Annotated in this window: 107 protein-coding genes and 1 tRNA gene (1 of these 108 running past the window's edge); 56 read left to right on the top strand and 52 right to left on the bottom strand. The window is 68.3% G+C overall.

Annotation, left to right across the window (positions count from 1 at the left end):
* On the bottom strand, positions 1–2038 hold the 5' portion of the coding sequence (locus QNJ67_03415; GenBank protein MDJ0607998.1) for a pyridoxamine 5'-phosphate oxidase family protein. The gene continues 71 nt to the left of window position 1, outside the view; only the first 2038 of its 2109 coding nucleotides appear in the window; its start codon is at positions 2036–2038; its stop codon lies beyond the left edge, outside the window.
* A gap of 11 nt (positions 2039–2049) precedes the next feature.
* The gene (locus QNJ67_03410; GenBank protein MDJ0607997.1) at positions 2050–2460 is read right to left on the bottom strand and encodes a VOC family protein; all 411 of its coding nucleotides are present in this window, start codon (positions 2458–2460) and stop codon (positions 2050–2052) included.
* A 146-nt stretch (positions 2461–2606) separates the two neighbouring features.
* Here QNJ67_03410 and QNJ67_03405 point away from each other — a divergent pair, with 146 nt between their 5' ends.
* Both QNJ67_03405 and QNJ67_03400 read left to right on the top strand, forming a co-directional pair.
* Entirely contained in the window at positions 2607–3512 is a 906-nt protein-coding gene (locus tag QNJ67_03405; protein MDJ0607996.1) for a LysR family transcriptional regulator, read from the top strand.
* Between the two features lie 148 nt (positions 3513–3660).
* Positions 3661–4518 (top strand): hypothetical protein, encoded by an 858-nt coding sequence (locus QNJ67_03400; GenBank protein ID MDJ0607995.1) that lies wholly within the window; start codon positions 3661–3663, stop codon positions 4516–4518.
* Positions 4519–4574: 56 nt separating this feature from the next.
* On the opposite strand, the gene QNJ67_03395 is transcribed toward QNJ67_03400, so the two are convergent.
* A complete protein-coding gene (locus QNJ67_03395; protein MDJ0607994.1) occupies positions 4575–5249 on the bottom strand; it encodes an alternative oxidase in 675 nt (224 codons plus the stop codon).
* A 289-nt stretch (positions 5250–5538) separates the two neighbouring features.
* A complete protein-coding gene (locus tag QNJ67_03390) occupies positions 5539–6372 on the bottom strand; it encodes a class I SAM-dependent methyltransferase (GenBank protein ID MDJ0607993.1) in 834 nt (277 codons plus the stop codon).
* Here QNJ67_03390 and QNJ67_03385 point away from each other — a divergent pair.
* The 3 genes from QNJ67_03385 (at position 6371) to QNJ67_03375 (ending at position 8198) form a co-directional block, all read left to right on the top strand.
* On the top strand, positions 6371–6505 hold the full coding sequence (locus QNJ67_03385) for a hypothetical protein (protein ID MDJ0607992.1): 135 nt from the start codon (positions 6371–6373) through the stop codon (positions 6503–6505). The two genes, QNJ67_03390 and QNJ67_03385, sit on opposite strands and share 2 nt — an antisense overlap.
* An 86-nt stretch (positions 6506–6591) precedes the next feature.
* On the top strand, positions 6592–6786 hold the full coding sequence (locus QNJ67_03380) for a hypothetical protein (GenBank protein ID MDJ0607991.1): 195 nt from the start codon (positions 6592–6594) through the stop codon (positions 6784–6786).
* Positions 6783–8198 (top strand): amidase, encoded by a 1416-nt coding sequence (locus QNJ67_03375; protein MDJ0607990.1) that lies wholly within the window; start codon positions 6783–6785, stop codon positions 8196–8198. Before QNJ67_03380 ends, QNJ67_03375 begins: the two co-directional genes overlap by 4 nt.
* Before the next feature lie 36 nt (positions 8199–8234).
* Here the strand turns inward: QNJ67_03375 and QNJ67_03370 are convergent, their stop codons facing one another.
* From QNJ67_03370 to QNJ67_03350, 5 genes are all read right to left on the bottom strand, one after another.
* Complete coding sequence (locus QNJ67_03370; protein MDJ0607989.1) at positions 8235–9851, bottom strand: ABC transporter ATP-binding protein; 1617 nt, start codon at positions 9849–9851, stop codon at positions 8235–8237.
* Positions 9848–10675, bottom strand: a complete 828-nt coding sequence (locus tag QNJ67_03365; protein MDJ0607988.1) for an ABC transporter permease — start codon at positions 10673–10675, stop codon at positions 9848–9850. The genes QNJ67_03370 and QNJ67_03365 overlap by 4 nt, the downstream gene beginning before the upstream one ends.
* The gene (locus tag QNJ67_03360) at positions 10672–11658 is read right to left on the bottom strand and encodes an ABC transporter permease (protein MDJ0607987.1); all 987 of its coding nucleotides are present in this window, start codon (positions 11656–11658) and stop codon (positions 10672–10674) included. The genes QNJ67_03365 and QNJ67_03360 overlap by 4 nt, the downstream gene beginning before the upstream one ends.
* 95 nt (positions 11659–11753) lie before the next feature.
* Positions 11754–13349, bottom strand: a complete 1596-nt coding sequence (locus QNJ67_03355; protein MDJ0607986.1) for an ABC transporter substrate-binding protein — start codon at positions 13347–13349, stop codon at positions 11754–11756.
* 196 nt (positions 13350–13545) lie between these two features.
* Complete coding sequence (locus QNJ67_03350; GenBank protein ID MDJ0607985.1) at positions 13546–13848, bottom strand: hypothetical protein; 303 nt, start codon at positions 13846–13848, stop codon at positions 13546–13548.
* Between the two features lie 138 nt (positions 13849–13986).
* Here QNJ67_03350 and QNJ67_03345 point away from each other — a divergent pair, with 138 nt between their 5' ends.
* On the top strand, positions 13987–14676 hold the full coding sequence (locus QNJ67_03345; GenBank protein ID MDJ0607984.1) for a pentapeptide repeat-containing protein: 690 nt from the start codon (positions 13987–13989) through the stop codon (positions 14674–14676).
* Between the two features lie 77 nt (positions 14677–14753).
* Positions 14754–15497, top strand: a complete 744-nt coding sequence (locus tag QNJ67_03340) for a glycosyltransferase family A protein (GenBank protein ID MDJ0607983.1) — start codon at positions 14754–14756, stop codon at positions 15495–15497.
* A 199-nt stretch (positions 15498–15696) separates the two neighbouring features.
* On the opposite strand, the gene QNJ67_03335 is transcribed toward QNJ67_03340, so the two are convergent.
* From QNJ67_03335 to QNJ67_03320, 4 genes are all read right to left on the bottom strand, one after another.
* Positions 15697–17289 carry an MFS transporter gene (locus QNJ67_03335; GenBank protein ID MDJ0607982.1) on the bottom strand — a complete coding sequence of 531 codons (1593 nt, stop codon included), beginning with the start codon at positions 17287–17289 and terminating at the stop codon, positions 15697–15699.
* On the bottom strand, positions 17286–18131 hold the full coding sequence (locus tag QNJ67_03330) for an efflux RND transporter periplasmic adaptor subunit (protein MDJ0607981.1): 846 nt from the start codon (positions 18129–18131) through the stop codon (positions 17286–17288). The genes QNJ67_03335 and QNJ67_03330 overlap by 4 nt, the downstream gene beginning before the upstream one ends.
* Positions 18132–18135: 4 nt before the next feature.
* Positions 18136–20088, bottom strand: coding sequence for an amidohydrolase (locus QNJ67_03325; GenBank protein ID MDJ0607980.1), 1953 nt, complete (start codon positions 20086–20088; stop codon positions 18136–18138).
* A gap of 66 nt (positions 20089–20154) precedes the next feature.
* Positions 20155–20844: a hydrolase gene (locus QNJ67_03320; protein MDJ0607979.1), complete on the bottom strand. Its 690-nt coding sequence runs from the start codon at positions 20842–20844 to the stop codon at positions 20155–20157.
* A gap of 146 nt (positions 20845–20990) precedes the next feature.
* Between QNJ67_03320 and QNJ67_03315 the strand changes: the two genes are divergently transcribed.
* Positions 20991–21881, top strand: coding sequence for a helix-turn-helix transcriptional regulator (locus QNJ67_03315; GenBank protein ID MDJ0607978.1), 891 nt, complete (start codon positions 20991–20993; stop codon positions 21879–21881).
* A gap of 180 nt (positions 21882–22061) precedes the next feature.
* On the opposite strand, the gene nhaA is transcribed toward QNJ67_03315, so the two are convergent.
* Positions 22062–23276 carry a Na+/H+ antiporter NhaA gene (gene nhaA, locus QNJ67_03310; protein MDJ0607977.1) on the bottom strand — a complete coding sequence of 405 codons (1215 nt, stop codon included), beginning with the start codon at positions 23274–23276 and terminating at the stop codon, positions 22062–22064.
* Positions 23277–23780: 504 nt separating this feature from the next.
* On the opposite strand from nhaA, the gene QNJ67_03305 reads away from it, so the two are divergent.
* The 3 genes from QNJ67_03305 (at position 23781) to QNJ67_03295 (ending at position 25999) form a co-directional block, all read left to right on the top strand.
* Positions 23781–24746, top strand: coding sequence for a sodium-dependent bicarbonate transport family permease (locus tag QNJ67_03305; protein MDJ0607976.1), 966 nt, complete (start codon positions 23781–23783; stop codon positions 24744–24746).
* A gap of 10 nt (positions 24747–24756) precedes the next feature.
* Positions 24757–25068, top strand: a complete 312-nt coding sequence (locus QNJ67_03300; GenBank protein ID MDJ0607975.1) for a DUF190 domain-containing protein — start codon at positions 24757–24759, stop codon at positions 25066–25068.
* 136 nt (positions 25069–25204) lie between these two features.
* Complete coding sequence (locus tag QNJ67_03295; protein MDJ0607974.1) at positions 25205–25999, top strand: methyltransferase domain-containing protein; 795 nt, start codon at positions 25205–25207, stop codon at positions 25997–25999.
* A gap of 233 nt (positions 26000–26232) precedes the next feature.
* On the opposite strand, the gene QNJ67_03290 is transcribed toward QNJ67_03295, so the two are convergent.
* Genes QNJ67_03290 through QNJ67_03275 form a run of 4 tightly spaced genes read right to left on the bottom strand, consistent with a single transcriptional unit; the run spans position 26233 to position 31162 of the window.
* Entirely contained in the window at positions 26233–27429 is a 1197-nt protein-coding gene (locus QNJ67_03290; protein ID MDJ0607973.1) for a DegT/DnrJ/EryC1/StrS family aminotransferase, read from the bottom strand.
* Positions 27426–28415: an NAD-dependent epimerase/dehydratase family protein gene (locus QNJ67_03285; GenBank protein MDJ0607972.1), complete on the bottom strand. Its 990-nt coding sequence runs from the start codon at positions 28413–28415 to the stop codon at positions 27426–27428. Before QNJ67_03285 ends, QNJ67_03290 begins: the two co-directional genes overlap by 4 nt.
* A complete protein-coding gene (locus QNJ67_03280) occupies positions 28403–29917 on the bottom strand; it encodes a nucleotide sugar dehydrogenase (GenBank protein MDJ0607971.1) in 1515 nt (504 codons plus the stop codon). The genes QNJ67_03285 and QNJ67_03280 overlap by 13 nt, the downstream gene beginning before the upstream one ends.
* 12 nt (positions 29918–29929) lie before the next feature.
* A complete protein-coding gene (locus tag QNJ67_03275; GenBank protein MDJ0607970.1) occupies positions 29930–31162 on the bottom strand; it encodes a nucleotidyltransferase family protein in 1233 nt (410 codons plus the stop codon).
* Positions 31163–31607: 445 nt separating this feature from the next.
* Between QNJ67_03275 and QNJ67_03270 the strand changes: the two genes are divergently transcribed.
* The 17 genes from QNJ67_03270 to QNJ67_03190 all read left to right on the top strand — a co-directional run bounded on the left by QNJ67_03270 (position 31608) and on the right by QNJ67_03190 (position 49935).
* The gene (locus QNJ67_03270; GenBank protein ID MDJ0607969.1) at positions 31608–31997 is read left to right on the top strand and encodes a flagellar biosynthesis repressor FlbT; all 390 of its coding nucleotides are present in this window, start codon (positions 31608–31610) and stop codon (positions 31995–31997) included.
* The gene (flaF, locus tag QNJ67_03265; protein MDJ0607968.1) at positions 31987–32460 is read left to right on the top strand and encodes a flagellar biosynthesis regulator FlaF; all 474 of its coding nucleotides are present in this window, start codon (positions 31987–31989) and stop codon (positions 32458–32460) included. Before QNJ67_03270 ends, flaF begins: the two co-directional genes overlap by 11 nt.
* 19 nt (positions 32461–32479) lie before the next feature.
* Complete coding sequence (locus tag QNJ67_03260) at positions 32480–33643, top strand: hypothetical protein (protein ID MDJ0607967.1); 1164 nt, start codon at positions 32480–32482, stop codon at positions 33641–33643.
* Between the two features lie 194 nt (positions 33644–33837).
* Entirely contained in the window at positions 33838–35199 is a 1362-nt protein-coding gene (locus QNJ67_03255; protein MDJ0607966.1) for a flagellar hook-length control protein FliK, read from the top strand.
* 31 nt (positions 35200–35230) lie between these two features.
* Positions 35231–35899, top strand: coding sequence for a flagellar hook assembly protein FlgD (locus QNJ67_03250; protein ID MDJ0607965.1), 669 nt, complete (start codon positions 35231–35233; stop codon positions 35897–35899).
* A 97-nt stretch (positions 35900–35996) separates the two neighbouring features.
* Positions 35997–37259: a flagellar hook protein FlgE gene (gene flgE, locus QNJ67_03245; protein MDJ0607964.1), complete on the top strand. Its 1263-nt coding sequence runs from the start codon at positions 35997–35999 to the stop codon at positions 37257–37259.
* 195 nt (positions 37260–37454) lie between these two features.
* Entirely contained in the window at positions 37455–37784 is a 330-nt protein-coding gene (locus QNJ67_03240) for a DUF1153 domain-containing protein (protein MDJ0607963.1), read from the top strand.
* Positions 37785–38029: 245 nt separating this feature from the next.
* Positions 38030–39739: a flagellar basal-body MS-ring/collar protein FliF gene (fliF, locus tag QNJ67_03235; GenBank protein MDJ0607962.1), complete on the top strand. Its 1710-nt coding sequence runs from the start codon at positions 38030–38032 to the stop codon at positions 39737–39739.
* A gap of 10 nt (positions 39740–39749) precedes the next feature.
* A complete protein-coding gene (gene fliG, locus QNJ67_03230; protein ID MDJ0607961.1) occupies positions 39750–40766 on the top strand; it encodes a flagellar motor switch protein FliG in 1017 nt (338 codons plus the stop codon).
* Between the two features lie 19 nt (positions 40767–40785).
* Positions 40786–41565 (top strand): FliH/SctL family protein, encoded by a 780-nt coding sequence (locus QNJ67_03225; GenBank protein MDJ0607960.1) that lies wholly within the window; start codon positions 40786–40788, stop codon positions 41563–41565.
* Positions 41566–41594: 29 nt separating this feature from the next.
* The gene (gene fliN, locus QNJ67_03220) at positions 41595–41951 is read left to right on the top strand and encodes a flagellar motor switch protein FliN (GenBank protein MDJ0607959.1); all 357 of its coding nucleotides are present in this window, start codon (positions 41595–41597) and stop codon (positions 41949–41951) included.
* 43 nt (positions 41952–41994) lie between these two features.
* Positions 41995–42849 (top strand): MotA/TolQ/ExbB proton channel family protein, encoded by an 855-nt coding sequence (locus tag QNJ67_03215; protein ID MDJ0607958.1) that lies wholly within the window; start codon positions 41995–41997, stop codon positions 42847–42849.
* A 25-nt stretch (positions 42850–42874) separates the two neighbouring features.
* Complete coding sequence (locus QNJ67_03210; GenBank protein ID MDJ0607957.1) at positions 42875–44266, top strand: sigma-54 dependent transcriptional regulator; 1392 nt, start codon at positions 42875–42877, stop codon at positions 44264–44266.
* Between the two features lie 39 nt (positions 44267–44305).
* Complete coding sequence (gene flhA / locus QNJ67_03205; protein MDJ0607956.1) at positions 44306–46420, top strand: flagellar biosynthesis protein FlhA; 2115 nt, start codon at positions 44306–44308, stop codon at positions 46418–46420.
* A 10-nt stretch (positions 46421–46430) separates the two neighbouring features.
* Positions 46431–47417 carry an AAA family ATPase gene (locus QNJ67_03200; GenBank protein ID MDJ0607955.1) on the top strand — a complete coding sequence of 329 codons (987 nt, stop codon included), beginning with the start codon at positions 46431–46433 and terminating at the stop codon, positions 47415–47417.
* Positions 47414–48214, top strand: coding sequence for a MinD/ParA family protein (locus QNJ67_03195; GenBank protein MDJ0607954.1), 801 nt, complete (start codon positions 47414–47416; stop codon positions 48212–48214). Before QNJ67_03200 ends, QNJ67_03195 begins: the two co-directional genes overlap by 4 nt.
* Positions 48211–49935 (top strand): hypothetical protein, encoded by a 1725-nt coding sequence (locus QNJ67_03190; protein MDJ0607953.1) that lies wholly within the window; start codon positions 48211–48213, stop codon positions 49933–49935. Before QNJ67_03195 ends, QNJ67_03190 begins: the two co-directional genes overlap by 4 nt.
* A 140-nt stretch (positions 49936–50075) precedes the next feature.
* On the opposite strand, the gene QNJ67_03185 is transcribed toward QNJ67_03190, so the two are convergent.
* Positions 50076–50504: a flagellar FliJ family protein gene (locus tag QNJ67_03185; protein ID MDJ0607952.1), complete on the bottom strand. Its 429-nt coding sequence runs from the start codon at positions 50502–50504 to the stop codon at positions 50076–50078.
* Positions 50501–51886: a flagellar protein export ATPase FliI gene (fliI, locus tag QNJ67_03180; GenBank protein ID MDJ0607951.1), complete on the bottom strand. Its 1386-nt coding sequence runs from the start codon at positions 51884–51886 to the stop codon at positions 50501–50503. The genes QNJ67_03185 and fliI overlap by 4 nt, the downstream gene beginning before the upstream one ends.
* Before the next feature lie 190 nt (positions 51887–52076).
* On the opposite strand from fliI, the gene QNJ67_03175 reads away from it, so the two are divergent.
* Positions 52077–52799, top strand: coding sequence for a response regulator transcription factor (locus tag QNJ67_03175; protein MDJ0607950.1), 723 nt, complete (start codon positions 52077–52079; stop codon positions 52797–52799).
* A 132-nt stretch (positions 52800–52931) separates the two neighbouring features.
* Here QNJ67_03175 and QNJ67_03170 read toward each other — a convergent pair whose 3' ends face one another.
* The 5 genes from QNJ67_03170 to QNJ67_03150 are packed head-to-tail and all read right to left on the bottom strand — an operon-like array spanning position 52932 to position 58485.
* On the bottom strand, positions 52932–53777 hold the full coding sequence (locus QNJ67_03170; protein ID MDJ0607949.1) for a protein-glutamate O-methyltransferase: 846 nt from the start codon (positions 53775–53777) through the stop codon (positions 52932–52934).
* The gene (locus QNJ67_03165; GenBank protein MDJ0607948.1) at positions 53774–54868 is read right to left on the bottom strand and encodes a chemotaxis response regulator protein-glutamate methylesterase; all 1095 of its coding nucleotides are present in this window, start codon (positions 54866–54868) and stop codon (positions 53774–53776) included. Before QNJ67_03165 ends, QNJ67_03170 begins: the two co-directional genes overlap by 4 nt.
* 31 nt (positions 54869–54899) lie before the next feature.
* Entirely contained in the window at positions 54900–55265 is a 366-nt protein-coding gene (locus QNJ67_03160) for a response regulator (protein ID MDJ0607947.1), read from the bottom strand.
* 59 nt (positions 55266–55324) lie between these two features.
* Positions 55325–55813, bottom strand: coding sequence for a chemotaxis protein CheW (locus QNJ67_03155; protein ID MDJ0607946.1), 489 nt, complete (start codon positions 55811–55813; stop codon positions 55325–55327).
* The gene (locus QNJ67_03150) at positions 55810–58485 is read right to left on the bottom strand and encodes a chemotaxis protein CheW (protein ID MDJ0607945.1); all 2676 of its coding nucleotides are present in this window, start codon (positions 58483–58485) and stop codon (positions 55810–55812) included. The genes QNJ67_03155 and QNJ67_03150 overlap by 4 nt, the downstream gene beginning before the upstream one ends.
* Positions 58486–58877: 392 nt before the next feature.
* On the opposite strand from QNJ67_03150, the gene QNJ67_03145 reads away from it, so the two are divergent.
* On the top strand, positions 58878–60488 hold the full coding sequence (locus QNJ67_03145) for an iron ABC transporter permease (protein MDJ0607944.1): 1611 nt from the start codon (positions 58878–58880) through the stop codon (positions 60486–60488).
* On the opposite strand, the gene QNJ67_03140 is transcribed toward QNJ67_03145, so the two are convergent.
* Positions 60489–61136, bottom strand: coding sequence for a histidine phosphotransferase family protein (locus QNJ67_03140; protein ID MDJ0607943.1), 648 nt, complete (start codon positions 61134–61136; stop codon positions 60489–60491).
* Between the two features lie 134 nt (positions 61137–61270).
* Between QNJ67_03140 and QNJ67_03135 the strand changes: the two genes are divergently transcribed.
* The 3 genes from QNJ67_03135 (at position 61271) to QNJ67_03125 (ending at position 63766) form a co-directional block, all read left to right on the top strand.
* Entirely contained in the window at positions 61271–61423 is a 153-nt protein-coding gene (locus tag QNJ67_03135) for a DUF3553 domain-containing protein (protein MDJ0607942.1), read from the top strand.
* A 142-nt stretch (positions 61424–61565) separates the two neighbouring features.
* Complete coding sequence (locus QNJ67_03130; protein ID MDJ0607941.1) at positions 61566–62732, top strand: ankyrin repeat domain-containing protein; 1167 nt, start codon at positions 61566–61568, stop codon at positions 62730–62732.
* A gap of 26 nt (positions 62733–62758) precedes the next feature.
* Positions 62759–63766 carry a 2OG-Fe(II) oxygenase family protein gene (locus QNJ67_03125; GenBank protein MDJ0607940.1) on the top strand — a complete coding sequence of 336 codons (1008 nt, stop codon included), beginning with the start codon at positions 62759–62761 and terminating at the stop codon, positions 63764–63766.
* 33 nt (positions 63767–63799) lie between these two features.
* Here the strand turns inward: QNJ67_03125 and QNJ67_03120 are convergent, their stop codons facing one another.
* From QNJ67_03120 to QNJ67_03060, 13 genes are all read right to left on the bottom strand, one after another.
* A complete protein-coding gene (locus QNJ67_03120) occupies positions 63800–63928 on the bottom strand; it encodes a hypothetical protein (protein MDJ0607939.1) in 129 nt (42 codons plus the stop codon).
* Positions 63929–63990: 62 nt separating this feature from the next.
* The gene (locus QNJ67_03115) at positions 63991–65304 is read right to left on the bottom strand and encodes a c-type cytochrome (GenBank protein MDJ0607938.1); all 1314 of its coding nucleotides are present in this window, start codon (positions 65302–65304) and stop codon (positions 63991–63993) included.
* 37 nt (positions 65305–65341) lie between these two features.
* The gene (locus QNJ67_03110; GenBank protein MDJ0607937.1) at positions 65342–66487 is read right to left on the bottom strand and encodes a formate dehydrogenase subunit gamma; all 1146 of its coding nucleotides are present in this window, start codon (positions 66485–66487) and stop codon (positions 65342–65344) included.
* Positions 66488–66583: 96 nt separating this feature from the next.
* Positions 66584–66778: a hypothetical protein gene (locus tag QNJ67_03105; protein ID MDJ0607936.1), complete on the bottom strand. Its 195-nt coding sequence runs from the start codon at positions 66776–66778 to the stop codon at positions 66584–66586.
* A gap of 211 nt (positions 66779–66989) precedes the next feature.
* Entirely contained in the window at positions 66990–67586 is a 597-nt protein-coding gene (fdh3B, locus tag QNJ67_03100) for a formate dehydrogenase FDH3 subunit beta (protein MDJ0607935.1), read from the bottom strand.
* A 13-nt stretch (positions 67587–67599) separates the two neighbouring features.
* Entirely contained in the window at positions 67600–70473 is a 2874-nt protein-coding gene (locus QNJ67_03095; protein ID MDJ0607934.1) for a formate dehydrogenase subunit alpha, read from the bottom strand.
* A 57-nt stretch (positions 70474–70530) separates the two neighbouring features.
* Positions 70531–70734 (bottom strand): twin-arginine translocation signal domain-containing protein, encoded by a 204-nt coding sequence (locus QNJ67_03090; protein MDJ0607933.1) that lies wholly within the window; start codon positions 70732–70734, stop codon positions 70531–70533.
* Positions 70735–70826: 92 nt separating this feature from the next.
* Complete coding sequence (locus QNJ67_03085) at positions 70827–71402, bottom strand: molecular chaperone TorD family protein (GenBank protein ID MDJ0607932.1); 576 nt, start codon at positions 71400–71402, stop codon at positions 70827–70829.
* Positions 71403–71694: 292 nt separating this feature from the next.
* The gene (locus tag QNJ67_03080; GenBank protein ID MDJ0607931.1) at positions 71695–72345 is read right to left on the bottom strand and encodes a DUF3306 domain-containing protein; all 651 of its coding nucleotides are present in this window, start codon (positions 72343–72345) and stop codon (positions 71695–71697) included.
* Positions 72346–72351: 6 nt separating this feature from the next.
* Complete coding sequence (locus QNJ67_03075; GenBank protein ID MDJ0607930.1) at positions 72352–72900, bottom strand: DUF3305 domain-containing protein; 549 nt, start codon at positions 72898–72900, stop codon at positions 72352–72354.
* 89 nt (positions 72901–72989) lie between these two features.
* Positions 72990–73940 carry a sulfotransferase domain-containing protein gene (locus QNJ67_03070; protein MDJ0607929.1) on the bottom strand — a complete coding sequence of 317 codons (951 nt, stop codon included), beginning with the start codon at positions 73938–73940 and terminating at the stop codon, positions 72990–72992.
* A gap of 79 nt (positions 73941–74019) precedes the next feature.
* Complete coding sequence (locus QNJ67_03065) at positions 74020–74919, bottom strand: hypothetical protein (GenBank protein ID MDJ0607928.1); 900 nt, start codon at positions 74917–74919, stop codon at positions 74020–74022.
* Between the two features lie 121 nt (positions 74920–75040).
* Positions 75041–76180 carry an ELM1/GtrOC1 family putative glycosyltransferase gene (locus QNJ67_03060; protein MDJ0607927.1) on the bottom strand — a complete coding sequence of 380 codons (1140 nt, stop codon included), beginning with the start codon at positions 76178–76180 and terminating at the stop codon, positions 75041–75043.
* A 243-nt stretch (positions 76181–76423) separates the two neighbouring features.
* On the opposite strand from QNJ67_03060, the gene QNJ67_03055 reads away from it, so the two are divergent.
* A complete protein-coding gene (locus QNJ67_03055; GenBank protein MDJ0607926.1) occupies positions 76424–78142 on the top strand; it encodes an ATP-binding cassette domain-containing protein in 1719 nt (572 codons plus the stop codon).
* A 37-nt stretch (positions 78143–78179) separates the two neighbouring features.
* Here the strand turns inward: QNJ67_03055 and QNJ67_03050 are convergent, their stop codons facing one another.
* Positions 78180–79019, bottom strand: a complete 840-nt coding sequence (locus tag QNJ67_03050) for a phytanoyl-CoA dioxygenase family protein (protein ID MDJ0607925.1) — start codon at positions 79017–79019, stop codon at positions 78180–78182.
* A gap of 265 nt (positions 79020–79284) precedes the next feature.
* Here QNJ67_03050 and QNJ67_03045 point away from each other — a divergent pair, with 265 nt between their 5' ends.
* Positions 79285–80505, top strand: a complete 1221-nt coding sequence (locus QNJ67_03045) for a hypothetical protein (GenBank protein MDJ0607924.1) — start codon at positions 79285–79287, stop codon at positions 80503–80505.
* Here the strand turns inward: QNJ67_03045 and mobA are convergent.
* Entirely contained in the window at positions 80502–81140 is a 639-nt protein-coding gene (mobA, locus tag QNJ67_03040) for a molybdenum cofactor guanylyltransferase MobA (protein MDJ0607923.1), read from the bottom strand. The two genes, QNJ67_03045 and mobA, sit on opposite strands and share 4 nt — an antisense overlap.
* Entirely contained in the window at positions 81133–81999 is an 867-nt protein-coding gene (gene fdhD / locus QNJ67_03035) for a formate dehydrogenase accessory sulfurtransferase FdhD (protein ID MDJ0607922.1), read from the bottom strand. The genes mobA and fdhD overlap by 8 nt, the downstream gene beginning before the upstream one ends.
* 237 nt (positions 82000–82236) lie before the next feature.
* On the opposite strand from fdhD, the gene QNJ67_03030 reads away from it, so the two are divergent.
* The 4 genes from QNJ67_03030 to QNJ67_03015 are packed head-to-tail and all read left to right on the top strand — an operon-like array spanning position 82237 to position 86444.
* Positions 82237–82941 (top strand): ABC transporter permease, encoded by a 705-nt coding sequence (locus QNJ67_03030; GenBank protein ID MDJ0607921.1) that lies wholly within the window; start codon positions 82237–82239, stop codon positions 82939–82941.
* Between the two features lie 17 nt (positions 82942–82958).
* Positions 82959–83672 (top strand): ATP-binding cassette domain-containing protein, encoded by a 714-nt coding sequence (locus tag QNJ67_03025; protein MDJ0607920.1) that lies wholly within the window; start codon positions 82959–82961, stop codon positions 83670–83672.
* Positions 83666–84508, top strand: coding sequence for an extracellular solute-binding protein (locus QNJ67_03020; protein ID MDJ0607919.1), 843 nt, complete (start codon positions 83666–83668; stop codon positions 84506–84508). Before QNJ67_03025 ends, QNJ67_03020 begins: the two co-directional genes overlap by 7 nt.
* 43 nt (positions 84509–84551) lie before the next feature.
* Positions 84552–86444, top strand: a complete 1893-nt coding sequence (locus tag QNJ67_03015) for an ABC transporter substrate-binding protein (GenBank protein ID MDJ0607918.1) — start codon at positions 84552–84554, stop codon at positions 86442–86444.
* A gap of 48 nt (positions 86445–86492) precedes the next feature.
* Here the strand turns inward: QNJ67_03015 and QNJ67_03010 are convergent, their stop codons facing one another.
* The 3 genes from QNJ67_03010 to QNJ67_03000 form a co-directional block, all read right to left on the bottom strand.
* Positions 86493–87107, bottom strand: coding sequence for a putative 2OG-Fe(II) oxygenase (locus QNJ67_03010; GenBank protein MDJ0607917.1), 615 nt, complete (start codon positions 87105–87107; stop codon positions 86493–86495).
* A 305-nt stretch (positions 87108–87412) separates the two neighbouring features.
* Positions 87413–88021, bottom strand: coding sequence for a TIGR02466 family protein (locus QNJ67_03005; GenBank protein ID MDJ0607916.1), 609 nt, complete (start codon positions 88019–88021; stop codon positions 87413–87415).
* A gap of 103 nt (positions 88022–88124) precedes the next feature.
* Complete coding sequence (locus QNJ67_03000; protein MDJ0607915.1) at positions 88125–89015, bottom strand: helix-turn-helix transcriptional regulator; 891 nt, start codon at positions 89013–89015, stop codon at positions 88125–88127.
* Between the two features lie 250 nt (positions 89016–89265).
* On the opposite strand from QNJ67_03000, the gene QNJ67_02995 reads away from it, so the two are divergent.
* From QNJ67_02995 to napF, 3 genes are all read left to right on the top strand, one after another.
* Positions 89266–91353 (top strand): 4Fe-4S binding protein, encoded by a 2088-nt coding sequence (locus tag QNJ67_02995; GenBank protein ID MDJ0607914.1) that lies wholly within the window; start codon positions 89266–89268, stop codon positions 91351–91353.
* Between the two features lie 63 nt (positions 91354–91416).
* Complete coding sequence (locus tag QNJ67_02990) at positions 91417–92268, top strand: NlpC/P60 family protein (GenBank protein ID MDJ0607913.1); 852 nt, start codon at positions 91417–91419, stop codon at positions 92266–92268.
* A gap of 73 nt (positions 92269–92341) precedes the next feature.
* Positions 92342–92836 carry a ferredoxin-type protein NapF gene (gene napF, locus QNJ67_02985; protein MDJ0607912.1) on the top strand — a complete coding sequence of 165 codons (495 nt, stop codon included), beginning with the start codon at positions 92342–92344 and terminating at the stop codon, positions 92834–92836.
* Between the two features lie 6 nt (positions 92837–92842).
* Here napF and QNJ67_02980 read toward each other — a convergent pair whose 3' ends face one another.
* Positions 92843–93145, bottom strand: a complete 303-nt coding sequence (locus QNJ67_02980) for a hypothetical protein (GenBank protein ID MDJ0607911.1) — start codon at positions 93143–93145, stop codon at positions 92843–92845.
* Positions 93146–93341: 196 nt separating this feature from the next.
* On the opposite strand from QNJ67_02980, the gene moaA reads away from it, so the two are divergent.
* Positions 93342–94334 carry a GTP 3',8-cyclase MoaA gene (gene moaA, locus QNJ67_02975; protein MDJ0607910.1) on the top strand — a complete coding sequence of 331 codons (993 nt, stop codon included), beginning with the start codon at positions 93342–93344 and terminating at the stop codon, positions 94332–94334.
* Between the two features lie 173 nt (positions 94335–94507).
* Positions 94508–94942, top strand: coding sequence for a polymer-forming cytoskeletal protein (locus tag QNJ67_02970; protein ID MDJ0607909.1), 435 nt, complete (start codon positions 94508–94510; stop codon positions 94940–94942).
* A gap of 12 nt (positions 94943–94954) precedes the next feature.
* Here the strand turns inward: QNJ67_02970 and QNJ67_02965 are convergent, their stop codons facing one another.
* A complete protein-coding gene (locus QNJ67_02965) occupies positions 94955–95452 on the bottom strand; it encodes a molybdopterin-guanine dinucleotide biosynthesis protein A (GenBank protein MDJ0607908.1) in 498 nt (165 codons plus the stop codon).
* A 183-nt stretch (positions 95453–95635) separates the two neighbouring features.
* Here QNJ67_02965 and QNJ67_02960 point away from each other — a divergent pair, with 183 nt between their 5' ends.
* Positions 95636–96403, top strand: a complete 768-nt coding sequence (locus QNJ67_02960; protein ID MDJ0607907.1) for an NAD kinase — start codon at positions 95636–95638, stop codon at positions 96401–96403.
* A gap of 211 nt (positions 96404–96614) precedes the next feature.
* Here the strand turns inward: QNJ67_02960 and QNJ67_02955 are convergent, their stop codons facing one another.
* The gene (locus tag QNJ67_02955) at positions 96615–96845 is read right to left on the bottom strand and encodes a DUF1127 domain-containing protein (protein ID MDJ0607906.1); all 231 of its coding nucleotides are present in this window, start codon (positions 96843–96845) and stop codon (positions 96615–96617) included.
* A 214-nt stretch (positions 96846–97059) separates the two neighbouring features.
* Between QNJ67_02955 and QNJ67_02950 the strand changes: the two genes are divergently transcribed.
* The 4 genes from QNJ67_02950 to QNJ67_02935 all read left to right on the top strand — a co-directional run bounded on the left by QNJ67_02950 (position 97060) and on the right by QNJ67_02935 (position 101014).
* The gene (locus QNJ67_02950) at positions 97060–97965 is read left to right on the top strand and encodes a transcriptional regulator GcvA (protein ID MDJ0607905.1); all 906 of its coding nucleotides are present in this window, start codon (positions 97060–97062) and stop codon (positions 97963–97965) included.
* Between the two features lie 272 nt (positions 97966–98237).
* Positions 98238–99410, top strand: a complete 1173-nt coding sequence (argE, locus tag QNJ67_02945; GenBank protein MDJ0607904.1) for an acetylornithine deacetylase — start codon at positions 98238–98240, stop codon at positions 99408–99410.
* Positions 99407–100477 (top strand): AbrB family transcriptional regulator, encoded by a 1071-nt coding sequence (locus QNJ67_02940; GenBank protein MDJ0607903.1) that lies wholly within the window; start codon positions 99407–99409, stop codon positions 100475–100477. Before argE ends, QNJ67_02940 begins: the two co-directional genes overlap by 4 nt.
* 93 nt (positions 100478–100570) lie before the next feature.
* The gene (locus QNJ67_02935; protein ID MDJ0607902.1) at positions 100571–101014 is read left to right on the top strand and encodes a hypothetical protein; all 444 of its coding nucleotides are present in this window, start codon (positions 100571–100573) and stop codon (positions 101012–101014) included.
* Between the two features lie 147 nt (positions 101015–101161).
* On the opposite strand, the gene QNJ67_02930 is transcribed toward QNJ67_02935, so the two are convergent.
* On the bottom strand, positions 101162–101962 hold the full coding sequence (locus QNJ67_02930; protein ID MDJ0607901.1) for an SDR family oxidoreductase: 801 nt from the start codon (positions 101960–101962) through the stop codon (positions 101162–101164).
* A 195-nt stretch (positions 101963–102157) separates the two neighbouring features.
* Between QNJ67_02930 and QNJ67_02925 the strand changes: the two genes are divergently transcribed.
* Together QNJ67_02925 and QNJ67_02920 are read left to right on the top strand one after the other, a co-directional pair.
* Positions 102158–102712 carry a hypothetical protein gene (locus tag QNJ67_02925; GenBank protein MDJ0607900.1) on the top strand — a complete coding sequence of 185 codons (555 nt, stop codon included), beginning with the start codon at positions 102158–102160 and terminating at the stop codon, positions 102710–102712.
* A gap of 84 nt (positions 102713–102796) precedes the next feature.
* Positions 102797–102883: transfer RNA gene (locus QNJ67_02920), tRNA-Leu, on the top strand.
* A 45-nt stretch (positions 102884–102928) separates the two neighbouring features.
* Here the strand turns inward: QNJ67_02920 and QNJ67_02915 are convergent.
* Both QNJ67_02915 and QNJ67_02910 read right to left on the bottom strand, forming a co-directional pair.
* Positions 102929–103456 carry an N-acetyltransferase gene (locus tag QNJ67_02915; protein ID MDJ0607899.1) on the bottom strand — a complete coding sequence of 176 codons (528 nt, stop codon included), beginning with the start codon at positions 103454–103456 and terminating at the stop codon, positions 102929–102931.
* On the bottom strand, positions 103453–104307 hold the full coding sequence (locus QNJ67_02910) for an isocitrate lyase/phosphoenolpyruvate mutase family protein (GenBank protein MDJ0607898.1): 855 nt from the start codon (positions 104305–104307) through the stop codon (positions 103453–103455). Before QNJ67_02910 ends, QNJ67_02915 begins: the two co-directional genes overlap by 4 nt.
* A gap of 295 nt (positions 104308–104602) precedes the next feature.
* On the opposite strand from QNJ67_02910, the gene QNJ67_02905 reads away from it, so the two are divergent.
* The 5 genes from QNJ67_02905 to QNJ67_02885 all read left to right on the top strand — a co-directional run bounded on the left by QNJ67_02905 (position 104603) and on the right by QNJ67_02885 (position 111446).
* Positions 104603–106675 carry an ABC transporter substrate-binding protein gene (locus tag QNJ67_02905; protein MDJ0607897.1) on the top strand — a complete coding sequence of 691 codons (2073 nt, stop codon included), beginning with the start codon at positions 104603–104605 and terminating at the stop codon, positions 106673–106675.
* A 537-nt stretch (positions 106676–107212) separates the two neighbouring features.
* A complete protein-coding gene (locus tag QNJ67_02900; GenBank protein ID MDJ0607896.1) occupies positions 107213–108223 on the top strand; it encodes an ABC transporter permease in 1011 nt (336 codons plus the stop codon).
* Between the two features lie 3 nt (positions 108224–108226).
* On the top strand, positions 108227–109399 hold the full coding sequence (locus tag QNJ67_02895) for an ABC transporter permease (protein ID MDJ0607895.1): 1173 nt from the start codon (positions 108227–108229) through the stop codon (positions 109397–109399).
* Complete coding sequence (locus QNJ67_02890; GenBank protein MDJ0607894.1) at positions 109399–110424, top strand: ABC transporter ATP-binding protein; 1026 nt, start codon at positions 109399–109401, stop codon at positions 110422–110424. The genes QNJ67_02895 and QNJ67_02890 overlap by 1 nt, the downstream gene beginning before the upstream one ends.
* Positions 110421–111446 carry an ATP-binding cassette domain-containing protein gene (locus tag QNJ67_02885; protein ID MDJ0607893.1) on the top strand — a complete coding sequence of 342 codons (1026 nt, stop codon included), beginning with the start codon at positions 110421–110423 and terminating at the stop codon, positions 111444–111446. Before QNJ67_02890 ends, QNJ67_02885 begins: the two co-directional genes overlap by 4 nt.
* Positions 111447–111452: 6 nt before the next feature.
* Here the strand turns inward: QNJ67_02885 and QNJ67_02880 are convergent.
* Positions 111453–111965, bottom strand: a 513-nt coding sequence (locus tag QNJ67_02880; protein ID MDJ0607892.1) for a sulfatase, incomplete at its 5' end; no start/stop codon positions are given.

Below are 111965 nucleotides of genomic sequence, written 5' to 3'. Positions count from 1 at the left end.
AGCAGATCAGCACCTCGTCGTCGGCTCTCGGCCCGCTCGGTTCCTCGAGGTAGTCGACCGCGCCGCAGAGCATGCGGGTCGCGCAGGTGCCGCAGACTCCGCTCCGGCAGGAGAAGGCCGGTGCCAGCCCCGCCTGCTCGGCCAGTTCCAGCAGCGTTCCCTTTTCCGGCGACCATTCGGCCTCGGACTCGGACTCGGCGAAACGCACGGCCACGGGTCCGTCGACCGTCTTCCCCGTGGCCGGCGGCCGCGCCGGCTCGGGGTCGTGCTTCAAGACCGTGGCAGGGCCGAAGGACTCGTAGTGGATCCGCTCATCCCGAATCCCCAGGCCGACCAGGCCGTCGTAGAGCGCCTGCATGAAGGCCGCCGGGCCGCAGAGGTAGAAGTCGTAGTCGTCCAGCGGCAGCAGCGATTTCAGCAGGCCGACGTCGACCCGTCCCTCGCTGTCGTGGCTCTCGCCGAGGCGGTCGCCGGGGCCGGGGTCGCTGAAACGGATGTGGGTCGTGAGGAAATCGTTCTCCTCGGCGAGCATCCGAAGACGCGCGCCGAAAGCCAGGAGCCCGCCGTTCCGCGCGCCGTGTACGAAGTAGGTCGGGCGTCGGTTCCGGGTGCGCGCCGCCTCCTGCACGATCGATTCCACCATGGCCATCATCGGCGTTATCCCCACCCCGCCGGAAATCAGCACCACGGGGCGTTCGCTCGCTCGGTCCAGCACGAAGTGGCCGCGCGGCGCCATGGCTTCGAGACGGAAGCCGGTCTCGACCCGGTCGTGCAGAAACTGGGAGACCAGCGCGTCGCCCCCCTCGCGCTTCACCGAGAGGCGATAGGTCTCGCCGTCGGGCGCCTGGGACACGGTGTAGGTGCGCAGCGCGGGCGAGTCCGTGCCCGGAAGCTGGACGCGGATCGGCAGGTACTGGCCCGGCTCGTAGCCGGCCGGGGCCTTGCCGTCGGCCCGGCGCAGGGTGAAGGACTTGATCGCCTGGCTCTCCTGCCTGATGTCGACAACGTCATAGGCGAGGTACTGGTTGCGCTCCCGCTCGGCCGCGATGGCCTCGGCGGCCCGCGCCCAACTTCCCGTATGGGCCAGCATGGGCGAATAGCTGTCGAAGTCGAAGCGGAGCGGCAGGCCGCCCTCGACCCGGATCACGGTCTCGGCGCGGAAGCGGATCAGGCGCTCGGCGCCGGTGAAGGCCTTGACCTCGTCGCCTTCCCAGACGATCTCCGCCGAACCGCTCATGGTGACGTAGTCGCCGGTCTCGAAATCGAGGAAAAGGAAGCCGGCCTTCGGGTTGAGCAGGATGTTGCCGACCGTGTTGAAATGGTTGTTGCCCGAGAAATCGGGAAACTCGAAGCCGCGGTCGTCCTCGATGCGCACGAAGCCCGGCTTGCCGCCGCGGTGCGAGACATCGGCCCCCTGGGTCGGCGTGTCAGGGTCTTCCGCGTAAGCCGTGGCGATGAACAGCGTATCGGCCGCTTCGATCAGGGCGCGGGTGCGCTCGTCGAAGCGGTCCGACCGAACGGGAGGCGGTGGCGCCGCGCCGCTCGCGCGATCTGGCCGCATCGAGACCGCGCGGGTCTGGATGTACTGCGGGCAGTTCCCGAAGGCCTGACCGACGGCGATCTCGAAGCCCTCCGGCCCGACCGAGGCGATCTTGCCGGTGATCCGGTTCCTGCGCCGCGTCTCGAGCTGGATGCCGAGAACTCCGACGTCGGCGCCGGGCTGCAGCGTCTCCTGCAGCGGATCGCCGGACAGGGGCGCCGCGGCAACGGCCAGGGTCCGCGCGTCGGGCGTCGAGACGAAGCCCGGCCCGCCGGCGACCAGCGAGGCCCAGGGCCTGCCCTGGCGGTCGACCGTGCCGAGCATTAGGAAGGGCAGCTCGCCATAGAAGTCGCGGTGCTGGTCGGGCATGTGGTCGCGCACCACGCGCCGGGCGAAGTCCTCGATCTTGTCACGGACTCCGAGCCGTTCCTGGACCTGCCGCTCTCCGGGGTGGAAGGGGGATGCTCCGTCGCTCGCCATGACGCTCTCCAGTTCCAAGTCATCCCGCCTCAGCCGGCGGGGGCGATGAACTCCATGCGGATGCCGCCGGGGATCGTGCACATCATGTGGCGGGTCGCCCCACCGCCCAGGGACTCCGGCGCGAACTCGACGGTGACGTCCGCGGTATCCGCCAGCTTTCCGTGCAGCGCGTCGAGCGCGCCGCCGTCCCCGACTTTTAGGGCGAAATGGTGCAGACCGATCACGTTCTTGCGGTCAAAGGGCACCGCCGTCTGCGGATTCTCCGCCTGCCACAGGGTGACCATCGTCGTGCCGTCGGTCAGAAAGACAGCGGGGTAATCCGCGACTTCGCCGACCTGGGAGAACCCGAGGGTCTCGATGAAGAACCCGCGGGTCGCAGGCAGATCGGGCACGGTGAGGCCGATGTGGTGGGCGCCTCGGGTAAGGGGTTCGCTCGACATAACTCAGCTCCTCTCCGGTTCTGCGCGGCCGGCGTGCGGGCCGCCGCGGCGGTTCGTTCGCGTTACGAGAAGAGACATGGCCCTTTCCACAAAGAATAGGAATAGGCATAGTTGGCAATTAATTATTCCAATTTGGGCAATAATCCATGGACCGGTTTCAGACCATGGCCGCCTTCGTCGCGGTCGCGGAAGAGAACGGCTTCGCGCCGGCGGCGCGCCGGCTCGGCATGTCCGCTCCTTCGGTCACCCGCGCGGTGTCGGCGCTCGAGGCGCGGCTCGGCGCGCGCCTGCTGTTCCGAACCACGCGCACGGTCGGACTGACCGAGGCGGGTCGGCGCTACCTCGCGGACTGCCGGCGAATCCTGGCCGAGGTCGCGGACGCGGACCGCCAGGCCGCCGGGATCCACGACGCGCCCAGCGGCCGCGTCACGGTGACCGCCTCCCTTCTGTTCGGCCGCGACATTCTGATGCCCATCCTGCTCGACCTCCTCGACCGCCATCCGGCGCTCTCGATCACCACGCTCTACCTGGACCGGGTCGTCCACCTGATGAACGAGGGCGTCGACGTGGCGATCAGGATCGCGGAACTCCCCGACTCCGGGCTCTCGGCGGTCCGCGTCGGCCAAGTGCGCCCGGTGCTCTGCGCGTCGCCGGCCTATCTGGCGGCGCGGGGAAGGCCCGAGGCACCGGAGGATCTCGGCGATCACGAGACGATCGATTTCATGCATCTCGCGACGGGCGGCGGCTGGAGCTTCCAGCAGGAGGGCCAGGGCCGGGCGGTGCGCACCGGGTCGCGCCTCCTGGTGAACTCGGCCGACGCGGCCATCCTCGCCGCCGAGGCGGGGCGCGGCATCACGCGGGTCCTGTCCTACATGATCGCCGATCAGCGCGCGCGCGGCACGCTGAAGACCCTGCTCGACGCCTACGCTCCGGCGCCGCTGCCAATTCACGTCGTGCACAAGGAGGCGGGCCAGACCTCGGCACGCGTCCGGGCCGTGGTCGACCACCTGGTCGAGCACCTGCGGAGCGCCGAGGTTCAGGCGCGCCTTTAAGCCTCGCAGCCGATCGAGAGTCGGGCACCGGGGCAAGATTCATCTAGGTGGGACGAACGGACTGGCGTTACTCTTCTAGCAGCGCCAACAGCAGGACTGGCCGAACCCGGTGTCTTGAACCACCGCCGCTTGAAAGGACGGCAAGGCCATGATCAATCCTGTGATGCTATCGTCGGACGCGCTCGGTGACGTGCTGCGCGACACCTACCTGCAGTATTTCAGGGACCAGAAGCCGGAGTATGCCGCCATCCTGGGCGGCGCAGCGCACCTCGTGCTGGAACGGATCGGCAATAGCGACGCGCTCTACCACAACGTCGAGCACACCATGATGGTCACGCTGGTCGGGCAGGACATTCTGCGCGGACACCTGCTGGTCACCCGCGTCACGCCGGAAGACTGGCTGCACTTCACCTTCGCGACGCTCGCCCACGACATCGGCTATGTCCGCGGGGTGTGCCGCGAGGATCGGGACGACAGCCTCGTAATCGACGAAAACGGCGGCCGGGTGACTCCGCCGCGCGGCGCCTCCGACGCCTTCCTGGGCCCCTATCACATCGAGCGGGGCAAGATCTACATGCGCGAACGACTCGGCCCCTCACCGTTCCTCGACGCGGAACGGATCGCCCGCGCCATCGAGTTGACCCGCTTCCCGATCCCCGACGACGAAGACCACCAGGAGACCGATACCGAGGCCGGTCTGGTGAGGGCGGCCGACCTGATCGGCCAGCTGGCCGACCCCTTCTATCACCGCAAGAACAATGCCCTGTTCCACGAGTTCGCCGAAATCGGCGTCAACGACGCGCTCGGGTACGAGACGCCGAGCGATCTGGCCGACGCCTATCCCGAGTTCTTTTGGAACAAGGTCGAGCCCTACATCCAGACCGCGCTGCACCTCCTGAACCTGACCACCGAGGGCAAGCAGTGGATCGCCCACCTCTACAGCAACGTCTTCCAGGTCGAGCATCGCACCCGCAAGATCGGGCCCTTCAACGGCCATAACGCTTGAAGCAGCGCGGCGTCGCCGGGCCGCTCGGATCGACCCGGCGAACGCGCCCTAACCTGTTAAGCGGCCGCCTTGTCGCGGCCGGCCTCGATCGGCACCACCTCGGCGCCGCCGCGCCCCGCCAGCGTGTCGGCGAAGCCGTGGTTGGCGTCGCGGTGCCCGGCCTCGTCTGCCCGCACTGCGATGACCACGTCGCGCAGCCTGGCGTCGCGCGCCAGCCCCCAATAGTCGATCGCGATCTGCGGCGCCGCGACGTTCTCGTGGCGGCCGGCGTCGATCTCCTCGAGGTACTGGGTGTAGCTGATCACGGCCTCCTCCTCGAAGTAACCGACGATGCGGTGCGCGGTCTTCGGCGAGAAGAGGTAGAGGAAGAAGTAGAGATTGTAGAACACCGCCTGGGTCAGCATGACCAGGACGCGCTCGAAGAGGCTCGGCTTGGCGATCTCGACGAAGGTCATGAGGTGCATGCGCTCGTTCTCGGCCTCGTCCAGCAGGGTGCGGATCCAGCCCCGGTCCTCGCGGATGTGCCTGAGGCAGCTCAGGTGCTGGAGCAGTCCGCCGACCATGCCGGGAACCGCCGCGACCGTCTCCAGGACGACGGCCCGGTGGCCATAGCGCTTGGCGAAGAAGAGATCGGCGAAGAAGCGGAGCAGCTTGACGAAACCGTAGGCGATGCGGTCGCTCGCCGAGCGGGGCCTGTAGTGGCTGTTGAGGTCCTTCGCGCTGGAGTCCATGGGCCGACTTTCCTTTCGGTCCGGTTGCGATTACAGACGCGAAGAAACCCTGCCGGTCGGCGCTTCTTGATCGGCGCCGATCCCGTTTTAGCTCATATAATCATTGGCTTGCAGGCTTTCCAGAGCCTTGCGGCAGGTTCGGAACCGGCGCTAGAGCGGATCATGTTTAGATGGAACCACTTCGTGGTTGCTAACTAAACATGTGAATCCGCTCTACGACATAGGTTTAGAGCAGATTCACCGGGTTTGATGGATCGCCTCCGGCGATTCAGTCAAACCCGGATCTGCTCTAGCCGGTTTTCCGCGCGATCATCTCGACCGGCGTGATGCGGCCGGCCGTTATGTTCTCGACCATGTTGCGGATCTTGACCGGCGCGCTCTCGCCCATGACCAGATGGAGGCCGAGCGGCGGCGGTCCGCCGGCGGCCTCGGTCTTCTTTCTCAAGGTGGCGAAGAAGTCGAGCGCGAAGCCGCGGCGCTCCCGTTCCGCGACGATGGCGAAGCCGGCCCCGGCCAGGGCCTGCCGGTAGGTCTCGGGACCGGCCAGGGCGCTGGTCTCCGGCGTCGCGGCCCAGGGCACGGGGTAGCTGAGCGGCTCGTCACTCGTGGCCATGACGTCGTAGACGCCGAACAGCCCGCCCGGCCGGGTGACCCGCGCGACCTCGGCGAAGAGCGCCTCCTTGTCGGCGATGTTCATGCCGACATGCAGCATGTAGGCCGCGTCGAAAGCCGCGTCCTCGAAGCCCGTCGTCAGCGCGCTGCCCTGGTGCAGCGCGACCCGCTCGTCGAGGCCGACCCAGCCGGTCAGGACCCGACCGGTCTCGACGAAGGCCGCCGTCAGGTCGATCCCGGTCACCCGCGCCCCCCAGCGCTGGGCGGTGTAGCGCGCCGGACCGCCGAGGCCCGACCCCACGTCGAGCACGTGATCTTCCGCGCTCAGGCCGAGCTGGCCGAGGAAGTCCTCGGAAGCCTGGCGCCCGCCGATATGGAACTCGTCGACCGGCGCGAGATCCTCGATGGTCGCCGCTTTCGGCGCTTTGCCGCTGCGCTCCAGACCCTCGCGGATCGCCGCGACCAGGCCTTCGGCCTCGTAGTGCGCGGCGACAATCGCTTCCTTCGCCATGACCGCTCTCCCCTTCGAACGGCACATTCTAGAGCGGATCTACCTCCCCGTCCGCGCCGAATTCACCGTCGAGCACGAGCTGGGCAACGGGGAAGAGGAGATCGAGTTCCAGGTCAAGTGGTCGAACGGCTAAGCGCGACGGCGGCGACCGGCTTTCCGCTTCCGCGTTCCTCCGCTACGGCTTAGGCTCGAAGTCCAGGAATCGGGCAGGAGTTGGCCATGAGCGCCAAGGACTGGGAAGAGCTACTCGCGGCCCAGAGCGTGTCGCGCAAGAAGATCGCCGACGCCAAGCGGGCCGCGCGACGAATGACGGAAGCGCTCGAGGGCGTTGACTTCAGCCCGGAAGATCCGCTCGCTCCGGAGGAGTTCCCTCTGATCCTCACGTCTCGCCTGCGGGAGCAGAAGACGCCGTGACCCTCGGCCTGACGATCGAGGAACAGGCGGCGGGCCTGCGGGCCGGCGCCCTGACCGCGTCGGACCTGACGGCAAGGACGATCGAGGGGCTGGAAGGCCTAGGCCGGCGGCTGAACGCCCTGGCGCGCACCGAACCGGACCACGCTCTGGCGGCCGCCGCCCGGCGGGAAACAGGAGGAGGCGCGGCAAGCCCTCCCCTGTCCGGCATCCCACTGGCCCACAAGGATCTCTACCTTCGCGAGGGGTGGACTATCGAAGCGGGCTCCCGTCTTCTCGAGGGCGTGCGGGCGCGGGACACCGCCCAGGTCTGCCGGCGGCTCGACCAGGCCGGCGCGATCGATTGCGGCCGGCTGAACACGGTCGAGTTCGGCCTCGGCACCACTGGGCACAACGAGATCACGGGCCATGTCCGCAATCCCTGGAACCCCGATTACGTCACCGGCGGCTCCTCCAGCGGCTCGGCCGCCTCGGTCGCCGCCGGCCTGCTGCCCGCGGCCCTGGGCTCGGACACCGGCGGCTCGGTGCGTCTGCCGGCCGCCGCCTGCGGGCTGGTCGGTCTCAAGCCCACTTCCGGCCTGCTCGGCCGCTCCGGCGTGATCCCGCTGTCCCACAGCCTCGATACCGTTGGGCCCTTGACCCGGACCGTGCGCGACTGCGCGATCGTGCTTCAGGCCATCGCCGGCCACGACCCCCAAGATCCGGCCTCCGCCAGGGTCGAGATCCCGGACTACCTCCTGGAGATCGAGGAAGGAATCGAGGGCCTGCGCCTCGGCGTTCCGGAAAACTACTTCCTCCGCCCGATCGACCGGGACGTCGCCGCGACTTTCGAAGTCGCGCGAAAGGCTTTGTCGGTGCTGGGCGCCCGCGAAAAAGGCGTGACCGTAGCGGAGGTCGCGCGCGCCAACCGCGTCGCAACGACCGTCATCGCCGTCGAGGGCGCGGCCGTGCACGGCGGCTGGCTGAAGGACCGGGCACAGGACTACGGGCCGCAAACCCTGGGCCGCTTGATGGCCGGTCTCTTCATCCCGGCCGAGGCCTATCTGCGCGCCCTGGAGTTTCGCCGCCGTTTCGCGCGCCAAACCCTGGAAGGCGTCTTCCGCGAGGTCGATCTCATTCTGACGCCGATGTGGCCGTACCGGCTGCCGACCATCGCGGAGTCGGACCTGAGCGGCAATCCGGGCTTCTCGGATTTCGTGATCGCCTCGGGCCATTGCTCTCGGCCGGTCAACCTGCTCGGCTTTCCCGCCATCACGCTGCCGGCCGGTTCCTGTTCCAACGGCCTTCCCATCGGCATCCAGCTGATCGGGCGTCCCTTCGAGGAAGCGCTGCTTCTGCGCGCCGCCCGGACCCTCGAGCGAGAGCTGCGCTTCTGGGACCGGAAACCGCCTGTCTCGGTCTGGAACGAGGGCTGACAACGCATTTTTACCCTCTCCCCTAGAAGAGTACTGTCAGTGCCGCCAGGCTTTGCCGGGCACCGAGTCGAGCAGCGCCCTGGTGTAGTCGTGCTGGGGATTGGCGAAGATCTCGGCGGTGGTGCCCCGTTCCACCAGTTCGCCGCTGCGCATGACCACGATTTGCTCGCAGACGTGGGCCGCGACGCGCAGGTCATGGGTGATGAAGAGCATGGAGAGCGACAGCTCCCGACGCAGCTCGTCGAGCAGGTCGAGCACCTGCTTCTGCACCGAGACGTCGAGCGCCGAGACCGGCTCGTCGGCGATGATCAGCCGGGGCCGGATGGCGAGCGCCCGGGCGATGCCGATGCGCTGGCGCTGGCCGCCGGAGAACTCATGGGGATAGCGGTCGGCGGCCGCAGGCTCCAGGCCGACCCGGCGCAGAAGCTCGCGGGCGTCTTCCCACGCCTTCTCTTTCGGCGTGCCCTGGATCGTCGGACCCAGGGCAATGATATCGCCCACTTTGTGGCGCGGGTTGAGCGAGGCGAAGGGGTCCTGGAAGACCATCTGCACGACCTTGCGGTATGGCCGCAAAGCCGTGCGGGAAAGGCGCGCGATATTGGCCCCGTTGAGCAGGATCTCGCCGCTCTCCGGCGTCTCCAGGCCGATGATGCAGCGCGCCAGGGTAGACTTGCCGGAGCCGGACTCGCCCACAACCGCTAGGGACGCGCCACTCTCCACCTCCAGGCTGACGTCGGCCACAGCGCGCACCGTCCGCCCGCGCTGACCGAAGAGCCCAGTGCGGCCCCCATAGGTCTTTTCCAAGTTGCGCACGACGAGGACAGGTTTGTCCTCTTCCTCGACACCGTCCTGGTCGCGCGGGACCAGGCTCGGCACCGCGGCAATCAAGGCCTTGGTGTAGTCGGCCTGGGGGTGGCTCAGGACCTGTTCCGCCGTCCCCTCCTCGACCAGCTTGCCGTGGCGCATGACGGCAACCCGGTCGGCGATCTCGGCGACCACGCCGAAGTCGTGGGTGATGAAGAGGATCGAGGTGCCGTGCTCGCGCTGCAGGCGCTTCATCAAGGAAAGGATCTGCGCCTGGGTGGTGACGTCGAGCGCCGTGGTCGGCTCGTCGGCGATGATGAGTGCGGGTTCGAGAGCCAAGGCCATGGCGATCATGACCCGCTGGCGCTGGCCGCCGGAAAGCTCGTGGGGATAGCTGTTGAGGAGCCGCGCCGGTTCGGGCAGGCGAACGTCATCGAACAGCGCGATCACCCGTTCGCGGCGCTCGGCGGGCTTGAGCTCCGTGTGCACCTCGAAGATCTCGTCGATCTGCCGGCCGACCTGCATCAGCGGATTGAGCGCGGTCATTGGCTCCTGGAAGATCATGGAGATGCGGCCGCCGCGCAGGTCGCGCATCTCCTCGTCGCCGAGATCGAGCAGATTGCGGTTTTCGAAGATGATCTTCCCGCCGGTCACACGGACGTGGGGCTCGGGCAGGAGGCGCAGGATCGCCTTGGACATGACCGACTTGCCCGAGCCGGACTCGCCGACGACGCAGAGGATCTCGTTCGGCCGGATCTGGAGCGAGACCTGCTCGACTGCGTGGGGCCGGTCGGACCAGCTCGGCAGCGCGACCGTGAGGTCGTCGATCGAGATGACGGAGCCGGTCATAGGTCGCGCAGCCTCGGGTTCAGGGCGTCGTTGAGGCCCTCTCCCACCAGGTTGATGCAGAGCACCGTGATCAGGATCGCCACGCCGGGAATGGTCACCAGCCACCAGGCGTCGCGCAGGAAGGAGCGTCCGGCCCCGACCATGAAGCCCCAGCTCATCAGATTGGGCGCGCCGAGGCCGAGGAAGGCGAGCGCGGACTCGGTGAGGATCGCGGTCGCGACCAGCAGCGAGCCGGTCACGATCAGCGGCGAGAGCGTGTTGGGAATGACCTGCTTGAAGAGGATGCCGCTATCGTTCTGGCCGGCGACCACGGCGGCCTGCACGAACTCGCGCGACTTCACGGAGAGCACCTCGCCGCGCACGACGCGGGCGATCGGCGGCCAGGACACCACGGCGATGGCGATGATCAGGCTGGCTGCCGAAGGGGTCAGGATGGCGACCAGCACAATGGCGAAGATGAAGGAAGGAATGGTCTGGAAGAACTCGGTCATGCGCATCAGGCCGTCGTCGACCAGCTTGCCGTAGTAGCCGGCCAGCGCGCCGACCAGGGCGCCGACGACGACCGCGCTCAAGGTCGCGATGATGGCGATCAGGAGCGAGGTGCGCGAGCCGTGGACCAGGCCGGCCAGCATGGAACGGCCCAGGGAGTCGGTACCGAAAAGGTATTCGCCGAAGGGCGGCAGGAAAGGCTGACCGACGATGGAGAAAGGATCTTCCGGCGAGATCAGCGGCGCCAGGATGGCGATCAGGGTGACGAAACCGAGCCAGATCAGGCCGAGCAGGACCCGCGGGTTGGTCAGGAAGCGCTGCCAGAAGGTCTTCATGACTCGATCCGGATCCGCGGGTCGAGGAAGACGTAGATGATGTCGACCACGAGATTGACGAAGACCACAAGGCAGGCCGAGAGGAAGAAGATCCCGAGCAGCAGGTTGTAGTCGCGCGAGAAGAGGGCGTCGAAGGCGAGCTGGCCCAGTCCCGGCCAGGCGAAAACGCTCTCGACCACGACCGAGCCGCCGAGCAGGCCGCCCGTCTGGACGCCGGCGACGGTGACGACCGGCAGCAGGGCATTGCGCAGCACGTGACGAAAGGTGATCTGCCGCTCGGTCAGGCCCTTGGCCCGGGCCGTCGTGACATAGTCCAGGCCGCGCTGCTCGAGCATGGTCGCGCGCATCAAGCGGGCATAGAGCGCGAGATAGAAGAGCGAAAGGGTGATCGAGGGCAGCACGAGATGGTGGGCGATATCGACCACCCGGTCCCAACCCTCGTAGAACTGGACCACGTCCTCCATGCCCGAGGTGGGGAACCAGTCGAGCCAGATCGAGAACACCAGGATCAGCATCAGACCGACCCAGAAGAGCGGCGTCGCATAGGCGATGATGGCCGCGACGGAAATGACGTGGTCGCGCCAGGTGCGCACCCAGAGCGCCGCGAAGAGTCCGGCCAGCACGCCGAACCCCAGAGACATGAAGAGCGTCGCGCCCATGAGGATCAGAGTCGGCCAGAGCCGCTCCAGCAGCAGGTCGGTGACGTCCATGCCGTGGCGGAAGGAAAAGCCCAGGTCGAAGACCGCGACGCTCTTGATGTAGAGCCAGAGCTGCACCAGCAGCGGCTGGTCGAGGCCGAAGCGCTTGCGCAGCTCGGCGATGTATTCCTCGGAGGCGCCGCCGGACTCCCCGGCCAGCACGGTCGCCAGGTCGCCCGGCGCGAGCTGCAGCATCAGGAAACAGAGGATCACCACCCCGATGATGACCGGGACGGCCTGAAAGATGCGCCTGGCGATGTACCGGAGAAGCCTGCTGCCTTGCATGGTCCGCCGCGGCTTAGGAGGAACGGGAGGCGAAAGGCATTGGCGGCGGCCCGCTGAAGGCCGCCGCCAAGCGCTTCATTCGCCTAGCCTTCTTCTTATTCGGTGTGAACCCGGTCGAAGTTCGAGTAGACCCCGAGCGGGCTGACGATGACGTCCTTGAACTTATTGTTGATCACCGTCGGGAAGTTCATCTCGTGGGTCCAGACGATCGGCTGCTCTTCGGCAACAATCTTCAGCGCCTCGGCGTAGAACCCGCTGCGCTTCTTGGGATCGGCCTCGACCGTCGCCTTGGCCAGGAGGTCGTCGACCCTGGGGTCCGACCAGCCGGAGCCGTTGGAGAAGACCCGGCCCTTGACGATCGCTTCGGAGACCACCGCGCGGTGCACGCCGACCACCGGATCCGACAGGTTGTAGAGGTAGTTGCCCGTCGTATCGAAGTCGTTGTCGGTGTAGGTCCGCTTGAGCCAGCGGGCGACGTCCTCCTGCCGGATCGTCACCTTGATGCCGATCTTGCCGAGCGCCTGGGCGATGTACTCGCCGAGGCGGGTCCACTCCTGGCCATAGGGCAGGCTGTCGTGCATCAGCTCGAAGCGGAAGCCGTCGGCGCCCTTCTTGTAGCCGGCCTCGTCGAGGATCTTGTTGGCGATCTCGACGCCGTTCTCGACCTGGTAGGTCTTGACGTCGCTGGTGTAGAGCCCGCCGGGCTCGAAGTTGGAGCTCATCGGGCCGGTCGCGGGCTTGCCGTAGCCGAACCAGATGTTGTCGATCAGAAACTGCCGGTCGATGGCATAGGCGATGGCCCGCCGCACGTTGGCGTCGTTGAGCGGCGCGCGACGGGTGTTGAGCAGGATCTCCGCCACCGGCGAGATCATCTCGTGGCCCTTGGTCGTAACCATCAGATCCGCGTTTGCCGCCAGCTTCTTGGCGTCGTTGAAGGGCACCGCGCCCATGGCCGCGAAGTGGGCCTCGCCCTTCTCGAGGGCGGCGGTCCGGGTCGAGGCGTCCGGGATGAAGCGGGCGACGATCCGGTCCAGATAGGGCTGGCCTTCCTTCCAGTAGTTCTCGTTCTTGTCGAGACGGATCAAGGTGCCCTTGCGCCACTCGACGAACTTGAAGGGGCCAGAGCCGATCGGCTTGTTGGCGTTCGGGTGGGCCCTGAGGTCGCCCGTGCCGTAGATGTGCTTCGGCAGGATCGGCGTCTCATAGCTGGAAAAGGCCATGATCATGTAGGGCGCCGGCTTCTCGAGCTTAAGCACGACCGTATGGTCGTCCGGCGTCTCGATCGCGGTGACCGACTTGAAGGTGTTGGGGCCGCGCGGGTGGGTCACCTTGGCGGCGTCCTCGATCGAGAACCTCACGTCCTCGGCGGTCAGCGGCTTGCCGTCATGGAACACCACGCCCTGCCTGAGCTTGAAGGTCAGGGTCAGGCCGTCGTCGGACAGGGTCCAGGACTCGGCCAAGCCGGGCTGCGGCTGCAGGTCGAGGTCGTACTCCAGCAGGCCGTCGAAGACCTTGGAGGTCACCATGCCGATCGGGCCCGAAGTCGAAAGATAAGAGGCCAGACTCGGCGGTTCCGGCTGCACCAGCATCACCATGGTGCCGCCGCCCTTGGCGCCGGCCGGCTGGGCCAAGGCCAGGCCGATCACGGCCACGAGGCCAAATAGGAATCCGGTCAGTTTCGGTCGTTTCACAGTTGTTACTCCCTGTTCTCAGGTTCTTGCCTCCACCGGCCGCGCACCGGGCGGCGGGGCAGCGTTTCTCCCGCGGCGAACCCTTTTTCTGAATGTTGGAATCGAGCCTAGCTCCAGTTCCGGCGGCTGGCAATTGGATAGCGGCGGCCTCCCGCCGTCTTCCAGGCTCTGGGCGCGAGCCGGGCAAGAAAGAAGTTCAGGCGGCGGTCAGGAACAGCATCCAGAAGACCGTGCCGACCCGCGCAAGTTCGGCCCGGTGGCGCGCGCCGGCATAGCGGTCGGCGCTCCGCCAAACGGCGACCACGGCCAGGATGTTGTAGGGCAGCGGGGCGCAGAAGGAGACGATCAGCCAGACCAGGGGCGCCTCCCTGATCAGCAGCAGCGTGAAGCAGAAGCTGGTAACCACGTTGAGCAGCAGGCCGTAGGAAACCGCATAGCTCCAAAAGGCCTCGCCCAGGGGAACCTCGCCCCCCCAGAGCTTCTTGATCAGCTGATTCAACCCAGGATCCCCCTTGCGGCCCCTTGGAACGGCGGCGCCCACAACAGTTATAAATAGGGTACAATCTGAAAATTAAAGGATCCCGGCGGCCATGTCGGGACGCAGTGGCGCCCCGGCCCCCGCCCAAGGGAGGCAGCCATGAAACCGAGACACCTCGCGCTCTTCCTGACCGCGGCCCTGACCGCCGCGGCGCTCCCGCCGCCGGCGACCGCCGGCTGCAGCGACCCGCCGGGACCGGGGGTCGACTGGAGCGGATGCGACAAGGCCGGCGTGAACCTTGCGCGCAGCGACCTCAGGGGCGCCAACCTCGCCGGTGCCGACCTGACCGGCGCCTACCTGCTGGAGACCGACCTGAGCGGAGGGCGCCTGGCCGACGCGACCCTGGCCCGCGCCGTGCTGCGCAAGGTGAACTTCCACGGCGCCGACCTGACCCGCTGCGACCTGCAGGGCGCCGACCTCAGCCGGGTCAGCCTGCGCCTGGCCAATCTGACCGGGGCGGACCTGAGCCGCGGCGCCTATCTGAACCGCGCCGACCTAAGCGGCGCGACCCTGTCAGGCGCCCGCCTCGACGGCGCGAACCTGGTCGAAACGGTCCTGAACGGGGCCGATCTCCGCCAGGTCGATCTCAGCCGGGCCCGGCTGATCGCCGCCAAGCTGGTGCGCAGCGACCTGCGCGGCGCGGACCTGCGCGAGGCCGACCTGACCGGGGCGGTGCTGATGGGCGCCGACCTGACCGGCGCGGACCTCGCCGGCGCCGACCTCTGGGGCACGGTGTGGACCGACGGCATGACCTGCGGCCAGGGCTCCAAGGGCGCCTGCAGGCCCTGAGGTCCATTTCTTAACAAGGCATAAAGCATTCCCGACTAGCCTCCGCCTGCCTGCGACGGCTCAGGGAAAGTCCTCAGATGCCCGGCGATCCGGACAACGCGGTTTCGGTCATCATCTGCAACTACAACTACGGCCGCTTTCTGGGCCAGGGCCTCGAGAGCCTGGCCAAGCAGAGCGAGCCGCCGCACGGCCTGATCATTGTCGACGACGGCAGCACCGACGACTCGCGCACCGTCGTGGTGGACTTCCTCTCGACCTGCGGCCGGCGCTTCGCCCAGCGCGACTTCCTGCGCAACGAACAGAACCTCGGCAAGCTGGCCAGCCTGAACCTGGCGGTGGAACGCCTGGTCACGCCGCTCGCGATGATCCTGGACGCCGACGATTTCCTGCCGGTCGATGCGATCGCGCGCCTGAAGGAACGCCTCCTGGCCGCGCGGCGCGAGAACCCCGCGGTCGGCTTCGCCTATTCCGACTCCCACCTGGTGGACGAGGCCGGCGCGGTGATCGGGCGGGGCAAGTCGGCGGACTGGTCGCGCGCGCTGCTCAAGACCCACAGCTACATACCCGAGTGCGCCCTGACCCTGAGCCGCGCGCTGCACCAGGCCGCGCCCTTCGACGAGTCGATCAGGGTCCACACCAAGCACCACAAGTGGACAAAGATCGCCGACCGCGGCTGGATCGGCCACTACGTCCCCGAGCCGCTGTTCAACTACCGCATGCACCAGAGCAACATCTCGGGCATCGGCAAGGCGGTCCTAAGCGAGGGCGACGCCGAGGGCCGCAAGGAGCGGCTGCTCTCGGGCTACTGGCGCACCGCCTGACCCGCTTTTCTCTTCCGTCGACCGGTCCGGCAGGCTTTTTGGAAGGCCTGGGGCCTTTGATCACGGTCATCCTTCGACAAGGGGCGAAGCCCGGCGCTGCGCGCGGATGAGGGTCAGTGCTTGAAAAAATTCACCCCTCACCCTGAGCTTGTCGAAGGGTGATGGTGCCGGCTGAGCACTTTTTCAGCACACAGTCAGGTCAGGTCACGAAGTGGCCGACGATCGGCTTGTGGTCCGGCTTCAGCAGTTCACCAATGCGCTCCTGGAGCGCCCGGTCCTCTTCCGTCACCCGTGTGTGGTGCCGCTTGTGATCGAGCCAAGAGGGCTCCCACCAGGTCTCCACGAAGCGCTCGGGCTCGGCGGCGTCCTGCATCAGGCTCCAGCGGAAGCCGCCGCCCCGCCGCCGGCTTCGGGCCAGCTCCGACATGAGATCGCGGAAGGCCGCCTCGTGCACTTCTCCGACGCGGTACTCGATCTGGATCATGACCGGGCCGTCGGCCGGCCCCTCCCCCGCCAGCACAGGTTCGGGCCAGTGCATCGAGGGCGCATGGTCGAGCTTCTCCCCCTGCCCGAGGCGGGCCCGCCAGGTGAGCGGAATCAGCGCCACGGCGCCGGCGGCGGCGGCGAGCAGCGCCACCGGGATTCCCCAGATCGCGGCCACCTGGCCCCAGAGCAGGCTGCCCGCGGACATGCTGCCGAAGAAGACGGTGAGGAAAATCGAGAGGCCGCGGGCTCGGACCCAGTCGGGCAGCGCCGTCTGCGCCGAGACGTTCAGGCTCGACAGGACGGCGATCCAGGAGAGCCCCGCCAGCGCGGCGGCGAAGACCGCGACGACCGGGTCCGGCAGGACCGCGAGGATGATCAGGACGCCGGCGGTGCCGAGCGTCCCCGCCGACACCGTCCGGTCCGGCCCCAGGCGCCCCTTGACCGCAGGCAGCAGGAAGGCGCCGCCGACCGCGCCCGCGCCGACTGCCGCCAGCAGCGTGCCGTAGAGGGTCGGGCCGCCGGCCAGGACCGTCCGGGCGATCAGCGGCAGCATGGCCCAGAAGGCGCTCGCAAAGACGAAGAAGGCCGCGGCGCGCAGCAGCGTCGCCTTGAGCGGCGGGCTGTTCAGCGCATAGCGCAGGCCGCCGCGGATCGCCGCGAAAACCTGCTCGGCGGGCAATCCGCTTGTCGTGTTCGGTGCGGGCCGCCACCACCAGAGCGCCGCGATGATGCCGAGGAAGGAGAGCGCGTTGACCAGGAAGGGCGCGGCCAGGCCCGCCCCGACGATCAGGAAGCCGGCCAGCGCCGGCCCGATCGCCCGGCTGACGTTGATGCCCATGGAGTTCAGCGAGATCGCCGCCGTCAGCTCGCCGCGCGGCACCAGGCTGGGCACTATGGCCTGCCAGGCCGGCGCCATGAAGGCCGCGCCGGTGCCGAGCAGGAAGGTGAAGGCGAGCAGCAGGAGCGGCGTGACCAGCTCGAGCGCCACCAGGGCAGTCAGCAGGGCCGCCGCCGCCGCCATCCCGGCGTTCACCCAGATCAGCAGGCGGCGCCGGTCGACGATGTCCGCGACCGCCCCGGCGAGCAGCGCGAAGAGGAAGATCGGCAGGGTGGTCGCCGCCTGCACGGCGGCCACGATCAGCGGCGAGGGCGACAGCTCGGTCATCAGCCAGCCGGCGCCGACATCGTGCATCCAGGTCCCGACGTTCGATGCGACCGTGGCGACCCACAGCAGGGCGAAGGCGCGGTGCCGGAAGGGCGCCATCGCCGAGGGCGATTCGGCCGCCGCCGCCCCCGGCGCGCTCATTGCGAGGCGTCCTTGGGCGCCGCGATATCGGAGAGCACCGTGACCGCCATGCCCGGGCGCAGGATGGCGTTCGGGTTGGGAACGCTGGTCCAGACGGTCAGGCTGCCGTCCCTTTCGTCGATGCTGGCCGAGGCGAAGTCCGGCTTGGCGTCGTGGGGGTAAACCCGTCCGCCGGGCAGCAGGACCGTCAGCTTTATGTTCTGGAACAGCGCCTCGATCGTCTCGGCGCCGGTTCTCTCCAGGGTCTCCAGGCGGACCGCGTAGGGCACCCGGTAGGCGATCAGCGCCGGGTCGATCTGGATGATCTCGCCCAGAGGCGGGCCGGCCTCGGCCTCGACGAAGGCGCCGAGCGCCGTCAGGGGGCGGCCGGCGAAGCCGTCGACCGGCGCCCTGATCGTCGCGTGGCGCAGGTCGAGTTGGGTGCGTTTCAACGCGACGCGCGCCGCCTCGAGCTCCGCCGCCGTCTGCTTCAGGCCCGCCTCGGTCTGGTCGGCGCGCGCCTCGGTGGCGACGCCTCGGGTCTCGAGCGCCCGCACCCGCTCCGCCTCGCGCCGCGCCAGGAAGTGGGCCGCCTCGGCGCGGGACACCTCGGCCTCGGCCGCCGCGACCGCGAGCTCGAGATCCTCGGCGTCGAGCCGGATCATCGGCGTCCCGGCGGTGACGCGCTCGCCGCCCGAGAAGAGGATCTCGGCGACGACCCCGTTCAGCCGGCTCGACAGCTCGGCCCTCTTGTAGGCCTCGACCCTGCCATCGAAGGTGAGGGGCTCGGCCATGGCGGGCGCGGCGAGCCAGCAGAGTATGGCGATGGCCGCGCTGAGGGCGCGGCCGCGCGAGGTCATCATGGCTCTACACCGCGAAGCAGGAGCAGCCCAGCGCGCCCCAGAAGCTCTTGGCGTCCGAAACCGGCAGGGGCGTCGCCCAGGCGATGCCGTGGTCGTGGCCGTGGACGCCGCAGTGATTGCCGCAGCCCTCGTGGCAGGCCCTTGCGTACTGGGGCGCCTGGGCCTCCGCGCGCTGGCCCGGGCTGGCCTCGGTGTTGACCGGCGACCAGGACGGCGAGGCGGGCGGCAGCGGCGGCGCCAGGTCGGCAAACTCGTCCTCGCCGTAGACGACCTTGCCGCCGACCAGGGTCATGACGCTGTTGATCCGGCGGATCTCCTCCGGCGGCACGGCCATATAGTCGGCCGAGAGCACCGCGAGGTCGGCGTAGCGGCCGGGCGCCAGGGTGCCCTTGACGTCGGCCTCGCCCGAGAACCAGGCCGATCCCTCGGTCCAGAGGCCGAGCGCCTCCTCGCGCGTCAGCACGTTGGACTCGCCGTAGAGCGGCATGCCGCCCAGGGTCTTGCCGGTGGTCATCCAGTAAAGCCCGACCCAGGGGTCGTAGCTCGCCACGCGAGTCGCGTCGGTGCCGGCGCCGACCGGCACGCCGAACTCGAGCATGCGGCGGACCGGCGGCGTCAGCTGGGCCGCCTCGGCCCCATAGCGCTCGACGAAGTACTCGCCCTGGAAGGCCATGCGGTGCTGGATCGCGATGCCGCCGCCCAGCGCCTTGATGCGCTCGATGTTGCGCGGGCTGATTGTCTCGGCGTGGTCGATGATGAAGCGGGTCTCGAAGGGCTGGCGGCCGTTGACCCGCTCGAACACCGAGAGGAAGCGGTCGATCGACTCGTCGTAGGTGGCGTGGATCCGGAACGGCCACTTGTTGGTCGCCAGCAGCTCGACGATCGGCTCCAGCTCGCTCTCCATGGTTGGCGCCAGATCCGGGCGCGGCTCCAGGAAATTCTCGAAGTCGGCCGCCGACCAGGTCAGGTTCTCGCCGGCGCCGTTCATGCGCAGCATGGCCGATCCCGCGCCCGGCTCGGTCATGGCGACCCAGCGCTCGTAGTCGGAGAGCTCGCTGCCGGCCTTCTGGGCGAAGAGATTGTAGGCGACCCGCACGGTCAGCTGGCCGTCGTCGTGCAGCCGCTGGATGACGTCGTAGTCCTCCGGGAAGTTCTGGCCGCCGCCGCCGGCGTCGATCACCGAGGTGATGCCCAGGCGGTTCATCTCCCGCATGTAGTGCCGGGTCGAGTTGATCTGGTCGTCCAGCGGCAGGGTGGGGCCGCGCGCCAGGGTCGAATAGAGGATCAGGGCGGAGGGCTTGGCAATCAGCAGGCCGGTCGGGCGTCCCTGGGCATCACGCTGGATCTCGCCGCCCGGCGGGTTCGGCGTGTTCTGGTCGAAGCCGAGCGCCTGGAGCGCCGCCTGGTTGAGCAGCGCCCGGCCGTAGAGGTGCAGGATGAAGACCGGCGTATCGGGCGATACCGCGTTGATCTCGTCCAGGGTCGGCATGCGGCGCTCGGCGAACTGGAACTCCGACCAGCCGCCGACCACCCTGACCCACTGGGGCGCCGGGGTGCGCGCGGCCTGGTCCTTCAGCATCCGGAGCGCGTCGGCGACCGAAGGCACGTTCTCCCAGCGCAGCTCCATGTTGTAGTTCAGCCCGCCGCGGATCAGGTGGGTGTGGCTGTCGTTGAGGCCTGGGATCACCCGCCGGCCGGCTAAGTCGATCACCGCGGTCGCACCGCCGGCGAGGCTCATGACCTCCCCGTCGCTGCCGGTCGCCGTGATCAGGCCGTCCTTGATCGCGAGAGCCTGGACCTCCGGATAGCGCGGGTCGAGGGTCGTTATGCGTCCTCGCTTGAGGATCAGGTCGGGGGCTTCGGACAAGAGCTGGCTCCATACTAGCTTGGGCGACAGGGCCGCGAGGCCGGAAGTGGCGGCGAGCCCCTGGACGACGCGGCGTCGGGGAAAGGTCATCCCTCGATCTCCAGGTGAGAAGCGCCCGGCGCGTCCCGCAGGGGGCGGCCGGGCGCGTTAAGGCAACTACTCGGCGGCGATCGGCGCGGCCACGGGATCGATGCGGTCGCCGTGCCTGGCACGCTCCGGCGCCTTGTGGACCATGGTGTAGGCGTAGTCGACGCCCATGCCGTAGGCACCGGAGTGCTCCCGCACCAGATCCATCACGGCGTCGTAGGTGTCGCGCTTGGCCCAGTCGCGCTGCCACTCGAGCAGGACCTGCTGCCAGGTCACCGGCACCACGCCGGCCTGAATCATGCGCTGCATGGCGTAGTCGTGGGCTTCCTGGGTGGTGCCGCCCGAGGCGTCGGCGACCATGTAGATCTCGTAGCCGCCCTCGGCCATGGCGGAGAAGGCGAAGGAGTTGTTGCAGACCTCGGTCCAAAGGCCGGAGACCACGACCTTCTTCTGGCCGTTCTCGGCCAGGGCGTCCCGCACCTTCTGGTCATCCCAGGAGTTCATGGAGGTGCGCTCGAGCAGCGGATGATCCGGGAAGACCTCGAGCAGCTCGGGGAAGGTGTGGCCGGAGAAGCTGTCGGTCTCGACCGTGGTGATGATGGTCGGGATTTCGAAGATCTTGGCGGACTTGGCCAGGGCGACCACGTTGTTCTTCAGGGTCTGGCGGTCTATTGACTGCACGCCGAAAGCCATCTGCGGCTGCTGGTCGATGAAGATCAGCTGGCAGTTGGTCGGGGAAAGAAGCTCGGGCTTGGTCATTGGGCGGTTCTCCTCCATGCTTGACCGTGGTGGGGGGCGGCCGTTACTCGGACGACCGGGATGTGGGTCGGCCCGGCCGGGCGATCTTGCACCGGCTTGCGGCCGGTTTTGTCCCGGCTTGCTGCCGCCCGCTTGCGAGGAAGGTCATGGGAGCGCACGCCTTCGAACAGGAACCGCAGCTCACGGCGCGGTTCCGGCACCAGAGCGGAGCCAAGCGCCCCGACCTCTGCGGCTTCGACGGGCGCTGGAACATGCCGGTCGCCCGCTATCGCCGGATCCTCGCCGAGGACCGGCCCCCGCCGGCTGTCGACCACTACGTGCTGACCTACTATCTGGGCGGGCCGCCGGTGCGGCGGCTGGATGCGCCCGGCGACGGGGGCATCGCCCAGCGCGGCGACCTCTCGCTGGAGCGCCCCATGAGCCGGGGCGTCTACGGGTCGAACGGCGCCGTCGAGTACGCCGAGCTCTACTTCCGCCAGAGCCTGCTGTGCGAGATCGCCGACGAGGCCGGCCTGAGCGCGGTGGCCGAGCCGGCCGATTTTTTTGGCCTGCGCGACCGAGACTGGGCCCGCGACGTAGAGACCTACGTCAAGCGGGCCAGCGACCGCGGCGACCCGCCGGGGCCGATGGAGATGGACAGCCGGGCCTATCTGATCGGCGTCGGTGTCCTGCGCACGGTGCGCGACATCTCCGCCCGCCTCCGGGAGCTCCACGATCGGGTCAGCCGCGACGACCTTCGGCCCGTGCTGAAGACGATCGACGAGCGGCTCTCGGAGACGATCCGGCTGAGCGACCTCTCCGCCCTGCTCGACATGAGCCCCTTTCACTTCGCGCGGATCTTCAAGGCCGAGGTGGGCGAGGCGCCGGCGCAATACCTTATGCGGCGGCGCACCGAGCGGGCGATCGAGCTGATCCGTCGCAGCGACCTAACCCTGGCCGAAATCGCCTACCGCAGCGGCTTCTCCAGCCAGTCCCACATGAACCGCCGGATCAAGGAGGCGACCGGGGAGACGCCGAAGGCGCTGCGCTCAGGGTGAGCGTCGGACGGCCTGCCTTGAGGGTAAGCCGTGGGACGGCGGCGCGCCGGGCTCTGTCGGCAAGTCTCTTCGATAGCGCCGCGGCGCCCCGGGCGGGCCCGGGTTCGAAGGGGTCGCAAGAGCTCTCCGTCGAACCCGGTCAGCGTCCTCTAACGCCCTGAGGAAGCGCGAAACGGTTCCTCAGGTCGCCGTCGCGTCCGCCACTTCGGCGCGCGCCCTGCCGGCATTCCTCTCTCCGGCGCCGGCCAGGGAGCGGCGCAGGATCAAGAAGCCGGCAAGACCGGACAGGATGGAGCCGGACAGCACGCCGACACGCACCGCTGCCGCATACTCCGGGTCTTCGAAGGCGAGCGTCCCGATGAAGAGGCTCATGGTGAACCCGATGCCGGCCAGCAGGGCGGCGCCGTGCAGCTGCTGCCAGCTAACGCCCCGCGGCAGGTTGGCCAGCCCGCTACGGACGGCGATCCAGACAAAGCCCAGGATGCCCACCTGCTTGCCGATGAACAGGCCGAGGGCGATGCCGAGGGAGACCGGTCCGAACAGGCTGGACGGCGGGAGCGAAACGAGATTGACACCGGCGTTGGCGAAGGCGAACAGCGGCATGATCCCAAGCATCACCCAGGGCTTCAGCCCGTGTTCCGCGGCAAGGAGGACCGTTTCCTTGCTTCCCGAGGGTCGGGCATGCGGAACGAAGAGCGCGGTCACCACGCCGGCCAAGGTCGCGTGCACGCCCGATTTCAGGAGGAAGACCCAGACGAAGGCGCCGACGAGGATGTAGGGCGCCAAGCGAAGTACGCCGCTGCGGTTCAAGGCCACCAGGGCCACGATGCCGAGCGCCGATATGGCGAGCGAGGTGGTCGAGAGATTATCCGTGTAGAACAGCGCGATGATAATGATCGCCGCCAGATCGTCGATGATCGCGACGGCGAGGAGGAAAACCTTGAGCGCCACGGGCACCCGGCTGCCGAGCAGCGCAAGGATGCCCAGCGCGAAGGCGATGTCCGTTGCCGCCGGGATCGCCCATCCCTGCAGAGCCGCCGGGTCCTCGTAGTTCAGGCCGGCATAGATCAAGGCGGGTATGGCGATGCCGCCGAGCGCGGCGACGAGGGGCAAGGTGGCGCGCTGCGGGTCGGAGAGTTCACCCTCCAGAACCTCTCGCTTCAACTCGAGGCCGACGAGCAGGAAGAAAACCGCCATCAACCCATCGTTGATCCAGAGCAGAAGGGGCTTCTCGATGCCGAATTCCGATACGTTCACCGAAATCATGGTGTCCAGCAGAGCGCTGTAGAGCCCGTTGAGAGAGGTGTTCGAGAAGACCAAGGCGGCTAGCGTCGCGCCGATCAGCAGGACGCCGCCCGCGGCTTCGCCGGACAGCAGCTTTCGGATGGTATCCAGGGCACTCGATGGACTATCGACGCGGTCGGTCACGGCACGGCTCCCGTCTTCGGTTGATCGCAACGGTCGGATTGAGTCGGCGCGACGCCATGTAGCGACAGCGCTCTCCCCCTACGCCACCGACGTGGCTACAGATGACCGTCGAGCCAATCGAGAGGGCACTCGGGGTCGATAGAATTTCCCGATCAGCGTTTTTCTCGGCCAGGTTTCCGGTCGGCGCCCGGGAAGATCCCGAGCCATCCAATCCAGCCAGCCGGCCGCCTTTTGTCTCGTCGGCCTCGGTTGCGGGCGTCGGCATGCACCGCTCCACCGTGGGCGCGCTCGTGCCCTGGCCGCGCTGCCGACAGCTTTCCCGGCTACGCGTGCCCTTGACTGTTCCGCAAATCGTCGGAGTCTCGCCGCTGGACATCACGGACATCGATCGGCAGACGCTCAACAAAGGGCTGGAGGGCCGACCCCTCATCGGCAATTGTCACGGTGTCGAAGCAACGCAGGAGGCCTTGCTTGGAATCCGCATTCGATTTGGCGGCAGCGAACCTCTTGTCGCCGATGATCCTGTTCTTCGCGCTCGGTCTCGCCGCGTCCCTGGCAAAGTCCGATCTGAGCGTGCCTGAGGCTATCGCCAAGGGCCTCTCGCTCTATCTGATGCTCGGGATCGGCTTCAAGGGCGGCGCGGTGGTCGCCCAGCAGGGCCTCGACGTGACCATGGTGCTGGCGCTGGCCAGCGGCGCCCTGCTGAGCGCCCTGCTCCCCCTTGTCGCCTTCCGCCTGCTGGTTCTGACCACCAAGCTTTCGCGGGTCGACGCCGCCGCCGTCGCGGCCCACTACGGCTCGATCTCGATCGTCACCTTTCTCGCCGCGACCCAGGCCCTGGAACGCAGCGGGATACCCTTCGAGGGCTACATGGTGGCGGTCGCCGCTGCGATGGAAACGCCCGCGATCATGGTCGCCCTCTGGTTGTCCCGGACCAGCCGCAGCGGGACTCAGGCCGGCTTGATGCGCGAGGTCGTGCTGAACGGCTCGATCGTCGTCCTGGTCGGCGCCTTCATCATTGGCGGGATCACCGGCGCCGAAGGCCTGGAGACGATCGCGCCCTTGATCGTCGACCCCTTCGCCGGCGTGCTCTGCATCTTCCTGCTCGACATGGGCATCGTCGCCGGCCGGGGGCTGCGGGAGGGCCGCGGGCAGCTCACCCCGGGAGTCGTGATCTTCGGCCTCTACATGCCCCTGGTCGGCGGCGCGTTCGGCGCCCTCGCCGCCATGGCCTCGGGCCTCTCGGTCGGCGGGACGGCCCTGATGATCACGCTGGCCGCCAGCGCCTCCTACATCGCCGTGCCCGCGGCGCTCAGGCTGGCCCTGCCGGAGGCCAGGCCGTCGATCTATCTGCCGCTCTCGCTCGGCGTAACCTTCCCGTTCAATCTGATCGTCGGCATCCCCCTCTACCTCACGTTCGCGTCGGCACTTCATTGAGGAGCCCGTGATGAAAACCTACCCGAAGAAACGGATCGACATCATGATCGAGGCGCCCTTGATGAAGCGCGTGATCGATCTGCTCGATGGCACGGGAGTAGGCGGCTACACCGTGCTGCCGGTTCTCGCCGGACGGGGGCAGGACGGCGCCTGGCACCGGGACGGAGTCGTCGGGCGCGCCGGCGCCCTGGTGATGATCTTCTGCATCCTCGACGAGGAGAACGTCGACGCCGTCCTGAAGCCGCTGTTCGACCTGGTTTCCAGGCAGATCGGCATCGTCACGGTGTCCGACGTCCAGGTGGTCAGGCCCGAATACTTCTGAGCGTGGCCGCCGGATCGTGCCGGCGGAGCGCCGCCGTCAGCGGCTCGTGGGTCAGGAGACGGGGGCACGAGCGGACACAGCAGCGCTATCGGGCACGGCGAGGTTAGCGCAGGAAGCAAGAAGATGGAGAGCCTTCATGACTACACCCGATGAGACCGAACCGGAGCTGGAGTATGACGACGACCTGATCGCCGTGCTGGAAGCGGTTTGGGGTGCGGGTTTCCTGTCGCCGGGTGGCACCGATGAAGTGGACCGCATTCTCGACGGCCTGGATCTGACCGCTCTATCCGTGCTCGATATCGGCTGCGGCATCGGTGGCGCGACGGTACATATCGCCAGCCGCTACGGTGTTGCGGGAATCATCGGTATCGACATCGAGAGCAACTTGATCGAGGCCTGCGATAAGCTGGCGGCGCGATCCGGTTTGTCGGACGTGATCCGGTTCCGCCGTGTCGAGCCCGGGCCACTCCCCGTCGAGGACGCCAGCCTCGATATGGTGTTCAGCAAGGACTCGATCATTCATATCGCCGACAAGCATGCCCTTGCTGAGGACATCTTCCGGTGCCTGAAACCCGGAGGTTTGTTTGCTGCGAGCGATTGGCTGGCCGGCTACTCGGGTGCGCCTTCGCCCGACATGCAGGCCTACGTCTCCGCCGAAGGTCTGGACTTCGGCCTCGCCTCCGCGGCCGTCTACCAGGCGGCGTTGGAAGCGGCGGGTTTCGACGACATCGAGGTGACCGACCGCAACGCCTGGTACAGGCAAGAGGCGCGCCGTGAGCTGGAGAACCTCACCGGTGCCTTGCACGCGAATCTCGAATCCACCGTCGGCAAGCAGTTCTTGGATCGACAGGTCGATGTGTGGAAAAAGATGATCGTCGTCCTCGATCGGGGCGAACTCAGACCGACGCACCTCAGAGCGCGAAAGCCCTAGAGCAGATCCAGGTTTGATGGAATCGCCACGGGCGGTCCATCAACCCGGTGAATCTGCTCTAAACCTATTATGTAGAGCGGAACATCCTGGAGCCAGTTCTCCTCGGCATAGACGTGGCCAGTGTCAATCGCCAGGCCATGCCCATGAGCGCCGTCATTCCTGCAGCCATCCGGACGGCGACCCCGCCCTCGTCGCCGCGCAGAAATCTGGGCGCAGCGGGGACCGAGCGGAACTCAGCGCCGGAAAGCATGGCGGACCGCGGCGATGACCCGGTCCTGCTGAGCGGCGGTCAGGCCGCAGGAGCAGGGCAGCGAGAGCACCTCACGGTGCAGGCGCGCCGCGACCTCGCCGCCGAGGCAGGCGGCGGTCGCGTGCGCCGGGCTCAGATGGAGCGGCTGCCAAAACGGCCGCGAGGCGATCCCGGCCCGCGCCAGATGGTCGGCCAGAGCCCGGCGGTCGAGCGGCGCCGCGGCCGGGTCGAGCCGGATGCTGGCCAGCCAGAAGACCGAGCGCGCCCAGTCCGCCTCCGGCATGAACTCGAGCCCCGGAAGCCCGGAAAGGCCGTCGCGGTAGGCGGCGGCGATCCGCCGCTTGGCGGTGACGAAGTCCGCCAGGCGCTCAAGCTGGGTGAGGCCAAGGGCCGCCTGCAGCGCGGTCAGGCGGTAGTTGAAGCCGACTGCGCCGTGGATCCCTTCGCCCGGATCGTCCCTGGCCGTGGTCGCCAGGTAGCGCGCCCGCTGGGCGAGCTCGGCGTCGTCAGTCACCAGCATGCCGCCGCCGCCGGTGGTCATGATCTTGTTGCCGTTGAAGCTGAAGCAGGCGGCGCGGCCGTCCCCGCCGACCGGGCGGCCCTTGTAGCAAGCACCCAGGCTCTCGGTCGCGTCCTCGATCACCGGCAGACCGTAGCGTGCGGCCAGCGTCGAGAGCGGGTCCATGTCGATCGGGTGGCCCAGAACGTGGACCGGCAGCAGCGCGCCGATCCGGCGCCCGCTCAACCGGTTGCGCAGGCCGCCGGGCGCCGGCTCGCACTGGTTCTCGAGGAACCCGGCCACCAGGCCGACGTCCATCTGCCAGGTCGCCGGGTCGCTGTCGACGAAGAGCGGCCAGGCGCCGGCGTAGCGCACCGCGTTGGCCGGCGCGATGAAGGTGAAGCTCGGCAGGATCACCTCGTCGTCCGGCCTGACGCCGGCGGCGAGCAGGGCCAGGTGCAGGGCCGCCGTGCCGGTGACCGTGGCCAGCGCGTGGCGCGCCCCCAGGCATTCCGCGAAAGCGGCCTCGAACCGCCCGACCTCGGGACCGGCGGTCGACACCCAGCCGCTCTCCAGGCAGGCCGCGACCCGGGCCCGGTCGGCCTCGGCGAGCGCCGGCACGCAGAGCGGGATCTCCTCGGCGGGGGCGGTCTCCGGCCGCGCGGCGGCGGGCGCGGTCACGCCGGCTGCTCCAGGGGCGCGGCGAAGCAGTGCCGCTCGTACCAGTTCCAGGTCCGCGCCAGCCCCTGGCGCAGGTCGACTCGCGGCTGGTAGCCGGTGGCGGCCAGGGTCTTCGTCATGTCGGGGCAGCGCCGCGCCGGCGAGCCGGGCGTCGTCGCGCCGGCGACCACCTCGAGTTCGCGGCCCAGGGTCTCGAGGACCAGCCGGGCCAGGGCGCCCATGGCGATCATCTCGCCGCCGTTGCCCAGGTTGTAGACCCCGCCCAGGGTCCCGGGCGCCCGGGCCAGGCGCAGCAGCATCTCGACCGCGTCCTCGACGAAGCAGAAGGCGCGGCAGTGCGCCGCCGAAAAGACCTCGAGCCGGCCGCCCTCGGGCGCCTCGGCGGCGCGCTGCATCAGCTCGGGGATCACGTGCGCCAGCCCCATGCGCGGACCGTAGATGTTGTAGGGGCGGGCGATGGTGACCGGCAGCCCGGCGTGGAGGCAGAGCGCCTCGCCGTAGAGCTTGGACAGGAGGTAGCTGCTGCGCGGCCGGGCCAGGTCGGGCAGCGCGACCGGCGCCGCCTCGGGTGTCGGGACGGCCAGGTCCAAGTGCTCCAGCGAGCCGGCGTGGACCTCGCTGGTCGAGAGGAAGACCAGACGCTCGAGAGCTGCCTGGCCGGCGGCGAAGTCGAGCACCCGAAGCAGCATCTCGGCGTTGTCGCGCAGCACGGCGAAGGGCCGGCGCTCCACGTTGGCGACACCGACGATCGCGGCCAGATGGAAGATCTGGTCGTAACGGCGGTCCAGTCCGGCGAAGGCCTCCGGCCGGATCAGGTCCCGCTCCACGCAGACGAGGCGGCGATCGTCGCCGAGGGCGGCGAGCTCGCCGTCGCGCCGGCCGCGCGAGAAGTCGTCGACCAGGTCGACCTGGGCACCATCGGCCAGGAGGCGCCGCGCCAGATGCAGGCCGATGAAGCCGGCGCCGCCGGTGATCAGGACGCGCAAGGCGAGGTCCCTCCCCTGCCAATGGCGGCGACCGGGCAGCCGAGCCTGGCGAGGCCATCTCTCTGCTCCCGGTCGAGAACACTGTCGGCGTCGAGGATCTTCGGCCGGGCTGCGCCGAGCCAGTGCGGAAAATCCAGCGCCCGGTAAGCGTCGTGGCCGACCGCGACGACCACGGCGTCGCAGCCCGCCGGGTCCGGCAGGGCCTCGGGAATGGCGATATCGAGCTCGGGCCAATGGCGCACCAGGGGATCGTGCACCGCCACACTCGCGCCGCGGCGCCTGGCCTCCATAACGAAGGCCGCCGCCGGCGCGTTGCGGGTATCGGCAACCTCGGGCCGGTAGCTGACGCCGAGCAGGAGCAGCCGCCTCTCCGCCAAACTCCCGCCCAGGAGCGCCTCGACCGCGTCGAGGCTCGCCAGGGGCATGGCCCGGTTGACCGCGACGGCCTGCCGGCAGAAGGGGAAGTCCAGGTCCTCGCGCCGGAAGATCTCACGCGCGGCGGCCAGCGCCAGCAGGGGATCCTTCGGCAGGCAGTAGCCGCCGACGCCGAAGCCCGGCTGCCGCAGGTTGGCGTGGGTCGGCCGCTGCCGGACCGCGTCGATCACCTCGAAGAGGTCGAGCCCGACCGCCTCCGCGAAGCGGCCCCACTCGTCCATGAAGGCGATGTTGACCGCGCGGTAGCTGTTCTCCAGCACCTTCGCGGTCTCGGACGCCGTGGTGGAGGACAGGCGCTTGAGCGGATAGTCCGCGACGTTGACGACCTGGCCCAGGAAGGCGGCGCAGGCCTCGGCCGCCGCCTCGGTGTGCCCGGCGTAGACCCGCCAGTAGTTGACGATCGAGTCGAGGTAGCCGGCGCCGGGCATGACCCTTTCATAGGCGTGGGCCAAGAGGAACCCGTCCGCGGGCAGGCCCCGCGCGGCCAGGCCCTCGGCCAGCGCCGGCGCCACCACCCGGCTGCAGGTACCGGGCGGCACGGTGGTCTCGACGATCACCAGGGTGCCGGACGCGATGGTCCGGCCGAGCGTGGCGATCGCCTCGCGGAACCGCGCCAGCTCGAGCCGGGCCGCCGGACCGCCCGCCGCCTCCGTGTCAATCGCGAGATCCAGATCGATGTCGACCAGGACCACCGCGGCGCTCGCGTAGGCCGCCGGATCGCTGGTCGCGACGAGATTGCCGTCGTTACGGGACTGCCGGGCCGCCGCCTCGAGGGCGCGGTCCTCGGTGGCGAAGGGAAAGCGGCCCTGGTTGAGGCTCTCGATCGCCGCCCGGCCGCGGGGCGTCTCCAGGTCGACGCCGACGACGTCGAACCGCGGCCGGCCCTCGGCGTCGCGCGCCCGCGCCACCGCCAGGGCCACGGCGGCGCCGACGAAGCCCAGGCCCTGAACGCAGACGACCGGCCTCTGCCCGGCGCGGCCGGGCCGCAGACGGTTGGCGGGGTCGGGGACGGCCGGCATTTCTCCGCCGGGTCCCGCCGTCGGCGGCCGGCGGCGCGTTCTGATCATGCCCGGTGCCACCTAGTCATCGACCTTGCCGCTCTCGACGTCCTGCTGGACCCGCTCGTAGTCCTCGAGCTGGCCGATATCGAGCCAGTACTCGTGGATCGGGAAGCAGACGACGCGGCGGCCGCGCTCGATCAGACGGTCGATCAGGTCGGTCATGTCGAAGCGCCGCCCGCCTGGGATCTCGCGGCAAACCGACGGCTCGATCAGGTAGATGCCCGCGTTGAAGAAGAAGCTGAGCTCGGGCTTCTCGCGCAGCGCGGTCACCGCCGGCCCGTCGCACTCGACCACGCCGTAGGGCACCTTCATCGCGTAGCGGCGCACACAGAGCGTCATGTCGGCGCCGTGCTCCAGGTGATATTCGAGCAGGGCCCGGTAGTTGACCCGGGTCAGGATGTCGCCGTTGATCACCAGCAGCGGCTGGTCGCCATCGGTCTGGAGCTGGCGCAGGGCGCCCGCCGTGCCGAGCGGCTCGGCCTCGTGGTGGTAGTGCACCGCGGCGCCGAAGGAGCTGCCGTCGCCGAAATGCTGGCGGATCTTGTCGGCCTGGAAGTGGGTCGTGATGTTGATGCTGCGGATCCCGGCCTGGCCCAGCTGCTCGATGGTGCGTTCCAGCAGCGGGCGGTTGCCTACCGGCAGCATGGGCTTCGGCGTCGCCGCCGTCAGCGGGCGCAGGCGCGTTCCCAGGCCGCCCGCCATGATCACCGCGCGCAGCGGCAGGTCCTGCTGCCGGACGAAGCGGCTGAGCAGCGCCAGGCCCGTGACCCGGCCGTCGGGCTCGACCAGGGGAACGTGACGGATCAGGTACTTGCTCATGATGCGCAGCAGCGTGACGGCGACCGTCCCGCGGGGCGCCGTGATCGGCTGCTGGTGGCGCCGCGCCAGGTCGGGGTGCAGCAGGCGCTCGGCCGGCTGGTCCAGATCCAGGCCGGCCAGAAGAGCCCGGCGGATGTCGCCGTCGGTTACCGTGTTCAGAAGCTGGCCCCGGCGGTCGACGACCAGGGCGAGGCCCTCGCCGCCGGTGTCGATCTGCCGCACCACGTCCCGGATCGGCCAATCGGACCTGACCGTGAAGGGGGCGATGTCGTCGACGCAGACCTCGAAGCGAAAATCAGGCAGCCCGCTGCCGCTCTCTGCCGGCGCTTGCGCGGCGGCGCCGGTTTCGGGGCTCTCGAGGACCTCGGGGACCTCGGCGTCGTCCGGCCGGATCGGGAACTCGGAGCCGTCCTGGCGAAGCGAACGAGGCATCGCAATCCTTCGAAACGGCCGGCCCTCGACCCGAACCGGCGCGGCAAGACCCGTCGCGCCACAGAGGACGCGTTGGAGGGAATCCTTAAGGCGGTCTACACATTTTTGCTTAATTGATACTTAATAGTCTTTTTGTCTCACCATTACTTAGTCAACGCCATGCATCGGGTCTTGGTGACTTCAACGCGGGACGGGCCTGCACGTCCGGCTACTTCAATTTCCGATAGCGCAATCAGGGATCCCGATGCTTATCTCATTGCTAAATAGAGATTCTGATACAAACAGCGGTCGTGCGCTTCCGGGCACCGCCCGCGATCACCTGTCTAATTCGTTATGATCAGAAGACTACGTATGCGTATTTTTTGTTTAGTCTTAATTAACCATAGTTTAATCATGTCGGGCTTAGGCTAATTGCAGGAAGAAATCCACAGAGGCGACGAACGCCATGCCCCTGAAACTGACCGTCGGCAAAGGTGAGAAGCTGATCGTCAACGGTGCGGTGATCCGCAACGACGGCGAGGGAACCAGCCTGCTGTTCGAGAACCAGGCCCACATCCTGCGCCAGAAGGACATTCTGACCCAGGAAAGCGCCACGACACCGGCGGCGCGCGTGTACCTGGCCCTGCAGTGCGCCTACCTCTTTCCAGAGAAGGCGACCGCCCACATCGGCGACTTCCGCCGCCTCCTCAAGGACTACCTGGAAGCGGCGCCCAGCGGCCAGACGATCGGCGCCGAGATCCTGGCGCTGGTCGAGGACCACCAGCTCTACAGCGCCCTGAAGCAATGCAGCCGCCTCTTGGACCACGAGTCCGAGGTCCTGTCACATGTCCAATGACACTGCACTGCACAGCTATAACCGTTTTCACAAGGCCGGCGGCGCGCCGCGGGAGACCGAGGGGCGCGCCCTGCTGGAAGCCGCGCGGCGCCTGTCCGAGGCCCAGCAGAACCCGGACGACCGCAAGGGCCTGCGCGAGGCGGCCCGCCTCAACTGGCGCCTCTGGACCATCTTTCAGGCCGAGTTGAGCGCGCCGGAGTGCCCGGTCCCCCAGGAGATCCGGGTCAACATGCTGAACCTCTGCAACTTCGTCGACAGGCGCACGGTCGCCGTCCTGGCCGAGGCCAAGCCGCACCTGCTCGACGTGCTGATCAACGTGAATCGGCAGATCGCCGCCGGCCTGCTGACCACGCCGGAAGGCGAGCAGGGCGCCCAGGACGAGCCGGCGAGCGCCGAGGGCGCCGGCGAAAAGTCCGGCACCAGCGATCCGACCGGCTCGTCGGGCGGCGGGATCACGATCTGAGCGAAACGGGGAGAAGTCCATGGCGAGAGACGCGGCGAAGACCTGGCAGGTGAGCTTCCTCGACGAGACGGTCGTCGTGCTGGACGGACCGCCGAGCGCGATCGTCGACTATCTCGCGGCGGAGTACGCCCCCTTGGCGGTGGCCCCGTCGCGCGACGGCCACGCCGACATCCGGATCGCCCTGACCGAGGATCGCGCCGACCCGGAGTCGAGCGACCGCCACGGAGCCTCGGTGGCCAGCGACCGACGCGGCGTCTTCCTCCACGACGGCCAGGACCGCTGCCTGCGCCTGGACTTCGCCTCGCTCTCAGGCGAGTGCTGGCGCGCCACCTGCGACCCCGACTTCGACCCTCCGGCGTTTGATCGCCTGCTGCTGCAGCTCATTCAGCTCCGCCTGCTTTGCCGGGGCAAGGCTCTCTTGCCCGCCGCCGCCGCCGAGCGCCGGGGCGCCACGATTTTGGTCCCGGGCTCGCGCCGGTCGGGCAAGACCAACCTGCTGTTGGGCCTGCTGGCCGAGGGCGCGCGCTTCATCGGCGACGACTGGGCCGCGCTCGACCGCGGCGGCTTGGTCCAGGGCCTCGGCAAGCGTCTCCACCTCTCCTACCGGACCATCGAGGCTTTCCCCGACCTGGCCCAGGACCTGCCGGAACCGGCGGCGTCCCTGGTCGGTGGCCTCGCGCACCTGCGCGGCGGCGAGGCGGGCCTCGACCCGGCGACCTTGCGGGACCTGGAGACGCGCGTTCACCTCGAAGCGAGGCCCGAGACCCTGCTCGGCCAGCAGCCGGTCCGCAGCGGCCGTCCGGTCGATCAGCTGCTGCTGCTCGAGCGCCGCGCCTGGAACAAGAGCGCCACCGAGACCCGGGAGGCGGACAGGGCCGCCATGGCCGAGAGCCTGACCGCCCTGGCGGAGCAGCAGATCGAGGAGCTGCTTGCCGCCTATCGCGCCCACCGGGCGGAGACCGGCCGGCGCGCCGAAGTCATCGACTCCTGGCGCCGGGCCTGCACGGCAATCCTGGGCGACGCGCTGCACCGCTGTGCGACCTGGCGGGTGCTGATGCCCGAATCCTATGTGGCGGAAACGCCGCCCCGGGCGATCCGCGACCTGCTCGACGGCACCCCGGACCCGGACCGCCAGGGCGGCGTCGGGCGTGCCGTCTCGGCGGGGCCCCGCTCCGTCGCCTGACCGGCGGCAGGAACTGCCGGACCCGGCAGCTTGTACCGACCTGGCGCGGCCGGCCTGCCCCGCAGTCCGGCGTCGCCGCCGGGACGGCCAGAAATTCTCCCATGAAAATCAGAGGCTAAGCCCTCGTCGGCGGACTGGCCCGCGACTTGCTTCCGGATACCCGGAACACTGCGGAGAACGACACCAGTCCGGCGATGGATGTATTCGGGATCATAGGACAAGGCGGAACGGGCCGGCCCGGCGAGGGCCAGGCCGCCCCCCTCGGCCAGGGCGTCGGGGGCGTTCAGGGCGTCCAAGACGTCCAGGGCGTCCGGGGCGCCTTCGCAGCATTGCTCGCCGGGGCCGTCGACAGGCCTGCGCTCAACGCCGTTGGCGTCACGCCGGGCGAGGCCGAGGCGGCCGTCCTGCCGGCAGTGGATGCCGCGCCGCCCCCCGCCGCACCGCCGCCCCTGCCGCCAGGGATCGGGTCGCTCCAGACCGAAGGCCTGACACCGACCGGTCCGCGCAACCCCGGCGTCATGGTCGAGAGCAGGCCGGAAGCGCCGCCGGCGTCCGAGACGCTCGACATCTTCAAGCCCCTGGCGACCGACGCGGCCGGGCCGGCGCCTGGCGTTTCGGCGCCTGGGATCGCTGGCGAGGGCGCGCAGGCGCTGCCGGCGGATGGCGTCGAAACCGCCCGCCCGGCCGGCCCGGCGCCGTCGGGCGAGGCTGCGCAGGGCCTCGAGGCGACGATCAAGGCGGCGCAGAACGCCGGCGAGACGGCGAGGGCCGCCGCGTCCGCGAGCGGTGCCGCAGCACCGGCAGACCCGTCCGGAAACCAGTCCTTCGCCGAGGATTCCCGCGAGCGATCCGCCCGGAGCGGACCCGGACCGCAGCCGTCATTAGCGGCTGACGAGCAGGTTCGCCCAAGCGTAACGGTGGCGGAGAGCCGGGCCGGCAACCCGGCCCAGACGCCGGAGACCGCCAAGGCGGCGACCGGCGCGACGGCGCCGCCGCCAACCACCACTCCGATCAGCGCTCCGGCAGCGGAGCCCGCTCCGGCGCCGCTCGGCACCCCGGGGCTCCAGGGCGCCTTGCCGACGGGCGACGCGGCTAGCACCGGCGCGGCGCCGGAGAGCACGCCCGGCCGCACCGCGGGCGCGAGCCCGCAGAGCGAAATCCTGGCGGTCCGTATCCAAAAGGCGGTGCAGGCCGGCCAGGACCGGATCTCCCTGCGCCTGCACCCGGCGGAACTGGGACGGATCGACGTCCAGCTTGAGTTCGCCGAGGACGGCCGCCTGCGCGCGGCGATCCTGGCCGAGCGTGGCGAGGCTCTCGATCTTCTGCAGCGGGATGCGCGCGTGCTCGAAAGAGCGCTCCAAGAGGCCGGCCTCAAGACCGACGCGGGCAGCTTCACCTTCGATCTGCGCGACCAGTCGGCTCATGACAAACACCAGTCCCGCGACGTCGACGGGGCGTCCCGCAACGGCGCCGAGGGAACGGCAGACCTGGATGACGACCCTGGCGCCAAGCCCGGGACGGGCAGCCATCGCGGCCTGATCGACTTGACGGTCTGACGCGGGCCTCCGGAAGAAAGGAGCTGAGTTCATGGAAATCAACGGCGTTCCCCTTCTCGAGCTGCAGCCGCCGGGAAGCAGCACCACCAATCTGACGGAGACCTTCGACAACTTCCTGACGCTGCTGACCACGCAGCTGCAGAACCAGGACCCGCTCGAACCGCTCGACACCAATCAGTTCACGGACCAGCTGGTGCAGTTCGCCAACGTGGAGCAGGCGATCAACACGAACACCAAGCTCGACCAGTTGATCGCCGCCCAGGGCGGCAACCAGCTGACCGGCGCCCTCGACTACATCGGCAAGACGGTCACGGTCGAGGGCACCGGCCTCGACCTCGTCGACGGCGGCGCGACCCTCGCCTACGACCTATCCGGGGCGGCCAGCGCGGTCACGGTCCTTGTCCTGGACTCGCTGGGCCAACCGGTGGCGAGCCTCAAGGGTCCTTCGGGCACCGGGCCCCAGGAGATCGTCTGGGACGGCAAGGATGACCAGGGCAACCAGCTGCCCGACGGCAGCTACAGCTTCAGCGTGCAGGCCCTCGACGGCCAGGGCGACCCCGTGGCGCTGACACAGGGTTCGGTCGGCAAGGTGAGCGGCATCGAGCTGGTCAACGGCGAGGTCATCCTCTCGGTCGGCAGCCTCCAGGTCTCGCTGAGCCAGATCCTGTCGGTCCGCGCGCCGGCGGGCGGCGGCGCCTAGTCTGCCGCCCCCCCCGTGCGGGCCAAGATTTTTCCGGGGCAGGAAGCCCTAACCGATGGATCGCGGTCCATCGCCTAGTCGCTAAGGGAGAAAAGAGATGAGTATCGGTGGTGCACTCTTTGCCAGCGTGGCCGGATTGTCGGCGCAGAGCCAGGCAATCGGCATGATTTCCGACAACATCGCCAACGTGAACACGGTCGGCTACAAGGGCCTCAATGCCAGCTTCTCGACGCTGGTGACGACGCCCGCGACGGCCAACAGCCACTCGCCGGGCGGCGTGCGCTCTCAGCCGATCCAGTCCATCGATTCCCAGGGCATTCTCCAGACCACGACATCCTCGACGGATATCGCGATCTCGGGCAACGGGCTCTTCGTGGTGAACGAGGCCGCGGCGCCAGGGCCCGGGGACGAGTATCTCTACACCCGGGCCGGCTCCTTCCGCACCGACTCCAGTGGCAACCTGGTGAACGACGCGGGCTATTTCCTGCAGGGCTGGCCACTCTCCTCCTCCGGCGCCCTGCCCGCCAACCCCACGGTGCTGTCCAGCGTGCAGACCGTAAACGTCGCCAACCTGGCGGGCATCGCGACGGCCACCGGGAACATCGACCTCGGCATCAATCTGCCGGCGACCGCCGTCAACGGCGAAACCCACAGCGCCACCGTGCAGATCCTCGACTCTCTGGGCACCGCCCACGACCTGCAGATCGACTTCGTCTACGACTCCGCCACGCCGGAATGGGACATCACGGTCCAGAACCCCACCCTGTCCTCGACCGGCGCCGCCAGCGGCACCGTGGCCGCCGCGGCCCGATCGATCAGCTTCGACGGCAACGGCACGCCCGCCGTGATCACCTTCCCGGCGATCGACATCACCTGGACCGCGACCACGGCCAACCCTAGCTCGATCGCGGCCAATCTCGGCACGGTCGGGCTAACCGACGGCGTCACCCAGTTCTCGGGCCCCTTCGTCGTCTCCTTCCTGGATCAGGACGGCCTGCCGTTCGGCTCATTCACAGACGTCATCATCGACGAGGACGGCATCGTTTCGGCGCTGTTCGACAACGGCCGCACCCTGGCCATCTACCAGCTGCCGCTGGCCCGCTTCGGCAATCCGAACGGACTCTCGGCCCGAGACGGCAACGCCTTCATCGAGACCCTCTCCTCGGGCAACGTGCTGCTGCAGCAGGCCAACACCGGCGGCGCCGGCGTCGTGGCCTCGGCGGCCCTGGAGAACTCCAACGTCGATCTCGCCGAAGAATTTACCAACCTGATCGTCGCCCAGCGCGCCTTCTCGGCCAATACGCGGGTGATCACCACGGCCGACGAATTACTGGAAGAAATCACGTCAGTAATTCGATAAGACAAATCAATTACTTTTCAGGTACCCACGCTGAAAAAGACTATTCTGTCGATTTCGGCGTGGGTATTTTGAATAAATGCGGTTAACGGAATTATTACTACTTTTAAACCTTGTTTAACTCCCCGATTTAGCGATTTGTAAAGACGGCACCAGTACTGTAGCCGAACAACTAAAGCCCAGGTTGGAGGCTAGTTTATGGCGTCGGAGAGCCCAGGTAGGCCCAACACAGTCATCGGACCGGCAGGTAAGCCGTTGTCCATCGATGATCTGCCGCCTCCGAACACGGAGCGGTGGGTCATTCGGCGCAAGGCCGAAGTGGTCGCCGCTGTGCGCGCGGGTCTGATCACCTTGGAGGAGGCCTGCGAGCGCTACCGCCTTTCGGTCGAGGAGTTCCTGTCCTGGCAACGCCTCATCGACCGTCACGGCATGCGCGGACTCCGCACGACCCGGTTGCAGCAGTACCGGCGCACCTCCCCCAACGGCGAGACCGTCCTCGGCGAGGCCCCGCCCAACAGCGGCTCCTGAGCCCGCCGCCCCACCGCGCCGCCGGTGCGACGCCCCTGACGAGCACCCCCGTGCCAGCCCCTGGCGCGGGGGTTTGCGATTCCAGGGCGCTTCAACACAAATTAGAATAGAACTGCTAGGCAATTATTTCCCCGCCTTAACCGCGCTTTTACTGAAGACGAATAGACTAATTTAATGATCAGAGGCGGTTGGCGCCCTTCGGGCGGCGCGCCACTCTGAAACTCGTCAAGAGCTGGGCCGCGGCGTTGAACGCACTGATCGAAACCTTGAAGAACCTGGGGCCGACGCGCCTCGCGGCCATGGCGGTGGTCGCCGCAGGCACGCTGGCATTCTTCATCTTCCTGACGTCGCGCCTGTCCAGTCCCGACATGTCCCTGCTCTACGCCGATCTGAGCAGCCAGGATTCGGCCCAGATCATCGCGCGCCTGGAGCAGCTCAACCAGTCCTATCGCCTGAGCAACGACGGCACCCAGATCTTCGTGCCGACCGACAAGGTCGGCAGCATCCGTTTCGCCATGGCCGAGGAGGGCCTGCCGAGCGGCGGCTCGATGGGCTACGAGATCTTCGACCGGTCCGAGGGCCTGGGCACCACCAACTTTGTTCAGAACATCAACCACCTGCGCGCGCTGGAAGGCGAGCTGGCCCGCACCATTCGCTCGATCAACCAGGTCCGGTCGGCCCGGGTCCACCTGGTCCTGCCACGCCGCGAGCTGTTCAGCCGTGACCGCCAGGACCCGAGCGCTTCGATCGTCCTGACCATGCGCGGCGGACGCCGGCTGGAACGCGACCAGGTGCAGGCGATCCAGAACCTGGTCGCCTCGGCGGTTCCGGGGCTCGAGCCCAGCATGGTCTCCATCGTCGACAACAAGGGGACCCTGCTCGCCCGCGGCGTCCCGGAAGGCAGCCTCGAGGGCGCCGCCAGCACCGCGGAAGAGATGCGCATCCGCTACGAGACCCGCATGGCGCGGACGATCGAGGACCTGCTCGAGCGGACCGTCGGTCCGGGCAACGTCCGAGCCGAGGTCTCGGCCGAAATGGACTTCGACCGGATCACCGAGAACGCCGAGATCTACGATCCCGACGGCCAGGTTGTCCGCTCGACCCAAACCGTCGAGGAGAGTTCCGCCGCCGAAGACAGCGAGGGCCGTCCGCCGGTCACGGTCGGCAACAACTTGCCCGATGCCGGCCTCCCCGCGGACGACGCCGGCGCGACCAACAAGAGCAACTCGGCGCGGGTCGAGGAGACGGTCAACTACGAGATCAGCCGTACCGTGAAGAACCGGGTGCGCGAAGCCGGCCTGGTCCGCAAGCTCTCGGTCGCGGTGCTGGTCAACGGCGTGGTCTCCACGACCGCCGACGGCGAGACCACCTACCAGCCGCGCAGCGAGGCGGAGCTCGAGCAGATCGCGGCGCTGGTCAGCTCGGCCGCCGGGATCGACGAGGCCCGCGGCGACTCACTCGAGGTGGCGAACCTGCGCTTCGCCCAACTGGACGAGACCCTGGGCAGCGACGGCGAGACCGGCCTGTTCGGATTCGGTACGGTCGAGCTGGCGCGGATCGCCGAGGTCCTCGTGCTCGGCGTCGTCGGGGTCCTGATCCTCCTGCTGATCGTCCGGCCCGTCATCACCCGCCTGCTCGACGGCACGATCGGCGGCGGCGCGCCGGCACCGGGCCAGATCACCGACCGACTCAGCGGCCAGGCGGCCCTGACCGGACCCGAGGCGGCAGCCCTGCCGCCGGGCGGCGCGGCCGCCGCGGCGCTGGGCGGCGCCGGCCAAGGCCTTGCCCAGCTCGCCGGCGGCGGCGAGGACGGCGAAGGCGAGAGCATGATCGACATGGTCAAGGTCGAGGGCCGCGTGCGCATGTCCTCGATCAAGAAGATCGGCGAGATCGTCGAGAAGCATCCGGAGGAGTGCGTCGCCATCGTCCGGTCCTGGCTCCACACAGAGCATTGAGGAGCACGGGATGCGGGTGAGAGAGGACTTCAATTCCCTGTCCGGGCCGGAGAAAGCCGCGCTCCTAGTGATGTCGGTCGGCGAGGAGAACGCCGCCCGGCTCTTCACCATGATGGACGACGAGGAGATCAAGGAACTCTCCCAGCAGATGGCCAACTTGGGCAACGTCAGCTCCCAGCTGATCGAGCGGCTCTTCATCGAGTTCACCGAGCGGATCTCCAGCACGGGCTCGGTGGTCGGCAACTACGAGAGCACCGAGCGCCTTCTCCTCAAGGTCATGGAGAAGGACAAGGTAAACGCCATCATGGAGGAGATCCGCGGCCCGGCCGGCCGCACCATGTGGGACAAGCTGGGCAACGTCAACGAGACGGTCCTGGCGAACTACCTCAAGAACGAATACCCCCAGACGGTCTCCGTGGTCCTCTCCAAGATCAAGCCGGAGCACGCCGCGCGCGTCCTCGGCAACCTGCCGGAGCCCTTCGCTCTCGAAGTCATCATGCGGATGCTGCGCATGGACGCGGTGCAGAGAGAGGTGCTCGACGACGTCGAGCGCACCCTGCGCACGGAGTTCATGTCGAACCTGGCGCGGACCAGCAGGCGCGACGCCCACGAGATGATGGCGGACATCTTCAACAACCTCGACCGGGCGACCGAGAGCAAGTTCCTGAACTCGCTGGAGGAGCGCAACAAAGAGTCGGCGGAGAAGATCAAGGCGCTGATGTTCACCTTCGAGGATCTCAGCCAGCTCGACCCCTCCGGCGTCCAGACCCTGATGCGCGCCGCCGAGAACGACAAGCTCGCGATCGCGCTCAAGGGCGCCTCGGAAACGCTGCGCGATCTCTTCTTCTCGAACATGTCGGAACGCGCGGCGAAGATCATGCAGGAGGACATGCAGGCCATGGGGCCGGTGCGTCTGCGCGACGTCGACGAGGCCCAAATGCACCTGGTTCAGGTCGCCAAGGACCTCGCCGCGCGCAACGAGATCATCCTGTCGGACGGCAGCGAAGAAGACGAGCTGGTGTTCTGAACCGATGTCGGAGTGTGAGATGGCGCGACCGGAAAAGTTCCTGTTCCAGACCAGCTTCGACGAGCGCGCGCTGGCCCGCGAGGCCGAGCGCGCGGCGGAAGCCGAGGCGGCGCCGAGCTTCGGCGTCGAGGAACTGGCCGAGGCGGAACGCAAGGGCTACGCCGCGGGCGAAGCGGCCGGCCGGGCCGAGGCGCTGGCCGGCGCCGAACAGAGCGCCGCCGCGGCGCTCTCCGCGATCGAGCAGCAGCTTTCCCGGCTCGGCGAGGACGCCGCGCAGAGCGCCCGGCAGCGCGAGGAACGGGCGATCCGGGTCGCCGTGTCGGTGGTCAGGAAGCTGTTTCCCAGCATGGCGGCGCAGGGCGGCCTCGCGGAGATCGAGGGCCTGGTCGAGCACTGCTTGGCCAGCCTGGAGGACGAGCCCCGCGTGGTGGTCCGGGTCCCGGACGCCCAGCTCGACGCGCTCAAGGCGCGGCTCGACGGCATTGCCGCCGGCTGCGGCTTCGAGGGCCGCATCGTGCTGCTCAGTGAAGCCGGTCTCGGGCCGGCCGACGCCCGGGTCGAGTGGGCCGACGGCGGCGCCGAACACGATAGCCAGGAGCTCTGGGCCGAGATCGATGAGGTGCTCGACCGGGCGCTCCACACCGGGCACGGCGGCGAACCAGCCGCAGCCGCCGATGCCCCCGACCGGGAGACCGGCGCGGGCGGTGACGCCGGCCCGGACCTCGAGGCCGGCAGCAGGCCGGCCGCAGACCCTGAAACACCGGAGCCGGGGATCGCAGAACCTCTAACAACCGGCTGATCCGGACGCAGCCAAACGGGAGCCCGAAGATGAGCGAAGACGAGAATCTGGAACTGTCGGAACTGGACGGCGAGAGCTCGGGCGAACTACCCGAGGAGTTCGTAGATCCGGCGGACTTCCAGCAGCAGCCGCCCAACAACGCCAAGGAGCTGGAAGCCGTCTACGACATTCCGGTCCAGGTCTCTGCCGTGCTCGGACGAGCCACGATGCAGGTTAGCCAGCTGCTCAAGCTCGGCCGCGGCGCCGTGGTCGAGCTGGACCGCAAGGTCGGCGAGGCGATCGACATCTACGTCAACAACCGGCTGGTCGCCCGCGGCGAGGTGGTCGTGGTGGAAGACCGCCTCGGCGTCACCATGACGGAGATCATCAAGGTCGACCGCAGCTGATCGGCCGCGGGACAGCCAGTCGGAAGGACTCGGCGCAGGAAGCATGGCCAACGTAGGCAGCACCAGAGCCCGCAACGCCGTCCGCCGGCGCCCCGCTCCGCGCGGGCGCACGGTATCGGTGCGCCCGGCGGTCGACTTCGCGACGCTGCTGGGGGCGCTCGGCAGCTTCGCCCTGATCGGCCTGGCGATCTATCTCGGCGGCGCGATCGGCAACTTCCTCAATCTGCCGGGGCTGCTGATCGTGATCGGCGGGACCTTCATGGTCACCACCATCTCCTTCACCTTCGAAGAGGTGATGAGGGCCCAGCTGGTCATGCTGCGCGCGCTTGTCTATCACGCCGAGCGGCCCGAGCGGGCTGCCCTGCTGGTCATCGAAATGGCCGAGAACGCCCGGGGCAAGGGGCTGATGTCGCTGCAGAGCCGCCTGGCCGGCATGCCCCCCGGTCTGTTCCTGAAACGGGCGCTCTCCCTGGTGATCGACGGCCTGCCGGCCGAGGAGATCGAGCGGATCCTCGCCATCGAGGCGGAACAGACCGCGGAGCGACACTGGCGCGCGGCCGGCGTGCTGCGCCGCGCCGGCGAGGTGGCGCCGGCCATGGGCCTGATCGGCACCCTGGTCGGGCTGGTGCAGATGCTGGGCAGCCTGGAAGACCCCTCGACAATCGGTCCGGCCATGGCGGTCGCGCTCCTGACCACCTTCTACGGCGCGGTGCTGGCCAACATGGTCTTCAATCCGCTGGCCAACAAGCTGGAGCGCAACTCCCAGGTCGAGGCCGAGGCCAACCGGATCTACGCCCTGGGCGCGGCCTCGATCAGCCGGCAGGAGAACCCGCGCCGGCTGGAGATCGCCCTGAACACCCTGCTGCCGCCCGCCGCGCGGCTGAAGTACTTCGATTGAACCCGAGCTGAGTTGGAGACGTTCGATGCGGCTTCTCATCGTTGGAACCCTGGAAGGGCACATCGCCGCCGCCGGCAAGATCGCGCTGGACCGCGGCGCCAAGGTCGCCCACGTCTCCGACGTGGGCGCCGCGCTCGCGGCGCTGCGTTCCGGCCAGGGCGCCGATCTGGTCTTCGCCGATGTCGTGCTCGATGTCGGGGAGCTGATCACCCGTCTGGAATCCGAGCGCATCTCCATCCCGGTCGTCGCCTGCGGCATCGGCAACGATACCGACCGCGCGGTCACCGCGATCCGCGCCGGCGCCAAGGAATACCTGCCGCTGCCGCCTGACCCCGAGCTGATCGCGGCGGTGCTGGCGGCGGTGGTCGAGGAGACCAACGCCTTCATCACCCGCGACCCCGCCATGGGCGGCATCCTGAAGCTCGCCGAGCAGATCGCGCCGGCCAGCGCGAGCGTGCTGATCACCGGGGAGTCGGGAACCGGCAAGGAGGTCATGGCGCGCTACATCCACAGCCGCTCCAAGCGCGCCAACAAGCCTTTCATCTCGGTCAACTGCGCGGCGATCCCCGACAATCTGCTCGAGTCGGAACTGTTCGGGCACGAGAAGGGCGCCTTCACCGGCGCCGTCGCCCGGCGGATCGGCAAGTTCGAGGAGGCTCATGGCGGCACGCTGCTGCTCGACGAGATCTCGGAGATGGATCCGCGGCTGCAGGCCAAGATGCTGCGCGCCATCCAGGAGATGGAAATCGACCGGGTCGGCGGCACCCAGCCGATCAAGGTCGACATCCGCCTGGTCGCCACCTCGAACCGTGACCTCGTTGAGGAAGTGCGCCAGGGCCGTTTCCGCGAGGACCTCTTCTTCCGGCTCAATGTGGTCAACATCGCGCTGCTGCCTCTGCGCAAGCGGCCGCGCGACCTGGAGGTCCTGGCCGAGCATTTCCTAGCCAAGTACGCCGAGGCCAACGGCGTCGCCAAGCCGTCCCTGGAGGTTGAAGCCCTTGTGGCGCTCCAGGCACACAGCTGGCGCGGCAACGTCCGCGAGCTCGAGAACACCATGCACCGGGCGGTCCTTCTGGCCGAGGACGGCCGGGTCACGGCCGGCGCCATCGTCCTGACCGGCGGCGCGCTGGCGGCCGAGGCCGGCGACCGGGCCGCCGCGGGCGAGCGCCCGAAGGCGGGCGGCGACGGCGCGGCCGACGGGGAGGCCGCGACCATGCGCGGGCTGGTCGGTCGGACCGTGGCCGACGTCGAGCGGGACCTGATCCTCGACACGCTGGAGCACTGCCTCGGCAACCGGACCCACGCCGCCAACATCCTCGGCATCTCGATCCGCACGCTGCGCAACAAGCTCAAGCTCTACAGCCAGGACGGCATACGCGTGCCCGCACCCGGCGAGAGCGAGCGGGCGCCGGCCTGAGGCGCCGGGCGAGAGCAGCGCGGGAGATAGCCCCCAGCCATGTCCGACACGGCATCGCAGGACGAACTCGGCGGCAGAACCGGCGACGGCTTCGGCCAGATCCTGAAGGCGCTGCGCCGGGGCGACGTCGCCCTCGCCCTCGGCGTTGTCTGCATCCTGGTCGTGCTCATTCTGCCGATGCCGAGCTGGCTGCTCGACATCTCCCTGGCGCTCTCGATCACCTTCTCTGTACTGATCCTGATGACCGTGCTGTTCATCAGCCGGCCGCTCGAGTTCAGCTCGTTTCCCACGGTTCTGCTGATCGCGACCATGCTGCGCCTGTCGCTCAATCTGGCCTCGACCCGGCTGATCCTGGCCGAGGGTCACCGCGGTCCAGACGCCGCCGGCAAGGTCATTCAGGCCTTCGGCAACTTCGTCATGAGCGGCAACTTCGTCATCGGGATGATCGTGTTCGGCATCCTGGTGATCGTGAACTTCATCGTCATCACCAAGGGCTCGGGCCGTATCGCCGAGGTCTCGGCGCGCTTCAGCCTCGACGCCATGCCGGGCAAGCAGATGGCGATCGACGCCGACCTCTCGGCGGGCCTGATCGACGAGAACGAAGCGCGACAGCGGCGCAGGGACCTGGAGGACGAGAGCAACTTCTACGGCGCGATGGACGGCGCCGCCAAGTTCGTGCGCGGCGACGCCATCGCCGGGCTGCTGATCACCTTCATCAACATCGTCGGTGGCATCATCATCGGCACGGCGCAGATGGGCCTGAGCCTCTCCGAGGCGGGCGAGAGCTACACCGTGCTGACCGTCGGCGACGGGCTGGTCACCCAGATCCCGGCGATCATCGTTTCGACCGCGGCCGGCCTGCTGGTCTCGCGCTCGGCCACGACGGGGTCGACCGACAAGGCCCTGTTCGGCCAGCTCGGCGCCTATCCCCGCGCGCTCGGCCTCTCCTCCTTTCTCATGGCGGCGCTGGCGCTCCTGCCGGGAATCCCGTTCCTCCCCTTCATCATGCTGGCCGCGCTCTCGGGCGGTTCCGCCTGGCTGCTGACCAGGCGCCAGGAGGAGGCGGAGCAGGCCCGGGTCGAGGCCGAGCGGTCGAGCGCGCCGCAGGCCCAGGCCGCCGAGGAGCCGATCGCCCACGCGCTGCAGATCGACCACGTTCGTCTCGAGCTCGGCTACGGCCTGCTCGGCCTGATCCACGACCAGGTCGGACAGAAGATCACCGACCAGATCAAGGCCCTGCGCCGGCAGCTCGCCCAGGACATGGGCTTCGTCCTGCCGTCGGTGCGGATCCAGGACAACCTGCAGCTGGCCGCCAACACCTATGTCATCCGGATCAAGGAGATCGATGCCGGCCGCGGCGACCTGCGCCCCAACATGCTGCTGGTCATGGATCCAAAAGGCGAGCCGATCAGCCTGGTCGGCGAGGAGACCGTCGAGCCGACTTTCGGCCTGCCGGCGCGCTGGATCGACGCCGGCCAGCGCGAGGAGGCCCTATTCCGCGGCTACACCGTGGTCGACCCGCAGACCGTGATCGCCACGCACCTGACCGAGATCATCAAGGACAACATGCCCGAGCTGTTGTCCTACGCCGAGACCCAGAAGCTGCTCGACGAGCTCGGCTCCGATCAGCAGAAGCTGATCGCCGACATGATCCCCAACCAGATCGCCCTGGGCGGCGTCCAGCGGGTCCTGCAGAACCTGTTGTCGGAGCGGATCTCGATCCGCGACCTCTCGACCATCCTGGAGGGCATCTCCGAGGCCTGCAGCTTCACGCGCAACATCGGCGCGATCACCGAGCACGTGCGCGCCCGCCTGGCCCGCCAGATCTCCCATGGCCTGCTCAACCCCGATGGCTACATTCCCCTGGTCGCCCTGTCAGCCCGATGGGAGCAGGCCTTCGCCGACTCCCTGGTGGGCGAAGGCGAGGATCGCCGTCTATCCCTGGCCCCGTCCCAACTGCAGGACTTCATCGTCGAGGTCCGGCAGGCCTTCGCGCAGCACGCCGCGTCGGGCGAGAGCCCGGCCCTGCTCTGCTCGCCGGGCATCCGCCACTACGTGCGCTCGATCGTCGAGCGCTTCCGACCAGAGACCGCGGTTCTGTCCCAGAACGAGATACACGCCAAGGTGAAGATCAAGACCTTGGGCCAGATTTGAGCAGCGAGAGATGCGCCTTAAGAGTTTCATAGCGTCCAGCGTTCCCGAGGCCATGGCCATGGTCCGCGCCCAGCTCGGCGATGACGCGGTGATCCTCTCGACCCAAAACGATTCCGTCACCGGCAAGGTCAAGATCACCGCGGCGCTGGAAGACGAGGCCTTCTCGGCGCTGGAGCAGGGCGCCGCGCCGGAGCCTCTCGATTCGCTCGATCGTCTGGCCGACGCGCTGGAGCATCACCGGGTGCCCCTGGGCCTGGCCGACCGCCTTCTGGCGGCGGCCGGGGAGCTGCCGGCGCCGGAGGGCTCGATGGCCCTGGGCGGAGCGATCGACGCCGTCTTCCGCTTCGCCACGCCGCCGGACGGCGCCGACGGCCGGCCGGTCATGCTGATCGGACCGCCGGGCGCCGGCAAGACGGCGACCGCCGCCAAGCTCTGCGCGCGGTTCCGCCAGGAGATCGGCGAGACCGTCCGCCTGGTCACCATGGATGCCGACAAGGCGGGCGGGCTGTCGCAGATCGTAGCCTTCGCCGAGGCGCTGGAGGCGCCGCTCAGGAAGGCCGAGACGGTCGAGCAGCTGGCGGCCCTGGTGACGCCCGGTCCGCTCGAGGGCCTCGTGGTGATCGACACGCCCGGCTGCAATCCGCTCGACGACCGGGCGGGCGCCGCGCTGGCCGAGGCCGCCGAGGCCGTCTCGGCGCACGTGGTCCTGGTCATGGGCGCCGGCGGCGACGTGCTGGAGGCGGCCGAGTGGGCCGAGATCTTCGCCGCCTGGGGCGCCCGCAGCCTGATCGCCACCAAGCTGGACACGACGCGGCGTCTCGGCGGCATCCTGAGCGCCGCGGACGCCGGCGGTCTCGTGCTCTGCGGCGTCGGCATCTCGCCCACGATCGGCGGCGGCTTGACCGCCGTGAACCCCGTTTCCCTGGCCCGCCTCCTGCTCTCCGGCGTTCGGCCGCCCAGACCCGCAACCCTTCCAGCGACAGGGACCGATCCATGACACAGGCCATCGGCGCGGAGCCACCTCTCCCGCTGCGCGAAGCGCCTCCATGCTGCAGCAAGTTCATCGCCATCGCCTCCGGCAAGGGCGGCGTCGGCAAGACCTGGCTCGCCATTTCTCTAAGCCAGGCCTTCGCGAAGGCGGGACGCAGGGCGCTGCTTTTCGACGGCGACCTCGGTCTCGCGAACGTCGATATCCAGCTGGGCCTGGCGCCCGAGCGGGACCTGGGCGGCGTCCTCGTCGCGCACTACGGCCTGAAGCGGGCGGTGACGACCTTCGCCGACGGTGGCTTCGACATCATTGCCGGGCGCTCCGGGTCCGGCTCCCTGGCCAGCCTCGCGCCGGCCCGCCTGGTCGCGCTCGGCGACGACCTGGAGACCCTGGCGGCAGACTATCAGGACGTGGTGCTCGACCTCGGCGCCGGCGTCGACCGCACCGTGCGCCATCTGGCTGCCCGGAGCGGGCGTTGCCTGGTCGTCCTCACCGACGAGCCGACCTCTCTCACCGACGCCTATGCCTTCATCAAGCTGCTCCTGCAGCAGCGCCCGGACGCCGATATCCGCGTGGTGGTCAACCTGGCGGACAGCGAGAGCGCCGGGCGCGCGACCTACGAGACCCTGGTAAAGGCCTGCGAGTCCTTCCTCAAGTCGCGGCCGCCGCTGGGCGGCATCATCCGCCGCGATAGCAAGGTGAAAGACTCGATCCGCAGCCAGACGCCGATCCTGACCCGCTTCCCCTCCTGCCAGGCGGCCCAGGACGTGGAGAAGCTCGCCCAGGGACTGCTGAGGGAGCGGTGAGCGGGGTCCCGCCCGCGCCGCCGCGCCCCCCCGCCGGCGCCCCGGCGACGCCGGAGCCTGCGGTCAAGGGAACCCTGGTCTCGGCCCCCGAGGCGCTGGCGGAGCTTCCCGCCGGTAGCCTGCTGCGCGGCCTGGTCGCCGGGCGCGGCGCCGGGGGGACGATCGTCATCGCGACGGCGCTCGGCGATCTCGAGGTCGCCGCCCGCAACGCCCCGGCCGCCCTGCGGACCGTCCTGGTCCAGCTCCCGAGCGGATCCGGCGGCGCCCTGGTCATCCTGCCGCAACCCGCGGAGGGCGACCGACCGCCGACGCCGCCCTCGGTCCAGCCGCCCCCGTCCCGGCCGGCGGCGGGCGACCGCGGCGGCGCGGCCACGGAGCTCCGGGTCCCGGCCGCCGGCCCGCAGGACACGGTCGGGCGGCAGCCGGCAATCACCGCGACCGTGCTCGCCGGGCCCGCCCCGGGCGAGGCCGCTAATCGGCCGGGCATGCCGGAGCTGCGGCCGGGCGCCCGGATCGCCGTCCGCGTCCTTTCTCTTCTGTCCGAAACCCCGCCGCCGATCGGTGCTGCCGGCCGGCCCGCCGCGGCGCCTGGAGGCCTCCCCGCGAACCCGCCGGCAGCCGACGCGCCGGTCATCAAGCAGCCGGTGCCGGCGCTGGAGCGCAGCGGCGCGCCTGTCCCGGTGCGACCCACGCCAGCGGCCCCGGCCCAAGCGGCCCCGACCCAAGCTATCACGGCCCCGCGCGGCCCACAGGCCGCGCCGGCCGGGGCTTCGGCCGCACCCCCGCCCCCGGGGCCGTCCGCCGCGCCCGCCCCGCAGCGGACCGTCGCCACACCGCCCGAGAGCATCGTCGCGGGCACACGTCCGCTCCTGCAGCCGATGGTGGACGGCCGGGTCACCGCCACCACCAGAGACGGCCGCGTCGTCGTCGCCACCCCCCTCGGCAAGCTGCTCCTGGCGCCCCAGGCCGGCCTGGCGGCCGGCGACCGGGTAGGCCTCGCGCTCCAGCTGCCCGCGGCGGGGCCGAGGCCCGCGGCCGCCGAACCGGCGAACCGGGGCTGGCCGGCCCTGGTCGAGGCCTTGCAGGTCCTGGCCACGGAGGAGGCCGGGCCCGCAGCCGGGCCGCCGAGCAACGCCGGCCCGGCGGAGCTCGTGCCGCGCACGGGACCCCGGCTGGGCTCGGGCCTGCTGTTCCTGATGAGCGCGCTCAGCGGCGGGTCGCTGCCGGCCTGGCTGGGCAGCGGCGCCCTGGAGCGCCTGGAGCGTCTCGGCCGCGCCGAGCTCGTGACCCGCCTCGGCCAGGAGTTCAACCAGATGAGCCGCCAGGCGGAAACGCCGGGCGGCGACTGGCGCCTGCTCGCCCTTCCGCTCGTTCACGAGGGCGCGGTGATGCCGGTCCACTTCTACCTGCGCCGCAAGCCGGCGCGGCCCGGCGACGATTCCGGGCCGCGCGCGACACGTTTCGTCGTGGAACTTGCGCTCTCGCGCCTGGGCGAGCTGCAGCTCGACGGCCTGGTGACGGGCGAGCGCTTCGACCTCATTCTGCGCAGCAGACGCCTCCTCGGCAGCCGGCTGCGCAGCGATATCGCGGCGATCTTCCAGGAAGCCAACGCCATCACCGGCGCGAAGGGCCGAATAGGTTTCCAGACCGCCGAGGACTGGGCCGCGATCGAACCCGCCGGCAGCCATCCGGCCGAGCGCGGCCCGAACCTGGTGATCTAGCAGGGTGCTGAGAAACTCCTGAGCGCTCGACCACGGTCATCCTTCGACAAGCTCAGGATGAGGGTATGTTTCTGAAATGCTTCGCCCTCACCCTGACCCTGTCGAAGGGTGATGGTGCCGGCGAAGCACTCAACAGCCGGCTAGGCGCTCTTGCTGCGGCTGCGCCGATAGAGCCCGACCGCCAGCTCGTCCTGGTTGATGCGCTCACGCCGCGCCCGTTCGGCCTTGGCCTGGGCCTGCTGGGAGTCTCTTGCTGCCTCGAACCGCTTGAGTTCGCGGAAAGCTTCGGCGACCTCCTCGCGGGCCGCCTCGATCTCGGTTTCGAGGTTAGCGATGGAGTCGCTGAGCTTCTGGCGCCGTTCCAGGGCCACGGCGACAAAGGTCGGATAGGCCAGGGCGACCGTGCCCTCGTCCTCCAGGGCGTCGCTCTCTCGCTCCAGGTCCCGGTCCAGCTGGGTCATGTCGTCCTTCAGCTTCTCGGCGAAGACCTGCAGGTCGGCGAGGCTGCGCCGTTTCTCGTCGAGCATCCAGCGGTGCAGCCGGATCATGCTGTCGAGCGCGCCGGTCATGCCGCCCCCGGATGGGGCTCGGCCGGCGCGGCCCCGTCTTCGGCCGCCGCCCGGCCGGGGAAGTCGAGGATCTCGGCCAACTGCGCGTAGCCGTGCTCCAGATCGCTCTGCTCATCGCGGTCCTGGGCTAGAAAAGCCTCGATCCTGGGGTAGTAGTGGATCGCCTCGTCGACCGCCTGGTCGCTGCCGCGCCGGTAGGCGCCGATCCGCACCAGCTCGGCCATGTCCTCGTAGGTCGCCATGAGGCCCCGGGCCCTCTGCACGAGTGCGTTCTCCCAGCGATCGTTGCAGTCCGGCAGGGTGCGCGAGATGCTGCGCAGGACGTTGATGGCTGGAAAGCGGTTGCGCTCGGCGATCGCCCGGTCCAGCACGATGTGGCCGTCCAGGATGCCGCGCACGGCGTCGGCGACCGGCTCGTTGTGGTCGTCGCCCTCCACCAGCACCGAGAAGAGGCCCGTGATCGAGCCGTGGTTGAGCCCCGGGCCGGCCCGCTCCAGGAGCTTGGGCAGCTCGGCGAACACCGAAGGCGTGTAGCCCTTGCTCGCCGGCGGCTCGCCGGCCGAGAGGCCGATCTCGCGCAGCGCCATGGCGAAACGGGTCACCGAGTCCATGAGGCACAGCACGTCGCGCCCGCTGTCGCGAAAGAATTCAGCCAGGGCCATGGTCAGATAGGCCGCCTGGCGGCGCATCAGCGGCGGCTCGTCCGAGGTCGCCACGACGACCACGGAGTGGCTCAGCCCCTCGGCGCCGAGATCGTCCTCGAGCCATTCCTGGACTTCGCGGCCGCGCTCCCCGATCAGGCCGATGACGTTGACGTCGGCCGAGGTAAAGCGGGCGAGCATGGACAGGAGGATCGACTTGCCGACGCCGGAACCGGAAAAAATTCCCATCCTCTGCCCCTGGCAGCAGGTCAGGAAGGTGTTCAGCGCGCGGACGCCCAGCTCGATTTTGCCGCCGACGCGCCGGCGGGCCGCCGCGGGCGGCGGCTGGTTGCGGATCGGGGTCGCGATGTTGCCGACGGCGAGCGGACCCAGACCGTCGATCGGCTCGCCCAGGGCGTTGACCACACGTCCGAGCCAGGCCTCGGACGGGCGGATCACGGGGTCCAGGTCCTCGTGCTCGACGGTGCAGCCGAGGCCGATCCCGTCCAGAGGGCCAAACGGCAGGAGCAGGGCGCCACCCTGCCGGAAGCCGACCACCTCGCAGGGCACGCGGCGGCCGTCGCGGGCCAGAATCCGGCAGCGCGCGCCGATCGTCAGAAGCCTCTGCAGGCCGGCAACCTCGACGGTCAGCCCCAGAACGCCGGTCACGCGGCCAAAATGCCGGTAGGCCGGCAGGCGGTCGAGGCCCTCTAGAAGGCTCTGGAATGCGGCAGCGGTCAACTCTTTGCCCTGCGCGGAAAAACCAAGTCAGCTGGCGAGCAAAAAAGAGTATGAACTGGCCGATTTAAGGACCAGTAAAGCCTAATAAATGGGTCTTTGCACCGGGAGTAAGCATTTGTTAAGAACAGAAAGGCAAAGTGGTTAACACTGCTCATTCGGTGAGAAAGCATGAGACCCGGGGGTTGAAGTTATGCGTGTGCTCCTTGTTGAGGACGATTCCGCGACCGCCCAAAGCATCGAGATGATGCTTCGGTCCGAGAGTTATGTCTGTGACACGACGGACATGGGCGAGGACGGTTTGGAAATCGGCAAGCTCTACGACTACGACATCATAATCCTGGACCTGATGCTGCCTGATATCGACGGCTACGAGGTGCTCCGGCGCCTGCGTGCCGCCCGGGTCCAGACGCCGATCCTGATCCTGTCCGGCCTGTCCGGCCTGGACGACAAGATCAAGGGTCTCGGCGTCGGCGCCGACGACTACCTAACCAAGCCCTTCGACAAGCGCGAGCTGATCGCCCGGATCCAGGCTATTGTTCGGCGGTCCAAGGGCCACTCCGATTCGATCATCGAAACCGGCAAGCTGACGGTCAACCTGGACACCCGCACGGTCGAGGTGAACAGCCAGCCGCTGCACCTGACCGGCAAGGAGTACGGCATCCTCGAGCTCCTGTCCCTGCGCAAGGGCACGACCCTGACCAAGGAGATGTTCCTAAACCATCTCTACGGCGGCATGGACGAGCCCGAGCTCAAGATCATCGACGTCTTCGTCTGCAAGCTGCGCAAGAAGCTTGCGGCGGCGACCGGCGGCGAGAACTACATCGAGACGGTCTGGGGCCGCGGCTACGTGCTGCGCGACCCGGTCAAGCGCGGCGCCGGCGCGGACGACGAACAGAAAGCGATCAGCGCCTGATCCCCGCCCGGACCCCGGTCCGGGAAGCAATCCTCACTCTCCCGTCATTTACGGACGCGTGCGCGCGGCACGACGGCTGCGCGCCGACAGCGGCTAACGCCCTGCCTCAATCTCCGATCGGATGAATGGGCTCTAGCTGGCGGCGCGGATCGCCGCCTTGTCCTTGCCCTTGCTCAGGCCGTAGATGCCGCGCTGGCCCGGGATCAGCTGGAACCGGTCGCAGATGCCCAGGACCGTCTCGGCGCCGCCCAGGTAGAGGAATCCGTCGTCGGGCATCAGCGAGGCGACCTGGTTCAGGACCTTGCTCTTGGTCTCCTGATCGAAATAGATCAGGACGTTGCGGCAGAACACGACGTCGAAGCTGCCGAGCACCTTCGGGCTGTCCAAGAGGTTGAACGGCTTGAAGCTCACCATGTCCCGGATCTCGTCGCCGATGCGCCAGCGCTCGTTGTCCTGGACGAAGTACTTGACCAGCAGATTTATCGGCAGGCCGCGCTGGACCTCGAACTGGGAATAGGCTCCCTCCCTGGCCTTCTCCAGCACTTCCTCGGAGAGGTCTGTCGCCAGGATGTCGATCTTCCAGCCGGCGAGCTGGGCGGCGTTCTCCTTCAGGATCATGGCCAGCGAATAGGGCTCCTGGCCGCTCGAGCAGGCCGCGCTCCAGATCCGGATCGACTTGGTGCTGCCCCGGTGCTCCAGCAGGTGGGGCAGCACGATCAGGCGGAACTGGTCGAACGGCTTGGTGTCGCGGAAGAAGAAGGACTCGTTGGTGGTCATCGCCTCGGTGACGTCGGTCAGCAGGCGCTCGTCCTTGCCGAGGCGGACGGCGGCCACCAGCTCGTCGATGCCCTTGAAATTGTGCCGCCGCGAGACGGGATTGAGCCGGCTCTCGAGCAGGTATGCCTTGTCCTTGCTCAGGACCAGTCCCGAGCGCTCCTTGAGCAGGCGGGCTATGAGTTCGAAGTCGTGCACGTTCATGCTGCTGTCCTCATCGCGGCGCGCGCCACATAGCCGGCGATTTCCGACAGCGGCAACAGGGCCGAGCAGAGACCCGCGGTCGCCACGGCTCCGGGCATGCCCCAGACGACGCTGCTCGCTTCGTCCTGGGCGATGACGGTGCCGCCGGCGGCGGTGATCTCTTCGGCCCCCTTCTTGCCGTCCGCGCCCATGCCGGTCAGGACAACCGCCAGGAGGCGGCCGCCGTAGACCTGGGCCATGCTGCGGAACATCGGATCGGCAGCCGGTCGGCAGAAGTTTTCCGGAGGGTTCTGGTTCAAGGCGATCGTCTTCGCGCCGCCTTTGGCGACCACTTCCATGTGGAAGCCGCCGGGCGCCAGGTAGACCTGTCCGCCGACGACGGCTTCCCCGTCGACCGCTTCGTGGCAGGGCAGCTCAGAAACCCGCGAGATATGCTCGGCCAGCATGGCCGTGAAGGTCGGCGGCATGTGCTGGGTGACGAAGACGGGCTGGGTCAGCCCGGCCGGCAGATTGCCGAACACCTCGAACAGGGCTTGCGGACCGCCCGTCGAACTTGCGATGCCGATCGCCTCGGGTTGGGCCAGCCCTTGCCGGCGGAGCTGAATCGAAGAAGGCGCCGCCGCCGGGCGGACCGGCGTGGCTGCGCGATCCCGGGGCGGCGCCGTGGCCCCGCCGCGGGCCGGCACAAGGGCCTTGATCTTGCCGATCAGCTCGCGCTTGAAATCATCGGTCGAGTGGAGCTCGCTGGCCGAAGTCGGCTTCGGAATGTAGTCGGTCGCCCCGGCCCGGAGCGCCCGCATGCTGATGTCCGCGTTCTTCCGGGTCAGGGTCGAAGCCATGATGACCTTCAGGTCCGGCCTGGCCTTGATCATCAGCGGCAAGGCGGTCAGCCCGTCCATCACGGGCATCTCGATGTCCAAAATCACGACGTCGATCTCGTGGCGCTCCAGGGCCTTCAGCGCCACTTCGCCGTTCTGCGCCGAGGCGACCACCGCGATCCCGCCGTCGGATTCGAGCAGCTTGGTCAGAAGACCCCGAATGACGGCCGAGTCGTCGACCACCATGACGCGGCAAGGCTTCGCTGTGGTCATGCGGCTGTCCTCGATCCCTGCCCCGGCGCCCTCAAAGCAATCCGGCTTGCGAGAACTTGGATTCGATGATGTCGCCGTCGAAGGGCTTCATGATGTACTCGTTGGCGCCGGCGCCGATCGCCTGCTGGATGTGGGTCATGTCGTTTTCCGTGGTGCAGAAGACGACCACCGGCCGGTCGCCGCCCGGCGCGGCGCGCAGATCCTTCAGGAATTCCAGGCCGTTCATCACCGGCATGTTCCAGTCCAGTAGGATGGCGTCCGGCATGCTGCGCTGGCAGGCCTCGAGCGCGACCTGGCCGTTCTCGGCCTCTTCGATCTGGAACTGAAGGCCCTCGAGAATCTTGCGGGCGACCATCCGCACGACCTTCGAGTCATCAACAATCAAACAGGACTTCATTTCAAAGCTCCAAATCCTTGCGCCGCGTCGGGCTCTTCAGGTTCGGACCGCTGGCCGGGTCAGGCCGCCGCCGACGCGCCGTAATCCAACAAGCGCTCGACGTTCAGGCTTACCAAGAGCTTGTTCTGAAGACGAAAGATGCCCGCCGAGAACTCCCGCACGCGGGGATCCAGGGTGGGCGGATTGGGTTCGAAAGTATCGGGCGAAAGAGCCAAGACCTCACCTACGCTATCGACAGTCAGGCTGTAGAGATCTTGGCCGTGCTCGACCACCACGCTCATGGGCTCGGTCTCGCAGTCGGCGGCCGGCAAGCCCAGCCGGCGCCTGACATCGATGACCGTTACGATTCTCCCCCGCAGGTTGAGCGAGCCGGAAATCTCCGGCGGCGCCAGGGGGATCGGAGCGATCCGGCGCGCGGCCAAGATATCTTGAACCTTGAGCACCGGTATACCGAACAACTGTTCGGCAATCGTAAATGTCACGAAGTCCTGGGACGCCTTTCCGCCGTCGGCGGATTGGTCTCCCGTTTTCGGCGGTTCCACGGTCATGCGGCGCCTCGCGCGTGGGTCAGGGTTTCCTCGAGCGCCCGCAACAGGGCGTCCCGATCGGTCTTGGGCACATAGTCGTCAAATCCGACCGAGCGGCCGCGCGCCAGGTCTCTAGGATTGGCATGGGAGGAGAGCGCGACCATGGGGGTCTCGGCCCAGGGCGAGGACTGGCGCACCGTCTGGGCGAATTCAAAGCCGTTCATCTTCGGCATCTCGATATCCGAGATGATCACGTCGTAGGTCTTGCCGGACTCGCAGAGCGCCAGCGCCTCGGTCGCGCCGCTCACGGCGGTCACCTCGTAGCCCGCAACGCTGAGCAGCGGGGCCAGCAGGTTGCGGAAGAAGGGGCTGTCGTCGACCAGCAGGACCCGGCCCTGGCCGTCGTCGCCGAAGGCCTGGCGTTGCCCGGCGCCGAACCAGTCATGGAAGGCCTTGGTCAGGTAATGGCTGGTATCGATCACGTCGGTCGCCTGGCCGTTGATGATCGCGCTGCCGATCAGACCGGCCTGTTCGCCGGTCAGCTGCACGTTCACGCGGTCTTCCACGATGTCGACGATCTCGTCCACGACCAGACCCATGGATCGGCCGCGATCGGAGAACACCAGAACCGGCTGGCGGCCTTCCTGCTTGAGCGGCGGCATCCCCTCCATCAGCACCAGGGGCATGAGCTGGCCGCGGTACTGGACGACATAGCGGTTGCTCGAGTTCTCCACCTTCTCGAGTTCGATTTCCTCGATCCTGGCGACCAGCGACAGGGGCACGGCCTTGGGCGCCTCGTCGATCGCGCGAAACACCAGCATGGCGATGCGCTCTTCGCCCGTTTGCTCCTCCTGTTCGAGCTGGGCGCCCGCGCCGCTCTCGGTCACCGACAGCTCGCCGGTCGCGGCGGCGATCCCGTTGGGGTCGAGGATCATGACGACGCTCCCGTCGCCCAGGATCGTGTTGCCCGAGAACAGCGTCAGGTCGCGCAGGATCGGCGCGACCGGCTTCACGACGATCTCCTCGGTATCGAAGACCCGATCAACGATGATGCCGAAGCTGTAGGCCCCGACCTGCGCCACGACGATGAAGCCCTGGACCTGGTCGCCGTTCTCCTGGCCCTCGGGGGCCGGCAGGCCGAGCAGACTGCGCAGGTTGACCAGCGGCAGCAGGCGATCGCGCAGCCGGAGCACCGGCGTTTCGTTGATCCGCTCGATGGTGTGCTCGGACTTTGACGAGGCCCGAACCAGCTCGACCACCGAGAGCTGCGGGATGGCGAAGGGCTGGCCGCCACACTCGACGACCAGCGCCGACACGATCGCCAGGGTCAAGGGGATCTTGATCAAAAAGCGCGTGCCCTTGCCCTCCTCGGACGAGAGCTCGATGGTGCCGCCGATCTTCTCGATGTTGGTCCGGACTACATCCATGCCGACACCGCGGCCGGAAACCGAGGTCACCGTCTCGGCGGTCGAGAAACCCGGGTTGAAGATGAACTGCATGATTTGCTTGCGCGACATGCCCTCGAGCTCGGCCTCCGTCGCCAACGCGTTCTTCAGCACCTTCTGCTTGATCTTCTCGATCGACAGACCGCGGCCATCGTCGGAGATCTCGATGATGATGTGACCGCCCTCGTGGTAGGCGTTGAGGGTGACCGTGCCGACCTCCGACTTCCCGGCGGTCAACCGCTCATGGGGCCGCTCCAGGCCGTGATCGCCGGAGTTCCTGACCATGTGGGTGAGCGGGTCCTTGATCAGCTCCAGCACCTGGCGATCCAGCTCCGTCTCTGCCCCCTTCATCACCAAATTGATCTTCTTGTCGAGCTCGTTGGCGATGTCCCGGACGATACGGGGCAGCTTGGCCCAGGCGTTGCCGATCGGCTGCATCCGCGTCTTCATGACGCCTTCCTGCAGCTCGGAGACCACGTGGTTCAGCTGCTGAAGCGGCGCGTGGAACTCGCTCTCGTGCTGCGAGCGCAGGATCTGGAGCAGCTGGTTCCGTGTCAGCACCAACTCCGAGACCATGGTCATCAGGTTCTCGAGCAAGTCGACGTTGACCCGGATCGACTGGCTGGCGACCGACGATTCCTTCGCCGCCTGCTCCGGCTCAGCCGGGGAGGCGGTTGCGGGGGCGGCCGCTTCGACGGCCGCGGGGGCGGCCGGGGCCGGCAGCTCGGGCGCCGCCGCTTCCGGCGGCTGCTCGGCCGGGGCCGGGTCGGGCACCACGGTCAGTACGGCGGCTTCCGGAACCGGCGGCGCCGCTTCGGGCGCGGGCTCGGCGGCGGGCTCCGGCTCGGGCGTCGGGGCGGGCGCGGCTGCCGGGCCTTCGGCGGTCGCCTTGAGGCGCGCGATCAGATCACCGTCGTCGCCCTCGGGCTCGCACTCGTGCTCCTCGAGCTTGGCGAGCAGAAAACGGATCTTGTCGAGGCACTCGAGGATCAGCGACACGGTGTCCGCCGTGACCTCCAGCTGGCCGTCGCGGACCTTGCCCAGGACGTCCTCGCCGGCGTGCGCGACCGATTCCAGGCGCGGGAGACCCAGGAACCCGCAGGTGCCCTTGATCGTATGCATCAGCCGGAAGATGTTGCCGATCAGTTCGGGGTCGTTCGGGTTCTGCTCCAGCCGCACGATCTCGACGTCGAGCATGGAGAGACTCTCGTTGGTCTCGGTCAGGAACTCGCTCAGAAGATCGTCCATCGAGGTCTTCTCGCTCCTTGCCGCTCGTTTTCGTGGGTCAGCCTTCGACCGCAGAAGCGGTCGATTAACCAACAATCGGACTAGCGTAAACTTCCCAGAAAGCCTTTAAAAAGGCGTTACCCCAAGGCCTTGGCACCGGATCGCGGCTTTCCTTCGCGCCGCGTTCAGGGTAGACCTCTCGCCGCCGCGCCCGGGCAATCTTGCGATTGCCTATCAATTGCATTACTTCTGAGCGAGGTCTTCCGGCCCTGGTGGCACGGCCGGGAGCGGAGCAATCGAAGAGAGCTCGACGCGTGAGCCAGACCACTGGCGACCCACAGATCTTCGCGGTCCCGTCGGCGGCACCCGCCAGGCCGCCAGGGCGCGCGCGCGGCTTCTCCCTGCTCGCCTGGATGTCGCTGGCAACGGCGGCCTTGTTCTCGATCCCGGCACTGGGCGTTGTCATTAGCCTCCTGCAGCCGAGCGGCGATACCTGGCGGCACCTCTCGGCGACGGTTCTGCCCGGCTACGTCTGGAACACGGCGATGCTGGCGCTCGGCATCGGTCTCGGCGCACCCGTGATCGGGACCGGCTGCGCTTGGCTCGTCACCCTGTGCCGATTTCCCGGGCGGCGCCTGTTCGAATGGGCGCTGATCCTGCCCCTGGCGGTGCCGGCCTACGTCATGGCCTACACCTACACCGACTTCTTCCAGGTCGCCGGCCCGGTGCAGAGCCAGCTGCGAGACCTGACCGGCTGGACGCCCCGCGACTACTGGTTCCCCGAGATCCAGTCCCTGGGCGGCGCCGTCATGATGATGATGTTCGTGCTCTATCCCTATGTCTACGTGCTCGCCCGCTCGGCCTTCCTGGAACAGTCGGTCTGCGCCCTGGAGGTCAGTCGCACCCTGGGCTGTTCTCCCTGGCGCAGCTTCGCGCGCGTGGCGCTGCCGCTGGCGCGCCCGGCGATCGTCGCGGGGACCGCCCTGGCGGTCATGGAGGCGCTCGCCGATTACGGGACCGTTTCCTTCTTCGGCGTACCGACCTTCACGACCGGGATCGTGCACGCCTGGATCTCGCTGGGCGACCGGGCCGCGGCGGGCCAGTTGTCCTCCGCCTTGCTCGGTTTCGTCCTGCTCGTCTTGCTGCTCGAGCGGGTCAGCCGCGGGCGCGCCCGCTACCATCACACCTCAGGCCGCTATCAGCGGCTGCCGGGCTACCGCCTGCGCGGCTTCCGGGCGGCGGGCGCCGTGCTGTTCTGCGCCGTTCCCCTGGTGCTCGGCTTCCTGCTGCCCGCGGCCATCCTGCTCCGCATGACCTTCGAGGTCGGCCTCGAGCAGTTCGGCGGACGCTTCTTCCAGTTCGCCCTCAACTCCTTCACCCTGGCGGCCGTCACCGCGCTCATCGCCGTCGCGATTGCGATCATCATGGCCTACGCCCAGAGGCTTCAGCCCAGCCGCTGGACCGCGGCGGCGACACGCACCGCCGCGCTCGGCTACGCGATCCCGGGTACGGTGATCGCCGTCAGCGTGCTGATCCCCTTCGCCCGGCTGGACAACTGGCTCGACACCTGGATGCGGGCCACCTTCGATGTCTCCACCGGTCTGCTCCTAACCGGATCCATCGCGGCGCTGGTCTTCGCCTACCTGGTGCGCTTTCTCGCGGTTTCGATCAACGCGGTCGAGGCGAGCCTGGCCAAGATCCGGCCGGCCATGGAAGACGCCGCACGCAGTCTGGGCCAGGGACCGGGCGGCACCCTGCGCCATGTCCATGCGCCCCTGATGCGCGGCAGCTTGCTGAGCGCCGGCCTGCTCGTCTTCGTCGAGGTGATGAAGGAGCTGCCGGCTACCCTGGTGATGCGCCCCTTCAACTTCGACACCCTCGCGGTGCAGGCCTACAACCTCGCGTCCGACGAACGCCTGACCGAGGCCTCGGGGGCCTCCCTCGCCATCGTGCTGGTCGGCATCCTGCCGCTGATTACGCTGAGCCGGGCGATTGCCCGTTCGCGGCCCGGCGGGCGCGCCTGATCAGGGCAGGACGACGCTGAACACCAGGTGGCCGGGCTCGCTTTCCCGGCAGGCCAGACGGCCGCCATAGCGCTGCACCAGGAGCGCAGTGAAATGGCCGTGCACGTTGCGCGCCGTCAGGCTGTCGGCCGCCACCTCGGGAGACATGGCGGCCTCGGTCTGCTCCCGAAGCGCCGCGTCCGTTCCCTTGGCGCCGACCGAGATCTCGAAGCCGTCCCCCTGGCGGGCCAGCATGGTCGTGATGACGCCGCCGCGCGGCAGGGATTCCTCGGCCAGGACGATCAGGTTCAGCAGGATCTTGCCGCAGGCCTTGGGGACCTCGTCGCCTGGCATCGGGTCAGACCACTGCAGCTCGCACTTCATGTGCGTCATCAGCGCCTCGGCCAGGCTGCGGAACAGCGTGAGGTCGCCGCCCTGGTGATCGCCGGCCGATCCATAGGCCATCCGGTAGTACTGCAGCACGCAGCCGGCCTGGGCGGCGCTCTTGGTCGCCAGCTCGAGCGCGTCGTCGGCCATTCCAAATTCCTGGTCACTCAGCAGCTCCATGCCGTTGCTGACGGCCCCGACCGGGCCGACGAGCTCGTGGCAGAGACGTGAAGCGAGCAGCTCCATGACCCTGAGATCGATCATCACTTTATCTTCTGTCATGGGCTTCCTTTATCGGCTTGGGCACCGGCCGACCCGTCCCTCCGTCGCCTGGCCGCTTGGCCAGGCGCGACCCCTGGCATAGGATCTGCCGAAACGAACGAGGGGTCCCGGTGAGCATAGAGTTCGAGCCTGGCATGCTGGTCAGTCATCCCGATGAACCCGATTGGGGTCTGGGACAGGTCCAATCCGTAGTCGGCGAGAAAGTCACGGTCAACTTTCAGCATGCCGGAAAGGTTCTGATCAACACCGCACGCGTATCCCTGACGGTGGTCGAGCGGGCCACCTAGCATTTCGATGGCCGGCGCCCCCGACAGAGAACCGATCGAAACCGGGTGGCGAAGGCCGGCGCCGACGCCATGGTGCAACCCAATGGTTAAGAGGACGGAAAGGCTGCCCGAGCGACCGGCCCCCGAAGCCTCTGCTTCCGCCGTGTCACGTTTCGGACCGTGGCTCGTCCTGCTGCTGATCGCCGCGGCCGCCGTCGCCCGAGCCCAGGAGCCCACGGTCGCCGACCGGGCTCTGCTCCAGGCGGCGGCGACCGGAGAGGTCGAGCTGATCGGCTATGCGCTCGACCAGGGCGCCGACATCGAGACCCGCGACCCGAGGGGCAACACGCCGCTTCTCCTGGCGGCGCGCGCCGCCTCCGCGGCCGGCGTCGAGATGCTCCTACAGCGGGGCGCCGATCCGGGCGCCGCCAGCGACGACGGCTGGAACGCCCTGCACACCGCCGCCTACTTCGGCTTCGCCGACGTGGCCAAGGTCTTGGTCGCCGGCGGCACGCCGGTCGACGCGAGAGAGCTGGAATACGGCAATACGCCGCTCTTGATCGCCGCCCGCCGGAGCAGCCGGGGGGTCGCCGTCGCGCTGCTCGACGCGGGGGCGGAAATCGAGGTCCGTGACCTCGAGGACGGCAACACGCCGCTGATCAACGCCGCCTTCGAACCGCTCAGCCTGAGCCTTCTGTCCGAGCTCGTGGCCCGGGGCGCGGACGTCAACGCGGCGGCCGCGCGCGACAGGCGCAGTCCCCTGATGGCCGCGGTGGCGCGCGGCAACCGCGGCGCCGCGGAGATCCTCCTCGCCGCCGGCGCGGCGGTCGAGTCCGTCGACAGCGACGGCTACCGGGCGCTGCATTTCGCGGCCATGACCGGCGAGTCGGCGCTGGTCTCGGTGCTGACCCGGGCCGGCGCGGCGGTGGAGGCGCGGGCCGAGCGCGGCGACACCCCTCTCGGCCTGGCCGCGGCGGAGTCCCAGGTCGACGCGGTCCTGGCGCTCCTGGCGGCCGGGGCCGACCCCGACGCGCCCGGCCGCGACGGCCTGCCGCCCCTCCACCGCGCCGCCATGGCGGGCGGGACCGGCGCGGCTCTCGCGCTGCTGTCAAACGGCGCCGACGTCAACCTGACCGATGGAGCCAGCGGCAATACGGCGCTCATGCTGGCCGCGAACCGGGGCTTCGTGGATCTGGTGAGCCTCCTGCTCGACCAGGGCGCCGAGGTCGGGATCCGGGCGAAGGACGGCTGGACGGCGCTCCAGGCCGCGGAGATGATCGGGGACAACGAAACCGCCGCTCTGCTACGCGCCGCCGGTGCGCTAGAGTAGGAGATTCCGACTGGGGAGACCCGACCATGGCCGAGGTGCCGACGATCGATATCGCGCCGCTGTTCTGCGGCGACGAGGGCGCGCGGAGCGCCGCCGACGCCCGGATCGCCGCGGCGCTTGGAGAGTGCGGCGGCTTCGTGGTCCGGGGCTTCCCGGGTGCCGACGGCGTCGACGCCCGCGCCGCCGCCATGCTGGCTTTCTTCGACCTACCCACGGAGACCAAGCGAGCCGTCGCGACACGGGTCACCAACCCGGAGAACTCGCGCATCTACCGAGGCTATCTGGCCTCGCTGGAACCTGACAGCTGGGCGCACAACGAGTTTTACGACATCGGGCCGGAGGATCCCTGCCCGGGGCCGCCGATCCCGGGCATGGAAATCCTGGCCGAGACCAACGCCTGGCCGGCGATCGAGCCGGCGCCCGGCTGGCGGGACGCCATGCTGGCCTTCTACGGCCACATGAAGGCCGTGGCGACCACTCTCATGCAGGCGGCCGGCCGGGTCGCCGGGCTTCCGCCGGAATCCTTGACCGAGCGCTTCGAGGGCGGCAACTCCACGCTGCGCCTGCTCAACTATCCGACCCCGCCCCGGGGCCTGAAGATCGCCGAGGAGCTGCCCGATCCGGCCGGCAAGGAAGCGTCCGTCCCGCTGGCCGCCGGCCGCCATACCGACACCGCCGGCCTCTCCCTGCTCTGGCAGGCGCAGCCGGGCCTCCAGGCGCAAGGCCCCGACGGAACCTGGCGCGACGTCCCGGCGGGGCGGAACGCCATCTCGGTCCATCTCGGCGACGTCTTGGAATCGCTCAGCGGAGGACGCTTGGCCGCGACACCGCACCGCGTCCTGGCCAGCGGCGGGCCTCGGCAGTCGATCGGATTCTTCCTGGAGCCCGCGCTCGGCGCGATCATTACGCCGACGCCGCGCTCGGCGGGGCTCGGCGAGGCGGCCGCGGGGACCCGGGACACCTACGGTTGGCACCTGCTGCGCCAGCTCAACGGCTATCAGGGCTACGAGGACCTGGTGCCGCGGCCCCGCTGAAGCGGATTTCGCCCTAAAGTCCCGGTCCGGAGCTCAGCTGCCCAGGCGGACGTTGGGGGTCGAGTAGACCTCGGCCGTGCCCAGGCCGAGCATGTTAAGCACCACCGCGGCGACGATGGCGAGGACGATGGCGGTGGCACAGCTGGCAACAAAGGCTCTCATGGCATTTCCCGTCTTTTCTTCCCGCTGCGTTGCGCTGCTTCCCTGACCGACCCATCGGCGGCTCACTCGGCCGGGGCGGTGACCCGTTTCAGGTAAGCGATCAGTTCGGCCCGGTCTTCGGCGTTGGGCATGCGTTGCAGAGGCATCTTAGATCCCGGGGTATAGACATCCGGGCCCTGGTCGAAAAGGGCGTCGATCGTCTCTTCGTTCCAGATCACGCCGCTCCGCTTGAGTCCGTCCGAGTATTTGTAACCCGCGACCGAGCCGGCCCGCCGCCCGAACACGCCGTAGAGCGTCGGTCCGGCCTTGTTCCGGCCGTTCGGCGAGACGGTGTGGCAGACCGCGCAGCGCCCAAACAGCTTGGCCCCACGCCCACCTTCGGGAAGGGCGGCGGTCTCGACCGGCTGCCGCGCGCCGCTGGCGCCGATCTCCTGGCCGGACTCCACATCCCAGACCCGGACCACCTCGTCGGAGCCCGCGGAGAGCAGCTCCCGGCTGTCGGGCGTGAAGGCCAGCGACCAGACCGGCTTCTCGTGGCCGTAAAAGGCTCGAACGAAGTGGCCGGTCGCGATGTTCCAGAGCAGGACCGTCCGGTCGGCGCCCGCCGAAGCCGCATAGCGCCCGTCGGGTGACACGGCGACGGTGAAGACCGGGCCCTCGTGGCCGACCAGATTGGCCTGCTCCCGTCCGCTCGGCAGTTCCCAGATCCGCACCGATTCGTCGACGCTGGCCGAGACGGCCCGGCTCCCGTCCGGCGTAAAGGCGATCCCGTTGACGCCGAAGTCGTGGCCCGTGATCGTCGTCTCGATGGCGCCGTCGGGCAGGCGCCACAACTTGACAGTGGAGTCGTAGGACGCACTGAGCAGCCAGGCGCCGTCTGCGGAGAAGGCGACCGCGTTGACGATGTTGCTGTGGCCCTCCAGAACCGCGCCGGCCGTGAGCGCCCGCAGGTTCCAGAGCCGCACGCTGCGGTCCCAGCCGGCGCTGGCGGCCCAGGCGCCGTCGGCCGATATCGCGACCGCGGAGACCTTGCCGCTGTGCCCCTCGAAGCTGTGCAGCACCGCGCCGCTGTCCAGATCCCAGAGACGCAGAGTACCGTCGTCGCTGGCGGAAAGCGCCCGCGCCCCGTCGGGCAGGAAGGCCACGCCGTTGACGGCGCCCTCGTGCTCGTTGAAATCGCGAATCGCCGCCTGGCCTTCGAGGTCCCAGAGGATCAGCGTGTAGTCGAAACTCGCGGTCATGGCCCGCCGGCCGTCGGGGGACACGGCGACGCCCTTGACGAATCCGCCGTGGCCGGAGAGTTCGGCGTGCGCGGCGGCCCCGCCGGCCAAGAGGGCCGCGGGCAGGACGAGCGCGACGAGAGCCCGCGCGATCATGACCCCTGGCGAATCCCGGGCAAGCGTCCGGCCGGCCCTATTCGGCCGGCTGGGCCTTGGGCGGCCCGTGGTCCCCTGATTGAGGGATCGGCTCGCCCCTCACCTCGGCGACCCAGATGTTGTGGTGCTCGCGCGCCCAGTTCTCGTCCACGTAGCCCGAGCCCATGGCGTCGAAGGCGCCCTCCATGCCCAGAGAGCCGATGTAGATGTGGGCGATGACGATCGCGATCAGCCCCAGCGCGACGATGGTGTGCCAGAGCTGCGCGTACTGCATCTCGACGATCGGCGCCAGCCCGGTCGGGAGGTCGAAGCCGAACAGGTTCAGGAAGGCGAAGGTACCGTCGAACATCGACATGGTGAAGGGGAACATCAGGGCGATGCCGGTCAGGCTGATCGACACGCCGCCGAGGATCACGCTCCAGAAGATCAGTTTCTGGCCGGCGTTGAACCGGCGCGAAGGCGGGTGGACACCCTTGACCACCAGGCCGCCGCCCTGGGCCAGCCACTTGAGATCGTACTTGTTGGGGATGTTGTGCCGCACCCAGAGCACGAACATCAGCACGATGCCCAGCATGAATCCGAAAGAGAGATAGTTGTGGGCGTACTTCCCGACCATGCTGATCCAGGCGAAGGCGGCTGGGCCCAAGATCGGCAGCAGGAAATGCTTGCCGTAGAGCAGGTTGAGACCGGTCAGCGCGAGGATGATGAAGGTGACGGCGGTCAGCCAATGGGCGAAGCGATCAAGTTCGTTGAAGCGCTCGATGGTCTTGCCGCTCGGCCCGGCGTCGATGCGGATACGACCGCGGACGAGGAAGAAGAGGGCGATCACCGCCACGCTGATCGCGAGCGCCCAGATCCCGCCGATGGTCACCCTGTCGTTGCGCAGAGCGCGCCAGTTATCGCCCTCCGACTGGATCATCAAGCCGGCCTGCTTGTCGGGGATCGAGACCGTGCCCTGGGCCCCGTTGCGGATCTCGCGCCAGAACTCGGAATCGCTGGCTGTGCCCAGATGCCCCCCCGGGACGTTACCCGAGAGGGGAGAAGGTTCCTCGACCTGGCGCCCCTGGGTCTGGGCCCAGGCGGATCCGCCGAGATCGATCGTCAGTGCCAGCCCGACCAGGGCCATGAGGCAGCAAAGCCGCCGCAGGGCCGCGCGAAGTCCGGGTGTCTCGTCTCTACGCATATCGCCTCTCCCGAAGGTCGGGACAGTCGCTTCCCGACGATTCAATCAATGCGAGTCCCGCAGGACCCGCGGGCGCAAAGCCGACGGCCACCCGATTCAGCCGCCTTGTTGCAGCGCCCGTTGCCGCAGCTCGCGGAGCGTCTCCTCGTCCAGGGCCGGCTCCGTGGGGCCCAGGTAGACGCCCTTTTCGTAGTGGGTCGGTCGGCCGAGTTCGTTCTCGTCGCAGGCGGCGAGGACGAGCGCGGCAGCGGTCAGGGCCGCGGCCGCGAGGGCTGATCTGCTGCTGCTCATCGAAATGCCAGACTCCTTCCGGCCCGCACGGCCGGTCCTGCCGGTGTTTCCGGTCTTTGGCACAGTCTTGAGTATGCGCAGTTGTATGCCAAGCCGACTCGGACACTGTCCAGTGTCAAATCCCTGACAGAGCCAGGGTCGAAGCGGGGGCGGCAGGCAACCTGCCGCCCCCGAACCTCGACCAGCTCGTCAACACGGGGTTAACGAGAACCTAAGAGCCCGACTTCTGATCGTAAGCCGTGCCCCAACCCCAGGCGCCCGATCCGAAGCCCCGCGACACCACGCGCTCGCGGTAGATATCGGAGACGACGTCGCCGTCGCCGCCGAGCAGGGCTTTGGTCGCGCACATCTCGGCACACAAGGGCAGCTTGCCCTCGGCAAGACGGTTGCGGCCGTACTTCTGGAACTCGGCGGCGGAGTGATCGTCCTCCGGACCGCCGGCACAGAAGGTGCACTTGTCCATCTTGCCTCGGCTGCCGAAATTGCCGGCCTGCGGATACTGCGGCGCGCCGAAGGGGCACGCGTAGAAACAGTAGCCGCAACCGATGCAGAGGTCCTTCGAGTGCAGGACCACCCCTTCCTCGGTCTCGTAGATGCAGTCCACCGGACAGACCGCGATGCAGGGTGCATCGGAGCAGTGCATGCAGGCGACCGAGATCGAGCGTTCGCCGGGCTTGCCGTCGTTGATCGTGACAACCCGGCGACGGTTGATGCCCCACGGCACCTCGTGCTCGTTCTTGCACGCGGTGACGCAGGCGTTGCATTCGATGCAACGTTCGGCATCACAAAGGAACTTCATTCGTGCCATCGCTCAGATCTCCTCAAGCAGCTTCGATTCGGCACAGGGTCGCTTTGGTCTCCTGCATGTTGGTGACCGAATCGTAGCCATAGGTCTGGGCCGTATTGCTGGCCTCGCCCAAGACATAGGGGTCCGCGCCCGTCGGGTACTTGCCCCTCTGGTCCTCGCCCATCCAGTGCCCACCGAAGTGGAATGGCATGAACGCGACCCCGCGGCCGACCCGTTCCGTCACCATGGCCATGACCTTGACCTTGGCTTCGTTCTCCGGGCCGTGGACCCAGACTTGCTGCCCGTCCTTGATGCCGAGATTGTTGGCATCGAAGGGGTTGATCTCCACGAACATGTTCTGCTGGAGCTCGGCGAGCCAGGGGTTGGAGCGAGTCTCCTCGCCGCCGCCCTCGTACTCGACAAGGCGCCCAGAGGTCAGAATCATCGGGAAATCAGCCGTGAAGTCCTGGTCCTGGATGGATTTGTACCGGATCGGCAGCCGGTACATCTTGCGGTCTTCGTAGGTCGGATAGTCCGGTACGAGATCGCGGCGCGAGGTGTAGAGCGGCTCGCGGTGCAGCGGCACCGGATCCGGGAAGTTCCACACCACGCAGCGCGCCTTGGCGTTGCCGAAGGGCGCGCAGCCGTGCTTGATGGCGACCCGCTGGATGCCGCCCGAAAGGTCGGTCTTCCAGTTGGTCTTGTCGCCGGCGATACCCTCGATGACCTGACGCTCTTGCGGCGTGAGATCCTTGTCCCACCCCAACTTCTTGAGCATGGCCATGGTGAACTCCGGATAGCCGTCCTGGATCTCGGAGTCGACCGGGTAGCTGCCTTCGGCCAGCAGGTTCTGGCCGTCCCGCTCGACGCCGAAGCGCGCGCGGAAGCAGAGGCCGCCTTCGGCCACCGGCTTCGAGGGGTCGTAGAGAATCGGCGTTCCCGGATGCTTCATCTCCGCCGTGCCCCAGCAAGGCCAAGGCATGCCGTAGAATTCGCCGTCCGCCGGACCGCCCACAGCCTGGAGCGATGTCCGGTCGAAGGTCGCCTGATTCTCCATGTGGAGCCGCAGGCGTTCCGGCGACTGACCGGTGTAGCCGATGGTCCACATGCCGCGATTGAACTCGCGGGTAATGTCCTCGATCAGGGGCTCGGTGCCGTTGATCTCGATGTTCTTGAACATCTCGTCGGCGAAGCCGAGCTTCCGGGCCAGGAGATAGAGGATCTCGTGGTCCGTCTTCGACTCGTAGAGCGGATCGAAGACCTTCTCGCGCCACTGGATCGAGCGGTTGGACGCGGTGACCGAGCCGTAGGTCTCGAACTGCGTCGCCGCAGGCAGCAGGTAGGTGCCGTCCTTCCTGTCCTGCATGACCGCCGTCATGGTCGGGTATGGATCGATCACGACCAGCAGGTCGAGCTTCTCCATCGCCTTCTTCATGTCCGGCAGACGGGTCTGCGAGTTCGGCGCGTGGCCGTCGAACACCATGGCCCTAAGGTTGTCGGGCTGGTCGATGTTCTCCTTGGCCTCGAGGGCGAGGTCGTACCAGCGCGAAACCGGCGTGCCCTTGCTCTCCATCAGCTCCTTGGAGGCGAAGCGGCCGAGCAGGTAGTCGTAGTCGACGTCCCAGACCCGGGCCCAGTGCTTCCAGGAGCCGGTCTTCAGGCCGTAGTAGCCAGGCAGCGTGTGACAGAGCACGCCGAGGTCGGTCGCACCCTGCACGTTGTCGTGGCCGCGGAAGATGTTGGTTCCGCCGCCGGCCGTCCCGATCACGCCGAGGGCAAGACCCAGAACGCAGTAGGCCCGGGTGTTGTTGTTGCCGTTGGTGTGCTGGGTGCCGCCCATGCACCAGATGATGGTAAAGGGGCGGTTGTTGGCCAGGGTCCGCGCGACGCGCTTGAGCTGGGAGCCCGGCACGCCGGTCACCCGCTCGGTCTCCTCCGGGGTCCACTTGGCGACCTCGGCCTTGATCTGGTCCATGCCCCAGACACGCGCCCGGATGAAGTCTCTATCTTCCCATCCGTTCTCGAAAACGTGCCAGAGAATGCCCCAGATCAGCGCCACGTCGGTGCCCGGGCGGAAGCGGACGAACTCGTCGGCGTGCGCCGCGGTCCGCGTGAAGCGCGGGTCGCAGACGATGAAGGCCGCGTTGTTCTCCTCCTTGGCCTTTAGCATGTGCTGCAGGGCCACGGGGTGCGCTTCGGCCGGGTTGCCGCCGATCTCGAAAATGGCGCGCGAGTTGTGGATGTCGTTGTAGCTGTTGGTCATCGCGCCGTAGCCCCAGGTGTTGGCGACACCCGCGACCGTGGTCGAGTGGCAGATCCGCGCCTGGTGGTCTCCGTTGTTGGAGCCCCAGAAGGCGTAGAACTTACGGAACAGATAGGATTGCTCGTTGTTGTGCTTGGCCGAGCCGAGCCAGTAGACCGAGTCTGGGCCGGACTGCTCGCGGATCTGGAGCATCTTGTCGCCGATCTCGTTGATCGCGTCGTCCCAGCTGATCTTCTGCCACTTGCCGCCGACCATCTTGACCGGGGTCTTGAGGCGTCGCTCGCCGTGGGCGTGCTCGCGCACCGCCGCGCCCTTGGCGCAGTGGGCGCCCAGGTTGAAGGGGCTGTCCCAGCCGGGCTCCTGTCCGACCCAAACCCCGTTCTGAACCTCGGCGATGACCGTGCAGCCGACCGAGCAGTGCGTGCAGACCGACTTGATCTGCTGAATCTCGCCGCCGCCGGAGCTCTGGGCTTCGGCTTTCTTGACCATTCCCGACGACAGACTCGCGGCCGCCACGGCACCACCGGCCGCGAGCCCCGAGCGCCTCAGGAAGGTCCGGCGGTCGATGGCACTGCCAACCACGCCTGCCAACGCCTTGGACAAACGGGGGCCATTCGCAACCCCATTCGTCTTTTTCGTAAGCATTGACCTCTCCTACGCTTGTTCCGTTTTCCGAAAAGCCAGTCTCGATCGGAGACCCGATCAGAACCTGGCCAGTTGGTAGTACTTCTTCACGTGGGCCGTCTCGCGATAGCCCGCGCTGCCGGGCCGGGCCGAAGCCGGCTCGTCCGCCTTGCCTTGCTTGGCGGAGAGCCCGACCGCGGCCATGCCGGCGGCGCCGGCCCCGAGGCCGGCTTTCTTGAAGAAGTCCCGGCGCCCGACCGGCGCCTTCTTCTTCTCGCTCATCTGCTCACCTATCCTTTCCTGGTGAACGCTTGTCGTGGGGTGATGGGACCAAGGCCGCGGGCACACCCCGAACCGCGCGGCCAAGCTCAAACCTAAGCCGCCATGGCGAAGGCTTGACTCTCGATTGACATGAACAGCCGGCCCAAGGTGCCGACCGGCATGTAGAAGACGGCCGAGGGCGAAGCCTCCATGTTCTCGAAGAACCGGGGCGCCCAACAGCCGATGTGATCGTCGAAGAAACGGCGCTGTGTCGCAAGGTCGGCCGGCTCGCCGAAGGCGCCGGTGATCAGGCCCGCCATCATGTCGCACAGCGCGGCGATGTGATCCTCGGATTCGGCGACGCCCTCGCCCCGGGCGATCCCGAGTTCGGCCATGTCGTCGCGCAGGCGGGCGAGCGGTTTCTCGTGGAGGAACCCCGTCAGGTAGTAAGAGCCGTAGGGGGTCAGCTCGCTCCCGCCGACGCCGATGAAGAGGTCGAAGTACTCCTGGGCGATCGCCTCGACCCGGCCGCCCTGCGCCGCCGCCCGAAGGGCGCGCAGGGTCGCGCTCAAATCCGTCTCGCTCCCCGCCGGCTCGTCGCTTCCCAAGCGCCGCAAGATCGCCAAGAGATCCTCGTCGGCCGGTCGCGACAGCAGGCGCGCGAGCAGCGCGTACCAATCGGCACGCAACTGATCTTCTTCAGAGATTTCAATGCTCACGGCGGCATCCGCCAAGTGACCAGTCCCTCCCGCGAAGCGGTCTGTTTTTCGTTGTCCCGATCTCCGAAACGGCTGCTGAAGTCGTCCCGGAGACCCGCACGAATAACCCTAAGTATCTGAGGGTTATCGCGATTATTAGACCGATTAGAAACCCAATCCGACACCGTGTCAACAGCGTGTCAACAGGTCGCCTGTCCGCTCCGGGACCGCTCTGCCGAACCAGGGTTGAAGAGCTGCGCGACCCTATCAACGCTGGGTTCGATCAGCTGTCGAATCGGCCCCAGCGCCGCCGGACCGCGCGGCCGGGAGGCGACTTCTCGACCGCCGCCGCGGGCCGCGCCTGCTCCGCGCCCGGGGGCTCCGGGGCCGCGGCGTTCGGGGCGCACGGCGGGGCGTGATCAAGCGACTCGGCAGCCTTAGCCTGCTGTTCTGCCGGCGCCGCCTCCTCGACCGCCTCCGCGGTAGCCTCGTCGGCCGCCTCCGGTTCCGCCTCTTCCGGGTCCGGCTTCTCCGGCGCCGGCATGCCCTTGCCGACCTCGTAGAGCGTCTTCAGGTTCTTCACCACCAGCGCCGCGTCGGTGAAGTCCTCGTCGTAGTCGTTCAGCCCGTCGAGGTTGGCGAAGACAGGGTTGAGACGCCAGAGCCTGCGCAGAGCGCGCTGCTTGAGCTCTTCGGGCACACCCTTCTGCAGAAAGACCGTGAAGTCCGACTCTCCGGTCAGGCTGTCGATGTCGGGCAGGGACTCGACCAGCGCCTCGACCTCGGCATCGCCCGGCGGCGCGGGCTCGCCGGCCGACGACCCTGGCGGCCCCGGCGTCGCGGCGTTCGTCTCGGCCTCGGGCGGCAGCTCGACGCGCCGCGTGCGCTTGAGCCTGGACCAGCGCGAAACGAAGCCTTTGTCGTCCTCGGCCATGACCGATCAGTCGAACCGGCCGTTGCCGCGGCCCGGCTCGCCGCCCGGGGGCCGACGGACGAAGCTCTCGTCGGGCCGGCGCGGGCCCTTTCGCTTGCGCTTGTAGAATGGCTCGTCCACGTGGTGCTCGTCGATGTAGGCCTGCACGAAGGCGACCACGCCCTCGGGCATGGCCACGGCCTCGACGATCTCCTCGCCGCTGTCCAGGTAATCCTGGGCCTCGTAGGGGCAGACCGTCACCAGGAAGGGCGTGACCTCGTGCTCGCACGCCGGGTCCTCGACGCTGCGCAGGCAGACGAAGACCCGCGGCGGCTCTTGGGAGAGGTTCACCCGGTACCCCTCGGTCTCTTTGCGAAACAGTTCCAGCGGCAAGGTGCCGGCGTGAAATCGGATCCAATCCTCGCCGCGCGCGAGCTCGAGCCAGGGGTCGCGCGGGTCGCGGGGCGCAGCACCCGGAATCACCGCGACCGGCCGCCAGGCATAGTCCTGCCAGGGATGGTCGCTCTCGCGCCGCTCGATCACCACGCCGAGCGGCAGGCTTTCCTGTCGCCGCACTTCGCCTCCCTAAAGACGTTCCCGGCGCCGACCGGGCGCCGCACTCCCCTTCATTTTACCGCCGGTTCCGGCGTTTGACAGGGCCGGCCTCAGCCGGCGACGGCGACCCCGGCTTCCGGCTCCTCACCGCTGCCGCCTCTCGCGTAGCCGAAGAAGGGCGACAGGCGGTCGCGGACCACCCGGTCCAGGGTCTCGGTCTCGTCCTCCTCGAAATAGTCGCGGTAGCCGCCGACCTTGGCCCGGCGCACCTTGAAGGACTGCGGGTTCCGGCTGTCGCCGGGCTTCATGCGCGAGCCCGACAGCCAGAACACCTTCTTCTGCTCCATCTTCTTCATGTTCTCGATCGAGGCGAAGGCGACCGCGCCCGCCAGTTCGGCGTCGCTGGCCGGCGTGCCGATGAAGTCCATGATCCGGCCGAGCACGGCCTTCGGGTCCTTGCGCATGTCCTCGTAGCGCACGACCAGGAAATCCTCGAACTTGTCCGCTTCCTCGGCCCAGAGGTTCATGAACTTGATCACGTTGGGCAGGCCGGACTCGGGCCGCATCACGAAGTCGTAGAGCGAGATGTCCTCGCCGTGCGTCGGGTAGGCGTTGAGCGCCTTCTTGCGCCGCCGCATGCGGAACTTCCACTGGAAGAACTGCGACACCGCGACATCGGCCGGGTCGCGGGCCAGAAGGACCACCTTCTTGCCATAGTAGTCCTTCTTGCTGTCCCCGTTGCCCGTATAGTCCTTGATGTAGTTGTCGTGCGAAAACAGGATCTTGGGGACCGCGGTATTCCTTCGATGCATGTTGTCGAAGGTGATCAGCTGCCGCTCGGCGAGACCGTGCTTGAGCTGATAGACCCGCGAGATCATCACCCTCAGCCAGGTGCGACCGCTCTTGCCGTAGGAAACGATGACGCAGTCTGCCTGCTTCAGCTTGGCCAACTCGTCGCGTCCCCTGATCCAGCGTTCGATCCGGACCTTGCGCGACTCGGGCAGGAAGAAGAGGACGAGCAGGATCAGCTCTCGCAGGAACTGGCTCAGTGCCGTGGACATGAGGCGAACGGCCTTTCGGGTGTGATTGCGATCATCTCTCTTCCAGGTCCCGGGCACGCGCCCGCGACGCTCGGCCGGTTCATGCGGCCAGCGGCGGCACCCGTTCGAGTACCTCGAAGGCGTCGCCGCGCACATGCTTGCGGGCCATCTCGTCGCGCAGCATGTCCTCGGTGATCACGCCTTTCTCCAGGCATTCGCGCAGCAGGCCGAAGAAGAAGCGCTCTTGGTTGGTATCGGGGTGCGCCCGGTAGTGGCCCAAGAGGCCGTAGACGCCGAACAGGCGCCGGCGGGCCTTGTCCAGCAGCCCGAGCAGGGTCGAGCCGGCCGGCTTGTCCGGCGGCGTGTAGTCGACCCGCAGGCCGGTCTTCCAGGGCTGGGTGCGCCGCTTCGTGTTGTGCAGCAGCTTGGTCTTCTTGGTCAGGCGGTCGAAGTCGTTCCATTCGTTCTCAAACAGGGCGATGGATTCGCGCGGCTCATTCTTGAGGCCGATCCAGTCCGCATAGTCGAGTTCCCGGGTAAAGAGCTTGTCGAAGCTCTCCTCGGCGCGCCAGTGGGTCAGCTTGGCGCAGTCCAGCAGCATCACGCTGGTCGCCATGCTGTCCGACTTGCCCAGCACCCCGCGCGGCCGGCACATGATCGCCGCGCCGCCCATATCGCGGCTCAGCAGGTCCCAGATATCGCCGACCGCGAAGACGTCGGGGTCGGTGATCACGGCGCGGCCCTGGTAGCCCATCAGCTCCGGCGGCAGGAAGCGCAGAGGGGTGAAGGACTGCAGGTCATCGTAGTCCCAGATCCGGGTGCCGCCATCGCGCAGATAGGGCTGCCCGTCGTGCCGGCGCAGAAAATCGTAGTCCTTGGTATCGATAATCCGGACCTCGAACTTGTCGGCGTGTCGAGAGTTGCGCTTGAACGCGTACTGCCCTACGAGGGCCCCGACCATCTGCTTGTGATTGCTATGGATGAATACCTGATAGTCCATAGATTCCGCTCCTTCGCGAAAACTACTCCGGCCGATGGCAATTGTTGTGCGGGCCAGGGTCTTAACATTCGATTTGCCGCTTCACAACAGGGTAGGGCTTTACGGTGCTGGCTCCCGACGGTCAAGCCGCGCCGAACAGTCCGTGGATGCGCCGGACCACCTTGTCGAGGTCGTCGGGCGCGCCCGAGCGGCCCGTTGGAAAGGGCGCGCCGAGCCAGACCGCGAGGCCGCGCTCGACCAGGGCGCGCTGCACGGCGGTCAGGTCGCGGGAACTGAAAAACAACCGATTCAACGCGGCGGCCCGGTCGGCGTTGACGGGCGCTCCGGGGCCCCAGCCAGCCAAGCCCAGGGCCCGGGCCAGGTCCGCGAGGGGGGCCATGCGCACCGGCGGCGCGAAGATTGCCAGCGGCCTGCCGAGTCGCGCAACCTCGACCATCATCGATACGCTGTCGCCGGTCACCACGAAGCGGTCGGCCAGGGCGAGCAGGCCCGCATAGGGATTCTCGGGCGCGTCCGGGCGCCAGGCGTGGAGTCTGGCGTTGGCCGGCAAGGCCGCCTCCAGAGCGCGTACCGCCGGCTCCGGGGTCCGCCGGCTGGTGGTGAAGTAGAGCGTCCCGGGCCCCTCCGCGCTGGTTTCAGTCGCCTTGCGGACGCCGGCGACCAGTTCCGCCATGGCCGCCGCATCGACCCGGAAGGGCCGCGTCTTGCCGCCAACCAACACCGCCGTCAGGGGCCTCGGCAGGTCGGCGAAGCGGGGCGACCACTCCTCCCGGCCCGCTTCGATCCGCGCCCGGTCGGGCCGCATCAGCGGCAGGGCCAGCGGCACCACGCGCTCGTCGTCCGGGACCCGGAACTGGGGCGGGGCGACGACGAGGTCGAAAGTCGCCGGGCCGCCGCGCGGCCGGCCGACCATCACCACCTTGGCACGGTCGCCCGACTGGCGGCGCAGCCACACCGCGGCCATGGCCGGACGCCGGCCGGCGGTGATCACGAGATCGGGCCAGGGGGGTTCGAGGCGCGCGGAGCTCTCCAGGTCGATGTGGTGCAGGGAAGGCCGGAAGCGCGGCTTGCCCTCGACGAAACGGGGCTTGAACTTCAGCATCTTGCGCTCCAGCGGCCAGCCCAGATGCTCGGCGACGATTTCCGCTTGCGCGTTGTCGCCCAGCTTGTCCCCGAGAACCAACCAGACCCGCGGGAGCCGATTGGTCGGTCGGCCCTCGGCCGGGGGGTCTTCCAAGGAGCGGTCGATTGGTTCTTGCATCCGGGTCTTGAGGGGGCTGCTTCGCCTTTGTGTTTCCGGCTACCCTTTGTTAAGGAGTGCGAAACCAGACTTGCCGAGGGGCGGTGACGAACGAGCTTGTGCGCAGGCCCGGCGGCGCCTGCCGGCAGCTCGCAAGCGCCGCTGGCGCGGCATCACGGCGTCTGCTAGGACAGGCGAGATCAGCCGTACAATAGGCGTCCTCCCGGGCGAGACAAGCAGCTTGATGGAAGAGTTCGCGCGTCGATGAGAAGCATCTTTCGGATATTCATGTCGCTCGACGCGAGCACGCGGTGGACCGTGCTGTTCTTTCTGCTGCTATCGTCCCTGACCGAGGGGTTCGGCATTGCCAGCCTGCTGCCGCTCCTGTCGATGATCGACCCGAACGCCACGGAAGATCCCTCGCCGCTCACGGAAGCCGTCGAGAAGGCGCTCGCCTTAGTCGGGCTCGAGCCGACGCTCGTGACGCTGCTCCTATTGCTGGTCGGCATGGCCTTCGCGACGGCCTTGTTGAAGATGGTGGCAGCGCGTCACGTCGGCTTCGCCGCCGTCGCGCTGGTGACGCGCATGCGAAAGCGGATCATCGAAAACCTCCTCTCGGTGAACTGGTGGTTCTTCACCCACCAGCCCGTCGGCCGCTTCTCCAACGCCATCAGCCTGGAAGCGGCCCGCTCGGCCCAGGCCTACATGCTGGCCGTACAGTTCTTCGCGAGCGCGCTGCGCTGCTTGCTCTATATCGGCCTGGCGATATTGATATCCTGGAAGCTCGCGCTCTTCGCCGCAGGGATCGGCGTCGTGCTCATCTTGGTCCTTAATCCCCTGGTCCGGCTCTCCAAGCGCGCCGGCCGGCGGCAGACCAAGCACACGCGCCAGCTCGTCATCGACCTCAACGATGCCCTGATCGGCATCAAGCCGATCAAGGCCATGGCCCGCCAGGGCCAGTATGCCGAGCTGTTCCAAGACCGCCTGGCGCGCCTGAAGAAGGCGCTGCGCCTTCAGGTCGTCAGCGCCTTCTTCATGAGCGCGGCACGCGAACCGATCTACGTCACCTTCATGGCGATCGGCTTCTACATCGCGGTCACCGTCTGGGCGGTTCCGCTCGCCATCCTCCTGGTCATGGGGGTCATGACCAAGCGGACAGTCCGGGCCATCGCCGAGCTTCAGAAGGTCCAGCAGGAGGCGGCGATCGTCGAGGCCGCCTACGATTCGGTGCACAGTATCCTGGACGAGGCGGTGGAGAATCGGGAGCCGCCGGGCGGTACCAAGAAGCCGACTCTCGAGCAGGGCTGCAGTCTGCACAACATCTCCTTCTCTTTCGGCGGCAAGCCGGTTCTCGACGGCGTTTCCTTGGAGATCCCAGCCAACAAGGTCACCGTCCTGATCGGCGCTTCCGGCGTCGGCAAGACCACGCTGACCGACATCCTTCTGGGCTTCTACCAGCCGCAGGAGGGCGAGGTGCTGATCGACGGCACCCCGCTTCCAGAGATCAACCTGCAGGCCTGGCGCAGCATGATCGGCTACGTGCCCCAGGAACTCATCCTGTTCAACGACACGATCCTGAACAACATCACCCTGGGGGACCGGTCGCTCAGTGCGGAGCGGGCCGAAGCGGCGCTCAAGGCCGCTGACGCTTGGGATTTCGTGCGCGAAACCCCGAACGGCATCATGACCGTGGTCGGCGAACGCGGGCTAAAGATCTCCGGCGGCCAACGCCAGCGCATCGCCCTGGCCCGTGCCCTTGTGCACGACCCGAAGCTCTTGATTCTCGACGAGGTGACCAGCGCCCTCGACCCGGAGACCGAGCAGGCGATCTGCCGGAACATCCGCGACATTGCCGGCGGCCGGACGATCCTTTCGATCACCCATCGTCCGGCCTGGCTCGAAGCGGCCGACCAGGTCTACGAGCTCGGCACCGATCAAGCAGAGTCCGAGCGGGAAGAAGACGCGGAAACGGCGATTATCTGAGCCAGGGTCCCATTGCAGCGCGTCGCGGGGGAACGCGTCACGGGTCGACGAAGTGCGGCTCGGGGCGCCGGAATAGATCCTCGAAGTGAACCAAGACCGGCTCGCCCAGGGGGCAGGGCCGGCCGGCCCGAAAGGCCCACTCGCCGCGGTCGCAGTCGTCGGCCGAGACGTAGCCGTTGAGATAGAACCGCCGGTCGCCCCGGGACCGGTTGGGGCCCGAGCCGTGGACCAGATAGAGGTTCCAGAAGGCGAGATCGCCGGGCTCCAGTTCCAGGTGGATCTTGCTCGCCGGATCGATCCCGGCGCGCGCCACGTCGGCGTCGTCGAGCGGCCGGTCCATGATCGGCCCGGCATCGGCCAGGCTCAGTTCGCCCAGCCTGTGACTTCCCGGAAAGATCGTCATGGCGCCGCTCGACCGATCATGGGCGTCGATCGCCAGGCCGGTCTGCACGTAGGCCCGCTCGGTCCGGCGGTAGGCCTCGCGCGGCCGGCGGAACCGGATGTCCTGGTGATAGCCAAACTCGGCCCCGGCCGCTCCCGGCGGCTTCCAGTGGAGCTGGTTGATGATCTGCTTGATGTCCGGCCCGAGGAGCGGTCCGAGCAGGTCGAAAAGGCGCGGGTCGGTCCGGACCGCCGCGAAGGTCTCGTCGAAGTAGGAGGGCCACTGGACCATGCGGACGATCTTGCCGAGGTTCGGATCCTCGCCAAGGCGGAACAGCGTGTTCTGATGCCGAAAAGAGGCCCCGTAGGCCAGCCCCTGGGCGTAGCTGCGGTCGAAGGCTTCGGCCAGATCGGCGATCTCCGCCGCCGAAAAAAGGCCCCTAACGACCGCGTAGCCGAACTCCCGATAGTGGGACAGCGAATCGCTCGACACCATCACTTCGCCCTCGCCACGAATGGCATGATCAGGAACATTCTGCCATGCTACCGGATCGATTTGAATATCTTGTTACAATAATACCATAGAATGGCACAAACTGGCACGAATACTTTGTTTTTACTGGAATAATACTGACGTGGTTAATGTAATTAGCCATAAACCGTCTTGAAGTCGCAATCCGCGGCTCCATTGACGGCGTTCCAGGCCGTGCTAAACACCCTCGCGCTCAATCGGGCAGGGCCAAACGAGTCGAGACAGCGAGATGGCAAGAGTTCTTTTCGGATGGGAGTTCGGCGGCGGCCTGGGCCATCTGACCACCCTGCTGCCGATCGCCGAGGGCCTGGCCGGGGATCACGAGGCGGTCTTCGCGGTCAAGCACCTGGGCGACTCGCAGCGCTTTCTGACCGGCCGGGGCGGGCCCGTCGCGGATTCCATGCTGCTTCAGGCGCCGCGGTGGCCGACCGTCTACCAGCCGAAGGACCCCAGGGCGCTCGCCCATAGCCACGCCGACACCCTGCGCAACCACGGCTACCACGATCCCGCTCTGCTGCTGGGACAGGCGCGCGGCTGGCAGGCCATCATCCGCCTGGTCGAACCCTCGCTGGTGGTCGCCGACTACAGCCCGACGCTCCTGATGGCGGCGCGGGGCCAAGTTCCGACGCTCGCCGTGGGCACGGGCTACAGCATTCCCCCGCCGGGGCAACCCTGCCCGCCCATGCGCCCCTGGGAGACCGAGGTCCCGGCCTCGAGCCGGACCGCCGAGCGGGAGGTTCTGCAGGCGGTGCAGAGCATCCAGAAGCAGCTCGGCGTCCGCCCGGTCGACCACCTCGCCGACATCTTCAACGGCGACGCGACCTTCGCCTGCACGATTCCCGAGTTCGACCCCTACCGCGCGTTCCGCCGGGAGCCGCCGCTGGCGCCCTACAACGTGCCCGCCTTCGGCGCGGTCCGCCCCTTGGAGACCCGGCCCGAGAACCGGGTCTTCGTCTACCTGCCGGCCAACAATCGGCACCTCGCGACCACGCTGGACGCGATCGTTAGGCTGAAGCTGCCCGGCGACGTCTTCGTTCCGGGCATCGATGCGGGCCTTCGGCGGCGTTTCGAGTCGTCTTCCCTGACGTTCCACGACCGCCCGCTGCCGCTGGAGCAGGTCCTGCCTGAATCGCGCATCGCGATCCACCACGGCGGCCACGCCACGGCCTTCGCCGCGCTGCGCGCCGGCACGCCGCAGCTGCTGCTGGTCAACAACCTGGAGCGGCTGGTGACCTCCTACGGCCTGCACCAGCTGAACTGCGCGATCACGGTCAACGCCGACGGCAAGCTGACGGTCGAGAGCGTGATGGGCTACCTGCGCCGGCTCCTGGACACGGCCGAGACACGGAACGCGGCGACCGCGACCGCCGAAAGGCTGGCCGCGCAGCCGCCGTCGGATCCGGTCGGAACCATCCTGGACACCTGCCGGGACTTGATCGGGAAGGTCTAATCGAGAGCGGCGGCGAAGCGTTCCGCCGCCGCCAAGTCATCGGGCCGGTTGGCGTTGAAGAAGGGGTCGAGCGGCCCGGCGTCCGTGGCCAGGGCCTCGAAAGTCACGGTGGCCAGGCGGTAGCGGCCGGTCCAGACGTCGACCTTGCGGCCGCCCTCCTCGCCCAGGAACCGCGCCAGGTCGTCTTTCAAGCCGAGCGGCCACAGACCGAAGACCGGGTGGGCCTGGCCCTGCGAGGCGGCGCAGGCCAGGTCGGCGCCCTCCGCCGACACGGCGTCAAGCATGCGACGGACCAGATCGCGCGGCAGGAAGGGCGCGTCGCAGGCGAAGCTGGCCAGCCAGGCGCAGTCCGGCGCGTTGCGGGAAACCCAGTCGAGACCGGTCAGGATGCCGGCCAGCGGCCCGGCGAAGCCCTCGACCACGTCGGCGGCGACCGGCAGGCCGAAGGTCTCGAAGCGGGCCGGATCGCCGTTAGCGTTCAGCACCAGGGGTCCGACCTGGGGCCGCGCGCGCTCGATAACCCGCTCGAGGATCGAGCGGCCGGCCAGCAGGCGCAGTCCCTTGTCGCCGCCCCCCATGCGCCGCGAGAGCCCGCCGGCCATCACCACGCCGGCGACCGCCGCGCCTTCAGTCATCGCCGCCCCGGCCCGCCTTGCGCTGGTGCCGGGCGTCCTCCTCGGCGACCGCCGCGGGATCGCCGTCGAAGACGATGCGCTCCTCGCCGGCCAGGGCGATGAAGCGCTTGCCCTTGGCCCGGCCGACCAGGGTCAGGCCGGCCTGGCGCGCCAGATCCACGCCCCAGGCCGTGAAGCCCGAGCGGGAGATCAGGATCGGCACGCCCATCTGGACCGTCTTGATCACCATCTCCGAGGTCAGGCGGCCGGTCGTGTAGAAGATCTTGTCGTCGGGCGCGATGCCTTCGAGGAACATGTAGCCGGCGATCTTGTCGACCGCGTTGTGGCGGCCGACGTCCTCCATGTAGACCAGGGGCCGGTCGCCCCGGCAGAGCACGCAGCCGTGGATCGCCCCGGCGCCGAGGTAGAGGCTGGGCGCCTGGTTGATCTTGCGCGACAGGGCGTAGATCCAGGATGTCTTGAGCCGGGCCTCCGCCGGCAGGGCGACCTCTTCGAACTTCTCCATCAGGTCGCCGAACACCGTTCCCTGGGCGCAGCCCGAGGTGCGGATCTTCTTCTTGAGCTTCTCCTCGTAGTCGGTCTGCCGCTCGGTCCGGACCACGACCACCTCGAGCTCGTCGTCGTGCTCGATCGCGGTGATCACGTCGTCGGGCCGCAGCATGTTCTGGTTCAGGAGATAGCCGACGGCGAGGAAGTCCGGGTAGTCGGCGATCGTCATCATGGTGACGATCTCCTGGCCGTTCAGGAACAGCGTCAGCGGCCGCTCGACCACTACCGAGGTCTCGACCGCCTGGCCGTCCTGGTCGACGCCCGGCACGCGCACGGTCAGGCGCGGGTCCTCGGGGTCCGGCGCCAGCAGGAACTCGGTCCGCGCCGCCGGGTCGGCCGTCTTACTTCCCGACCGCGCGTGCTGTCTGACTTCCCGGCGCTTGGATTGGGCCTCCGCCACGGCGGCCTCTCCCTCCAGATCTAGAACGGCGGCAATTCTGCGCCCCGGGGCCCGCCGCCGCAAGCAGACCCACGCTGACCTGCTAGCTTTACGCAACCCTGCGTTTTTTGTAAAAAATGCATACCTTTTCATTTTTTTGCGCGCTTGATGCAGGATCTCACCGACGCCTTCGCCACGGCCTTCGGCCTGATCGCCGGTCTCGACCCCGACCTGGTGGAGATCGTCGCCCTGTCGCTCAGGGTCAGCCTGACCGCGGTCGCCCTGGCCGCCCTGATCGGCCTGCCGCTCGGCGCGGCTCTGGCCCTCTTCCGCTTTCCCGGCCGCGAGGTCCTGAACGTCGCGCTCAACGCCCTGATGGGCCTGCCTCCGGTCGTGGTCGGCCTCTTCGTCTATCTCATGCTGTCGCGCGCCGGCCCCTTGGGCGTGCTGGGCCTGCTGTTCAGCCCGACGGCGATGATCATCGCCCAGTGCCTCCTGGTCGCCCCCATCGTCGCGGCCCTGTCGCGCCAGGTGGTCGAGGATCTCTGGGCCGAGTACCAGGAGCAGCTCCAGTCCCTCGGCTGCGGCCCGGCCCGGGCGATCCCGACCTTGCTGTGGGACGGCCGGACCAGCCTGGTGACCGTGGTCCTGGCCGGTTTCGGGCGGGCCAGCGCCGAGGTCGGGGCCGTCATGATCGTCGGCGGCAACATCGACCACGTGACCCGGGTCATGACCACGGCGATCGCTCTGGAGACCTCGCGCGGCGACCTCGCGCTCGCGCTCGGCCTCGGCCTGATCCTCATGCTCCTCTCCCTGGCGATCAACGGCGCGGCCTACGCGGTCAGCCGCGCGTCCCGTCCGGCGGCGGCCTAGGGCGGCCTAGGGCGGCCATGGCGCAAACGGCGATCTTGCCCGGCGTGGCAGAGGGCCTCTGCTACCAGCGCCGCGGCCGCCGGCTGATCGACGGCCTCAGCTTCACGATCCACGAGGGCCCGCGCACCGTCCTGCTGGGGCCCAACGGCGCGGGCAAGAGCCTGACCCTTCGATTGCTCCACGGCCTGCTCCGGCCGAGCGCCGGACGGATCGCCTGGCAGGGCGTCGAGCCGCGCCGGCGCCAGGCCATGGTCTTTCAGCGCCCGGTCATGCTGCGCCGCTCGGCGGCGGCCAACATCGATTTCGCGCTGGTCCTGCGCGGCCTCGGCGCGCAGGACCGCCAGCGCCGGCGCGACGAGGCGCTCGAGCGCACCGGCCTGGGCAAACTGGCCGCCAGCCCGGCACGGGCGCTGTCGGTCGGCGAGCAGCAGCGCCTTGCGCTCGCCCGGGCCTGGGCGGTCCGGCCGCAGGTGCTGTTCCTGGACGAGCCCACCGCCAGCCTCGACCCGGCCGCGACCCGCGCCGTCGAGGCCATCGTCGCCGACATTCGGGAGAGCGGCACGAAGATCGTCATGACCACCCACGATCTCGGCCAGGCCCGACGGCTGGCCGACGAGGTGCTCTTCCTCCACAACGGCCGCCTGGTCGAAACGGCCGCGGCCGAGCGGTTCTTCGACGCGCCGCGGAGCCCCGAGGCCGACGCCTTCCTCAAGGGAGAATTGCTATGGTGACGTTCTTCGGACGACGGGTTCTCGCCCTCTGCGCGGGCCTCGCCCTCGCCGTTCCGGCCCTGCTTGGCGGAGCCCAGGCGAGCGAGCGCTTCATCGTCCTGGCCTCGACCACCTCGACCGACAACTCGGGGCTCTTCGCCCATCTTCTGCCAAGCTTCACCGCGAAGACCGGGATCGAGGTCCGCGTGGTGGCGCTCGGCACCGGTCAGGCGCTGCGCCTGGCCGAGCGCGGCGACGCCGACGTCCTGCTGGTCCACCACAGGCCGTCGGAGGACCGCTTCGTCGCCGAGGGCCACGGCAGCGCGCGCCACGACGTCATGTACAACGACTTCGTGATCCTCGGCCCGCGGGCCGACCCGGCGGGCATCGCCGGGCTCTCCGACGCCCCCGAGGCACTGGTGCGCATCGCCGCGCAGGGCGCCGTTTTCATGTCGCGCGGCGACGACAGCGGCACCCACAAGAAGGAGCGCGACCTCTGGCGGGCAGCGGGAGTCGATGTCGAGGCTGAGAGCGGCGGCTGGTACCGCGAGACCGGCTCCGGCATGGGCGCGACCCTAAACACGGCCGCGGCCCAGGGCAGCTACCTCTTGAGCGACCGGGCAACCTGGACCGCCTTCCGAAACAAGGGCGACCTCGCGATCCTGGCCGAGGGCGACCCGCGCCTGTTCAACCCCTACGGCGTGATCCTGGTCAGTTCGGAGCGCCACCCCCACGTCAAGGCGGCGGCCGGCCAGGCCTTCATCGACTGGCTGATCTCGCCCGAGGGCCAGGCGAAGATCGCCGCCTTCAAGGTCGGCGGACGCCAGCTCTTCTTCCCCAACGCGGGCGGGTCCTGAATCCCTGCGAGCGGCGCCTGCTCCCGTGCTATGGCTTCGGGCCATGGTCCGGTTCCCGACCCTCTTCGCCCTCGCCGTCCTGGCCCTCGGCGCCGCGCCGCCAGGGCGCGCCGAGGAACCGCCTCTGCTGCGCGACCTGGTCGCCGGCGGCGCGCTGCCGCCGCTGGCCGAGCGCCTGCCGGCGCTGCCCCGCCGCGACCTGCCGCAGCGCGAAGCTTGGCGCGAAGGGCGCTACGGCGGCACCCTGCGCACCCTGACCCGCGCCGGGCGGGACGCCCGCGACCTGGTCATGTTGGGCTATGCGCGCTTGATGGTCTGGGACGAGGATTTCCGCCTGCGGCCCGATATCCTGGCCGAGGTGGAGGTCGATGAGGGCCGCGTCTTCACGCTGCACCTGAGACCGGGCCACCGCTGGTCCGACGGCCACCCCTTCACCGCCGAGGATTTCCGTTTCTGGTGGGAAGACGTGGCGACCCATCCGGAGCTGAGCCGGAGCGGCCCGCCCCGCGAGCTCCTCGCCTCCGGCCGCCCGCCGGTCTTCGAGGTGCTCGGCGAGACCGCGGTCCGCTTTACCTGGGAGACCGCCAACCCCCACTTCCTGCCGGCCCTGGCGGCGACCCGCCCGCCCTTCATCTACCGGCCCGCGCACCGCCTCAAGGCCTTCCATCCTCGCTACCGCGATCCGGCGGCGCTGGAGGCCGAGGCGACGGACGCGGGCCTCGCGGGCTGGGTCGCGCGGTTCCGCCGCGAGGACAGCCCCTTCCGCTTCGACAACCCGGAACGGCCGACGCTGCAGCCCTGGGTCCTGCGCACCCGGATCCCGGGCCAGCGCTTCGAGGCCGAGCGCAACCCCTACTTCCACCGGGTCGACGGCCGCGGCCGACAGCTTCCCTACATCGACCGCGTGGTCCTGACGCGCAGCCGCCAGGCCCTGATCCCGGCGCAGGCGGCGGCGGGCGCGGTGGACCTCCAGGCGCGCGGGTTGGCCCTGGCCGACTTCGCCCTGCTGAAGCAGGCCGAGTCGCGCGGCGCGATGACCGTCCGGCTCTGGCCGATCGGCCGCGGCGCGCAGCTGGCGCTCTATCCGAACCTCAACGCCGCCGACCCCCTATGGCGCCGCCTGCTGCGCGAGCCGGACTTCCGGCGCGCCCTCTCGCTGGCGATCGACCGCGGGCGGATTAACCGCGCGGTCTACCAGGACCTGGGCCTGCCCGGCGCCAACACGGTCCTGCCGGCGAGCCCGCTCTACCGTCCGGCGCTGCGGGCCGCCTGGGCAGAGCACGATCCGGAGCGGGCCGGCCGGCTGCTCGACGGACTGGGGCTCGCCGGTCGCGATTCCGACGGGGTGCGGCTGACGGCCGACGGCACCCGCCTGGCCCTGGCGGTCGAGGCCGGCGACGCCGATCCCCGCGAGGTCGACGTGCTGGAGCTGATCGCCGAGGACTTCTGGGCGGTCGGCGTGGAGCTGCTGATCCGGACCACCGGACGGCAGAACTTCCGGCAGCGCGTCAAGACCGGCGCGGTGCCGCTCAGCATCTTCTACGGCCTGGCGAACGGGCTGGCGACCGCCGCCATGAGCCCCGCCGAGCTGGCGCCGACCAGCGACCGGCAGAACAACTGGCCGCTCTGGGGCCGCCACACCGAGAGCGGCGGGCGGGCCGGCGAGCCGCCCGACCTGCCGTCGGCGGTCCGCCTGCTCGCGCTCTACCGGGACTGGACGCAGGCAGAAAACGAGGCCGCCCGGATCGCGGCCTGGCGGGCGATGCTCGAGATCCACGCCGAGCAGGTCTTCACCATCGGGCTCGTCGGGCAGGTCTTCCAGCCGGTCGTCGCCAGTCGGCGCCTGCGCAACCTGCCCGAAGCCTTCCCTTACCTCTATCAGCCGGGCGCCTACTTCGGCCGGGCCCGCGCGGACACCTTCTGGTTCGACGGCTGACCCGTCCGGATCGGACTGGTTCTCAGTGCTGGAGGGGCGTGACGCGGGTCAGCTCGAACCGCTCCCGCCCGATCTAGTCTTCGGGCGGACCGCTACGTCGAAGCCGAGGGTGATGCACTCGCGCTCGGCGTGCTCGTTGTGGAGCGAGCGCGGCAGCCAGGAGGGAAACAGGATCAGCGAGCCGCTCTCGAGGCCGACGACGGCGCTGGTCGCGTTGATCTCGGTCACCGCCTTGTAGCGGATATCGACGCCGTTGGTCTGCATGCGCGGATCGTGGAAAACCACCGCGCTGTCGCTGGGCGTCTGCACCGCGTAGACGCCGCTCAGGAAGTGGTGGGGCTCGAGCCGGCGGCCGTTGGCGCTCTGCCACCTGGGTTCGATCTCGGCCCAGCAGCGCGAAATACGGAAGCTCTCGCTGTCAACCTCGAGCTCCTCGACGATCTCCCGCGCGGCGGCTTCGATCTTGCGGCTGAGCGGCAGCAGCTGCGGCCGGGTATGGAGGTCCTCCAGCACCCGCCGGCCGAGCCAGCCGCCCGCTTGGCCCCGCTCCCGGGCGATAATGGTCATGACCGCCTGGTTGACCAGGCGCGCCTCTCGCTCGGAGAGCGCGTGGGTCCAGACTTTCGTCGGGAACAGTGCGATCGAGTTTCTACGGGCAAACATGACCGGCAAAGTTGCTGCTTGTCCTCGGCGTCTTCCCAAAACACGGGATCTACTTCGCTGCCGCCCTTATTACTTCGCCATTCCGGCAGTAAGGTGCGACATTATGGCGATTTCTTGTCACTGAATATGTGACTTAAATCAAAGTGTACCACATTTGTGGGAACAATGCTTGTAAGGAAAATTGCCGATGCCCGGCGACCGCGGCCGATACTTTACCAGTGACCGCCCCCGGTGACCGCCGGATTTTCCGGGCCCAACCGTCCGCGCGTGCCCGTCCGGGCCTCTCTATTCCCCCTTCGCCCGGCTCATCCGCCGGCCCGCCCGGCGAACATGATGGTGAAGCCGAGGCTGATTCTCTCGCTTTCGCCTCCGTTCCGGTCGAACGAGTGCGGCAGCCTCGAGGGAAAAATGATCAGCGCGCCCGGCTGCGCCTCGATGTGGGCGTTGCGCGAGTTTTGGGCGTTGGGCTCGGAGAACGTCGGCTCCACGCCGTCGGTTTGCGGCCTGGGGTCCTGGAACACCAGACCGCTGCCGCCGAGGGGAACCTGTGCGCAATAGATGCCGCTGAGGTAGTTGTCGGGGTGCGTCTGCATGCGCTGAGGCGCGCCGCCGGGCGGCGTCACGTCGGCCCAGAGCGCGGTGATGCGGAAGGAGTCGTACTCGGCCTTAAGGTGCTGCAGCACCGCTTCGGCGGCCTCGCGGATTAAGCCGGTCAGGGGCTGGAACGCCGGGTCCTCCTGAAGCATCGTGCCGGTCTGCCAGGTTTCGCCCGGGCCGGGCGCGGGTTTCGCCGCCCGTTCCCGCTCGATCGCCGGCATCAGGCTCTCGTTTACGGCCGCCGCGTCTTCGGGACGCAGGGCGTGCACCCACAGCGGGACCGGGAAGAGCTTAACTATACTGGCATTCGCGAACATCTTACCCCCCTCGCAGGCTCTGGCAGGCGGACACGGCCGGCCGCGGCCGCGGGCGCGCACTCTATAAAGGCCGGCGGCGCCGGCGCAAGGCCGGACCTGCGCGTCAGGGTCCGTTGAGCTGGATCCGCCCGAGCCCGGAGACGTCGTAGCCGCCCATCTGCTCGGCGCGGGCTAGGAACGCGCCGCTGCGGGCGAAGGCGAACAGCGTCTGAACCGGCGCTTCGAAATAGTCGCGCCGCCGGATCAGCAGGTCGTAGCGCTCGCGCATCAAGGGCAGGAAGTCGAGCTTGAGCGACCGCGCCACGGCTTCGACGGCGAGGCCCGCGTCGGCGCGGCCTTCGAGGATCGCCAGCCCCAGGTCCAGCTCGCTGCGCGCCGTCTCGGTCGCGAAGCGCAACCGCTCCGGCTCGACGCCTGCCGACGCCAGCAGGTGGGCGAACAGCCGCCGGGATCCTGCTCCTTCCTGCCGTTTCACGACCCGCGGCGCGGCGCCGCCGGGCCCGGCCAGGTCGGCGAGGCCGCGGACGCCGAGCGGATTGCCGGGAGCGAGCACCAGGCCCTGGGTGCGCCAGGCCCACTCGATCAGCACCAGCCCGGCGGGCGGCATGGCCTGGCGGACCGCGTCGATGTTGAAGCGCTCGCTGTCCGGATCGAAGAGGTGCAACGCGGCAACCTGGGCCTCGCCCTCGGCGAAGCGCGCGAGGCCGTCGAGACTGCCGCCGGCCAGCAGCGCCAGGCCGCAGCCCGACTCCCGCACCGCCCAGTCGAGCAGAGGATCGTGGCTGCCGACGATGACCGCCGGCGCCGCCGCGGGCGCGCCGGTCTCGCCGCGGGCGCCGCCGGCCAGCCAGGTGTCGATCTGCTCCCGGGAGAACAGCCACTTGCCGGTCACCTTGGTGCAGGGAATGGCCTCCTGGCGCACAAGTTCGTAGACCCGCCGCTCCTTGATGCGAAGATACTCGGCCACTTCCCGCGTGGTCATGAAGTCGTGCACGCCTTCCGCCCCTCCTGCCGCGCCAGGGTATAGGATCGGCGCCGCGCCGGCCCAAGAAAATCGGGACGCGCGGCAGCACGGACGGAGTCTTGGACCGCGGGGGCGCTGTGGTATACCAACGCCTGCCTAGAGCAGGTCCGGGTTTGACTGAATCGCCACAGGTGATCCATCAAACCCGGTGAATCCGCTCTAGATCAGGGCGCAAGAGCAAGACCAGGGCCGGCAAGCGGCCCCCGGGGAGAGAAGCGTGATGAAGATGCGCGGCAAGACGCTGCTGGTGTGCGATTGCGAAGCCACCATGCCGCTCGACGAGGCGAAGCTTTCCAAGGCCTGCGCCGCCGCCGGCGGCGACGGCGCGCTGGCGTTGAACAGCCAGCTGTGCCGGGCGCAGCTCGGCAACTTCCAGCAGGCCGTCGCCGGCGAAGCGCCGGTCCTGGTCGCCTGCACCCAGGAAGCCCCGCTGTTCACGGAAGTCGCCCAGGAGGACAACCCCGAAGCCGAACTCGCCTTCGTCAACATCCGCGAGAACAGCGGCTGGTCCGAGGCCGCCGGCGGGACCGACGCCACCGCCAAGATCGCCGGCCTTCTCGCCGAGGCCGCCCTCGAGGTCACCCCGACGCCGGCCGTCGCCCTGGAATCCAAGGGCGTCTGCCTGGTCTACGGCCGCGACGAGGTGGCGATCGAGGCAGGCAAGCGCCTGAACGGCCGCCTGGAGGTGACCGTCCTGCTCGACCGGCCCGAGGACGTGCCGGCGCCCGGCCTGATGGACGTCCCGGTGTTCCGCGGCACGATCGTCCGCGCCGAGGGCCATCTGGGGAAGTTCGGGGTCAACGTGAACGCCTACGCGCCCACGATCCCCGCGTCGCGTCAGCGGCTGGCCTTCGAGGCGCCGCGGGACAACGCCTACTCGGAGTGCGACCTGATCCTCGACCTGACCGGCGGCACGCCGCTGTTCCCGGCCAAGGAGCGCCGCGACGGCTACTTCCGGCCGGACCCGGGCGATCCGGTGGCGGTCGAGAAGGCGCTGTTCCAGATCGCCGACATGGTGGGCGAGTTTGAGAAGCCGCGCTACGTCCACTTCGACGCCGGCCTCTGCGCCCATTCGCGCAGCCGCAAGACCGGTTGCACCCGCTGCCTCGACGTCTGCCCGACCTCGGCGATCAGCTCGGCCGGCGACACCGTCGAGATCGACCCCTTCGTCTGCGCCGGCTGCGGCTCCTGCGCCAGCGTCTGCCCGACCGGCGCGGCGACCTACCAGTTCCCGGCGGGGGATTTGCTGTTCCAGCGCCTGCGCACCCTGCTCCAGTCCTACCAGGCGGCCGGCGGCGAGGAGCCCGTGATCCTAATCCACGACAGCCGCCACGGCGGCGAGGTGATCGCGCTGACCGCCCGCATGGGCCGCGGGCTGCCCGGGCGGGTCCTGCCCTTCGCGGTCAACGAGGTGACCCAGATCGGGCTCGACTTCCTGGCCGCCGCGCTGGCCTACGGGGCAGCCGGTGTCGTGGTCCTGGTCGACCCCACCAAGGCCGAGGAGCTCTCGGGCCTGGCGCAGCAGGTCGGCCTGGCAGAGACGGTCATGGACGGCCTCGGCTACGGCGGCGGACGGATCCGGGTTCTGGACCAGCCGGACCCGGAGGCGGTCGAGGCGGCGCTCTGGGACTTCGCGCCCGACCCGGCCGCGCCGGCGGGCGGGTTCCTGCCCATGGGCGGCAAGCGCAGCCGGATCATGCTGGCGCTCCGGCACCTGCACCAGGAAGCGCCGCGCAAGGTCGACATCCTGCCCCTGGCCCAGGGGGCGCCCTTCGGCGCGGTCGAGGTCGACACGGCCGGCTGTACGCTCTGTCTGGCCTGCGTCGGCGCCTGCCCGACCGGCGCGCTGCTTGACGACGAGTCCCGGCCCTGGCTCGGCTTCAACGAGGAGGCCTGCGTCCAGTGCGGGCTGTGCCGCAACACCTGCCCGGAGAGCGTGATCACCCTGGCGCCGCGCTTCAACTTCACCGACGAGGCGCGCGGCACGGTCGAGATCAACCGCGAAGAGCCGTTCCACTGCATCCGCTGCGGCAAGGCCTTCGGGGTGAAGCGATCGATCGAGCACATCGCCCAGAAGCTGGCCGACAAGCACTGGATGTTCGGCGGCGAGCAAGTCGAGCGCATCATGATGTGCGAGGACTGCCGTGTCGTGGTGCAGTTCGACGCCGACGCACCCATGGCCGCTGCCCCGCGCCCCGTGCCGCGGACGACGGACGACTACCTGCGCGAACGCGAGATCGAGGAGGCGCGGGCCAAGCTGCTGGCCGAGCGCGCCGCCGGCACCGGCAAGAACAACGGCGAGGCGTGATGCCGGCCAAGGGTTTCTTCAGCTCACCGGTCTAGGCTCGGTCCGGCAAAAGGGAAGCAACCTGTGAGCGACGACCAACTCAGTCCCCGACTCAACGCCTACCGCCCCGACCTGGCGGACGCGCGCCTCGAGGGACGGGTCGAGGCCGCCCAATTCGTGGCCGGCCGGCGGCGCCGGGTGGCCGTCGGCGTCGCCGACCTCAGGCGCGAACCGGAAGATCGGGCCGCGCTCGACAGCCAGCTGCTGTTCGGCGAAACCGTGCTGGTGTTCGAGGAGCGTGGCGGCTGGTCCTGGGTGCAGAACGAGACCGACGGCTATGTCGGCTACGCGCCCTCTTCCGCCTTGGGCGACGAGACGGCCGCGGCCGCGCACAAGCTTTCGGCGCCCCGTTCGTTCCTCTATCCGGAGCCGGACATCAAGGCGCCGCCGCTCGAGGTGCTCAGCCTCGGGGCGCGCGCGGCCGTGACCGGCGAGGACGGCGCCTTCAGCAAGGTTCCAGGCGGCTTTATCTACCGCAAACACCTGGCGCCCCTGACCGGCACTCAGCCCGACTATGTCGAAACCGCGCTGAGCCTGCTCGGCGTGCCCTACCTCTGGGGCGGCCGGTCCACCATCGGCCTGGACTGCTCGGCGCTTGTTCAGCTGGTTCTCGACCGGTCCGGCATTGCCTGCCTCAGGGACAGCGGCCAGCAGGAGACGACGCTCGGCGTGGCGCGCCCGCTGGACCAGCCGCCCGAGCGCGGCGACATCATCTATTTTCCCGGCCACGTCGCCATCGCCCTGGACGCTGAGCGGGTGGTTCACGCCAACGCCTTCGACATGCTGACGGCGGTCGAACCGCTGGCAGACGTGGTGGAGCGGGTCGTCGCCGAGGGCGGCCGCGGCATCACCTCGATCCGGCGGCCACGCGCTTGACCGCCAGCGCGCTATTCGCCATGTAAGAGGGGGCTGGCACACTTGCTGGTCAAGGCGTGGGCGGGGATCTGGCGTGAACCAGCCTGAGAGAATCGAGCACAGTGCAAACGGACCAGCCTGGGACGACGGCCCCTGTTTTCGGCCGCCCTGGTTCCGAGCCGAAGCGCTGCGCGCCGGGCAATGTGACGCCTGCGGCGTCTGCGTCCGTGCCTGTCCTCGGGGCCTCCTGTTCCTCGGCCGTGACGGGGCGCCCGAGATCGATTTTGACCGCGGCGGCTGCGATTTCTGCGGTGCCTGCGCGCGGGTCTGCGACCGCGGCGCCTTCGCGGCGCCGGAGGCCGGGCGCCCCTGGGACTACAAGGCGACGGTCGGCGCGGGGTGCCACGCGTTCCAGGGCGTGGTCTGCCAGCTCTGCGACGCCTATTGCGAGACCGGCGCCATTTCCTTCGATCTCTTCGCCGGCGGCTTCGCGCTGGCCCGGATCGGGACCGCCGACTGTTCGGGCTGCGGGGCCTGCGTCGCGGCCTGCCCGGCCGGCGCCATCGCTATGCGCGACGTCGCTGGATAGTGCCGGCTAGCGGGGCGCGGCCTGCCCGGCTTGGGCCTGGCAGAGCGCCCGTGCCCGATCCTTGAAGAGTTCGGCCTGCGCCGGACTGATCGTCTCCTCCGCCCGCATCTGGTCGATGTCGGCCGCCCGCTGGGCGAAGCAGCGCGCGACCGGATCGTCGGCCGCGACGGCCGCGGCCTCGGGCGGGAAGAGATCGTCGCGGTGGACATAGACCAGCAGAACCGCGACCAGCACCAGGACGCCGGCCGCGCAGAGCCGGGCAAGGGGCCCGTCGAGGGCCGAGTTGGGCTGCTGGGCCTCTCGGTTCATCGCGGCGGACCGGAGCGGGGCGGTTTGAAGTCGGTGCAACGAGACATTATGTCAGCTTAGCAGGCCGCGCCCGGCGGCGAGAGCATCTTGCGCCGGGCAGCCTTCCGTAGGAAACTGCGCAGCAAGCGAATCCCAGGTGCGTCCGGGGATTCCAAAGGGCCGAAACGGCCAGGGTGGGAGGAACAGCATGAGTGCGATGATCGACCCCTTCGGCCGGGCGATCACCTATCTTCGGGTCTCAGTCACCGACCGTTGCGACTTCCGCTGCGTCTATTGCATGGCGGAAGACATGACCTTCCTGCCCAAGGCCCAGGTGCTGAGCCTCGAGGAGCTCGACCGCCTGTGCAGCGCCTTCGTGCGCCAGGGCGTGCGCAAGCTGCGCCTGACCGGCGGCGAGCCCCTGGTCCGGCGCAACATCATGAGCCTGATCCGCAACCTCTCGCGCCACCTCGAGAGCGGCGCGCTCGACGAGCTGACCCTGACCACCAACGGCAGCCAGCTGGCCCGCTACGCCGGCGAGCTGGCCGACCTAGGGGTCAAGCGGATCAACGTCTCGCTCGACACCCTCGATCCGGACAAGTTCGCCGCGATCACCCGCTGGGGCAAGCTGGACCGGGTCATGGAGGGTCTGAAAGCGGCCAAGCGGGCGGGGCTGGCGGTCAAGATCAACACCGTCGCCCTCAAGGGTGTCAACGACGACGAGCTGCACAGCCTGGTCAGCTGGTGCGGCGACGAGGGCTTCGACCTGACCTTCATCGAGGTCATGCCCATGGGCGAGATCGGCGAGGAAGCCCGGCTCGACCAGTACCTGCCGCTCTCCATGGTGCGGGCCGAGCTGGCCAAGCGCTGGACGCTGGAAGAGATCGACTACCGCACCGGCGGGCCGGCACGCTACAGCCGGATCGCGGAGACCGGCGGCCGGCTCGGCTTCATCACGCCGCTCACCCATAACTTCTGCGAGAGCTGCAACCGGGTCCGTCTGACCTGCACCGGCACGCTCTACATGTGCCTCGGGCAAGAGGACGCGGCCGACCTCGTCGCCCCGCTGCGCATGAGCGACGACGACGCCCTGCTCGACGCGGCCATCGCCGAGGCGATCTCGCGCAAGCCCAAGGGGCACGACTTCGTCATCGACCGGCGGCGCAGGCGCCCGGCGGTTTCCCGGCACATGAGCGTGACCGGCGGCTGAGGGCGCTCGGGGCCTAAGCGGCCCAGGTACCTAAATTTTCTCCTGTTTTGTCACAAAAAGAGCCACACCCATTTTCGCGACTGGTGGTATCCTGTGGGCGTGGGGTTTGCGGTACATGGGATGGCTGACGGGCAGGATCGCCTGCAACCGATTAGCCAAGGAGTTGCCATCTCATGATGTTTCAGTCCCAAGCCGCGGACTCGTCCAGCGAAAAAGAGAAGAAAGCAAGCAGCCGCGCCAAGTCCGGCCAGCACCATCATTCCATCATCAGCTCCGACCTGACCATCAAGGGCAACCTGGTCTGCACCGGCGACCTGCGGATCGAGGGCCGTGTCGATGGCGACATCACCTGCCGCACCCTGACGCTGGGCGCCCAGCCCGTGATCAACAGCAAGGTGACGGCGGAGACGGTCCGCATCTGCGGCGAGTTCACCGGCGAGGTCCGGGCTCGCAAGGTGATCCTGACCGACACCGCCAAGGTCAAGGGCGACATCTACCAGGACGTCCTGCAGCTGGACAAAGGCGCCGCCTTCGAAGGCTACATCGGCCGCCTGGGCGGCGAGACGGCGAAGTCGGAAGACGAGGTGACCGCGCTCAAGTCGGCCTGAGGCCGCCGCTTATCACTCGATCACCACCCGGTGCGCGAAATCCCGGCCGTTGGAGATGGTGAGCTGTCGGAAGCCCATCATCTTCATCAGGTCGAAGAAGGTGAACCAATCCTGCACGCCGTACTCGGCGAAGACCGGCATCAGGCGGGCCATGGCCGTCAGGTCCGCCAGAACGCCGCGCGCCCGGTAGAGCGTGTCGAGCGGCCCGTCGTCCATGGCGACGATGATCAGCTTGTCGGCCTTGGTGCCCTTCGCGAACATGGCGAAAAGCGGGGCATAGGGGCGTTGGGCCATGGCCGTGGTCAGGCCGGTGACGAAGCCGATCCGCAGCGAGCGGTTGGCCTGCTGCAGCGTCGGTCCCCGCGCCTTGTAGGTCTCCCGGGTCTCGGGTTCGGGATAGTAGTAGCCACTGTGCCGGTCGCCGTTGCTGTTCTGGGCATGGACGGCCGCGGGCCAGAGCAGCAGGCTGCCGGCCAGCGCCAGGGCGCGGAGCTTGCGGGCGTGGGTCATTGTCGAGTGTTTCCCTACTGACGTGCACCGGGCTGGAAACTGGGGAGGCGGCCCCGGGGAGGCAAGCCCCGTCTCGATTGCATCGAACAAAGCTTCGTGAAGCCTCCTCTGGCGTCCCCAGGGCGCCGGGTTATACTCGGTTCAAGAGCTGACCCCACCGTGCCGGAACCGGCGGACCCCGCGATGACCTCTCCGAGCTTCGCCTTCGTGGCCGCCGACACCGACGAGGCCCAAGAGGCGCGCCGCGACCTGGAGGCCCGCTACCAGACCGTGCCCGCGGACGAAGCCGACGTCATCGTGGCGCTCGGCGGCGATGGGCTCATGCTGGAGACGCTGCACGGCTCGATCGAGCGCGGGGTCCCGATCTACGGCATGAACCGCGGCACCGTCGGCTTCCTGATGAACGAATTCCACGCAGAGGACCTGCCGGCGCGGCTCGCCCGGGCCGAGATGGTGACGCTCCATCCGCTGCGCATGCACGCCCAGGCGGTCGGCGGCACCGCTTCCGAGGCGCTCGCCATCAACGAGGTCGCCCTGCTGCGCGAGACCCGCCAGGCCGCCCGGATAAGGGTCTCGGTCGACGGCGTCGTACGGCTCGAGGAGCTGATGTGCGACGGGATCCTGCTGGCCACGCCCGCCGGCAGTACGGCCTACAACCTCTCCGCCCACGGGCCGATCGTCCCGGTCGGCGCCCAGCTGCTGGCGCTGACCCCGATCAGCCCGTTCCGCCCCCGGCGCTGGCGCGGCGCCCTCCTGCCCAATCGGGCGAAGGTTATCTTCGAGGTGGTCGACCCGAAGAAGCGCCCGGTCAGCGCCGTGGCCGACTACACCGAGGTGCGCGAGGTGTCGCGGGTCGAGGTCTGGGAGGACCAGAGCGTCTCGCTTCACATCCTCTTCGACCCGGAACACAATCTGGAGCAGCGCATCCTGCTGGAGCAGTTCCAGCCGTAGCCAGCTGCTGAAAAAGTGCTCAGTGGGGACCATCACCCTTCGACAAGCTCAGGGTGAGGGCGAAATGTCTCAGGCACTTACCCTCATCCTGAGCCTGGTCGAAGGATGACTGTGATCAAGGGCTCTAGGCTTTTCATCAGCCTGCCAGCCTCTTCTTTTGTCGAACCTGATGTCATGGCCGGACGGGATCCGGCCATGACAGTGGCGTGCGTCACGCCCGCCAGAAGGGCTTCGCGGCCTCCCGCTCGGCGTCGGCGCGGCTCAGGCCCATGTCCTTCAGCAGGCGGTCGTCGAGGGCCCTCATGTGGGCGCGCTCGCTGATCCGAGCCTGCCAGGCGAGCACGGTGGCGAAGGGGCGCCAGGCCAGATCGACGAGGCTGATCGGGGACCCACCGGCGAAAATGGCCGCGCCGGGGGCGGTCTGGGTGCTGGCTCTTTCCATCTCAGTTCTCCTCATCCGAAACTTGCGAGCGTTCTGGTCTTGGCAGACTAGGTCCGGCGGGTCGTGGGGTCTTCCCGGATCTTGCGACTGACGTTGGAACCGGTGGTTCACGGGATGCCGTCCTGAATAGGAAAATGGCCCGCCTTGCCGCTCTGAACAAACGATGTTAATTCACCTGTCGGATCAGAATTTCTAATGGAAGAGCGAGGCCGACCTGCGCCGTCTCCCGCCGCTCAACGCGCTCCGTGCCTTCGAAGCCGCGGCCCGTCACCTCTCATTCACTAAGGCCGCCGAGGAGCTCTTCGTGACCCAGGCGGCGATCAGCCACCAGGTCAAGGCGCTCGAGGAGACCCTGGGCACACCGCTGTTCCGGCGGCTCAACCGCCGCCTCATGCTGACCGATGCCGGCCAAGCCTACCTGCCGCCCCTGCGCGACGCGCTCGATCTGATGGCGGCGGCCACCGCGCGCCTCAAGTCCATGGAGGAGACCGGCTCGCTGACCGTCAGCGTCCTGCCCTCCTTCGCCGCCAAGTGGCTCCTGCCGCGCCTGTCGCGCTTCCGCCAGCGCCATCCGGACATCGACGTCCTGGTTTCCGCGAAGGAGAACCTGGTGGACTTCACGGTCGACGAGGTCGACATCGCGATCCGCTACAGCCGGGGGCGCCATCCGGGCCTGGAGATCGTCCCCATGATGGGCGACGAGGTCTTTCCGGTCTGCAGTCCGAGTCTCCTGGAGTCTGGCCCGCCCCTCGAGCAGCCGACCGACCTCAGGCACCACACCCTGCTGCACGACCCGACCGCCAGGACCAGCGACCTGGACTGGCCGGCCTGGCTCGAGGCCGCCGGAGTCACCGGCGTCGACGCCAGCCGGGGCCCCGGCTTCACCGATTCGAGCATGATGCTGCAGGCGGCCATCGAGGGCGAAGGCGTCGCGCTCGGCCGCCGCGCGCTGGCCGGCAACGACCTGGAGGCCGGGCGCCTGGTCCAGCCCTTCGGACCGAGCGTGCCGGCCGACTTCAGCTACTTCATCGTCTATCCGCCGGCCGGCGCCGAGAGGCCCAAGGTGCGGCTGTTCCGGGATTGGCTCCTCGAGGAGGTCGGGCAGGAGGGCGCGCGCTAGCGGGCGGCTGAAACACTCCTGAGTCCTTGATCACGGTCATCCTTCGACAAGCTCAGGATGAGGGCAAGTGTCTGAAACAGATAGCCCTCACCCTGAGCTTGTCGAAGGGTGATGGTGCCGGCTAAGCACTTCCTCAACAGCCTATTAAAGCCGGTTGCGCTTCACAGGGTCGCCTAAGGCGATTCCGTTTGCTCACGATCTGCTCGAGCGGTGACGCTGGTGCGCGGCGCCGCTCTCTGCCATCCTGCCCGGCCAACACCCGGAGACCAGATTTGTCGGACGACGCCCCCGTAAGCCCCGAATCCCGCGCCATGATCGAACGGCTGGTGGCCTTCGACACCACCAGCCGCAACTCCAACCTCGAGCTGATCCACGACGTCCGGGACTATCTGCAGGGCCACGGCGTCGCGAGCCAGCTGTTCCACGACGAGGGCGGCCAGAAGGCCAACCTCTACGCCACCCTGGGGCCGACCGACCGCCCCGGCATTGCGCTCTCGGGCCATACCGACGTGGTGCCGGTGGACGGCCAGGACTGGTCGAGCGACCCCTGGAAGATCGAGGAGCGCGGCGAGCGGCTCTACGGCCGCGGCACCTGCGACATGAAGGGCTTCATCGCCGTGGTGCTGGCCAAGGTGCCCCAGTTCCTGGCCCGCGACCTGGCGACGCCGATCCACCTCTGTCTGTCCTACGACGAGGAGGTCGGCTGCCTCGGCGTGCGCAGCCTGATCGCCTTCCTGTCGCGCCAGGAGATCCGGCCGGCGGCCTGCATCATCGGCGAGCCGACCAGCATGAAGGTGGTCACGGCGCACAAGGGCAAGCTGTCCCAGCGCTGCAGCGTGCGCGGCCTCGAGGCGCACTCCTCGCTGGCGCCCCAGGGGGTGAACGCCATCAACGCGGCCGCCGAGGTGGTGGCCTTCCTGAGCCGGCTGGCACGGCGCAAGGCCGAGGACGGGCCCTTCGACCAAGACTTCGACGTGCCCTACACCACGGTGCACACCGGGCTGATCCAGGGTGGTACGCAGCTCAACATTATTCCGGGGGCCTGCGACTTCGAGTTCGAGTTCCGCAACCTGCCCGAGGACGACCCCGAGGCGCTGCTGGCCGAGGTCAAGGCCTTCGCCCACGGCGAGGTCGAGCCGGCCATGAAGGAGATCGATCCCGCCGCCGGCTTCTCCTGGGACGAGATCTCGGCCTTTCCCGGACTGGCGACCGCCGGCGACGCCGATGTGGTGACCCTGGCCAAGGCGCTCAGCGGCAGCAACGACACCGGCAAGATCTCCTTCGGCACCGAGGCCGGGCTGTTCAGCGACAGCGGCATCCCGACCGTGGTCTGCGGCCCGGGCTCGATCGAGCAGGCCCACAAGCCCGACGAATACATCGCCCTGGAGCAGGTCGCGCTCTGCGAGCGCTTCATCGACCGGCTGCTCGACCGGGTCTCCGCCTGACGCCCCGTGCCCGCTTCCCCCAGGGCCTCAGAGTCCTCCTGGCGCTCGCAATCGGCGCGCTCGGCGGCTGGGGCGCCCACCTCCTGCAGCTGCCGCTCGCCTGGATGATCGGCGCCATGACGGCGACCACGGTCGCCGCCATCGCCGGCGCGCCGGTCGCGCTCTCCTGGACCCTGCGCTCGGTCATGGTGGCCGTGCTCGGCGTCATGCTGGGCAGCGGCTTCACGCCCGAGATCCTGGATCGCCTGGGCGAGTGGGCGCTCAGCCTGGGCGCGCTGCTCGGCTACACCGTGGCGGCCGGCGCCGCCGGCATGCTCTATTTCCGCCGGGTCGCCGGCTACGACCGGCCGACCGCCTACTTCGCCGCCACGCCCGGCGGGCTCTCGGAGATGATCCTGATGGGCGGCGCCTTCGGCGGCGACCCGCGGATCATTTCCCTGGTCCACGCCTCGCGGGTGCTGCTGGTCGTCCTCACCCTGCCCTTCGCCTTCCAGCTGTTCCTCGGCTACCAGGCCGGCGACCGGCCGGCCGCGGGACCGGACCTGCTGGCCATGGCGCCCTGGGACCTCGCCGTCCTGACCGCCTGCGGCGTCCTGGGCTTCGTTGGCGCGCGGCTGCTCAAGGTGCCGGCCGCGGCCATCGTCGGGCCCATGGTGCTGAGCGCGGCGGCCCATCTCGGCGGGCTGACCGACGCCAAGCCGCCGGACCTGCTGGTCGCCGTCTCCCAGGTCGTGGTCGGCAGCTCGATCGGCTGCCGCTTCGCGGGCACCGAGCTCTCCCTGGTCCGCCGCACGATCCTGCACGCGGCCGGCGTGACGGTGATCCTGGTCGCCGTCACCCTCGCCTTCTCCCTCGCGCTCAACGCCGTGACCGGCCTGCCCCTGCCGGCGCTGGTCCTGGCCTACGCGCCCGGCGGCCTTGCGGAGATGAGCCTGATCGCCCTCGCGCTCTCGCTCGACGCCGCCTTCGTGGCGACCCACCACCTGGTCCGGATCTTCGTCATCGTGGTCTTCGCCCCCGGCCTGTTCCGCCGCGTCACGGGGGAAAGCGCGGAGAAGGGGCGTTAGCAGGCTGCAGCGCGAGGGAAGAAAAATTTGACAAGGGCAATCTCCATCCTACTATGTTCCTATGTTACATAGTGACATAAGGAACATAGAGAGATGAGCCCTACAATTCGAGTTGATGACGAGGTGTACGATTGGCTCAAAGGTCAGGCCGTGCCCTTCGAAGATACACCTAACTCCGTGTTGAGGCGGATCGCCGGGCTCGATGACGCGAGCGAGGAGGAGCCGTTAGGACAACCACTCGGCAAGGGAACTAGGAAGATTTCAGGGCGGCGTGCCCCGCTTATTAGGGGCAATGAGTTAATCAGGAGGTGGAAAATACCCGTACTCCAAGCCCGCTTTCATCGTGATGGTCACTACTACGAGCATTTGACCAAGTTCCCAGCCGCATTCTGCGACCCGAAGGGCTACGTCGTCTTCGAAGATGAGGAGACGTACCGTCGGTCCCCCTACCTTCGACTCGGTGTGCAGGTCAACGTGGAGCCGCCCGGTATATCCTCTATACCAGGGTACCGTGAGGTGGAGGATCCCATCCTCTAGCCAAGCATAAGACCGGGAAATTCCTGCGCTCGGTCATCCTTCGACAGGGGGCGCAACCCGGCGTTAAGTGCGGATGAGGGCATGTTCTGGAAACACTTTCCCCTCACCCTGAGCTTGTCGAAGGGTGATGGTGGCGACTAGGCCCCCCTAAGACATCTTCGCGGTGATCCCGCCGTCGACCACCAGCTCGGTCCCGGTGATGTAGCGCGCCTCGTCGGAGGCCAGGAAGAGCGCGGCCCGGGCCACGTCCCAGGCGTCGCCCATGAAGCCCATGGGGCACTGCTCGGAGCGGATCTCGATCATCTTGTCGACGTCGCCGCCGGCGTAGGCCTCCTTCAGCGGCTCGACGATCATCGGCGTGTGCATCAGCCCGGGCACCACGGTGTTGGCGCGGATGCCCTTGGCCGCGTACTCCAGGGCGACCGCCCGGGTGAAGGGCACGACCGCGCCCTTGCTGGCGTAGTAGGAGATATAGGGCACCCCGGTCCAGCGCATGCCGGCGATCGAGCCGATGTTGACGATGGCGCCGCCGCCCTGCGCGACCATGGCCGGCAGCACGTGCTTGCAGGTCAGGAACATGGACCTGAGGTTGACCGCCATCACCCGGTCCCAGCTCGCCTCGCTCGCCTCGACCGGCCCGCCGACCTCGACGATGCCGACGTTGTTGTCCAGCACGTCGACCCGGCCGTAGAGCGAGAGGCAGCGCGTCACCAGCTCGGCGACCGCATCCGCCTGGGACACGTCGGCGGTGTGGGCCGTGGCCTCGTGGCCCTCCCCGGTGATGATCGAGACCGTCTCCTCGACCGCCGCCGGGTTGACGTCGACCGCGAAGACCTTGGCCCCCTCGCGGGCGAAGAGCACCGCCGCCGCCTTGCCGTTGCCCCAGCCGGGCCCGGCCGAGCCGGCCCCGACCACGATCGCCACCTTGTCCGCCAGCCGTCCCGCCATGAGCGCGCCCTCCCCTGGTGTTGCCGGCCCATCTTAGCGCGCAACCCGGCGACCGGGCCAAGGGCGGTTGCAGCGACCGTTAAGGGGCCGTTAGACGGGCGCGGATACTCTTTCGCCTCAACGCTCTAGCGGGAACCTGGGCGACCGTGCCATTCCCCTCCCGCCTCGCGGCACGAAAGGCCGTTTCGAAGCACGATGCTCGGAAAATACTTCAAGCGCGACAAGCGGCTCGAGTTCGAGATCGAGCCCCGGGTAGGGCTTCTTCCGCTCCGCCTCGATATGACCTCGGACGAGGTTCGAGAGGTCATGAAGTCGCTCGGCCAAGAGCCGAGTTCGGTCAAGGACGAAGCCGGCCTGCTCAGAAAACTCGGCATAGATCCGCCCGAGGGCCTTTCCCACTCGCACGCCTACTTGGACAACAGCTTGTCCGTCGAGTTCGACCAGAGCGATCGGGCGAGCTTCATCGGCATCGCCCCCCATGGCGAGATCCGGGTCCTGCTACATGGTCTGGATGTCTTCGGCGTTTCCGCCGAAGACCTGTTCGAGCAGCTGAAACGGAGATACGGACTTGAAGACCTCGCCTACGATGCGGATGAGCTGCTCCTGCCCAATCAGATTCTGACGCTCTGGCAGGCGGACCCGCAGTACGACCTAAAGGGCGAACGATTTCCCGTTTGGGGCCAGATCGGCGTCGGGAATACGGACTATCTGGAGAACGTTCGGCGGATAGAGAACGGCGGTGGCCGCTGACCGGCCCGGAGCCGGGCCGAGGCCGGTTGTTGCACGGACCCGGCGGCTGAGGCAAAAGTGCCCTCTGGCGCCGTCCCGGCCTCGGCGGGCGTGGCGGAATTGGTAGACGCAAGGGACTTAAAATCCCTCGGGCTTCGGCCCATGCCGGTTCGAGTCCGGCCGCCCGCACCAGCTCTAAGCGAAAACTGGGACTGACCTTCCCGCAGCTCGGCTGCGTTACGGTGCCCAGAGCTCCGGCCGGAGCCATGCCTCGGGCAACAGGAGCCGGCCGCCCGGGGCGGGCGCTCCACCCTTCAAGCACGTCGACTGCCAGGCCGTCCGCCACTCGGCCGGCAGGGGATAGGGCGGTGCGACGTTCGCCTCGGGCTGAAACCCAAGGCGGCCATAGTAGGCGGGGTCGCCCAGCACGAAGACCTGGGCCACACCCTCGTTCTCGAGCCGCTTCATGCCGGCGCGGGCAAGCGCGCTGCCAATGCCCTGGCGCTGCCGTGCGGGCGCGACGCAAAGCGGCGCCAGAAGCGCGGCCGCGCCCGGGCTTCCGTCGAGACCGCAGCGGGTGAAGAGCACGTGCCCCGCGGGCCCCGACCCGGTCGCCGCCACGAGGGAGAGCACGGCCGGCCCTTCTTCCAGCAGTGCGCGCACCAGGGGCACCAGGTCCTCGTCGGGGAAGGCCTGGGGATAGAGCGCCTCGATCGCAGCCCGGTCGCCCGCCACGCTCTCGCGGATCTCGACGTCCTCCGTCACGGGGCTTCTTGGGCCTCCCGCCCGCTGAAGAAGGCGGTCAGCTCGGCGTCGGGGATGGCCTCGGCGGCGTAGGTGAAGCGGCCGTCCTTGGCGATTTCCCGGGCCGCGCGGCGCAGGGCGCCGAGGGCGAGGCGGGCCAGGCTGCCGCCGACGCTGATCCGCTTGACCCCCAGGTCGGCCAGCTCGCGCACGGTCAGGGCCGCGCCGGCCAGGCCCATGACCACGTTGAGCGGCCCGTCGATCTCCCGCGCCAGCGTGGCGATCTCCTCCGGATCGCTGACCCCGGCCGCATAGAGGCAGTCCGCGCCGGCCTCGCGGTAGAGGTTGCAGCGGGCAATGGACTCGGCCAGCGGATCGGGGTGGCCGACCAGGTAGCACTCGGCCCGGGCCGTCAGCACGTAGGGGATTCCCGAGGCGGCGGCCGCCTCCTTGGCCGCGCGGATCCGCTCGACAGCCAGGACGCGGTCGTAGAGCGGCCGGTCCGGGTCGCCGCTGTGGTCCTCGATGCTGCCGCCGACCAGGCCGGCGGCGACCGAGCGCCGGATGGTCTCGGCCACGGCTTCCGGCGCCTCGCCGTAGCCCGCCTCCAGATCGCCGCTGACCGGCAGGTCGACCGCGTCGGCGATGGCCCGGCAGACCGCCAGCATCTCGTCCCGGTCGATCCGGTCCTGGTAGTCCGGCAGGCCCCGGGCGAAGGCGACGCCGGCGCTGGTCGTAGCAACCGCCGGGAAGCCCTCGGCCGCCAGCAGCAGGGCGCTGCCGGCGTCCCAGGCGTTCGGCATGACGAAGGCGCCCGGCTCGCCGTGAAGCGCGAGAAACCTCCGGGCCTTCTCTCTCTGGTTCAAGGCCATGCCGCCCTCCTTCCGAAGAAGCGCCAACCCTAGCAGAGTCGCGCTGACAGTGTTCTGTCAGGAGTTCCCGGCAGGGGCGTCCGCATCGGCAGTTTCGCGCCTGAATTGACCAATATTCGACCCGGGGTTGAGAGCTTCGGAAGCCCTCTCCAGACCCTCGCGATTGTCATAAAAGTGTGCCAACATAGTCATATAACCAGGCGATGGATGTGCCTTGATCAGCGCGCGGTGAGCCCGGCTGGGTGCCGTGTGCCTGACATAGAAATCTATCGTCCCAACAGGGAGAGTTACACTGATGACAACAGGAAAAGTCCTGGGCCTTGCATCGACCGCTATTGGCGCGCTCATGCTGGCCACGGCAGGCACGCAGCCCGCTCTGGCCGCGGATTGCCCGGCGATCACCGTCGCCGAAGACAAGGGCATCAGCGGCAAGTTCCCGCAGCAGTTCGAGCTGTCCGAGTTCGAGTCGGCCGCGAACTGCAAGCTGACCTTCCAAGAGAACCCGTCGATCAAGGACCTGAACGCCAAGATCCGGGGCAACCCGGACCTGCCGCCGCTCGCAGAGCGCCTGCCGGCGGAGCCGCTGGTGGTCGCGCCCTACGAGGAAATCGGCCGCTACGGCGGCGTGTTCGACGCGCTGTCGAACGCGACCGAGGCCGGCACTTCCGACCTGCTCTCGACCCGCCACGTCAACCTGGTGCGCTTCTCGGACGACCTGAACACGATCGTGCCGAACGTGGCCAAGGGCTGGGACTGGAACGACGACTTCACGCAGCTCACCTTCTACCTGCGCGAGGGCCACAAGTGGTCCGACGGCGGGCCCTTCACCGCCGAGGACGTCAAGTTCTGGTACGACAACCTTGCGCTCGATCCCAACGTGATCGAGAAGGCCAAGGACTACGTGCTGGTGGCCGGCGAGCGCATGACGGTCGACGTGATCGACCCGCAGACCGTGCGCTTCAATCTGCCGGCGCCGAAGCCGGGCCTGCTGGCCCACTTTGCGACCTCCTACGCCCAGGGCTTCCAGCCCAAGCACTTCCTCGGCCAGTACCACCCGGACATCAACCCGGACGCCGACAAGCTGGCCAAGGAGATCGGCTTCGAGAGGGGCTACGACGTGATCGCCGCCTACTACGGCAACTCGGACTGGACCGACACCCCCTCGCCGCTGCTCTCGCAGCCCGAGAAGGTCGCCGGCATGCCCAAGGACGTGATGCCCACGCTTGAGAGCTTCATCACGATCAAGGACACCACGGAAGGCCGGCGCTACGTCGCCAACCCCTACTTCTTCCAGGTGGACACCGCAGGCAACCAGCTGCCCTACATCAACGAGCAGGACGAGCTCTACATCAACGAGAACGAGGTCCGTCTGCTCAAGCTGGTCAACGGCGAGGTCGACTACAAGTCGCAGTCGGTCCAGCTTCCGGGCGCGCCCATGCTGCTCGACGGACAGGAGAAGGGCGGCTACAAGATCGACCTCAAGCCGACCATCACCCTGCCCGCCTTCTCGTTCAACGTGACCTCTGAGGACATGGCGAAGCGGGAAGTCTTCGGCAACCTGAAGTTCCGTCAGGCCATGTCGGTCGCGATCAACCGTGACGAGATCAACGACGTGGCCTTCTTCGGCCTCGGCGAGCCCAAGCAGTACATCGGCTTCTCGCCCCGTCCGGACTTCGTCGACGAGAAGTGGTCCAAGCACTTCATCCAGCACGATCCTGAGATGGCCAGGAAGCTGCTCGACGAGATCGGCCTGGTCGACAAGAACGGCGACGGCTTCCGCGACCTGCCGAACGGCGAGCCGCTGGTGCTGAACATCCAGTTCGCCACCCAGGGCATCGCCGGCCAGGTTGTCGAGCTGGTCGCCCAGCACTGGTCCAACGTGGGCATCAAGACCACCGCCAAGGAGGTCACGCCGGACGAGTACCGCTCGGCCCAGTCCTCGAACCAGCTCGACGTCGGCGCCTGGGGCAAGGGCATGCCGCTCGCCATGGTGCTCGGCCTGAACGAGAGCTTCGTCGCACCCTTCGGCAACTACTTCGACCACCGGGTCGGCATGCTGTGGGGCGAGTACCTCGAGTCCGACGGCAAGTCGGGCGTCAAGCCGCCGCAGTGGGTGTTCGACATGGTCGAAGACATCAACGCCTTCCAGTCGACCCCGGTCGGCACGCCGGAATCGGCCAAGATCGGCCAGCGGCTGGTCGAGAACCTGACCACCAACCTGATGATCATCGGGACGGTCCAGGCGCCCAACCCGATCTACCATCGGACCGCGCTGAAGAACTTCCCGGAGTTCAAGACCTGGTCCTACGAGTACTACAGGACCTACCCCTACCGTCCGCAGCAGTGGTTCCTGGCCGACGAGAGCTGAACCGCCGTTGACGTGAGGCGAAACCCGAGGGCCGGGCCGATCGCGGCCCGGCCCTCTTCTCGCCTATCTGAGGCCATGCTAGGGCCTGTTGACACTCACGTCGCGCTCCTGGTCCGAGTGAAATCGGCCTGCTGTTAGGCGCGAGGAGGAAGGACATGCGGCGCATATTCGACGACAAGCAACGCGGCAGCAGGTCGATTTCGCCGGATCCCTTCGGGACGGGGCGCATTTGCGCCGGGGCGGCGTCGCGGAAGGCCTTGTGGGGGCCCACCCCACGGCGCCTCCCGCTCCTAGCCCCGGCGCAAATTCGCTCCCGCCAGGAGCGCAACGTGAATGTCAACAGGCCCTAGAGCAGATCCGGGTTTGACTGAATCGCCGGAGGCGATCCATCAAACCCGGTGAATCTGCTCTAAACCTAGGATGTAGAGCGGATTCACATGTTTAGTTGGCAACCACGTAGTGGTTCCATCTAAACATGATCCGCTCTAGACTTTTCCTAGCAGGGCTTCGGGGAAGGGCCTGGTCAGGGGGCGAGACATGCTGCAGTACCTTCAGTTCGCCGCGACTCGCTTCGCCATGGCGGTCGTCACGCTGCTGCTGGTCTCCTTCATCGTCTTCTCCCTCATGGAGATGGTCCCCGGCACCTGCGCCGAGCGCTATCTCGCCTTCAAGAACACCCAGGGCTCGCAGATCACCGTCGAGGACATCGAGGCCGAGAAGAGGCGCCTCGGGCTCGACCGACCCTTCGTGGTGCGCTGGGCGAGCTGGGTCGGCAACGTCTTCTTCCGCGGCGACTTCGGCGAGAGCTGCATTCTGCGGGTCTCGATCAACAACCTGCTCAGCCAGAAGATCTGGCTTTCGCTCGGCATCTGCTTCGCCGCGCTCTTCTTCGCCTACCTGATCGCCATCCCGGTCGGCATCATCTCGGCCTCGGCCAACAACCCCGTCACAAACAACACGCTACGCTTCGTCTCCTACCTCGGCCTGGCGATGCCGAACTTCCTCCTGGCGCTGATGATCATGCTGGTCTCGACCGTGCTGTTCGGCGACAGCCTGACCGGCCTCTTCTCCAAGGAGTACCGCGACGCGCCCTGGTCGTTCGACAAGCTGATCGATTTCCTCAGCCGGGCCTGGCTGCCGATCTTCATCCTCGGCTGGTCGGCGACGGCCTTCGCGCTGCAGACCGTGCGCGCGCTCATGTCCGACGAGCTAGGCAAGCTTTATGTCACCGCGGCCTCGGCGCGCGGCGTCTTCGGGCGCAAGCTGCTGTGGCGCTATCCGGCGCGCCACGCGCTCGGCCCGATCATCAACTCGCTGGGCTTCGACCTGAACCGGGTGTTCAACGAGCTGCCCATCGTCGCGGTCATCCTGACCCTGACCGAGATGGGCGCGCTGCTGCTCGAGTCCCTGGCGCGCTCCAACGACCAGCAGCTCGCCGGCGCCATCATCTTCATCCTCACGGCGGCGATCGTGTCGCTCAACTTCTTCACGGACCTGCTGCTGGCGATCATCGATCCGCGCATCAGGCGCAGCGTGGTGGGGGCCTAGATCATGGCGGAGCAGGCGATCGGCACCCAGGGCGTCACCCAAGAGCCGCTCGACGCGGCGGCTCTGGCCGAGCAGAAGCGCAAGGAAGCCTACTTCACGGCCAGCCAGGCCCAGCTGATCTGGGCCCGCTTCAAGAAGAGCCGCTCGGCGATGATCGCCGGGTCGGTCCTGATCATCCTGATCCTGATGGGCCTCTTCGCGCCCTTCCTCTCGCCCTACGACCCGACCATCGCCGGGCGCAACAAGGACTACCAGTTCGGCGCGCCGCAGATCCCCATGTTCTGCGACCACAACGGCTGCTCGCTGCGGCCCTTCATCCACGGCGTCGAGCGGACCCGCTCGGCCAAGACCAACTTCCGCTGGGTGACCCAGGTCAATCCGGAAGAGCGGCGCTACGTCCAGTTCTTCGTGCCGGGCTGGAAGTACACGATGCTCGGCATACAGTTCGAGACCCACCTGTTCGGCGTCGACGAGGGCGGCATCCACCTCTTCGGCACGGACAAGGGCGGCAAGGACATCTTCTCGCGGACCCTGCACGCGATCTGGACGTCGCTCGCAGTCGGCACCATCGGCATGCTGATCTCCTTTGTCCTGGCGCTGATCATCGGCGGGATATCGGGCTACTTCGGCGGCAGGATCGACGGCGCGCTGCAGATGGTAACCGACGCGATCAGAACCGTGCCGGCGATTCCGCTGTTCATGGCCTTGGCCGCCTTCGTGCCCGACGAGTGGAGCTCGGAAGAACGCTTCTTCTTCATCTCGATCATCCTCGGCCTGATCGGCTGGCCGACCCTGGCGCGGCGCATCCGGACCCACCTGCTGACCGAGCGGAACCAGGAGTACGTGTTGGCCGCCCAGCTCTGCGGCGCGCCGGCGGGGCACGTGATCCGGCGCCACCTGCTGCCGAGCTTCACCAGCTACATCATCGTCGACCTGGTGATCTCCTTCCCCTACATGGTGCTCTCCGAGACGGCGCTCAGCTTCATCGGCCTCGGCCTCAAGGAGCCGGTCAACTCGCTGGGCGTCCTGCTCCAGGCGGTGACCAACGCCGACGTGCTGCTGAACTACCAGTGGCACTTCATCCCGGTGATCTTCTTCGTGGCAATGGTGCTGGCCTTCGTCTTCGTCGGCGACGGGCTGCGCGACGCGGCCGACCCCTATTCGGACAAGAGGTGATGAGCAAACCGCTGATCAGCGTCGACAACCTGACCGTCCAGTTCCGCACGGACGAGGGCCTGATCACCGCCGTCGACGGCATCTCCTTCGACATCGCGCCGGGCGAAGTCCTGGGCCTGGTCGGCGAGAGCGGCTCGGGCAAGTCGGTCTCGGCCAAGGCCCTGATGCAGCTCAACGCCAAGAACGCGGTCTATAGTCCGGAGAGCAGGATCACCCTGAACCTGGACGAAGGCCCCGTCGACGTCCTGGCGCTCAAGAAACCACGCGAGCTCATGGTGATCCGGGGCGGCACCATCTCGATGATCTTCCAGGAGCCCATGGCGAGCTTCGCCCCGGCGATCACCATCGGCGACCAGATGGTCGAGCAGCTCCTGATCCACACCTCGCTGAACAAGCAGGGCGCCAAGGAGCTGTCGATCGAGATGCTGGCCCGGGTCGGCATCCCCGAGCCGGCCCGGCGCTTCGACCAGTACGCCTTCGAATTCTCCGGCGGCATGCGCCAGCGGGCGATGATCGCCATGGCGCTCTCGACCAAGCCGAAGCTGCTGATCGCCGACGAGCCGACGACCGCGCTCGACGTGACGATCCAGGCCCAGGTGATCGACCTGATGAAGGAGCTGGTCGCCGAGTTCGGCATGGGGATCCTGTTCATCACTCACGATCTCGGCGTGATCGCGCAGACCGCCGACCGGGTCGCCGTCATGTACCTGGGCAACATCGTCGAGAGCGGCACGGTCCGCCAGGTCATCAAGCAACCGGCCCATCCCTACACCCAGGGCCTGCTGCATGCGATCCCCAAGCTGGAAGAGCTCGACGAGCCGCTCACGCCGGTGCCCGGCGACATCCCCAGCCTGCTCGAACGTCCGGCCGGCTGCGTCTTCCACACCCGCTGCCCCCAGGCGATCGCCGGCAAGTGCAACACCATCGATCCCAGCGTCACCACATTGGGCGAGGGGCACGAGGCCGCCTGCCTGCTGGTGCAGGAACGTGACAGCGCGAAGGCCGCCGAAGAGGTCCCGGCATGAGCGATAGCCACCCTCTCGCCACCCCCCATATCTCCGCAAAGGGGCTCTCGGTCCACTACGGGCTCGGCCGTCAGCTGTTCGGCGAGAAGCTGGTGATTCGCGCGATCGAGAACGTTTCGCTCGACATTCCGAAGGGTTCCTTCTTCGGCCTGGTCGGGGAAAGCGGCTCGGGCAAGACCACGCTCGGCCGCGCCATCCTCAAGGCGGCTCCGATCAGCGGCGGGCACGTGAACTACAACGACGGCGAGGTCGACTACGACATCGCGGCGATCGACAAGCGGCAGCTGAAAGACTACCGCCGCCGGGCCCAGCTGATCTTCCAGGATCCCTACGCCGCGCTCAGCCCGCGCATGACGGTGCGCGACATCATTGCCGAGCCGCTCGAGGTCATGAAGCTGACCTCGTCGCGCGAGGAGACCGACCAGAGGGTGCGCGAGATCGCGGCCAAGTGCCGGCTCAACCTTGAGCACCTCAGGCGCTTCCCCCACGCCTTTTCCGGCGGCCAGCGCCAGCGCATCTCGATCGCCCGCGCCCTGGTCTGCCAGCCGAAGTTCCTGGTCGCCGACGAGAGCGTCGCCGCGCTCGACGTCTCGATCCAGGCCGACATCCTCAACCTGCTGAAGTCCCTACAGCAGGAGATGGACATCACCTTCCTCTTCATCAGCCACGACCTCAGCGTGGTCGCCCACACCTGCGACCATGTGGCGGTCATGTATCTGGGGCGCCTGGTCGAGACCGCGCCGACCCGCGAGCTCTTCGCGGCGCCGCGTCACCCCTACACCAAGGCGCTGCTCTCGGCGATCCCCTCGCTCGACCCGGACCACGGGGCCCAGGCCCAGAAGCTCGAGGGCGAGATTCCGAGCCCGGCCAACCCGCCGCCCGGCTGCAAGTTCCAGACCCGCTGCCCGCATGCGATCGACATCTGCCGCACGGCGGAGCCCAAGCTCGACCACTTCGGCCTCGAGCACGACGTCGCCTGCCACCGCTGGCAGGAGCTGGCCGAGCTGGAGCCCGCCGAGTAGCGTTCTCTATCCAAGCGGCGTGTGGTTGAAGCTCGGCATGGCGAGCACCTTTTCCGCGCCGCCGAGCGCCTCCAACTTCGACCTCTGTTCGGCAAAGGCCTGGGCGTTGACCGCCTCCGGGTCGAGCACGGCGTTCAGCTGGGCGAGGAGCGTGGCGCGCAGCTCGGCGTAGGCCGGATCCGTTCCCAGGTCGTTGCGCTCGCCCGGGTCCTTCTCCAGGTCGAAGAGCTGCGGCGGGTGGCCGCCGGCGTAGTGAACGTACTTCCAGGGCCCCTGGCGCAGCATGGTCAGGCCGGTCGGGCTGCCGCCGTCGTGGTACTCGCTGATGACGATGCGCTCGGGCTCGGGCGCCGTCACGAAGTCCTGGAGCGGCCGGCCCTCCCAGGGCTCGACCGCCGCGCGGGGGCCGGGCGCCACCGCCCGCTCGATGGTAGCCGCCAGGTCGTTCAGTGACACCGGCGTCTGGTTTACGCCGGCCGGGATGCCGGGCCCGGCCAGGATCATCGGCACGGCCACCGA

The sequence above is a fragment of the Kiloniellales bacterium genome (assembly GCA_030064845.1).
Classification (GTDB): domain Bacteria; phylum Pseudomonadota; class Alphaproteobacteria; order Kiloniellales; family JAKSDN01; genus JASJEC01.
This window is presented reverse-complemented; position numbering and strand designations above follow the sequence as displayed.

What these genes read in the sequence shown, in the direction of transcription:
- QNJ67_03175 (MDJ0607950.1), top strand. Translation starts at nt 52,077, where the DNA reads ATGCGTGTGCTCCTTGTTGAGGACGATTCCGCGACCGCCCAAAGCATC.
- fdh3B (MDJ0607935.1), bottom strand. Translation starts at nt 67,586, where the DNA reads ATGGCACGAATGAAGTTCCTTTGTGATGCCGAACGTTGCATCGAATGC.
- mobA (MDJ0607923.1), bottom strand. Translation starts at nt 81,140, where the DNA reads ATGACTGAAGGCGCGGCGGTCGCCGGCGTGGTGATGGCCGGCGGGCTC.
- QNJ67_02980 (MDJ0607911.1), bottom strand. Translation starts at nt 93,145, where the DNA reads ATGAACCGAGAGGCCCAGCAGCCCAACTCGGCCCTCGACGGGCCCCTT.
- QNJ67_03200 (MDJ0607955.1), top strand. Translation starts at nt 46,431, where the DNA reads ATGCGCCTTAAGAGTTTCATAGCGTCCAGCGTTCCCGAGGCCATGGCC.
- QNJ67_03215 (MDJ0607958.1), top strand. Translation starts at nt 41,995, where the DNA reads ATGGCCAACGTAGGCAGCACCAGAGCCCGCAACGCCGTCCGCCGGCGC.
- QNJ67_03010 (MDJ0607917.1), bottom strand. Translation starts at nt 87,107, where the DNA reads ATGTTTGCCCGTAGAAACTCGATCGCACTGTTCCCGACGAAAGTCTGG.
- QNJ67_03260 (MDJ0607967.1), top strand. Translation starts at nt 32,480, where the DNA reads ATGGCGAGAGACGCGGCGAAGACCTGGCAGGTGAGCTTCCTCGACGAG.
- QNJ67_03115 (MDJ0607938.1), bottom strand. Translation starts at nt 65,304, where the DNA reads ATGATCGCGCGGGCTCTCGTCGCGCTCGTCCTGCCCGCGGCCCTCTTG.
- fliG (MDJ0607961.1), top strand. Translation starts at nt 39,750, where the DNA reads ATGCGGGTGAGAGAGGACTTCAATTCCCTGTCCGGGCCGGAGAAAGCC.
- flaF (MDJ0607968.1), top strand. Translation starts at nt 31,987, where the DNA reads ATGTCCAATGACACTGCACTGCACAGCTATAACCGTTTTCACAAGGCC.
- QNJ67_03065 (MDJ0607928.1), bottom strand. Translation starts at nt 74,919, where the DNA reads ATGGACTATCAGGTATTCATCCATAGCAATCACAAGCAGATGGTCGGG.
- QNJ67_02960 (MDJ0607907.1), top strand. Translation starts at nt 95,636, where the DNA reads ATGACCTCTCCGAGCTTCGCCTTCGTGGCCGCCGACACCGACGAGGCC.
- fliN (MDJ0607959.1), top strand. Translation starts at nt 41,595, where the DNA reads ATGAGCGAAGACGAGAATCTGGAACTGTCGGAACTGGACGGCGAGAGC.
- QNJ67_03020 (MDJ0607919.1), top strand. Translation starts at nt 83,666, where the DNA reads ATGGTGACGTTCTTCGGACGACGGGTTCTCGCCCTCTGCGCGGGCCTC.
- QNJ67_03255 (MDJ0607966.1), top strand. Translation starts at nt 33,838, where the DNA reads ATGGATGTATTCGGGATCATAGGACAAGGCGGAACGGGCCGGCCCGGC.
- QNJ67_03110 (MDJ0607937.1), bottom strand. Translation starts at nt 66,487, where the DNA reads ATGCGTAGAGACGAGACACCCGGACTTCGCGCGGCCCTGCGGCGGCTT.
- QNJ67_03165 (MDJ0607948.1), bottom strand. Translation starts at nt 54,868, where the DNA reads ATGACCACAGCGAAGCCTTGCCGCGTCATGGTGGTCGACGACTCGGCC.
- QNJ67_03025 (MDJ0607920.1), top strand. Translation starts at nt 82,959, where the DNA reads ATGGCGCAAACGGCGATCTTGCCCGGCGTGGCAGAGGGCCTCTGCTAC.
- QNJ67_02900 (MDJ0607896.1), top strand. Translation starts at nt 107,213, where the DNA reads ATGCTGCAGTACCTTCAGTTCGCCGCGACTCGCTTCGCCATGGCGGTC.
- QNJ67_03380 (MDJ0607991.1), top strand. Translation starts at nt 6,592, where the DNA reads ATGAGCGCCAAGGACTGGGAAGAGCTACTCGCGGCCCAGAGCGTGTCG.
- moaA (MDJ0607910.1), top strand. Translation starts at nt 93,342, where the DNA reads ATGATCGACCCCTTCGGCCGGGCGATCACCTATCTTCGGGTCTCAGTC.
- QNJ67_03030 (MDJ0607921.1), top strand. Translation starts at nt 82,237, where the DNA reads ATGCAGGATCTCACCGACGCCTTCGCCACGGCCTTCGGCCTGATCGCC.
- QNJ67_03050 (MDJ0607925.1), bottom strand. Translation starts at nt 79,019, where the DNA reads ATGGTGTCGAGCGATTCGCTGTCCCACTATCGGGAGTTCGGCTACGCG.
- QNJ67_03170 (MDJ0607949.1), bottom strand. Translation starts at nt 53,777, where the DNA reads ATGAACGTGCACGACTTCGAACTCATAGCCCGCCTGCTCAAGGAGCGC.
- QNJ67_02895 (MDJ0607895.1), top strand. Translation starts at nt 108,227, where the DNA reads ATGGCGGAGCAGGCGATCGGCACCCAGGGCGTCACCCAAGAGCCGCTC.
- flhA (MDJ0607956.1), top strand. Translation starts at nt 44,306, where the DNA reads ATGTCCGACACGGCATCGCAGGACGAACTCGGCGGCAGAACCGGCGAC.
- QNJ67_03055 (MDJ0607926.1), top strand. Translation starts at nt 76,424, where the DNA reads ATGAGAAGCATCTTTCGGATATTCATGTCGCTCGACGCGAGCACGCGG.
- QNJ67_02910 (MDJ0607898.1), bottom strand. Translation starts at nt 104,307, where the DNA reads ATGGCCTTGAACCAGAGAGAGAAGGCCCGGAGGTTTCTCGCGCTTCAC.
- QNJ67_03080 (MDJ0607931.1), bottom strand. Translation starts at nt 72,345, where the DNA reads ATGGCCGAGGACGACAAAGGCTTCGTTTCGCGCTGGTCCAGGCTCAAG.
- QNJ67_02955 (MDJ0607906.1), bottom strand. Translation starts at nt 96,845, where the DNA reads ATGGAAAGAGCCAGCACCCAGACCGCCCCCGGCGCGGCCATTTTCGCC.
- QNJ67_02995 (MDJ0607914.1), top strand. Translation starts at nt 89,266, where the DNA reads ATGAAGATGCGCGGCAAGACGCTGCTGGTGTGCGATTGCGAAGCCACC.
- QNJ67_03155 (MDJ0607946.1), bottom strand. Translation starts at nt 55,813, where the DNA reads ATGACCGTGGAACCGCCGAAAACGGGAGACCAATCCGCCGACGGCGGA.
- QNJ67_03335 (MDJ0607982.1), bottom strand. Translation starts at nt 17,289, where the DNA reads ATGAGCGCGCCGGGGGCGGCGGCGGCCGAATCGCCCTCGGCGATGGCG.
- QNJ67_03395 (MDJ0607994.1), bottom strand. Translation starts at nt 5,249, where the DNA reads ATGGACTCCAGCGCGAAGGACCTCAACAGCCACTACAGGCCCCGCTCG.
- QNJ67_03365 (MDJ0607988.1), bottom strand. Translation starts at nt 10,675, where the DNA reads ATGAAGACCTTCTGGCAGCGCTTCCTGACCAACCCGCGGGTCCTGCTC.
- QNJ67_03270 (MDJ0607969.1), top strand. Translation starts at nt 31,608, where the DNA reads ATGCCCCTGAAACTGACCGTCGGCAAAGGTGAGAAGCTGATCGTCAAC.
- QNJ67_03300 (MDJ0607975.1), top strand. Translation starts at nt 24,757, where the DNA reads ATGAAAACCTACCCGAAGAAACGGATCGACATCATGATCGAGGCGCCC.
- QNJ67_03295 (MDJ0607974.1), top strand. Translation starts at nt 25,205, where the DNA reads ATGACTACACCCGATGAGACCGAACCGGAGCTGGAGTATGACGACGAC.
- QNJ67_03160 (MDJ0607947.1), bottom strand. Translation starts at nt 55,265, where the DNA reads ATGAAGTCCTGTTTGATTGTTGATGACTCGAAGGTCGTGCGGATGGTC.
- QNJ67_03125 (MDJ0607940.1), top strand. Translation starts at nt 62,759, where the DNA reads ATGGCCGAGGTGCCGACGATCGATATCGCGCCGCTGTTCTGCGGCGAC.
- QNJ67_03095 (MDJ0607934.1), bottom strand. Translation starts at nt 70,473, where the DNA reads ATGCTTACGAAAAAGACGAATGGGGTTGCGAATGGCCCCCGTTTGTCC.
- QNJ67_02965 (MDJ0607908.1), bottom strand. Translation starts at nt 95,452, where the DNA reads ATGACCCACGCCCGCAAGCTCCGCGCCCTGGCGCTGGCCGGCAGCCTG.
- QNJ67_02905 (MDJ0607897.1), top strand. Translation starts at nt 104,603, where the DNA reads ATGACAACAGGAAAAGTCCTGGGCCTTGCATCGACCGCTATTGGCGCG.
- QNJ67_03250 (MDJ0607965.1), top strand. Translation starts at nt 35,231, where the DNA reads ATGGAAATCAACGGCGTTCCCCTTCTCGAGCTGCAGCCGCCGGGAAGC.
- QNJ67_03370 (MDJ0607989.1), bottom strand. Translation starts at nt 9,851, where the DNA reads ATGACCGGCTCCGTCATCTCGATCGACGACCTCACGGTCGCGCTGCCG.
- QNJ67_03015 (MDJ0607918.1), top strand. Translation starts at nt 84,552, where the DNA reads ATGGTCCGGTTCCCGACCCTCTTCGCCCTCGCCGTCCTGGCCCTCGGC.
- QNJ67_03090 (MDJ0607933.1), bottom strand. Translation starts at nt 70,734, where the DNA reads ATGAGCGAGAAGAAGAAGGCGCCGGTCGGGCGCCGGGACTTCTTCAAG.
- QNJ67_03005 (MDJ0607916.1), bottom strand. Translation starts at nt 88,021, where the DNA reads ATGTTCGCGAATGCCAGTATAGTTAAGCTCTTCCCGGTCCCGCTGTGG.
- QNJ67_03385 (MDJ0607992.1), top strand. Translation starts at nt 6,371, where the DNA reads ATGACCGCTCTCCCCTTCGAACGGCACATTCTAGAGCGGATCTACCTC.
- QNJ67_03400 (MDJ0607995.1), top strand. Translation starts at nt 3,661, where the DNA reads ATGATCAATCCTGTGATGCTATCGTCGGACGCGCTCGGTGACGTGCTG.
- QNJ67_02935 (MDJ0607902.1), top strand. Translation starts at nt 100,571, where the DNA reads ATGAGCCCTACAATTCGAGTTGATGACGAGGTGTACGATTGGCTCAAA.
- QNJ67_03240 (MDJ0607963.1), top strand. Translation starts at nt 37,455, where the DNA reads ATGGCGTCGGAGAGCCCAGGTAGGCCCAACACAGTCATCGGACCGGCA.
- QNJ67_03275 (MDJ0607970.1), bottom strand. Translation starts at nt 31,162, where the DNA reads ATGCCTCGTTCGCTTCGCCAGGACGGCTCCGAGTTCCCGATCCGGCCG.
- QNJ67_02930 (MDJ0607901.1), bottom strand. Translation starts at nt 101,962, where the DNA reads ATGGCGGGACGGCTGGCGGACAAGGTGGCGATCGTGGTCGGGGCCGGC.
- QNJ67_03140 (MDJ0607943.1), bottom strand. Translation starts at nt 61,136, where the DNA reads ATGACAGAAGATAAAGTGATGATCGATCTCAGGGTCATGGAGCTGCTC.
- QNJ67_02885 (MDJ0607893.1), top strand. Translation starts at nt 110,421, where the DNA reads ATGAGCGATAGCCACCCTCTCGCCACCCCCCATATCTCCGCAAAGGGG.
- QNJ67_03280 (MDJ0607971.1), bottom strand. Translation starts at nt 29,917, where the DNA reads ATGATCAGAACGCGCCGCCGGCCGCCGACGGCGGGACCCGGCGGAGAA.
- QNJ67_03320 (MDJ0607979.1), bottom strand. Translation starts at nt 20,844, where the DNA reads ATGACCAAGCCCGAGCTTCTTTCCCCGACCAACTGCCAGCTGATCTTC.
- QNJ67_02970 (MDJ0607909.1), top strand. Translation starts at nt 94,508, where the DNA reads ATGATGTTTCAGTCCCAAGCCGCGGACTCGTCCAGCGAAAAAGAGAAG.
- QNJ67_03330 (MDJ0607981.1), bottom strand. Translation starts at nt 18,131, where the DNA reads ATGATGACCTCGCGCGGCCGCGCCCTCAGCGCGGCCATCGCCATACTC.
- QNJ67_03195 (MDJ0607954.1), top strand. Translation starts at nt 47,414, where the DNA reads ATGACACAGGCCATCGGCGCGGAGCCACCTCTCCCGCTGCGCGAAGCG.
- QNJ67_03045 (MDJ0607924.1), top strand. Translation starts at nt 79,285, where the DNA reads ATGGCAAGAGTTCTTTTCGGATGGGAGTTCGGCGGCGGCCTGGGCCAT.
- QNJ67_03225 (MDJ0607960.1), top strand. Translation starts at nt 40,786, where the DNA reads ATGGCGCGACCGGAAAAGTTCCTGTTCCAGACCAGCTTCGACGAGCGC.
- QNJ67_03210 (MDJ0607957.1), top strand. Translation starts at nt 42,875, where the DNA reads ATGCGGCTTCTCATCGTTGGAACCCTGGAAGGGCACATCGCCGCCGCC.
- QNJ67_03060 (MDJ0607927.1), bottom strand. Translation starts at nt 76,180, where the DNA reads ATGCAAGAACCAATCGACCGCTCCTTGGAAGACCCCCCGGCCGAGGGC.
- QNJ67_03405 (MDJ0607996.1), top strand. Translation starts at nt 2,607, where the DNA reads ATGGACCGGTTTCAGACCATGGCCGCCTTCGTCGCGGTCGCGGAAGAG.
- QNJ67_03360 (MDJ0607987.1), bottom strand. Translation starts at nt 11,658, where the DNA reads ATGCAAGGCAGCAGGCTTCTCCGGTACATCGCCAGGCGCATCTTTCAG.
- QNJ67_03150 (MDJ0607945.1), bottom strand. Translation starts at nt 58,485, where the DNA reads ATGGACGATCTTCTGAGCGAGTTCCTGACCGAGACCAACGAGAGTCTC.
- QNJ67_03105 (MDJ0607936.1), bottom strand. Translation starts at nt 66,778, where the DNA reads ATGAGCAGCAGCAGATCAGCCCTCGCGGCCGCGGCCCTGACCGCTGCC.
- QNJ67_02925 (MDJ0607900.1), top strand. Translation starts at nt 102,158, where the DNA reads ATGCTCGGAAAATACTTCAAGCGCGACAAGCGGCTCGAGTTCGAGATC.
- QNJ67_03340 (MDJ0607983.1), top strand. Translation starts at nt 14,754, where the DNA reads ATGCCCGGCGATCCGGACAACGCGGTTTCGGTCATCATCTGCAACTAC.
- QNJ67_03145 (MDJ0607944.1), top strand. Translation starts at nt 58,878, where the DNA reads ATGTCGCTGGCAACGGCGGCCTTGTTCTCGATCCCGGCACTGGGCGTT.
- QNJ67_03185 (MDJ0607952.1), bottom strand. Translation starts at nt 50,504, where the DNA reads ATGACCGGCGCGCTCGACAGCATGATCCGGCTGCACCGCTGGATGCTC.
- QNJ67_03315 (MDJ0607978.1), top strand. Translation starts at nt 20,991, where the DNA reads ATGGGAGCGCACGCCTTCGAACAGGAACCGCAGCTCACGGCGCGGTTC.
- QNJ67_03345 (MDJ0607984.1), top strand. Translation starts at nt 13,987, where the DNA reads ATGAAACCGAGACACCTCGCGCTCTTCCTGACCGCGGCCCTGACCGCC.
- flgE (MDJ0607964.1), top strand. Translation starts at nt 35,997, where the DNA reads ATGAGTATCGGTGGTGCACTCTTTGCCAGCGTGGCCGGATTGTCGGCG.
- QNJ67_03120 (MDJ0607939.1), bottom strand. Translation starts at nt 63,928, where the DNA reads ATGAGAGCCTTTGTTGCCAGCTGTGCCACCGCCATCGTCCTCGCCATC.
- QNJ67_03070 (MDJ0607929.1), bottom strand. Translation starts at nt 73,940, where the DNA reads ATGTCCACGGCACTGAGCCAGTTCCTGCGAGAGCTGATCCTGCTCGTC.
- QNJ67_03410 (MDJ0607997.1), bottom strand. Translation starts at nt 2,460, where the DNA reads ATGTCGAGCGAACCCCTTACCCGAGGCGCCCACCACATCGGCCTCACC.
- QNJ67_03325 (MDJ0607980.1), bottom strand. Translation starts at nt 20,088, where the DNA reads ATGACCTTTCCCCGACGCCGCGTCGTCCAGGGGCTCGCCGCCACTTCC.
- QNJ67_02890 (MDJ0607894.1), top strand. Translation starts at nt 109,399, where the DNA reads ATGAGCAAACCGCTGATCAGCGTCGACAACCTGACCGTCCAGTTCCGC.
- QNJ67_03135 (MDJ0607942.1), top strand. Translation starts at nt 61,271, where the DNA reads ATGCTGGTCAGTCATCCCGATGAACCCGATTGGGGTCTGGGACAGGTC.
- QNJ67_03390 (MDJ0607993.1), bottom strand. Translation starts at nt 6,372, where the DNA reads ATGGCGAAGGAAGCGATTGTCGCCGCGCACTACGAGGCCGAAGGCCTG.